Annotated in this window: 100 protein-coding genes and 8 tRNA genes (1 of these 108 cut by a window edge); 76 read left to right on the top strand and 32 right to left on the bottom strand. The window is 65.4% G+C overall.

From position 1 onward, the window contains the following. The first annotated feature begins 61 nt into the window (after positions 1-61). The 3 genes from hscA to iscX all read left to right on the top strand — a co-directional run bounded on the left by hscA (position 62) and on the right by iscX (position 2656). Complete coding sequence (gene hscA / locus M3I56_RS05275) at positions 62-1933, top strand: Fe-S protein assembly chaperone HscA (RefSeq protein ID WP_254352852.1); 1872 nt, start codon at positions 62-64, stop codon at positions 1931-1933. 153 nt (positions 1934-2086) lie between these two features. Beyond that, positions 2087-2428: an ISC system 2Fe-2S type ferredoxin gene (gene fdx / locus M3I56_RS05270; protein WP_254352851.1), complete on the top strand. Its 342-nt coding sequence runs from the start codon at positions 2087-2089 to the stop codon at positions 2426-2428. A gap of 30 nt (positions 2429-2458) precedes the next feature. Beyond that, positions 2459-2656, top strand: coding sequence for a Fe-S cluster assembly protein IscX (gene iscX / locus M3I56_RS05265; protein WP_028204168.1), 198 nt, complete (start codon positions 2459-2461; stop codon positions 2654-2656). Positions 2657-2746: 90 nt separating this feature from the next. Here iscX and M3I56_RS05260 read toward each other — a convergent pair whose 3' ends face one another. From M3I56_RS05260 to M3I56_RS05240, 5 genes are all read right to left on the bottom strand, one after another. Then, positions 2747-3484, bottom strand: a complete 738-nt coding sequence (locus M3I56_RS05260) for a glycine zipper 2TM domain-containing protein (RefSeq protein WP_254352850.1) — start codon at positions 3482-3484, stop codon at positions 2747-2749. 307 nt (positions 3485-3791) lie between these two features. After that, entirely contained in the window at positions 3792-5327 is a 1536-nt protein-coding gene (gene lysS / locus M3I56_RS05255) for a lysine--tRNA ligase (protein ID WP_254352849.1), read from the bottom strand. Between the two features lie 211 nt (positions 5328-5538). Then, positions 5539-6643, bottom strand: a protein-coding gene (prfB, locus tag M3I56_RS05250) for a peptide chain release factor 2 (RefSeq protein WP_254352848.1) whose coding sequence is annotated in 2 segments (ribosomal slippage) — positions 5539-6561 and positions 6563-6643 — 1104 coding nt in all. Because the reading frame shifts where the segments join, the coding sequence is not laid out codon by codon here. Positions 6644-6762: 119 nt separating this feature from the next. Then, entirely contained in the window at positions 6763-8469 is a 1707-nt protein-coding gene (recJ, locus tag M3I56_RS05245) for a single-stranded-DNA-specific exonuclease RecJ (protein ID WP_254352847.1), read from the bottom strand. 33 nt (positions 8470-8502) lie between these two features. Continuing rightward, positions 8503-9630, bottom strand: a complete 1128-nt coding sequence (locus tag M3I56_RS05240) for a regulator (protein WP_254352846.1) — start codon at positions 9628-9630, stop codon at positions 8503-8505. A 319-nt stretch (positions 9631-9949) separates the two neighbouring features. On the opposite strand from M3I56_RS05240, the gene M3I56_RS05235 reads away from it, so the two are divergent. The 9 genes from M3I56_RS05235 to ftsB all read left to right on the top strand — a co-directional run bounded on the left by M3I56_RS05235 (position 9950) and on the right by ftsB (position 21082). Next, positions 9950-11203 carry a lipoprotein-releasing ABC transporter permease subunit gene (locus M3I56_RS05235; RefSeq protein ID WP_254352845.1) on the top strand — a complete coding sequence of 418 codons (1254 nt, stop codon included), beginning with the start codon at positions 9950-9952 and terminating at the stop codon, positions 11201-11203. Continuing rightward, complete coding sequence (lolD, locus tag M3I56_RS05230; protein WP_254352844.1) at positions 11196-11927, top strand: lipoprotein-releasing ABC transporter ATP-binding protein LolD; 732 nt, start codon at positions 11196-11198, stop codon at positions 11925-11927. The genes M3I56_RS05235 and lolD overlap by 8 nt, the downstream gene beginning before the upstream one ends. 21 nt (positions 11928-11948) lie before the next feature. After that, the gene (locus M3I56_RS05225; protein ID WP_254352843.1) at positions 11949-12737 is read left to right on the top strand and encodes a TatD family hydrolase; all 789 of its coding nucleotides are present in this window, start codon (positions 11949-11951) and stop codon (positions 12735-12737) included. Positions 12738-12827: 90 nt separating this feature from the next. Next, entirely contained in the window at positions 12828-15464 is a 2637-nt protein-coding gene (locus M3I56_RS05220; RefSeq protein WP_254352842.1) for a DNA internalization-related competence protein ComEC/Rec2, read from the top strand. Between the two features lie 76 nt (positions 15465-15540). After that, positions 15541-16344 (top strand): alpha/beta fold hydrolase, encoded by an 804-nt coding sequence (locus M3I56_RS05215; protein ID WP_254352841.1) that lies wholly within the window; start codon positions 15541-15543, stop codon positions 16342-16344. Positions 16345-16483: 139 nt separating this feature from the next. After that, a complete protein-coding gene (locus tag M3I56_RS05210) occupies positions 16484-18145 on the top strand; it encodes a CTP synthase (protein ID WP_254352840.1) in 1662 nt (553 codons plus the stop codon). Then, complete coding sequence (gene kdsA, locus M3I56_RS05205) at positions 18142-18996, top strand: 3-deoxy-8-phosphooctulonate synthase (RefSeq protein WP_254352839.1); 855 nt, start codon at positions 18142-18144, stop codon at positions 18994-18996. Before M3I56_RS05210 ends, kdsA begins: the two co-directional genes overlap by 4 nt. A gap of 278 nt (positions 18997-19274) precedes the next feature. Further along, entirely contained in the window at positions 19275-20558 is a 1284-nt protein-coding gene (gene eno / locus M3I56_RS05200; protein ID WP_028216897.1) for a phosphopyruvate hydratase, read from the top strand. A gap of 101 nt (positions 20559-20659) precedes the next feature. Then, positions 20660-21082 (top strand): cell division protein FtsB, encoded by a 423-nt coding sequence (gene ftsB / locus M3I56_RS05195; RefSeq protein ID WP_028204154.1) that lies wholly within the window; start codon positions 20660-20662, stop codon positions 21080-21082. Positions 21083-21190: 108 nt separating this feature from the next. On the opposite strand, the gene M3I56_RS05190 is transcribed toward ftsB, so the two are convergent. From M3I56_RS05190 to M3I56_RS05180, 3 genes are all read right to left on the bottom strand, one after another. After that, on the bottom strand, positions 21191-21592 hold the full coding sequence (locus M3I56_RS05190) for a hypothetical protein (protein WP_254352838.1): 402 nt from the start codon (positions 21590-21592) through the stop codon (positions 21191-21193). Positions 21593-21781: 189 nt separating this feature from the next. Continuing rightward, on the bottom strand, positions 21782-22744 hold the full coding sequence (gene hslO / locus M3I56_RS05185; RefSeq protein ID WP_028204152.1) for an Hsp33 family molecular chaperone HslO: 963 nt from the start codon (positions 22742-22744) through the stop codon (positions 21782-21784). 66 nt (positions 22745-22810) lie between these two features. Further along, the gene (locus M3I56_RS05180; RefSeq protein ID WP_254352837.1) at positions 22811-23335 is read right to left on the bottom strand and encodes a gamma carbonic anhydrase family protein; all 525 of its coding nucleotides are present in this window, start codon (positions 23333-23335) and stop codon (positions 22811-22813) included. A 189-nt stretch (positions 23336-23524) separates the two neighbouring features. On the opposite strand from M3I56_RS05180, the gene M3I56_RS05175 reads away from it, so the two are divergent. The 10 genes from M3I56_RS05175 (at position 23525) to M3I56_RS05130 (ending at position 32730) form a co-directional block, all read left to right on the top strand. Then, positions 23525-24430: a ferritin-like domain-containing protein gene (locus tag M3I56_RS05175; protein ID WP_254352836.1), complete on the top strand. Its 906-nt coding sequence runs from the start codon at positions 23525-23527 to the stop codon at positions 24428-24430. Positions 24431-24505: 75 nt separating this feature from the next. Further along, positions 24506-25405: an alpha/beta fold hydrolase gene (locus M3I56_RS05170; protein WP_254352835.1), complete on the top strand. Its 900-nt coding sequence runs from the start codon at positions 24506-24508 to the stop codon at positions 25403-25405. A gap of 102 nt (positions 25406-25507) precedes the next feature. Then, positions 25508-26338 carry a 3',5'-nucleoside bisphosphate phosphatase gene (locus tag M3I56_RS05165; protein ID WP_254352834.1) on the top strand — a complete coding sequence of 277 codons (831 nt, stop codon included), beginning with the start codon at positions 25508-25510 and terminating at the stop codon, positions 26336-26338. A 164-nt stretch (positions 26339-26502) separates the two neighbouring features. Beyond that, positions 26503-27141, top strand: a complete 639-nt coding sequence (locus tag M3I56_RS05160; RefSeq protein WP_254352833.1) for an L-threonylcarbamoyladenylate synthase — start codon at positions 26503-26505, stop codon at positions 27139-27141. A 61-nt stretch (positions 27142-27202) separates the two neighbouring features. Further along, the gene (locus tag M3I56_RS05155) at positions 27203-27868 is read left to right on the top strand and encodes a site-2 protease family protein (protein WP_254352832.1); all 666 of its coding nucleotides are present in this window, start codon (positions 27203-27205) and stop codon (positions 27866-27868) included. Between the two features lie 4 nt (positions 27869-27872). Beyond that, positions 27873-29075 carry a tryptophan--tRNA ligase gene (locus tag M3I56_RS05150; RefSeq protein ID WP_254352831.1) on the top strand — a complete coding sequence of 401 codons (1203 nt, stop codon included), beginning with the start codon at positions 27873-27875 and terminating at the stop codon, positions 29073-29075. An 8-nt stretch (positions 29076-29083) separates the two neighbouring features. Next, complete coding sequence (locus tag M3I56_RS05145) at positions 29084-29716, top strand: bifunctional 2-polyprenyl-6-hydroxyphenol methylase/3-demethylubiquinol 3-O-methyltransferase UbiG (protein ID WP_254352830.1); 633 nt, start codon at positions 29084-29086, stop codon at positions 29714-29716. A 44-nt stretch (positions 29717-29760) separates the two neighbouring features. Continuing rightward, entirely contained in the window at positions 29761-30666 is a 906-nt protein-coding gene (gene dapA / locus M3I56_RS05140) for a 4-hydroxy-tetrahydrodipicolinate synthase (protein ID WP_254352829.1), read from the top strand. A gap of 136 nt (positions 30667-30802) precedes the next feature. Then, positions 30803-31942: an outer membrane protein assembly factor BamC gene (gene bamC / locus M3I56_RS05135; RefSeq protein WP_254352828.1), complete on the top strand. Its 1140-nt coding sequence runs from the start codon at positions 30803-30805 to the stop codon at positions 31940-31942. A gap of 11 nt (positions 31943-31953) precedes the next feature. Beyond that, on the top strand, positions 31954-32730 hold the full coding sequence (locus tag M3I56_RS05130) for an MBL fold metallo-hydrolase (protein WP_254352827.1): 777 nt from the start codon (positions 31954-31956) through the stop codon (positions 32728-32730). 121 nt (positions 32731-32851) lie between these two features. Here the strand turns inward: M3I56_RS05130 and M3I56_RS05125 are convergent, their stop codons facing one another. After that, positions 32852-33550 carry a Bax inhibitor-1/YccA family protein gene (locus tag M3I56_RS05125; RefSeq protein ID WP_254352826.1) on the bottom strand — a complete coding sequence of 233 codons (699 nt, stop codon included), beginning with the start codon at positions 33548-33550 and terminating at the stop codon, positions 32852-32854. Positions 33551-33853: 303 nt separating this feature from the next. Between M3I56_RS05125 and ndk the strand changes: the two genes are divergently transcribed. The 17 genes from ndk to M3I56_RS05040 all read left to right on the top strand — a co-directional run bounded on the left by ndk (position 33854) and on the right by M3I56_RS05040 (position 53371). Then, entirely contained in the window at positions 33854-34279 is a 426-nt protein-coding gene (gene ndk, locus M3I56_RS05120; RefSeq protein WP_028204139.1) for a nucleoside-diphosphate kinase, read from the top strand. A gap of 147 nt (positions 34280-34426) precedes the next feature. Continuing rightward, complete coding sequence (gene rlmN, locus M3I56_RS05115; RefSeq protein ID WP_254352825.1) at positions 34427-35590, top strand: 23S rRNA (adenine(2503)-C(2))-methyltransferase RlmN; 1164 nt, start codon at positions 34427-34429, stop codon at positions 35588-35590. Positions 35591-35790: 200 nt separating this feature from the next. Then, on the top strand, positions 35791-36972 hold the full coding sequence (locus tag M3I56_RS05110; RefSeq protein WP_254352824.1) for a helix-turn-helix domain-containing protein: 1182 nt from the start codon (positions 35791-35793) through the stop codon (positions 36970-36972). A 124-nt stretch (positions 36973-37096) separates the two neighbouring features. Further along, positions 37097-38404 carry a flavodoxin-dependent (E)-4-hydroxy-3-methylbut-2-enyl-diphosphate synthase gene (ispG, locus tag M3I56_RS05105; protein ID WP_254352951.1) on the top strand — a complete coding sequence of 436 codons (1308 nt, stop codon included), beginning with the start codon at positions 37097-37099 and terminating at the stop codon, positions 38402-38404. 74 nt (positions 38405-38478) lie between these two features. Beyond that, positions 38479-39816 carry a histidine--tRNA ligase gene (gene hisS, locus M3I56_RS05100; protein ID WP_254352823.1) on the top strand — a complete coding sequence of 446 codons (1338 nt, stop codon included), beginning with the start codon at positions 38479-38481 and terminating at the stop codon, positions 39814-39816. Positions 39817-39923: 107 nt separating this feature from the next. Then, positions 39924-40553, top strand: coding sequence for a tetratricopeptide repeat protein (locus M3I56_RS05095; protein ID WP_028204134.1), 630 nt, complete (start codon positions 39924-39926; stop codon positions 40551-40553). Positions 40554-40640: 87 nt separating this feature from the next. Beyond that, a complete protein-coding gene (bamB, locus tag M3I56_RS05090; protein ID WP_254352822.1) occupies positions 40641-41786 on the top strand; it encodes an outer membrane protein assembly factor BamB in 1146 nt (381 codons plus the stop codon). Between the two features lie 334 nt (positions 41787-42120). Continuing rightward, positions 42121-43455 (top strand): ribosome biogenesis GTPase Der, encoded by a 1335-nt coding sequence (der, locus tag M3I56_RS05085; protein ID WP_254352821.1) that lies wholly within the window; start codon positions 42121-42123, stop codon positions 43453-43455. A 166-nt stretch (positions 43456-43621) separates the two neighbouring features. Next, a complete protein-coding gene (gene hfq / locus M3I56_RS05080; protein WP_027793540.1) occupies positions 43622-43858 on the top strand; it encodes an RNA chaperone Hfq in 237 nt (78 codons plus the stop codon). A gap of 74 nt (positions 43859-43932) precedes the next feature. Beyond that, the gene (hflX, locus tag M3I56_RS05075; protein ID WP_254352820.1) at positions 43933-45096 is read left to right on the top strand and encodes a GTPase HflX; all 1164 of its coding nucleotides are present in this window, start codon (positions 43933-43935) and stop codon (positions 45094-45096) included. A gap of 98 nt (positions 45097-45194) precedes the next feature. Then, entirely contained in the window at positions 45195-46676 is a 1482-nt protein-coding gene (gene hflK, locus M3I56_RS05070; RefSeq protein WP_254352819.1) for an FtsH protease activity modulator HflK, read from the top strand. A gap of 13 nt (positions 46677-46689) precedes the next feature. Further along, positions 46690-47604 (top strand): protease modulator HflC, encoded by a 915-nt coding sequence (gene hflC, locus M3I56_RS05065; RefSeq protein WP_254352818.1) that lies wholly within the window; start codon positions 46690-46692, stop codon positions 47602-47604. Between the two features lie 47 nt (positions 47605-47651). After that, a complete protein-coding gene (locus M3I56_RS05060) occupies positions 47652-47843 on the top strand; it encodes a DUF2065 domain-containing protein (RefSeq protein WP_028210024.1) in 192 nt (63 codons plus the stop codon). A 121-nt stretch (positions 47844-47964) separates the two neighbouring features. Beyond that, on the top strand, positions 47965-49116 hold the full coding sequence (locus tag M3I56_RS05055) for an ATP phosphoribosyltransferase regulatory subunit (protein ID WP_254352817.1): 1152 nt from the start codon (positions 47965-47967) through the stop codon (positions 49114-49116). 167 nt (positions 49117-49283) lie between these two features. After that, entirely contained in the window at positions 49284-50630 is a 1347-nt protein-coding gene (locus tag M3I56_RS05050; RefSeq protein ID WP_254352816.1) for an adenylosuccinate synthase, read from the top strand. A 23-nt stretch (positions 50631-50653) separates the two neighbouring features. After that, positions 50654-51223 (top strand): phosphoribosyltransferase, encoded by a 570-nt coding sequence (locus tag M3I56_RS05045; RefSeq protein WP_254352815.1) that lies wholly within the window; start codon positions 50654-50656, stop codon positions 51221-51223. Between the two features lie 261 nt (positions 51224-51484). Then, entirely contained in the window at positions 51485-53371 is a 1887-nt protein-coding gene (locus M3I56_RS05040; RefSeq protein WP_254352814.1) for a potassium transporter Kup, read from the top strand. Positions 53372-53470: 99 nt separating this feature from the next. Here the strand turns inward: M3I56_RS05040 and M3I56_RS05035 are convergent, their stop codons facing one another. Next, on the bottom strand, positions 53471-55822 hold the full coding sequence (locus M3I56_RS05035; RefSeq protein WP_254352813.1) for a Tex family protein: 2352 nt from the start codon (positions 55820-55822) through the stop codon (positions 53471-53473). 366 nt (positions 55823-56188) lie between these two features. On the opposite strand from M3I56_RS05035, the gene M3I56_RS05030 reads away from it, so the two are divergent. The 3 genes from M3I56_RS05030 (at position 56189) to M3I56_RS05020 (ending at position 59693) form a co-directional block, all read left to right on the top strand. Further along, positions 56189-57025 carry a colicin transporter gene (locus M3I56_RS05030; protein ID WP_309249129.1) on the top strand — a complete coding sequence of 279 codons (837 nt, stop codon included), beginning with the start codon at positions 56189-56191 and terminating at the stop codon, positions 57023-57025. 87 nt (positions 57026-57112) lie between these two features. Further along, positions 57113-57346: a DUF465 domain-containing protein gene (locus M3I56_RS05025; protein WP_028204122.1), complete on the top strand. Its 234-nt coding sequence runs from the start codon at positions 57113-57115 to the stop codon at positions 57344-57346. 76 nt (positions 57347-57422) lie between these two features. After that, positions 57423-59693 carry an ATP-dependent DNA helicase gene (locus tag M3I56_RS05020; RefSeq protein WP_254352811.1) on the top strand — a complete coding sequence of 757 codons (2271 nt, stop codon included), beginning with the start codon at positions 57423-57425 and terminating at the stop codon, positions 59691-59693. 176 nt (positions 59694-59869) lie between these two features. On the opposite strand, the gene M3I56_RS41525 is transcribed toward M3I56_RS05020, so the two are convergent. Next, a complete protein-coding gene (locus tag M3I56_RS41525) occupies positions 59870-60145 on the bottom strand; it encodes a hypothetical protein (protein ID WP_081771656.1) in 276 nt (91 codons plus the stop codon). A 232-nt stretch (positions 60146-60377) separates the two neighbouring features. Then, complete coding sequence (locus M3I56_RS05010; RefSeq protein WP_254352809.1) at positions 60378-61610, bottom strand: cupin domain-containing protein; 1233 nt, start codon at positions 61608-61610, stop codon at positions 60378-60380. 32 nt (positions 61611-61642) lie between these two features. On the opposite strand from M3I56_RS05010, the gene M3I56_RS05005 reads away from it, so the two are divergent. Continuing rightward, positions 61643-62188 carry a peptidylprolyl isomerase gene (locus M3I56_RS05005; RefSeq protein ID WP_254352808.1) on the top strand — a complete coding sequence of 182 codons (546 nt, stop codon included), beginning with the start codon at positions 61643-61645 and terminating at the stop codon, positions 62186-62188. 7 nt (positions 62189-62195) lie between these two features. On the opposite strand, the gene M3I56_RS05000 is transcribed toward M3I56_RS05005, so the two are convergent. The 4 genes from M3I56_RS05000 to M3I56_RS04985 form a co-directional block, all read right to left on the bottom strand. After that, positions 62196-63545, bottom strand: coding sequence for a hypothetical protein (locus tag M3I56_RS05000; RefSeq protein WP_309249128.1), 1350 nt, complete (start codon positions 63543-63545; stop codon positions 62196-62198). Between the two features lie 100 nt (positions 63546-63645). Continuing rightward, the gene (gene mutS, locus M3I56_RS04995) at positions 63646-66339 is read right to left on the bottom strand and encodes a DNA mismatch repair protein MutS (protein WP_254352806.1); all 2694 of its coding nucleotides are present in this window, start codon (positions 66337-66339) and stop codon (positions 63646-63648) included. 96 nt (positions 66340-66435) lie between these two features. Continuing rightward, positions 66436-67734, bottom strand: a complete 1299-nt coding sequence (gene lplT / locus M3I56_RS04990) for a lysophospholipid transporter LplT (protein ID WP_254352805.1) — start codon at positions 67732-67734, stop codon at positions 66436-66438. A 155-nt stretch (positions 67735-67889) separates the two neighbouring features. Continuing rightward, positions 67890-68690, bottom strand: a complete 801-nt coding sequence (locus tag M3I56_RS04985; protein WP_254352804.1) for an inositol monophosphatase family protein — start codon at positions 68688-68690, stop codon at positions 67890-67892. 528 nt (positions 68691-69218) lie between these two features. On the opposite strand from M3I56_RS04985, the gene M3I56_RS04980 reads away from it, so the two are divergent. Together M3I56_RS04980 and cysE are read left to right on the top strand one after the other, a co-directional pair. After that, a complete protein-coding gene (locus tag M3I56_RS04980) occupies positions 69219-70025 on the top strand; it encodes an RNA methyltransferase (RefSeq protein WP_254352950.1) in 807 nt (268 codons plus the stop codon). Between the two features lie 221 nt (positions 70026-70246). Continuing rightward, the gene (gene cysE, locus M3I56_RS04975; RefSeq protein WP_254352803.1) at positions 70247-71071 is read left to right on the top strand and encodes a serine O-acetyltransferase; all 825 of its coding nucleotides are present in this window, start codon (positions 70247-70249) and stop codon (positions 71069-71071) included. Positions 71072-71140: 69 nt separating this feature from the next. Here cysE and M3I56_RS04970 read toward each other — a convergent pair whose 3' ends face one another. From M3I56_RS04970 to M3I56_RS04955, 4 genes are all read right to left on the bottom strand, one after another. Continuing rightward, positions 71141-71938 (bottom strand): UDP-2,3-diacylglucosamine diphosphatase, encoded by a 798-nt coding sequence (locus M3I56_RS04970; RefSeq protein ID WP_254352802.1) that lies wholly within the window; start codon positions 71936-71938, stop codon positions 71141-71143. Positions 71939-71971: 33 nt separating this feature from the next. Beyond that, the gene (locus M3I56_RS04965; protein WP_254352801.1) at positions 71972-72466 is read right to left on the bottom strand and encodes a peptidylprolyl isomerase; all 495 of its coding nucleotides are present in this window, start codon (positions 72464-72466) and stop codon (positions 71972-71974) included. Positions 72467-72626: 160 nt separating this feature from the next. Beyond that, entirely contained in the window at positions 72627-73211 is a 585-nt protein-coding gene (locus M3I56_RS04960) for a peptidylprolyl isomerase (protein ID WP_254352800.1), read from the bottom strand. Positions 73212-73269: 58 nt separating this feature from the next. After that, positions 73270-73980, bottom strand: a complete 711-nt coding sequence (locus tag M3I56_RS04955; protein WP_028204110.1) for a M48 family metallopeptidase — start codon at positions 73978-73980, stop codon at positions 73270-73272. A 274-nt stretch (positions 73981-74254) separates the two neighbouring features. Here M3I56_RS04955 and cysS point away from each other — a divergent pair, with 274 nt between their 5' ends. From cysS to M3I56_RS04920, 7 genes are all read left to right on the top strand, one after another. Next, positions 74255-75652: a cysteine--tRNA ligase gene (cysS, locus tag M3I56_RS04950; RefSeq protein WP_254352799.1), complete on the top strand. Its 1398-nt coding sequence runs from the start codon at positions 74255-74257 to the stop codon at positions 75650-75652. 47 nt (positions 75653-75699) lie between these two features. Then, on the top strand, positions 75700-76584 hold the full coding sequence (locus tag M3I56_RS04945) for a DNA-3-methyladenine glycosylase (protein WP_254352798.1): 885 nt from the start codon (positions 75700-75702) through the stop codon (positions 76582-76584). A 128-nt stretch (positions 76585-76712) separates the two neighbouring features. Then, positions 76713-77684, top strand: coding sequence for an acetyl-CoA carboxylase carboxyltransferase subunit alpha (locus tag M3I56_RS04940; protein ID WP_028204107.1), 972 nt, complete (start codon positions 76713-76715; stop codon positions 77682-77684). Between the two features lie 41 nt (positions 77685-77725). Then, positions 77726-79156: a tRNA lysidine(34) synthetase TilS gene (tilS, locus tag M3I56_RS04935; RefSeq protein ID WP_254352797.1), complete on the top strand. Its 1431-nt coding sequence runs from the start codon at positions 77726-77728 to the stop codon at positions 79154-79156. A gap of 479 nt (positions 79157-79635) precedes the next feature. Further along, positions 79636-80886 carry an aspartate kinase gene (locus M3I56_RS04930; protein ID WP_028204105.1) on the top strand — a complete coding sequence of 417 codons (1251 nt, stop codon included), beginning with the start codon at positions 79636-79638 and terminating at the stop codon, positions 80884-80886. A gap of 224 nt (positions 80887-81110) precedes the next feature. Further along, a tRNA-Ser gene (locus M3I56_RS04925) sits at positions 81111-81204 on the top strand. Between the two features lie 586 nt (positions 81205-81790). Continuing rightward, on the top strand, positions 81791-82153 hold the full coding sequence (locus M3I56_RS04920; RefSeq protein ID WP_254352796.1) for a hypothetical protein: 363 nt from the start codon (positions 81791-81793) through the stop codon (positions 82151-82153). 147 nt (positions 82154-82300) lie between these two features. On the opposite strand, the gene fabI is transcribed toward M3I56_RS04920, so the two are convergent. After that, a complete protein-coding gene (gene fabI, locus M3I56_RS04915) occupies positions 82301-83089 on the bottom strand; it encodes an enoyl-ACP reductase FabI (protein WP_254352795.1) in 789 nt (262 codons plus the stop codon). A gap of 108 nt (positions 83090-83197) precedes the next feature. On the opposite strand from fabI, the gene M3I56_RS04910 reads away from it, so the two are divergent. From M3I56_RS04910 to M3I56_RS04890, 5 genes are all read left to right on the top strand, one after another. Next, positions 83198-85120 carry an extracellular solute-binding protein gene (locus M3I56_RS04910; protein ID WP_375541679.1) on the top strand — a complete coding sequence of 641 codons (1923 nt, stop codon included), beginning with the start codon at positions 83198-83200 and terminating at the stop codon, positions 85118-85120. Between the two features lie 29 nt (positions 85121-85149). Continuing rightward, positions 85150-86187: a microcin C ABC transporter permease YejB gene (locus M3I56_RS04905; protein WP_028204101.1), complete on the top strand. Its 1038-nt coding sequence runs from the start codon at positions 85150-85152 to the stop codon at positions 86185-86187. A gap of 1 nt (position 86188) precedes the next feature. Next, a complete protein-coding gene (locus M3I56_RS04900; protein ID WP_254352793.1) occupies positions 86189-87295 on the top strand; it encodes an ABC transporter permease in 1107 nt (368 codons plus the stop codon). Next, complete coding sequence (locus M3I56_RS04895; protein ID WP_254352792.1) at positions 87292-88917, top strand: dipeptide ABC transporter ATP-binding protein; 1626 nt, start codon at positions 87292-87294, stop codon at positions 88915-88917. The genes M3I56_RS04900 and M3I56_RS04895 overlap by 4 nt, the downstream gene beginning before the upstream one ends. A 160-nt stretch (positions 88918-89077) precedes the next feature. Then, positions 89078-89788, top strand: coding sequence for a C40 family peptidase (locus tag M3I56_RS04890; protein WP_254352791.1), 711 nt, complete (start codon positions 89078-89080; stop codon positions 89786-89788). Positions 89789-89889: 101 nt separating this feature from the next. Here M3I56_RS04890 and M3I56_RS04885 read toward each other — a convergent pair whose 3' ends face one another. Beyond that, positions 89890-90834, bottom strand: a complete 945-nt coding sequence (locus M3I56_RS04885) for a patatin-like phospholipase family protein (RefSeq protein ID WP_254352790.1) — start codon at positions 90832-90834, stop codon at positions 89890-89892. Positions 90835-91307: 473 nt separating this feature from the next. Here M3I56_RS04885 and gltX point away from each other — a divergent pair, with 473 nt between their 5' ends. The 9 genes from gltX (at position 91308) to M3I56_RS04840 (ending at position 94582) form a co-directional block, all read left to right on the top strand. Next, on the top strand, positions 91308-92729 hold the full coding sequence (gene gltX, locus M3I56_RS04880; protein WP_254352789.1) for a glutamate--tRNA ligase: 1422 nt from the start codon (positions 91308-91310) through the stop codon (positions 92727-92729). 235 nt (positions 92730-92964) lie between these two features. Continuing rightward, a tRNA-Ala gene (locus M3I56_RS04875) sits at positions 92965-93040 on the top strand. 55 nt (positions 93041-93095) lie between these two features. Continuing rightward, a tRNA-Glu gene (locus tag M3I56_RS04870) sits at positions 93096-93171 on the top strand. A 72-nt stretch (positions 93172-93243) separates the two neighbouring features. Continuing rightward, positions 93244-93320, top strand: a tRNA-Asp gene (locus M3I56_RS04865). A 71-nt stretch (positions 93321-93391) separates the two neighbouring features. After that, positions 93392-93467 (top strand) — tRNA-Glu (locus tag M3I56_RS04860). 90 nt (positions 93468-93557) lie between these two features. Continuing rightward, a tRNA-Asp gene (locus M3I56_RS04855) sits at positions 93558-93634 on the top strand. An 82-nt stretch (positions 93635-93716) separates the two neighbouring features. Further along, positions 93717-93792, top strand: a tRNA-Glu gene (locus M3I56_RS04850). Positions 93793-93872: 80 nt separating this feature from the next. After that, positions 93873-93949: transfer RNA gene (locus tag M3I56_RS04845), tRNA-Asp, on the top strand. Between the two features lie 168 nt (positions 93950-94117). Next, the gene (locus tag M3I56_RS04840; protein WP_028204095.1) at positions 94118-94582 is read left to right on the top strand and encodes a GNAT family N-acetyltransferase; all 465 of its coding nucleotides are present in this window, start codon (positions 94118-94120) and stop codon (positions 94580-94582) included. A gap of 18 nt (positions 94583-94600) precedes the next feature. Here M3I56_RS04840 and M3I56_RS04835 read toward each other — a convergent pair whose 3' ends face one another. Further along, positions 94601-95593 (bottom strand): helix-turn-helix domain-containing protein, encoded by a 993-nt coding sequence (locus M3I56_RS04835; RefSeq protein ID WP_254352788.1) that lies wholly within the window; start codon positions 95591-95593, stop codon positions 94601-94603. Between the two features lie 114 nt (positions 95594-95707). On the opposite strand from M3I56_RS04835, the gene M3I56_RS04830 reads away from it, so the two are divergent. Continuing rightward, positions 95708-96115 (top strand): gamma-glutamylcyclotransferase, encoded by a 408-nt coding sequence (locus M3I56_RS04830; RefSeq protein ID WP_254352787.1) that lies wholly within the window; start codon positions 95708-95710, stop codon positions 96113-96115. 94 nt (positions 96116-96209) lie between these two features. On the opposite strand, the gene aceB is transcribed toward M3I56_RS04830, so the two are convergent. Next, complete coding sequence (aceB, locus tag M3I56_RS04825; RefSeq protein ID WP_254352786.1) at positions 96210-97802, bottom strand: malate synthase A; 1593 nt, start codon at positions 97800-97802, stop codon at positions 96210-96212. A gap of 68 nt (positions 97803-97870) precedes the next feature. Next, positions 97871-98644 carry a haloacid dehalogenase type II gene (locus M3I56_RS04820; RefSeq protein ID WP_254352785.1) on the bottom strand — a complete coding sequence of 258 codons (774 nt, stop codon included), beginning with the start codon at positions 98642-98644 and terminating at the stop codon, positions 97871-97873. A 165-nt stretch (positions 98645-98809) separates the two neighbouring features. Here M3I56_RS04820 and M3I56_RS04815 point away from each other — a divergent pair, with 165 nt between their 5' ends. Both M3I56_RS04815 and M3I56_RS04810 read left to right on the top strand, forming a co-directional pair. Beyond that, positions 98810-99712, top strand: a complete 903-nt coding sequence (locus M3I56_RS04815) for a LysR family transcriptional regulator (RefSeq protein ID WP_254352784.1) — start codon at positions 98810-98812, stop codon at positions 99710-99712. A gap of 187 nt (positions 99713-99899) precedes the next feature. After that, positions 99900-100334 (top strand): universal stress protein, encoded by a 435-nt coding sequence (locus M3I56_RS04810; RefSeq protein WP_028204090.1) that lies wholly within the window; start codon positions 99900-99902, stop codon positions 100332-100334. Between the two features lie 245 nt (positions 100335-100579). Here M3I56_RS04810 and aceA read toward each other — a convergent pair whose 3' ends face one another. From aceA to M3I56_RS04795, 3 genes are all read right to left on the bottom strand, one after another. Further along, on the bottom strand, positions 100580-101887 hold the full coding sequence (gene aceA / locus M3I56_RS04805; protein WP_254352783.1) for an isocitrate lyase: 1308 nt from the start codon (positions 101885-101887) through the stop codon (positions 100580-100582). Positions 101888-102308: 421 nt separating this feature from the next. Then, positions 102309-104033 carry a DEAD/DEAH box helicase gene (locus M3I56_RS04800; RefSeq protein ID WP_254352782.1) on the bottom strand — a complete coding sequence of 575 codons (1725 nt, stop codon included), beginning with the start codon at positions 104031-104033 and terminating at the stop codon, positions 102309-102311. A 408-nt stretch (positions 104034-104441) separates the two neighbouring features. Beyond that, entirely contained in the window at positions 104442-104711 is a 270-nt protein-coding gene (locus M3I56_RS04795; protein ID WP_028204087.1) for an acyl-CoA-binding protein, read from the bottom strand. Positions 104712-104900: 189 nt separating this feature from the next. On the opposite strand from M3I56_RS04795, the gene tsaB reads away from it, so the two are divergent. From tsaB to M3I56_RS04775, 4 genes are all read left to right on the top strand, one after another. Next, a complete protein-coding gene (gene tsaB / locus M3I56_RS04790) occupies positions 104901-105725 on the top strand; it encodes a tRNA (adenosine(37)-N6)-threonylcarbamoyltransferase complex dimerization subunit type 1 TsaB (RefSeq protein WP_254352781.1) in 825 nt (274 codons plus the stop codon). Next, a complete protein-coding gene (gene rimI / locus M3I56_RS04785) occupies positions 105722-106216 on the top strand; it encodes a ribosomal protein S18-alanine N-acetyltransferase (RefSeq protein WP_028204086.1) in 495 nt (164 codons plus the stop codon). Before tsaB ends, rimI begins: the two co-directional genes overlap by 4 nt. After that, positions 106203-107216 carry a uracil-DNA glycosylase family protein gene (locus M3I56_RS04780; RefSeq protein WP_254352780.1) on the top strand — a complete coding sequence of 338 codons (1014 nt, stop codon included), beginning with the start codon at positions 106203-106205 and terminating at the stop codon, positions 107214-107216. The genes rimI and M3I56_RS04780 overlap by 14 nt, the downstream gene beginning before the upstream one ends. Positions 107217-107299: 83 nt before the next feature. Beyond that, positions 107300-108259 (top strand): DUF1853 family protein, encoded by a 960-nt coding sequence (locus tag M3I56_RS04775; protein ID WP_254352779.1) that lies wholly within the window; start codon positions 107300-107302, stop codon positions 108257-108259. A 16-nt stretch (positions 108260-108275) separates the two neighbouring features. Here the strand turns inward: M3I56_RS04775 and thiD are convergent, their stop codons facing one another. Both thiD and lplT (M3I56_RS04765) read right to left on the bottom strand, forming a co-directional pair. Next, entirely contained in the window at positions 108276-109082 is an 807-nt protein-coding gene (thiD, locus tag M3I56_RS04770) for a bifunctional hydroxymethylpyrimidine kinase/phosphomethylpyrimidine kinase (protein WP_254352778.1), read from the bottom strand. 117 nt (positions 109083-109199) lie between these two features. Beyond that, positions 109200-110510: a lysophospholipid transporter LplT gene (lplT, locus tag M3I56_RS04765; RefSeq protein ID WP_254352777.1), complete on the bottom strand. Its 1311-nt coding sequence runs from the start codon at positions 110508-110510 to the stop codon at positions 109200-109202. A gap of 220 nt (positions 110511-110730) precedes the next feature. Between lplT (M3I56_RS04765) and alr the strand changes: the two genes are divergently transcribed. The 3 genes from alr to M3I56_RS04750 all read left to right on the top strand — a co-directional run bounded on the left by alr (position 110731) and on the right by M3I56_RS04750 (position 113599). Further along, the gene (alr, locus tag M3I56_RS04760; RefSeq protein WP_254352776.1) at positions 110731-111801 is read left to right on the top strand and encodes an alanine racemase; all 1071 of its coding nucleotides are present in this window, start codon (positions 110731-110733) and stop codon (positions 111799-111801) included. 16 nt (positions 111802-111817) lie between these two features. Beyond that, a complete protein-coding gene (radA, locus tag M3I56_RS04755) occupies positions 111818-113194 on the top strand; it encodes a DNA repair protein RadA (RefSeq protein WP_254352949.1) in 1377 nt (458 codons plus the stop codon). A gap of 141 nt (positions 113195-113335) precedes the next feature. After that, complete coding sequence (locus tag M3I56_RS04750) at positions 113336-113599, top strand: DUF2866 domain-containing protein (protein WP_254352775.1); 264 nt, start codon at positions 113336-113338, stop codon at positions 113597-113599. 66 nt (positions 113600-113665) lie between these two features. Here M3I56_RS04750 and M3I56_RS04745 read toward each other — a convergent pair whose 3' ends face one another. Both M3I56_RS04745 and M3I56_RS04740 read right to left on the bottom strand, forming a co-directional pair. Continuing rightward, positions 113666-114913 (bottom strand): CaiB/BaiF CoA-transferase family protein, encoded by a 1248-nt coding sequence (locus M3I56_RS04745; protein WP_254352774.1) that lies wholly within the window; start codon positions 114911-114913, stop codon positions 113666-113668. Between the two features lie 66 nt (positions 114914-114979). Continuing rightward, positions 114980-115343: the end of an ATP-binding cassette domain-containing protein gene (locus tag M3I56_RS04740; protein WP_254352773.1), read on the bottom strand. 1586 nt of this gene lie beyond the right edge of the window; only the last 364 of its 1950 coding nucleotides appear in the window; the start codon falls outside the window, past its right edge — the gene reads right to left on this strand; the stop codon is at positions 114980-114982.

The raw sequence follows: 115343 nt of genomic DNA, 5'->3' as shown, positions 1-115343 counted from the left end.
CCGGGCGCGCAAACGGATATCGGGCGCTCGCGCCCATCAGGTTAAAAAGCAGATCACACAGATGGCCTTACTGCAAATCTCCGAACCCGGCATGGCGCCGGCGCCGCATCAGCGGCGACTCGCCGTCGGCATCGACCTCGGCACGACGAACTCGCTGGTCGCCGCGGTGCGCAGCGGCGTGCCCGACGTGCTGCCCGACGAAGACGGCCATGCGCTGCTGCCTTCGGTCGTGCGCTATCTCGCCAACGGCGGCCGCCGTATCGGCCGCACGGCGAAGGCGCAAGCCGCCACCGACCCGCGTAATACGATCGTGTCGGTCAAGCGCTTCATGGGCCGCGGCAAGTCCGAGGTCGAAGGCGCGGCCAACGCACCGTACGACTTCGTCGACGCGCCGGGCATGGTGCAAATCCAGACTATTGACGGCGTGAAGAGCCCCGTCGAAGTCTCGGCGGAAATTCTCGCGACGCTGCGCCAGCGTGCCGAAGACACGCTCGGCGACGAACTCGTGGGCGCCGTCATCACGGTGCCGGCCTACTTCGACGAAGCGCAGCGCCAGGCGACCAAGGACGCTGCGCGTCTCGCGGGCCTGAACGTGCTGCGTCTGCTCAACGAGCCGACCGCGGCGGCGATCGCGTACGGGCTCGACAACGGCGCCGAAGGCCTCTACGCGGTCTACGACCTCGGCGGCGGCACCTTCGACCTGTCGATTCTCAAGCTCACGAAGGGCGTGTTCGAAGTGCTGGCGGCCGGCGGCGATTCGGCGCTCGGCGGCGACGATTTCGACCACGCGCTTTTTGCCTGGACGCTGGAGCAGTCCGGCATCGAGCGCGCGACGCTCGCGCCCGAAGACGTGCGCCTGTTGCTCGACCGCGTGCGCGATGCGAAGGAAGCGCTCTCGTCCACGCCCGAGGCGCGCATCGAGGCAACCCTGTCGAGCGGCCAGCCGATCGCGCTGACGATCGACGAGCCGCGCTTCGAAGCGCTCACGCAAGCGCTCGTGCAGCGCACGCTCACGCCGACGAAAAAGGCGCTGCGCGACGCGAAGGTAGCCGCGAAGGACGTGAAGGGCGTCGTGCTGGTCGGCGGCGCGACGCGCATGCCCGTGATCCGCCGCGCCGTGGAGCAGCACTTCGGCCAGGCGCCGCTCACGAATCTGGACCCGGATCAGGTCGTCGCGCTCGGCGCGGCGATCCAGGCCGACCTGCTTGCTGGCAACCGCGGCGGTGAGGACGACTGGCTGCTGCTCGACGTCATTCCGCTGTCGCTCGGCGTGGAGACGATGGGGGGCCTCGTCGAGAAGATCATCCCGCGCAATTCGACCATTCCGGTCGCGCGTGCGCAGGACTTCACGACCTTCAAGGACGGCCAGACCGCCATGGCGATTCACGTGGTGCAGGGCGAGCGCGAGCTCGTCGCCGACTGCCGCTCGCTCGCGCGTTTCGAGTTGCGCGGCATTCCGCCGATGGCGGCGGGCGTGGCGCGCATTCGCGTGACTTACCAGGTGGATGCGGACGGCCTCTTGTCCGTGTTCGCGCGCGAGCAGCTCTCGGGCGTGGAAGCCTCGGTGGTGGTGAAGCCGTCTTACGGTCTCGCCGACGACGACGTGGCCCGCATGCTCGAAGACAGCTTCAAGACCGCCGAAGTCGACATGCGCGCCCGCGCGCTGCGCGAGGCGCAGGTCGAGGCGCAACGCATCATCGAAGCGACCAACGCCGCTTTGGGCGCCGATGGCGAACTGCTCGACGAAGCCGAGCGGGCGCAAGTCGACGCGCTGATCGCCGCGCTCGCGCAAATCGCGCAGGGCGAGGACGCCGGCGCGATCGAAGCCGCCACCAAGGCACTGTCCGAAGGCACCGACGAGTTTGCCGCGCGCCGCATGGACAAGGGCATCAAGCGCGCGCTGGCGGGCAAGAGGCTCGACGAGATCGGCTAAAAGCGCGGAAGGCGAATGCGTCGTTAGCAAACGGCGCACGCGTGCGTGCTTTCCCGATGTGGCAGAGCGCGCACCGACAGTAGAATGGGCACATGCCGCCGTCGGAGGCGGGGCATGCGCCCGATATGAAAGTTATTGGATACGGAAATCACAATGCCTCAAATCGTGGTGCTGCCCCATGTCGAACTGTGCCCTGAAGGCGCGGTCATCGACGCCAAGCCGGGTGAGAGCGTGTGCGACGCGCTGCTCGAACACGGCATCGAAATCGAGCACGCATGCGAAAAGTCGTGCGCCTGCACGACCTGTCACGTGATCGTGCGCGAAGGTTTCGATGTGCTCGTGCCTTCCGAGGAAGACGAAGACGATCTCCTCGACAAGGCGTGGGGCCTCGAGCCGACGTCGCGTCTGTCGTGTCAGGCCCTCGTGCCCGAGAACGACGACCTGGTGGTCGAGATTCCGCGTTACTCGATCAACCACGCGAAAGAAAACCACTGAGCCACTGAACACCAGGAGGAGCGCGCAGCCATGAAATGGACCGATACGCAGGACATCGCGATGGCCTTGACGGACACCCATCCCGAAGTGGATCCGCAGTACGTGCGCTTCACCGATCTGCACCGCTGGATCACCCAGCTCGATGGCTTCGACGACGACCCCGAGCGCTCGAACGAGAAGATTCTCGAAGCGATCCAGGCCGCGTGGATCGAAGACGCGGACTACTGATTCCCGGCAAGTCCGGCAAGCAGACGAGAAAAAGGCGATTTGCCACTACGGCAAATCGCCTTTTTTATTGCGCTGTCAGCTTCGGCGCGATCAACCCGCGACCAGCGTGCCGTTTTCCACACGCACGCGCTCGCCTTGCTGGAACGGCGGCGCTTCGTGATACGTGAAGTAGCGCGTCTTGCCGTTCTCCATGCGCACGCGCACCGAATAACTCGTCGTGCTGCGCAGGTGTTTTTCGACCGAGTTGCCCGCGAAGCCGCCGCCCAGTGCGCCGAGCAGCGTCATGGCCGTGCGGCCGTTGCCCGAGCCGAACTGGTTGCCGACCACACCACCCGCCACCGCGCCGCCTACTGCGCCGATACCGGTGCCATGGCCTTCATGCTTGACCTCGGAAATCGCGACGACCGTGCCGCACGTCGAACATGCGGGCTGGGCGGGCGGCGCTTCCTGCGCGTATTGCTGCTGCGAAGGCTGCGCCGGCTGGGCAGGCTGTTGACCGTACTGCTGCGCCGGCGCGACGGGCACGGCCGCCTGCTGTTGAGGCTGCGCCGGCGCCGGTTGCGGCTCGGCAGGCGCATTCTGGTCGCTCTGCGCGTATTGCGAGGCCTGCACCGGCTTGGTCGAGTCGGCCACCGGCGGCTGGGAAGCCGTCATGGCCGTCTGGCCCGTTTGAACCTGGGCGCTCTGTTCGGCGGTGCTGGAAGCTCTCGGGAAAACGCCGGTGATGGCCGCCGTGGCCGCAAGGCTCGCGACGATGACGGCTGCCGCTGCGGTTGCGATCAGCGGATGGAGGCGGCGTTTCGGTGTGGTCGGATCGGTTGTGTTCATGACAGGCTCCGTCTTTGGCAGAGTTGGCTCTCTTGTGAAACCCAGTTTGAGCCAATCCAGGTCTGTGAGCGTTTCAATTTGTAACCCCGCGAGGTGGGTGCGGGAAGACGCTGAGGGCGTGGTCGTCGCGCAGCGTTGCACAGCGCGGTTTTCCACAGGGACGCAATTGACGTACCCGTCCCAGCGGTCGCGCTAGCCGGCAGATTTTACCGATGGTTACAATCGTGTGCGCTGAGAGAGCCCACAAAGAAACGGGGCGCATACGGCGTGAACCGCGTGCGCCCCGTCATGTCAGGCCATGTTCCGCTTAGTCTTCGCGGCGCAGGTGCGGGAAGAGGATCACGTCGCGGATGCTCGCGCTGTCCGTGAGCAGCATGATCAGACGGTCGATGCCGATGCCGCACCCGCCCGTCGGAGGCATGCCGTATTCGAGCGCGCGGATGTAGTCGGCGTCGTAGAACATGGCTTCTTCGTCGCCGGCGTCCTTTTGCTCGACCTGCTTCTTGAAGCGCGCGGCCTGGTCTTCCGGATCGTTCAGTTCCGAGAAGCCGTTGGCGATCTCGCGGCCCGTGATGAACAGCTCGAAGCGCTCGGTGATGCCCGGCAGCGTGTCCGAGGCGCGCGCGAGCGGCGAGACTTCGACGGGGTAGTCGATGATGTAGGTCGGCTCCCACAGCTGCGACTCGGCGGTTTCTTCGAAGAGCGCCAGTTGCAGCGAGCCCACGCCTGCGTTCAGGAACGCCGGCTGGTTCGTGTCCACGCCGAACTTCTTGAGTTCCGTGCGCAGGAAGGCGGCGTCGGCAAGCTGCTCGTTCGTGTATTGCGGCGCGTACTTCTGGATCGCCTGCACGATCGTCAAGCGATGGAACGGCTTCGAGAGGTCGAGTTCACGGCCCTGATACGTCAGCACGGCGGTGCCGCTCGCGTCGATGGCGGCCTGGCGGATCAGCTGCTCGGTGAAGTCCATGAGCCACGCGTAGTCGGTGTACGCGGCATAGAACTCCATCATCGTGAATTCCGGATTGTGACGTGGCGAAACGCCTTCGTTACGGAAATTCCGGTTGATCTCGAACACGCGTTCGAAGCCGCCCACGATCAGGCGCTTGAGATAAAGCTCGGGCGCGATGCGCATGAACATCTGCATGTCGAGCGCATTGTGGTGCGTGACGAACGGCTTGGCGGCCGCGCCGCCCGGGATCGGGTGCAGCATCGGCGTTTCGACTTCCATGAAGCCCGAGTCGGCCATGAAGCGGCGCACGGAGGAAATCGCCTTGGTGCGCGCCTGGAATGTCTGACGCGCTTCCGGCGTGACGATCAGGTCGACGTAGCGCTGGCGATAGCGCATTTCCTGGTCGGCGAGACCGTGGAACTTGTCCGGCAGCGGACGCAGCGCCTTCGAGAGCAGACGCAGTTCCGTGCAGCGCACCGAAAGCTCGCCCTTGTTGGTGCGGAACAGCACACCCTTGGCCGCGACGATGTCACCCAGATCCCACTTCTTGAACGCGTCGTAGGTTGCCTCGCCCACGTCGGCGGGCGTGATGAAGAACTGGATCTGGCCTGAGCCGTCGCGCACCGTGGCGAAGCTCGCCTTGCCCATCACGCGCTTGAGCATCATGCGGCCGGCGACTGCCACTTCGAGCGGGTTCGCTTCGAGCGCGTCCTTGTCCGTGTCGGCGTAGTCGCGCGCCAGGTCGGCAGCGTGGTGGGTCGGGCGGAAGTCGTTCGGATAAGCGACGCCTGCCTCGCGCAGCGTGCGCAGTTTCTCGCGGCGCTCGGCGATGATCTGGTTGTCGTCGAGTTCGGGCGCGGCGCTGGGCGCGTTCTGCTGGGTCGGTTCGGTCATGATGGCTCGGAGTTCTTTGATTCGCAGGTGTTTCGGCGAGTTTTCGGGGCTGCGGCCCCGGCATGGTCCTTCGCGGGACACGGCGCGCATCGCGCGCAGATAAGCGGACTTCGGTTCCTGCTGCGCGTCGCGCACCTCGCAGTCGAAGCGGGCGGCGCAGCAGGAGAGGGCGGCATGCGGTGAACTGCTGCGCCCGTGGCGTGCGGCAAGCTTACACGCCCTGTTTCAGGCTCGCGCTGATGAAGGCGTCGAGATCGCCGTCGAGCACGGCCTTGGTGTTGCTGATTTCGACGTTGGTGCGCAGATCCTTGATACGGCTGTTGTCGAGCACATAGGAGCGGATCTGGTGACCCCAGCCCACGTCCGACTTGCCCGCCTCGAGCTTGTCCTGTTCCGACTGGCGCTTGCGCATCTCGGCTTCGTACAGGCGCGACTTCAGCATGGCCATGGCTTCGGCGCGGTTGCGGTGCTGCGAGCGGTCGTTCTGGCACTGCACGACGATGCCCGACGGGACGTGCGTGATACGCACGGCGGAGTCGGTCTTGTTGATGTGCTGACCGCCCGCGCCCGAAGCGCGGTACGTGTCGATGCGCAGATCGGCCGGATTGACTTCGATCTCGAACGAGTCGTCGATTTCCGGATACACGAACACCGACGAGAACGACGTATGACGCCCGCCCGACGAGTCGAACGGCGACTTGCGCACGAGGCGGTGAATGCCGGTTTCGGTACGCAGGAAGCCGTAGGCGTATTCGCCTTCGACCTTGATCGTCGCGCTCTTGATGCCGGCCACATCGCCTTCGGATTCTTCGAGCACTTCGGTCTTGAAGCCCTTGCGTTCGCAGTAGCGCACGTACTGGCGCAGCAGCATGGACGCCCAATCGCAGGCCTCGGTGCCGCCGGCGCCGGCCTGGATGTCGATGAACGCGTTGTTCGGATCGGCCGGATTCGCGAACATGCGGCGGAACTCGACGTCGGCTACGCGCGCTTCGATCGCGTGAGCGTCGGTTTCGATGGCGACGAGCGTGTCCTCATCGCCTTCTTCGCGCGCCATTTCGAAGAGATCCAGGGTGTCGCGCGTGTCGTTCTCGATGCCGTCGAGCACGTGCACCACGCCCTCGAGCAGTTTCTTTTCCTTGCCGAGACCCTGGGCGTGCCTGGAGTCGTTCCAGACGTTGGGGTCTTCGAGTTCGCTGTTGACTTCGACGAGCCGTCGGGCTTTTACGTCGTAGTCAAAGATACCCCCGTAGCTCGCCCGCGCGTGCGCGCAGGTCCGCCAAAAGGGCTTCGATCGCGTTGAGACGTTCCGCTTCCATTTGTATCGTGATCCGGCGTGTAAAACATTGAATTATAGCCGATTGGACCCGGATCAAGGGCGGCGCGGGCGCTTCGGGCGGCCCGCGCTTTTCAGCCCAACATGCCGTTCAAAGCGGGCTTAGAGCGCAGCGTGCTCGACCACGAGCTGCACGCGCGACACGCCATTCCAGGTGTCGCGCACGAGCCGGTAGGCGACCGTGGTGTGCTGCGGCAGCGACTCCGTGTGGTTGAACCAGATCGCGTTGAAGCGCTGGCGCCCGCGCAGCAGTTGCAGCTTGAGGTGCTTGTCCTTCACGAGCGCCTGCGAGGCCACCTCGAATTCGCCCGAGAATACGGGCGCCGGGAAACCCTGGCCCCACACGGCGGCGTCGAGCATCTCGACGAAATCGGGCGTGAAGTAGGCGTCTTCGAGATCGCCGTCGGTTTCGACCGTGCGCGCGAGCGCCTCTTCGGTGAGCCACTCGCGGCCCACGCGCTCGAAGGCGGCAGCAAAGCGCGGCACATCTGCGGCGGCGATCGTCATGCCCGCGGCCATGGCGTGGCCGCCGAACTTCTGGATCAGACCGGGCTCGCGCTTGCTGATGAGGTCGACCGCGTCGCGCAGATGGAAACCGGGGATCGAACGGCCCGAGCCCTTCACGAGCTCGCCGTCCTCGTCGGCAGGCGCGAAGGTGAACGAGGGGCGGTGGAAGCGCTCCTTGAGCCGTCCCGCGACGATGCCGATCACGCCCTGGTGCCAGCCTTCGTTAAAGAGCGTGAGCGTGGCCTTGCCCTGCGGATCGACGTCGGCGAGATCGGCGAGCGCCTGCTGCTGCATGCCGGCCTCGATCTCGCGGCGCTCGCGGTTCATGCCGTCGAGCTGCTGCGCCAGTTCCCAGGCGCGGCCCACGTCGTCAGTGGTCAGGCACTCGATGCCGAGCGACATGTCCGAGAGCCGGCCGGCCGCATTCAGGCGCGGGCCGAGTGCGAAGCCGAAGTCGAAGCCCGACGCGCTTTTCGCGTCGCGGCCGGCAGCGCGAAAGAGCGCCGCAATGCCCGGCTGCATGCGGCCGTTGCGCACGCGCTGCAAGCCTTGGGCGACGAGCACGCGGTTGTTGCCGTCGAGCTTCACGACGTCGGCGACGGTGCCGAGCGCGACGAGATCGAGCAGGCCGTCGAGGCGCGGCTCCGGCTTGCCATCGCTGAACGCGCCGCGCTTGCGCAACTCCGCGCGCAGCGCGAGCAACGTGTAGAACATCACGCCCACACCCGCGATGCACTTGCTCGGAAACTCGCAGCCCGGCTGGTTCGGATTGACGATGGCGCGCGCGTCGGGGAGCGTGTCGCCGGGCAGGTGGTGGTCGGTCACGAGCACCTCGATGCCGAGCGCGTTGGCGGCTTCGACGCCTTCCACGCTGGCGATGCCGTTGTCCACCGTGATCAGGACGTCGGGCGGCCCGCCTTTACCTTGGGCGGCGAGGGCGACGATCTCGGGCGTGAGGCCGTAGCCATACTCGAAACGGTTTGGCACCAGGTAGTCGATCTGCGCGCCGAACATGCGCAGGCCGCGTACGGCCACGGCGCAGGCCGTCGCGCCGTCGCAGTCGTAGTCGGCGACCACGAGCATGCGGCACTCGGCTTCGAGCGCGTCGGCGAGCAGCGTGGCGGCCTCGTCGATGCCCTTCATGCCCGTGGGCGGGATGAGACGCGCGAGGCCGGTTTCGATCTCGTCGGGCTGGCAAACGCCGCGCGAGGCGTAGAGGCGCGCGAGCACCGGATGCAGGCCGTGGCGCACGAGTGCTTCGGTGTCGGCGGGCGAGCAGGCGCGGGTGACGATTCGGGTCATGCGAGAGCGCGGAAAAAAGAAGTCATTCGGGGATCATTCGATAAAGAGCGACGCGAACAGGCGGCGTCGCCAGAATTTGCGCAAATCGCCGCGCGTGATGGACAGCGTGACCGAGCCGGTGTCGCCGCACAGCGTGAGGTCGAGCGCGGCGAGCGCGCCCGTTTGCAGCGCCGTGAGCGCGGGCGTGAACCAGTCGCGTTCCAGTTGAGCGAACGCTGCGTTCCAGCGGCCCCAGTCCTGCTGGATGAACGCCGCCGAGAACGGATCGAGCTCGACGAGCGTCGCGCCTGTGCCCGAACCGTTGTTGAGCGCGGCTGCGAGGGCGGCGAAGGTCGCCGGCGCGGCACCGACTTCCGCCTGCGCGGCGAGCGCCAGGCCGCGCGTGGCGGCCGCATCGGAGCGCACCCGCGCATACGGGCTCGTGACGGTGCGCAGCGCGCCCTGGCCGTGGAACCAGATCGAGTTGACGGCGGGCAGACCGCGCGCCTCGCGGGCCTCGTTCACAGGATGCTCGAACCACGCCATCTGCACTTCGTTCTGCACCTTCATCCAGGCGCGCGAACGCTGGCCCGAATGGGCCTCGTGCGGCAGCCAGATCTCGATGTTGCGGCCGCTCGCGCGCAAGGGCGACGCACCCGCGAGCGTGCCGAACGCTTCCGACGAGAGATACCAGCGCCGCGGCGTGGGAGCCTCGATGCGCACGCCCAGTTCTTCGATCAGCGGGCGGGCGACGGTGTAGAGCGTGGCGGCGTCGGCGTCGGCGAGCTCCAGCGAGGCGGGGTCGATCAGCACCAGGTGATCGTGCGCGATGCGCACGTGCACGGGCTGTACGCACGCCCACGTGGCGTCGCCGGGCGTGCCGCCATCGGCGAGCAGCATGTAGGGCGCAAGCGGCGCTTCGTCGTCGGCGGCCGGCGCGGGTTGTGCGTTGTTTGCGCTCGCCGGACCCAGCGCGCCGAACTGGCGCGCGACCCAGCGCTCGTGCGGCAGCGTACGCTGGAAGTCTTCGCCGATCACCTGCTCGCCGAGCGTCGCGCGCGCAACCAGTTTCGCGAGCGCCGGGTATTCGAGGCCAGCGAGCGCGGTGGAGGCGGCCGCAGCGGACGGCAAGGCAAAGGGGACGAGGAGGTGGAGTCGGTCGGCGGGCATGATGGTGCGCATTGTACTTCGGCGCTCCGTGCGCCGGGCGCCCCTCGGGGGTGCCGCAACGGCCCCGCGTTGACCCGTTATGCTGGCGCTGCGGCACTTGTGGGCGAATTGCGGCTCGAAGCAGAGGGCGGGCAATCGCCCCCCGGGGCGACGGTGCTCCCGCGCGAAAGTCCGCGGGAACTCCGTCGAATATCCGTGACCCGCCGCCAGTGTGGCAAACTTCGCGGTTGATCGCTGCCCGACCCGGCACGATATTCTCCTGCCGTCCGGCGCGCACTGGCCCCAGGGTCGATACGGCGCCGGAGCGCAACGAAGACGCAAAAGGATTCGCTTGAAACTTCCCTACGAATGGCAGATAGGCTGGCGCTACACCCGCGCCGGCAAACGCACGACCGGCAACGGGTTCATCTCGTTCATCGCGCTCATTTCGATGTCGGGCATCGCACTCGGCGTCGCGGCGCTGATCGTCGTGCTCTCGGTGATGAACGGCTTCCAGCGCGACGTGCGCGACCGCATGCTCTCCGTGCTCGCGCACATCGAGATCTTTTCGCCCACGGGCACGATGCCCGACTGGCAGCTCACCGCGAAGGAAGCGAAGACCAATCCTGAAGTCATCGGCGCGGCGCCTTACGTGGACGCCCAGGCGCTGCTCACGCGCGGCGACAGCGTAAACGGCGTCGCGCTGCGCGGCATCGAGCCTTCCGAGGAGCCGCAGGTTTCGGACATCGGTAAGGAAATGAAGGCGGGCAGCCTGAACGATCTCACGCCCGGCAGCTTCGGCATCGTGCTCGGCGCGGATCTCGCCGTGAACCTGGGCGTGACGGTGGGCGACAAGGTCACGCTCGTCGCGCCCGAGGGTTCGATCACGCCGGCCGGCATGTTGCCGCGCCTGAAGCAGTTCACGGTGATGGGCGTGTTCGAGTCGGGCCACTACGAGTACGACAGCACGCTCGCACTCACCAACATCCGCGACGCCGAAGTGCTTTATCGCTTAGGCGCGCCAAGCGGCGTGCGCCTGCGCCTGAAGGACATGCAGCGCGCACCGGCGGTGGCGCGCCAGCTCGTGCATACGCTCTCGGGCGACCTCTATATCCGCGACTGGACGCAGCAGAACAAGACCTGGTTCTCGGCCGTGCAGATCGAAAAACGCATGATGTTCATCATTCTCACGCTCATCATCGCGGTCGCGGCGTTCAATCTCGTTTCGTCTCTCGTCATGACCGTCACCAACAAGCAGGCCGATATCGCGATCCTGCGTACGCTCGGCGCGCAGCCTGGCTCGATCATGAAGATCTTCGTCGTGCAGGGCGTGACGATCGGCTTCGTGGGCACGGCCATCGGCATCGCGCTCGGTTGCCTGATCGCGTGGAGCATTCCATGGAGCGTGCCGGCGATCGAGCATCTGCTTGGCATTCAGTTCCTGCCGCCTTCGGTTTATTTCATCAGCGAGCTGCCTTCGGAACTCGTGGCTTCCGACGTGATGCGCATCGGCGTGATCGCGTTCGTGCTGTCCGCGCTCGCCACGCTCTATCCGAGCTGGCGCGCGGCCAAGGTTCGTCCCGCGGAGGCGCTGCGCTATGAATGACCGTCAATCGCTCATCGCCGCGGCGGGCGACTATCCGTACGTGCTCGAAGCGCACGGCGTCTCGAAGGTGTTTGGCCAGGGCCCGCTTGCGGTGCAGGTGCTGCACGACACCGATCTGAAAGTGAAGCGCGGCGAGAAGCTCGCTGTGGTGGGCGCGTCGGGTTCGGGCAAAAGCACGCTGCTGCACGTGCTCGGCGGCCTCGACGAGCCGGGCGCGGGCAAGGTCTCGGTGCTCGGCAAGCCGTTCACCGAGCTATCCGAGCGCGAGCGCAACGAACTGCGCAATCGCGCGCTGGGCTTCGTCTATCAGTTCCACCATCTGCTGCCGGAGTTTTCGGCGCTCGACAACGTGGCGATGCCGCTGCGCATTCGCCGCATGACGCAGGAAGACGCGCGGGCCGAGGCGATGCAGATCCTCGAACGCGTAGGCCTCTCGCATCGCGCGCGCAACCGGCCGGGCGAGTTGTCGGGCGGCGAGCGCCAGCGCGTGGCCATCGCGCGCGCGCTCGTGACGAAGCCCGCTTGTGTGCTCGCCGACGAGCCCACGGGCAACCTCGACGGCGCGACGGCGGATAACGTCTTCAACCTGATGCTCGAACTCTCCGACCAGTTCGATACGAGCTTCGTGATCGTCACGCACGATTCCGACCTCGCGGCGCGCTGCGATCGCATCGTGCGCCTGCGCGACGGCATGCTGCAAGAGGAACCGGTCGTACCGGTCTGAGCCTTTTCGCGAGCGAGCGCCATGTGGACCGACACGCACTGCCATCTCGATGCCGCCGAGTTCGACGCCGACCGCGACGCGGTCGCGTCGGCGGCGCACGCGGCGGGCGTGTCGCGCATCGTGATCCCGGCGGTGGCGCGCGAGAACTTCGAAGTGGTGCGCGCGCTCGCGCATCGCACCGGGGGCGCGGTCTACGCGCTCGGCATCCACCCGCTTTATACGCCGCAGGCGCGTGACGAAGACCTTGATGTGTTGCGCCGCGAGATCGAGGCGAGTCTCGATGATCCGCGCTTCGTCGGCATCGGCGAGATCGGGCTCGATTACTTCGTGCCGGGGCTCGACGAGGCCCGTCAACAGCACTTCTACGATGCCCAGCTGCGCCTTGCGCGCGAGTTCGGCTTGCCGGCGATCTGCCATGTGCGCAAGTCGCAGGACCAGGTGCTCAAGGGGCTGCGCCGCAATGGCGTGAGAAGCGGTATCGCGCATGCGTTCAACGGCAGCTTCCAGCAGGCGCGAGCGTTCATCGATCAAGGGATGCATCTGGGCTTCGGCGGCAATGTGACGTTCGAGCGCGCGCTGCAGATCCGCAGGCTCGCGCAGCAGTTGCCGCTCGAGGCAATCGTCATGGAAACCGATGCGCCGGATATCTCACCCGCCTGGCTTTATCGCGCGCGCAACACGCCCGACCAGGTGCCGCACATCGGCGCCGTGCTCGCGGGCTTGAGGGGCTTGAGCCCCGCGGAACTCGCACTTGGCACGACGGCTAACGCGGCGGCTGCGTTGCCGCGGCTCGCGCTTTCGTCTGCATAATCGTTTCCAGGGTGGCGTGCATAACGCGCATTGAGCGCGGCGCGATTGACGTGGTCCGTGCATTCAGCCCCCTCGTTGCGAGGAGGCAGGATGCGGGCGATAGGGTGCGGGTTTGCGCTGGGCGTGATTGCCTTGCAGCGACAGGCTGCGTTACCGGGGGCGGGCGCGTGGGTCTGGCTCGTTCTGGCAACCGTACTTGCGGCCGGGTGGGCGGCATGGGCGCTGGGCGCGGCCCAACCGGCGGATGAATCTCACGAAGCGTCTCGCCGGGTGTTCGGCTTGTCTTGCTGGCGACGCTGGCGCATCGCGAGCGGCTGGGCGGCGGTGTGGTTTGCGGCCGGATGCGCGGGCTTTGGCTACGCGGCATGGCGCGCCGAAGCGCGACTTGCAGAGGCGCTTCCGGCTGCCTGGCAGGCGCGCGACATAGGCATCACCGGCTATATCTCCAGCTTGCCTTCTTACGGCGCGAACGGCGTGAGCTTCCTCTTTCGTGTCGAATCCTGGGAAACGCACAAAGCCGCTACGCCGCTGCCGCATCTGATTCAATTGTCGTGGGTGGCGCGCGAGGCGCCGCTGCCGCCGCTCGTGCCCGGCGCGCGCTGGCGCCTTGCCGTGCGGCTCAAACGCCCGCATGGAAACGGCAACTTCGGCCTGCGCGACGCGGAAGCCGCGCTGCTCGCGCGCGGCGTGCGCGCCAACGGCTATGTAAGCGATCCCCAGCATGCCGTGCGTCTGCCCGTTGACGCAACCGGCATCGGCGTGCGCATCGAGCGTGCGCGCGCCGCGCTGCGTGCGCGCGTCGACGCGGTGCTCGGCGATGCGCCGCATCGCGGCATCGTCGTCGCGCTCGCAATCGGCGCGCAGGACGCGATCAGCGATGCGGACAGGCGTCTCATGCGCAATACGGGCACGAGCCATCTGGTGGCGATTTCCGGGCTGCATCTCGCGTTCGTCGCGGGGCTCGCAGGGTGGGGCGCGGGCGCGCTGTGGCGGCGCGCGCGCTGGTGCGGCGTCGAGGCGCCGCTCATCGTGCCCGCGCAGAAGGTAGCCGTTGCGGGCGCACTGCTCGCGGCGGGAGTCTATGCCGCGCTCGCCGGCTTCAATGTGCCGGTGCAGCGCGCGCTCTGGATGCTGGCGGTCGTTGCGCTCGCGCTGTTCGCCGGGCGCGAGGTCGCGCGCTCGCACGTGCTCGCGTGGGCGCTCGGGCTTGTGCTGCTGCGCGATCCGTGGGCGGTGACGGCAGCCGGCTTCTGGCTCTCGTTTTGCGCGGTCGGGGCGATCCTGTTCGCGGCGAGTGGCGTGCCGCGCTTGCACACGGACGCGCCGCAGGATTCTGCCGCCGACGCCGCCGATCCGATGCGCGACCGAACTGAACCATTGGCGGGGCCAACCGCGCGCGACGGCCGGCTGCGACGTCTCGCGGCCATGATTTTTCCGGCCGGCGGCTGGCGTGGGGCGATACGACGTCTTGCGTCACGCCTCGGCGATAGCGCTCGCGTGCAGTGGGCCGTGACGCTGGCGCTCGCGCCGCTCACGGCATACTGGTTCGCGCAAATACCGCTCGTCGGTCCGCTCGCCAACGCGCTTGCGATTCCCTGGGTGAGCATGCTCGTCACGCCGCTGGTCATCGCGAGCGCAGCGCTGCCCGCGCCGATCGACGCACTTGCGCTGCGCGTGGCGCATACCTGCCTCGATTGGCTGGTCGTGGCGCTGAGCGCTATGGAGAGCCTGCCGTGGGCGGTTCTGCGGTTGCCGCAACCCGGAGTGTGGCCGCTCGCCTGTGCTGCCTTGGGCGTCGTTTGGTGGCTTGCGCCGCGCGGCTGGCCGCTGCGCTGGATCGCGCCCTTCACGTGGCTGCCGTTACTGGTGCCTGCGCCCACGGGCCCCCAGCCGGGCGCTTTCCGGCTCACGGCGCTCGACATTGGGCAGGGCACATCGGTGCTGGTCGAAACCGCCCGGCATCGCCTGCTTTTCGACGCGGGCCCGGGCCCCGAGTCCACGCAGGCGGGCGAGCGCATCGTCGTTCCGTATCTGCAGGCGCACGGCATAGGGCGCCTCGATGCGCTGATGATCAGCCACGACGACTCCGATCATTCGGGCGGCGCGCAAGCTGTGCTCGATGCCGTCGACGTAGGGACATTCGTGGCCGGCATCCTGCCCGCGCATCCGCTTTGGGCGAGCGCGCGCACAAAGAGCGCGCAGATCGTGCAATGCGCCGCGGGCCAGCGCTGGCAATGGGACGGCGTCGACTTCGAGGTGCTGTGGCCCGACCCCGGGCCGCTCGCGGGCAAACCCAATGCGCATTGCTGCGTCCTGCGGGTGACAACGGCGGCAAGCGCCGTGTCCGACGCGCAAGACGGCCCGATTTCCGCGCTGCTCGCCGCCGACATCGAAGCGGGCGACGAACGCACGCTGGTCGCGCGCGACCCTGTGCGGCTGCGCTCACAGGTGCTGGTCGTGCCGCACCACGGCAGCCGCAGCTCGTCGACTGAACCGTTCCTCGATTCTGTCTGGCCGCTCGTCGCGATATTTCAGGTAGGCTATCTGAACCGCTTTCATCACCCGCATCCGGGCGTCTACGCGCGCTACGCGGCCCGCCACATCGTGCTCGCGCGCAGCGACGCGGATGGCGCCGCGCGGGTCGAGGCGCGACCCGGCGCACTCGCCGTCGAGCGCTTTCGCGATACGCAGCGGCGCTACTGGATGGACCTGCCAACGCAGGACTGACGCGCCGGGCCAATAGCAGCGTGAGCGAAAGCGCGAACGACGAACGAGATCAACAAAATAGAGAGACACGCCGCCTTTGAAAAACGTCATCCATTTCTCGCACGCGAACGGCTTTCCGGCCTCGACGTATCGTACGTTCTTCGCCGAACTGGGCGACAACTACGAACTGCGCTACATCGAGCGCATCGGGCACGACCCGCGCTTTCCCGTCACGCGCGACTGGCCGCATCTGGTCGAGCAACTGCTCGACGACATTGGGCGCACCTACGAAGAGCCCGTCTGGCTCGTCGGCCATTCGCTCGGTGGCTATCTGTCGCTGATGGCCGCGCTGAAAAAGCCGCAGTGGGTCAAGGGCGTCGTGATGCTCGATTCGCCCGTGATCGCGGGGTGGCGCAGCAGCATGCTGCGAGTCTCGCAGTGGACCGGCCTTGACGAGCGCCTGTCGCCCGCCGTCGCCACGCGCACGCGCCGCACGAACTGGGCGAGCCGCGACGAGGCCTGGCGGCATTTCCATTCGAAGGCGGCGTTCGCGCGCTGGGACGAGCGCGTGCTGTCCGACTATGTCGACTTCGGCATTCCTCAGACCTCGGTCGACGGCGGCCGCACGCTCGCCTTCGACCGCCTGACCGAATACATGATTTACCGCACGCTGCCGCACACGCTCGGCGCGCGGCTCGTGCACGGGTCGCCCGTGCCGGTGAGCTTCGTCGCGGGCACGCAGTCGCGTGAAGTCCGCCAGGTCGGGCTTGCGGCAACACGGCGCATCGCCGGCGAGCGCTTCGAGTGGATCGAGGGCAGCCATCTGTATCCCATGGAGCGTCCGATCGAGACCGCGCGCGCGGTGCAGCGCATGCTTTACGCCATGGAAAACGGAGCCTGAGCGGCCGCTTCCCGGCGTGGTTGCTTGCACGGCAGGGTAGAGCGCGGGGCAACGCGCCGCGCGTCGTTTCTGCCCGCTCAAAATTCAGGGTTAGCCCTTGCTTTCAGGTATAATCCGTTTTTCCCGCGAGCATCCAGCGATGACCAAATATGTTTTCGTCACCGGCGGCGTAGTTTCCTCCCTTGGCAAGGGTATTGCCGCCGCCTCCCTCGCCGCGATCCTCGAATCGCGCGGTCTGAAAGTCACCCTCCTCAAGCTCGATCCCTACATCAACGTCGACCCCGGCACGATGAGTCCGTTTCAGCACGGCGAAGTGTTCGTGACGGAAGACGGAGCGGAAACCGACCTCGACCTTGGCCACTATGAGCGCTTCATCTCCACGAAGATGCGCAAGGCCAACAACTTCACCACGGGCCAGATCTACGAATCGGTGATCCGCAAGGAACGCCGCGGCGACTATCTGGGCAAGACCGTGCAGGTCATTCCGCACATCACGAACGAGATCCAGGCATTCATCGAACGCGGCGCCGCATCGGCGACGTGCGGCGAGCCGGATGTCGCGATCGTCGAAGTGGGCGGCACGGTGGGCGACATCGAATCGCTGCCGTTCCTCGAGGCCGCGCGTCAGATGAGCCTGCGTCTTGGCCGCAACAGCGCGTGCTTCGTGCACCTCACGCTGGTGCCGTTCATCGCCACGGCGGGTGAACTCAAGACCAAGCCCACGCAGCACAGCGTGCAGAAGCTGCGCGAAATCGGTATCTATCCGAACGTGCTGCTGTGCCGCGCCGACCGCCGCATTCCCGACGACGAGCGCTCGAAGATCTCGATGTTCTCGAACGTGCCCGAAGACGCCGTGATCTCGGTGTGGGACGCCGACAGCATCTACAAGATCCCGCAGATGCTGCACGACCAGGGCCTCGACTCGATCGTCTGCGACGAACTGAAGCTCTCCGCGAAGCCGGCCGATCTGTCGATCTGGGCGGAAATGGTCGAGAAGCTCGAGCATCCGAAGCACGAAGTCACGATCGGCATGGTCGGCAAGTACGTCGACCTGACCGAGTCGTACAAGTCGCTTATCGAAGCGCTGCGTCACGCGTCGATCAAGACCTCGGCGAAGGTGAACATCGAGTACATCGACTCCGAGCAGATCGACGAAGAGGGTGTCGAGAGCCTCAAGCATCTCGACGCGATCCTCGTGCCGGGCGGTTTCGGCCGTCGCGGCACCGAAGGCAAGATCAAGGCCATCCAGTACGCTCGCGAAGCGAAGGTGCCGTACCTCGGCATCTGCCTCGGCATGCAGCTCGCCGTCATCGAATTCGCGCGCGACGTGGTGGGCCTGAAGCACGCGAACAGCACGGAATTCGATCCGGACACGCCCGACCGTGTCGTCGCGCTCATCACCGAATGGGCCGACCGAGAAGGCAAGGTCGAGAAGCGCACCGAAGACTCGGACCTCGGCGGCACGATGCGGCTGGGTTCGCAGCGCTGCCCGATCAAGCCCGGCACGCTGGCAGCAGAGATCTATGGCAAGGACGTGAACGAGCGTCACCGCCACCGTTATGAAGTCAATAACGGCTACGTGCCCAAGCTCGAGGCGGGCGGCCTCATCATCAGCGCCCGTACCCCGAGCGAAGACCTGCCGGAAATGATGGAGCTGCCGCGCGATATGCACCCGTGGTTCGTCGGCGTCCAGTTCCACCCGGAATTCACGTCCACGCCGCGTGACGGCCATCCGCTGTTCAAGGCATACGTCGAAGCGGCGGTCGCGCACCAGCAGGCGCACGCTGAGGAGAAAGCATGAACCTGTGCGGTTTCGAGGTTGGCCTCGACAAGCCGTTCTTCCTGATCGCAGGCACCTGTGTCGTCGAATCTGAGCAGATGACGATCGACACGGCGGGCCGCCTGAAGGAAATCACGTCGAAGCTTGGCATCCCGTTCATCTACAAGTCGTCCTACGACAAGGCCAATCGTTCGAGCGGCAAGTCGTTTCGCGGCCTCGGGATGGACGAGGGCCTGCGCATCCTTTCCGAAGTGAAGCGTCAGCTCGGCGTGCCGGTGCTGACCGACGTGCACTCGGAAGAAGAGATCGGGCCCGTGGCATCGGTCGTGGACGTGCTGCAAACGCCCGCGTTCCTGTGCCGCCAGACCGACTTCATCCACGCGTGCGCGCGCTCGGGCAAGCCTGTCAACATCAAGAAAGGCCAGTTCCTCGCGCCGCACGACATGAAGAACGTGATCGACAAGGCCCGCGAGGCCGCGCGTGAGGCGGGTCTTTCCGAAGACCGCTTCTTCGCCTGTGAGCGCGGTGTTTCGTTCGGTTACAACAACCTCGTCTCGGACATGCGCTCGCTCGCTATCATGCGCGAGACGGGTGCGCCGGTCGTGATGGATGTGACCCACTCGGTGCAGTTGCCGGGCGGGCAGGGCACGAGCTCGGGCGGGCAGCGCGAATTCGTGCCGGTGCTGGCCCGCGCGGCCGTCGCCACGGGCGTGGCAGGTCTCTTCATGGAGACGCACCCGAACCCCGCGCAGGCGAAGTCCGACGGCCCGAACGCCGTACCGCTGAACCGCATGGCCGACCTGCTCGAAACCCTCGTGACGCTCGACCAGGCGGTCAAGCGCACGCCGTTCCTCGAGAACGACTTCAGCTGAGCCGGGAATTACGCAGTACGGCGCGCCGCTTCGATTGCATGAGCGGCGCGATGGAGGAGCGGCGCGGCGCAACGCACCGCGCTCGATGTACAAGGCAGCGTGGCAGCGCATCGGTCACGGGAACGTGAGCGTCGCGCTGCGGCAAGTTGAACCTGGCGAGCGCGCAGCCTGTCCCATGTGACGGTGTGCCCCGAACGAGCATAGAAACTTTGCCTCGCGGGCCGATGCAGCAGGCGGCGCAGCTCGCGCAAGAATTACTGTCATTTCCTGAGGAAACCATGAGTGCAATCGTAGATATCATCGGTCGCGAGATTCTGGATTCGCGCGGCAATCCCACCGTCGAATGCGACGTGCTGCTCGAATCGGGCACGATGGGCCGCGCGGCAGTGCCGTCGGGCGCATCCACGGGCTCGCGCGAAGCGATCGAACTGCGCGACGGCGAAGCCGGCCGCTACAACGGCAAGGGCGTGCTGAAGGCCGTCGAGCACATCAACACCGAAATCTCCGAGGCGATCATGGGCCTCGACGCGTCGGAACAAGCCTTCCTCGACAAGACCCTGCTCGAGCTCGACGGCACCGACAACAAGTCGCGCCTCGGCGCAAACGCCATGCTGGCCGTTTCGATGGCCGTCGCGAAGGCTGCCGCTGAAGAAGCCGGCCTGCCGCTGTACCGCTACTTCGGCGGCTCGGGCGCGATGCAGCTGCCGGTCCCGATGATGAACATCGTCAACGGCGGCGCGCACGCGAACAACAGCCTCGATATTCAGGAATTCATGATCGTGCCGGTGAGCCAGCCGACCTTCCGTGAAGCGCTGCGTTGCGGCGCGGAAGTGTTCCACGCGCTCAAGAAGATCCTCTCGGATCGCGGCATGAGCACGGCCGTCGGTGACGAAGGCGGCTTCGCGCCGAATTTCGGCAGCAACGACGAGTGCCTCTCGACCATCCTGCAAGCCATCGAGAAGGCCGGCTACCGCGCCGGTGAAGACGTCCTGCTCGCGCTCGACTGCGCAGCGAGCGAGTTCTACCACGACGGCAAGTACCAGCTCGCGGGCGAAGGCCTGCAACTGTCGTCGGCCGAATTCGCCGACTACCTCGCAACGCTCGCCGACAAGTTCCCGATCGTCTCGATCGAAGACGGCATGCACGAGTCCGATTGGGCCGGCTGGAAGCTGCTGACCGACAAGCTCGGCAAGAAGGTCCAGCTCGTGGGCGACGACCTGTTCGTGACCAACACGCGCATCCTGAAGGAAGGCATCGAGAAGGGCATCGCCAACTCGATCCTGATCAAGATCAACCAGATCGGCACGCTGACGGAAACCTTCGCGGCAATTGAGATGGCCAAGCGCGCCGGTTACACGGCCGTGATCTCGCACCGCTCGGGCGAAACCGAAGACTCGACGATCGCCGACATCGCCGTGGGCCTGAACGCGGGTCAGATCAAGACCGGTTCGCTCTCGCGCAGCGACCGCATCTCGAAGTACAACCAGCTGCTGCGCATCGAGGAAGATCTCGGTGATATCGCCAGCTACCCGGGCAAGTCGGCGTTCTATAACCTCCGCTAAGCGGACCCAGCGCCGGCAGCAGCCTTGCTGTCACCCTTCGTCATCTCTCTCCGCCGCCCTGCGTATAGCGCAGGGCGGCGTGTATTTATCCGGCACCTTTCATGCGGCTTGTCACTGTCGTTCTGATCATCCTGCTTGTGCTGATCCAGTACCCGCTCTGGTGGGGCCATGGTGGTTGGCTGCGTGTCCACGAACTGCAGCAGCAACTCGCGCAGCAGCAAAAGCAGAACGACGACGAGAAACTGCGCAACGAACGCATTGCGGGCGAAGTGCAGGATCTGCAGAGCGGCACGGCGGCGGTCGAGGAGCGTGCCCGCTATGAGATGGGCATGGTGAAGGACAGCGAGGTGTTCGTGCAGTTCGTTTCGCCGAACCAGACGCCGCCGGTTACGCCGAGCGGCTCGTCGAATACCTCGACGCGCGGCGAGATGTCGGCGGCGCCGGTGAGGGTGGTGCCGAACCCCGTTTCGCGTGTGCCCGAGAAGAAGCACGGGCACGGGAAGGAAGCGAAGAAGGCGGGTTGAGTGCCGCGCTTGCGCTGAGCAGGTGGGCAAGCAAGGCAGCAAACAAAAGGCGTGGCATCGAGCCGCGCCTTTTTTCGTCGTGAGCGTTCGCGGCGCGACGCCGCGCGATTACCAGCCCCAACCTGGATAGCCGTAGCCAATCCCCGTACCCCAGCCGTGCCCCCAACCGCCGCTGTAATAGCTGCCGTAGACGGTGACCGGCGGCGCGTACGCGCGCGACCAGGCTTGCGCCGCGGCTTCCGCGGCCATGGCGTTGTCCTGTTCGGCGAGCACCTGACGGTCGATCGCGTCGTAGCGCGCTTTTTCGTCGGGCGTGAGCACGGGTGCGGTAACCGGGAGGCCCGACTGCGCCGGGGGCAGTCGGCTGTAGATCGGCGACGGGCCCGGCGGGTCCATCATGCAGCCGCTCGTCGACGCAACGGCCGCGCCGAGCGTCGTGAGTACGAGCAACGCGCTCACACGCGGCCTGCGGTCACGCAATGGACGTACGAAGCGCTTGTTCTTGATCATGCTCCTCTCCATCTGTCGGACGCCTAAGCAATTTGGGATGAAGGCAGGTCCGCATACCGATCCGGTCCCCGGGCCTGTCGACGTGCTGCTGCCCAGGGCGGCGACGCAACCCGCGTTGTGCCGCATCGGCGTGATCGCCTCAGTGTGCCCTGGTGCGCCTCAGTTTGCTTCGGCTTGCTCCAGCTCGCCTCAGTGGCGACGCTCCGCAGCGGGGCTCACGCTTTCTGAGAGCCCCGTCACGGCAAAAAGTTGCGCGACGTCCACGGGGTCGAACTCATAGCGCTGATTGCAGTAGTCGCAATGAATCTCGACATGACCGCGTTCCTCGATCACGCCGTCGACTTCCTCGCGGCCCAGCATCTTGAGCATCGCGCCCACCTTCTCGCGCGAGCACGAACACTGGAAGCGCGGCGCCAGCGGCTCGAAGTGACGCACGTTCTCTTGCCAGAAGAGGCGGCGGAACAAGGTCTCGCCGTCTTCCTTGAGCATTTCGTCGCGCGTGAGCGTGCCGCCGAGCGTGCAGACACGCTCCCAGGTATCGAGGTCGTGCTCGCCCTGGTGCGGCACGATCCCGCCGTCGCCCGGCAGCTTCTGGAGCAGCATGCCGACCGCGCGGTCGTCGTTGGCGGCGAGCCAAAGGCGCGAGTCGAGCTGTTCCGAGTGATGCATGTAATGCTCGAGCACGGCAGCGATCGACTTGAGCGGGCCGTCTTCGCCGTTCAGCGGCACGATGCCCTGGTAGGGCTGCTGGCCCGGTTGCTTTTTCGCGGGGTCGAGCGTGATCACGCAGCGGCCCTGGCCGTCCGGATTCACGAGGTCGGCGAACGTGAGTTCCTCGCCGAGCGGCAGGGCGTTTTCGCCCGTGAAGTCTTCGCCGAGGCGGGCGGTCGCGCGCATCGTCAGATCCGAGCCGCACTGCACGACCAGCATCTTCACGGGGCCGTCGCCGAAGATCTGCATGATCAGCGTGCCGTCGAACTTGAGATTCGCCGAGAGCAACGCGCACGCCGCCATCATCTCGCCGAGCACGGTGCGCACGGGTGCCGGATACTGGCGGCGCTTGAGCACTTCCTGCCACGTGTTGCCCAGCGAGACGATCTCGCCGCGCACTGGCGCTGCGCTGAACATGAATTTTTGCAACTGGTCGTTCACAATCTTTTCCTTCGTTTCAATCGGGGCGGCGCGGCCCGCGCCGCACACGGCGAGAGCGTGGCGCTCTCAACCGATGCGCACGAGCTGCGCCTTGAAATATTCGCGGCGCTGCGCGTAGACATCCGCGTTGCGCTTGAGACCGGCGATGTCGGCCTCGGTCAGCTCACGCACGACCTTGGCCGGCGCGCCGAGAATCAGCGAGTTGTCGGGGAACACCTTGCCTTCCGTGACCACCGCACCCGCGCCAACCAGACAGTTGCGGCCGATTACCGCGCCATTCAAGACCACGGCCTGAATGCCGATCAGTGCGCCTTCCTTCACGGTGCAGCCGTGCAGCATGGCCTGGTGGCCCACGGTCACGTTCGCTTCGAGCGTGAGCGGGTAGCCGGGGTCCGTGTGGAGCACCGCGCCTTCCTGAACGTTGCTGCGCGTGCCGACGGTGATCGGCTCGTTGTCGCCGCGCAGCGTCGCGCCAAACCAGACGCTCGCGTCTTCGGCCAGTTCAACCTTGCCGATGACGACCGCGTTGTCCGCGACGAACACGCTTTCATGAATGGTCGGTGCGGCTTCGCCAAGCTTGTAGATGGCCACGGTGTTGAGTCTCCTATGTCTTTCGGGGCTGCTGCCGGTCTGCGGGCGACGCGCAACGGCTGCGGACGACGCAAGGCAGGTGAATCGCGTATTGTAAACGGTTGCGTGCGCGATCCGCCTGGGGGCTTTTCGGGCGCCCGCGCGCGTCAGCTTTTCAGTCCCGCTTTTCGGTCCCTGTTTCCTCTGCCGATGAATTCCGTTTTCTCCGCCGCCAGCACGAGCGCTGATGTCCCGACACCAACAGATGCCCAGCCCGCCTGTTGGCGCGTCGTGGCGCTCGCCGCGCTGCGCGAATGCGACCCGGTCGTCAAGGCCGATGCGGTGCGCACACTGCACGCGCAAACTCAGGCTCAGGCCGCCACGCCTCGCTGGGAACCGCAACGCGTCATCGCGACGCCGGCCGGCTTGCCTGGCCGCCCCGCCGAGCCACCGCTCGTCGAGCCGCGCGAACTGCAGCGCCGCAGCATGAGTACGCCTCAGGGCCGTGTGGTGCTGCTGCACGCGCTGGCCCACATCGAATTCAACGCGATCAATCTCGCGCTCGACGCGGTCTGGCGCTTCCCCGCCATGCCCGACGGCTTCTACGCCGACTGGCTCAAGGTCGCGGCAGAAGAGGCGTATCACTTCTCGCTGCTGCGCGCGCGGCTCGCCGACTATGGTCACGCATACGGCGACTTCCCCGCGCACAACGGCCTATGGGAAATGTGCGAGCGCACCAGCGCCGACGTCCTCGCGCGCATGGCGCTCGTGCCGCGCGTGCTGGAGGCGCGCGGGCTCGACGCCTCGCCGCCCATCCGCGCGCGCCTGAAACAGGCTGGCGACGATGAATCGGCTGCGATCCTCGACATCATCCTGCGCGACGAAGTGGGACACGTGCGCATCGGCAATCATTGGTTCCGCCACCTGTGCGAGGCACGCGATCTCGACCCGCACGCGGCGTGGCTCGCGCTCGCCGAGCAATACCACGCGCCGCGCATGCGCGGCCCATTCAACTTCGAGGCGCGCCGCTCGGCGGGTTTCGACGAAGCCGAACTGGATACGCTGGCGGCCCAGGACGCCGCGAAGCCGCCAACGGAGCGGCAATCGAACGAATGACCTACCACGAATGACGTACTGCAAGCGCCCAGCGCCTATATAATCGAACGATCATTCTTTTTTGCGGCAGCGCAAATGAATCAATCCCGATCCGAATCCGTCGACGTCAATGGCATCCGGCTGCATGTGCGCCGCTGGGGCGCAGAGGGCGCGCCCGTGCTCTTTATGCTGCACGGCTGGATGGACGTGGCGGCGTCGTTCCAGTTTGTCGTCGATGCGCTGGATGCACGCGGCGGTGACTGGCAGGTCATCGCGCCCGACCTGCGCGGCTTCGGCCTCTCCGACTGGCCCGTTGCGCGGGGACAGGGCAGCAACTACTGGTTCCCCGACTACCTCGCCGATCTCGATGCATTGCTCGCCCACTACGCGCCCGAGGGCCAGGTGGATCTCGTCGGGCATAGTCTCGGCGCGAACATCGTGTGCCTCTATGCGGGCGTGCGGCCCGAGCGCGTGCGCCGCGTGGTCGACCTGGAGGGTTTCGGGCTGCCGGCGCCGTCACCCAGACAGGCACCGGGCCGCATGCGCGAGTGGCTCGACGAAGTGCGCACGCCGCCGCAACTGCGCACGTACGCGTCGCTCGACGAGGTGGCCGCGCGGCTCTTGAAGACCAATCCGCGTCTGATTGCACCGCGCGCGCGCTTCCTCGCAGAACACTGGTCGAAGCCGGACGGCGAGGGCGGCTATGTGCTGCTCGGCGATCCGGCGCACAAAATGCGCGGTCCGCTGCTGTACCAGCTCGACGAGGTGATGGCGATCTGGTCGCAGGTGAGTGCAAAGGTGCTGCACGTCGAAGCGGCCGGCTCTGAGACGCTCGCGCGGATCGCGGGGGCGGTGCCCATCGACGAATTCAAGCAGCGTTTCGAGGCGTTTGCCGATTGGCGCGAACGTATCGTCGACGGGGCGGGGCACATGGTGCACCACGACCAGCCGGAAGAGGTCGCGCGCCTGATCGAGGCGTTCTGCGCGAAAGCGTAAAGCACATCGAGCGCGCATTCGGGCGTCGGCTACGCTTCAGGCGCCGCCCGACGACTTCACTGCGTTGCAGTAAAATGGAGGTTCATCCTTTTCCCGCATCCAATGAACGCCGATCTCCACTGTCACTCCACTGTCTCCGACGGCCAACTGGCCCCGGCTGCCGTCGCGCAGCTGGCGAAAGCGGGTGGCGTGGGCTTGTGGGCGCTCACCGATCATGACGTGCTCGGCGGCCAGCGCGAAGCGCGCGAGGCGGCCGAGGCGCTCGGCATGCGCTATTTGAGCGGCGTCGAGATTTCGGTCACCTGGGCGTCGCGCACGGTGCACATCGTCGGTTTGCACGTGGATCCCGAGTGCGCCGCGCTCGTCGACGGGCTCGCGCGTACGCGTGACGGCCGCGCGGCGCGCGCCGAAGCCATCGGCGAGCGGCTCGGCGAACTCGGCATACCCGACGCGTACGAAGGCGCATTCCAGTACGTCTCGAATCCCGACCTGGTCTCGCGCACCCATTTCGCGCGCTTTCTCGTGGAAAGCGGCCGTGCGCAGAACACCCAGGACGCGTTTTCGCGCTGGCTCGGCGAAGGCAAGCCCGGTTACGTCGCGCACCGCTGGGCCAGGCTCGCCGACGCCGTAGCGTGGATCAAGGCGGCGGGCGGCGAGGCGATCATTGCGCATCCGGGCCGCTATGCTTACACCCAGCTCGAATTCGACACGCTTTTCGGCGAATTCATCGATCTGGGCGGCAAGGCCATCGAAGTCGTCACCGGCAGCCATACGCCCGACCAGTACGCCGAGTACGCGGCCGTTGCGCGGCGCTTTGGCTTCGAGGCGTCGCGCGGTTCGGACTTCCATGCGCCCGGGCCCGACGCGATCGAGCCCGGCACGCTGCCGCCTTTGCCTTCCGATCTCAAGCCTGTCTGGGAGCGATGGCTGTAGGCCGCGCTCGGCGCGTGGCCCACTGATCCCGCCTGTTTGCTGCAAGGCGTTTCGCGCCGGTCAATCCAGCTTTGTCATCGCTTTGTGGTAACTACGTGCAGTCGCCTGCCGTTCTCGCGCATCGTCCCGCTGTTTTCACCGCCATTCGTCAGCTGATTACTGCCATGTCCCAGTTCTTTCGGCTTCACCCAGAAAACCCGCAGCCTCGTCTCGTCAAGCAGGCGGTGGAGATCATCCGCGACGGCGGTGTGATCGCGTTGCCCACCGATTCGAGCTACGCGCTCGCCGCCCGCATCGACGACAAGCACGCCGCCGAGCGCCTGCGCCGCATCCGCGGGCTCGACGAAAAGGCGCTGCTTTCGCTGATGGTGCGGGACCTGTCCGAACTCGCGAACTTCGCCATGGTGGACAACCGCCAATACCGGCTCATCAAGTCGGTGACGCCGGGCCCGTATGTGTTCGTGCTGGTGGCGACGAAGGAAGTGCCGCGGCGCCTCTCGCATCCATCGCGCAAGACGATCGGCCTGCGCGTGCCCGGGCATCCGATACCGCTGGCGATTCTCGAAGAACTGGGCGAGCCGCTGCTTGCCTCCACGCTAATCCTCCCGCCCGACACCGAGCCGCTCAACGACCCCGAGGAGATTCGCGAGCGCCTCGAGAAGCAGGTCGATCTCGTGATCGACGGCGGGGCTTGCCCGTGCGAGCCGTCCACCGTGATCGATCTCACAGGGGAAGAACCGGTGCTCGTGCGGCCGGGGCGGGGCGCGTTGGCACCGTTCGGCATCGAGGAAGAAGAGGCGTGATGAGACATGCGCGGCGCGAACGTGGCCAGAGCGCATTGACGCATTGATACAATAGCCCGCCATGGAAGCCAATCTGATTCAGACAATCGTCGTCTACGCCTTGCCGGTGATCTTCGCGATCACGCTGCACGAAGCCGCGCACGGCTACGTCGCGCGCATGCTCGGCGACAACACCGCGTATGTGCTCGGCCGCGTCTCGTTCAACCCGATGCGCCACATCGACCCGATCGGCACGATCGCCATGCCGCTCGTGCTCTATTTCCTGACGAATGGCGCGTTCGTGTTCGGTTACGCGAAGCCGGTGCCGATCGCCTTCAGCAATCTGCGCAATCCGCGCTGGGGCACCCTGTGGGTCGCGGCGGCCGGCCCGCTGTGCAACTTCGTGCAGGCCATCGTATGGGGCGTGTTCGGCGTGGGACTCGCGGTGCTCGGCGTTGACGAGCCGTTCTTCACGCGCATGGCGGCCGCCGGCGTGGGCGTGAATCTCGTGCTCGGCGTGCTGAACCTCTTTCCGCTGCCGCCGCTCGACGGCGGCCGCGTGCTCGGGGCGCTCTTGCCCACGCGCGCGAGCATTGCGCTCGCCCGTCTCGAGCCCTACGGTTTCATCATCGTGATGGGGTTGCTCGTGAGTGGCATCTTCACGCGATTCTGGCTGCGCCCGCTCGTGAGTCTAGGTTACGACGCGGTCACGGCCATCCTTACCCCTCTTGTGTCGCTCTTTTCATAACATCATGTTCCCAGACCGTATCTTCTCCGGCATGCGGCCCACCGGGTCGCTGCACCTCGGCCACTATCACGGCGTGCTGAAAAACTGGGTGCGCCTGCAGTCCGAGTATCCGTGCTTCTTCTGCGTGGTCGACTGGCATGCGCTCACCACGCACTACGAAACGCCGGATGTCATCGAGAAGAACGTCTGGGACGTGCTGATCGACTGGCTCGCTTCGGGCATCGACCCGAACCAGGCCACGCTCTTCATCCAGAGCCGCGTACCCGAGCACGCCGAACTCGCGCTGCTGCTCGGCATGAGCACGCCGCTGTCGTGGCTCGAGCGCGTGCCGACCTACAAGGAACAGATCGAAAAGCTGCGCGACAAGGACCTCGGTACCTACGGCTTCCTCGGCTACCCGGTGCTGATGGCCGCCGACATCCTGCTGTACCGCGCGTCGCTCGTGCCGGTGGGCGAGGATCAGGTGCCGCACGTCGAGATGGCGCGCGAAATGGCCCGGCGCTTCAACTACATGTACGGCCGCGAGCCGGGCTTCGAAGAGAAGGCCAACGAGGCGGCGAAGAAGCTGGGTGGAAAGCGCTCGAAGCTCTACCACGAGCTGCGCAACGCTTATCAGCAGGAAGGCAATGACGAGGCGCTCGAACAGGCCCGCGCGATGCTTTCTGAGTCGCAAAGCCTCTCGATGAGCGATCGCGAGCGTCTCTTTGGCTACCTCGAAGGCTCGCGCAAGATCATCCTGCCGGAGCCGCAGGTGCTGCTGACGGAAGCGTCGCGCATGCCGGGCCTCGACGGCCAGAAGATGTCGAAGTCGTACGGCAACACCATCGGCCTGCGCGAAGACGCCGAGTCGATCACAAAGAAGGTCCGCACCATGCCGACCGACCCCGCGCGCGTGCGCCGCACCGATCCGGGCGATCCCGACAAGTGCCCGGTGTGGCAACTGCACCAGGTCTACACGGACGAGCAGACGCACGACTGGGTGCAGAAGGGCTGCCGCTCGGCCGGCATCGGTTGTCTGGAGTGCAAGCAGCCGGTGATCGAGGGCATCCTGCGCGAGCAGCAGCCCATGCTCGAGCGCGCGCAGAAGTACATGGACGACCCGTCGCTGCTGCGTGCGATCGTCGCTGATGGCTGCGACAAGGCGCGCAAGTTCGCCAACGAGGCGATGCGCGACGTGCGTGAGGCCATGGGCCTCTCGTACAGCTGATCGAGCCGATGACGTTGACGCCTGCCGCCGGTTCGCTGGCCCACGGGCTTGCCGAGCCGTCGCGCTGGGTGCGACGCTGGGCGCACCTCATCGCGCCCGGCGGCACGGTGCTCGACGTGGCCTCCGGCGCGGGCCGGCACACGCGCTGGCTGGCTGGCCAGGGGCACCCGGTGACGGCGCTCGATCGCGACGCCGCCGCCCTCGCCACGTTGCATGACGTAGCAGGTGTCGCGACTCTGGAGTGCGACCTCGAAGGCGCGCCCTGGCCGCTCGCGCCGGACGCCCGCTTTGCCGCCGTGGTCGTCACGAACTACCTGCACCGCCCGCTCATGCCTCGTCTCATCGAGGCGCTGGCGCCGGGCGGCGTCCTGATCTACGAAACCTTCGCTCAGGGCAACGAGACGGTGGGAAAGCCATCGAACCCTGCTTTCCTGCTCGCGCCTGGCGAGTTGCTGGCGGTCTGTACGCCCGCGCTGCGGGTAATCGCCTATCAGGACGGATTTCTTTCGCAGCCGCGTGAGGCGTATATTCAGCGCATCTGCGCGGTACGGGAAAAAACGACCTCAGAGTCCCTGGAAAGAGCCGGTAATGTACCGGAGAACCAGGTCCTTCCCGTAACGCGTTACGATCTGACCGGCTAATCCGCTACAATCGCGGTTTAACCGACTCATTTTTCTGGCGTTTCATGGCTAACGGCACTCAGGACGGCATTACGCTGCAAGGCAGCATTCCCGCGATCGTCACCCCCATGCACGAGGACGGCAGTCTCGACCTGTCGGCATTCCGCAAACTGATCGACTGGCACGTGGAAGAGGGGACGGATGCCCTTGTCGTCGTCGGTACGAGCGGGGAGTCCGCCACGCTGGACGTCGAAGAACACATCCTGATGATCAAGACGGCGGTCGAGCACGCCGCTGGCCGTATGCCGATCATCGCGGGCGCCGGCGGCAATTCCACCGCCGAGGCCATCGAACTGACGAAGCACGCGAAGGAAGTGGGCGCACAGGCGTCGCTCCAGGTCGTGCCCTACTACAACAAGCCGACCCAGGAAGGCATGTACCGTCACTTCGCGAAGATCGCGGAGGACGTGGATCTGCCGGTCATCCTCTACAACGTGCCGGGCCGTACGGTCGCGGACATGGCGAACGAGACCATCCTGCGTCTGGCCGAAGTGCCCGGCATCATCGCGGTGAAGGAGGCGACGGGTAACATCGACCGCGCCGCGCACCTCATCAAGCATGCGCCGAACGGCTTCAAGATTTTCAGCGGCGACGATCCCACAGCGATCGCGCTGATGCTGCTCGGCGGACACGGCAATATTTCGGTGACCGCGAACGTTGCGCCGCGCCAGATGAGCGACCTGTGCAAGGCCGCGCTCGCCGGCGACGCGAAAACGGCGCGCGCGATCCATATGAAGCTGTTGTCGCTGCACAAGAACCTGTTCATCGAATCGAATCCGATTCCGGTGAAGTGGGCGCTGCAGGAACTCGGCCGCATCGAAGGCGGCATCCGACTGCCGCTCACGCCGCTCGATGCGCGCTACTACGACGTGGTGCGCGCCGCGCTGCGCGAAGCCGGTCTGGCTGGCTGATCCAATCAGCCAGTCGCCGATTTTTCAACCGACGCCGCCACGGCCCACCCGCCCAATCACTGATAGACCTCGGACCAACCCTGGACCCATCGTCTCGCAGAGCAAGGCTTAGCGTTCCCGTATCACGAAGGCCCACATGAAACGTTCCGCTTTTTCCCTCCACGCAACCCGCATGGCGGTGCTGGCGCTTGCACTCGGCTCGCTCGCAGGCTGCGAGTCGCTGAACGACATGTTCGCGTCCGATCGCGTCAACTACAAGGACACGCCGACCGCGCCGCCGCTGAATGTGCCGCAGGATCTGTCATCGGCGCCGAACGACCAGAAGTACGTCGCGCCGCCGCCCACGATTACGCTTGGCGGCTCCGCTCAGCGCACGGTCATGCCGGCCGGCAACGCCACACTCGGCGTGCCGGATGCGCAGGATCCGTTCGGCATGCACGTGGAGCGCGACGGCGACCGCCGCTGGCTCGTGGTGGACGGCCGCTCGCCTGACGACGTCTGGCCGCAACTGCAGGAATTCTGGACGGAGAATGGCTTCACGCTGACGACCGATTCGCCGTCCACGGGCATCATGACGACCGACTGGGCCGAGAACCGCGCCAACATTCCGGACGACTGGTTCCGCCGTACGATTGGCCGCGTGATCGACTTCGCGTACTCGTCGGGCACGCGCGACCGTTTCCGCGTGCTGGTTTCGCGTGGCCCGGACGGTCAAACGGACATTTCCGTCACGCATAACGCCATGGAAGAAGTGCTGACGGGCCAGGACAAGACGGGGTCGAAGTGGGTCGAGCGTCCGCGCGACCCGGCACTCGAAGCCGCGTTCCTCGCCAAGATCATGCAGAAGTTCGGCCTGACCGACGCGCAGTCCAAGCAACTGCTGACCGATGCGCGCCCGTCGACGGCCGGCGTCAAGGTCGCTGCCGGTCCTGAAGGCACGACGCTCGACCTGCCCGAAGCGTTCGACACCGCGTGGCTGCGCGTGGGCCTCGCGCTCGATCGCACGAACTTCACGGTCGACAACCGCGACCGCGAAAAGGGCCTCTACTACGTGCGCTACGCCGATTCGATGCAGGAGCTCAAGGGCGATGGCCTGCTCGGCAAGCTTTTTTACAACCCGAAGAAGGCCACGAAGGATCAGGGTCCGGAATACGTCGTGGCGGTGCGCTCGACGGGCAATTCGACCCAGGTTGCCGTGGTCGACCAGAGCGGCCGCGTCGACACCTCGTCGGACGCCCAGCGTATTGTCTCCGCGCTCCACGCGCAGCTGAACTGACGTGCGCTGATATGCGATTTGCGAGCCTCGGCAGCGGCAGCGAGGGCAACGCACTGGTCGTAGAAGCAGGCAGCGGCACGACGCCCACGCGTGTGCTGCTCGACTGCGGATTCTCAGCGAAGGAAGTCGAGCGGCGCCTCGCCCGCGCGGGGCTGGCCGCCGACGCGCTCACCGCGATTCTCATCACCCACGAACACAGCGATCACATCGGCAGCGCGCTCACGCTGGCGCGCCGCTGGTCGATTCCGCTTTACATGAGCTGGGGTACGGCGCAGGCCGTGGGTGCCGACGACGCCGCAGGCGTCGAGCTCAACGTCTTGTGGGGCGACGAGACGGTCGAGATCGGCGAACTCGGCGTGTTGCCTTACACGGTGCCGCACGACGCGCGCGAGCCGCTGCAGTTCGTGTTCAGCGACGGCGCGAGCCGGCTTGGCGTGCTGACCGACGTCGGCGAGTGGACCTCGCATATCAGCAATGTGCTGAGCGGTTGTGACGCACTGGTGCTCGAATGCAACCACGACCTCGAGATGCTCGCGACGAGCCGCTATCCGGCTTCGCTCAAGGCGCGTATCAGCGGGTCGCATGGTCACCTGAACAACGAGGCGGCCGGCGGCATCCTCGCCGGACTCGATCGGGCGAGGCTGCGGCATTTGGTCGCTGCGCACCTGAGCCAGCAGAACAACTCACCGGAGCTTGCGCGAGCGGCGATGGCCGCGGTTCTGGGCAATGCCGCGACGGAAATCGGGGTCGCTTCGCAGGCCGAGGGTTTCGACTGGATCGCACTCTGAATCCCGCGCCCCGCGCGACAGCCAGGCGAATAGACGAAAAAAGCCCACGACGAAAGTCATGGGCTTTTTGCTTGATGAAGCCGGAATCTGTCGATCCGGCCCGTCAGAGTGTGGTTACGCTTTAGTTACGGTTGCCGCCGAAGATGCCGAGGATGGCGAGCAGGTTCGTGAACACGTTATACAGGTCCAGATAGATCGCGAGCGTGGCCGAGATGTAGTTCGTCTCCCCGCCGTTCACGACGCGCTGCACGTCGAACAGCATGTAGGCCGAGAAGATCGCGATGGCAAGCACCGAAACCGTGAGCATCAGCGCGGGCAACTCCAGGAACATGTTCGCGACGCCGGCCAGCAGGATCACGATCACGCCCATGAAGAGCCACTTGCCGAGGCCCGAGAAGTCGCGCTTGCTGACCGTGGCGATGGTGGCCATGGCGGTGAAAATGATGCCGGTGCCGCCGAACGCGAGCATGATGAGCTGCGGGCCGTTCGAAAAGCCGAGAATGAACGACAGCAGGCGCGAGAGCATCAGGCCCATGAAGAACGTGAAGCCGAGCAGCACGAACACGCCCACCGAGCTTTCCTTGGTGCGCTCGATCGCGAACATGAAGCCGAAGGCGATCGCGAAGAACGCGAGCAGGCTCATGGCCGGGCTGGTAGCCGCAAAAAGCGAGAAGCCGGTCGCGACGCCCACCCACGCGCCGAGCACCGTCGGCACCATCGACAGCGCGAGCAGCCAATAGGTGTTGCGCAGTACGCGGTTGCGGGTCTCCGCCGAGGTGACGCTGCCGCCGCGGCCGAAGTTATAGGGATACTCGTTCATGCTTTCTCCTTGCGTGAGACGCGTGGGTGAGGGCGCGCAGGTACGCGGTCCGCTCCCCCATAAGATAAGTGTGCCGACCCAGAGTTTCAACGGGTTGCCACACAGTTTCCGTTATGTTTGCACAGCGTATGCCGCCAATCTTAAACCTCTCTGAAAGGTACGGCAGCGCGGTGCGTGTGACCGGATTGCGCTCATTTGCCCCGGTTTGCCGGGCTATGAGGGTTCAATCGCAATCATACATGGGAACATGCTACAATTGCGGATTCATTTGAATCTGTAACCTCTTAATTTTTTGGAGCTTTTATGGCGATCGAACGCACCCTGTCGATTATCAAGCCGGACGCAGTGGCAAAGAACGTGATCGGCCAGATCTACAGCCGCTTCGAAAACGCTGGTCTGAAGATCATTGCCGCTCGCATGGTTCACCTGTCGCGCGCCGACGCAGAGAAGTTCTATGCTGTTCACGCAGCGCGTCCGTTCTTCAAGGACCTCGTGGACTTCATGGTCTCGGGCCCGGTGATGGTGCAGGCGCTGGAAGGCGAGAACGCCATCCTGAAGAACCGCGAACTGATGGGCGCGACCGATCCGAAGAAGGCTGAAAAGGGCACGATCCGCGCCGACTTCGCCGACAGCATCGACGCGAACGCCGTGCACGGCTCGGACGCCGCTGAAACGGCTGCCGTGGAAATCGCGTTCTTCTTCCCGCAAGTCAACGTCTACTCGCGCTAAGCAAGGCGCGAGCAGACTGCAGTAGTAGCATAGGGTCGCGAACGGCGATGACGCTCACCGTCCAGTTCCCGATGCCGCGCAAGTGCGCAGGCAGGCGGGCAGCTCGGGCGGTGAGCGCGCTCTCGCACTGAAATGGCAGGATTCGACATGACGAGCAGTTCCACCGTCAACCTTCTCGATCTCGACGCCCAAGGGCTGGTCGCCTATTGCGAGAGCCTGGGCGAGAAGCCGTTTCGCGCCAAACAGCTTCAGCGCTGGATCCATCAGTACAACGCCGCCGACTTCGACGGCATGACGGATCTCGCCAAATCGCTGCGCGAGAAGCTCAAAGGGCGCGCCATCATCGGCATGCCCGGCATCATCAGCGACAACGTTTCCTCCGACGGCACGCGCAAATGGCTCGTGGACGTCGGCAACGGCAACGCGGTCGAAACCGTGTTCATCCCCGAAGACAATCGCGGCACGCTGTGCGTGTCCTCGCAGGCGGGATGCGCGGTCAACTGCCGGTTTTGCTCCACCGGCAAGCAAGGTTTTTCACGCAATCTCACTACCGCCGAGATCATCGGCCAGCTGCGCATGTCGGAATTCGCCCTGCGCGCCTCGCTTCTGGGCGAGGCGGGCGGGCGCGCGACCGGCGGTGACGGCAAGGGCGAACGCGTCATCACGAACGTCGTGATGATGGGCATGGGCGAGCCGCTTCTGAACTACGACGCGGTCGTGCCCGCCATGCGCCTGATGCTCGACGACAACGCCTACGGCCTGTCGCGCCGTCGCGTCACGCTTTCTACGTCGGGCGTCGTGCCGATGATGGATCGTCTCGGGGCCGAACTGCCCGTGGCGCTCGCCGTCTCCTTGCACGCGCCGAACGACGCGCTGCGCGACGAACTCGTGCCGCTCAACCGCAAGTACCCGCTGCGCGAGTTGATGGCGGCGTGCCAGCGTTACCTGGAAGTCGCGCCGCGCGACTTCATCACGTTCGAGTACTGCATGCTCGACGGCGTCAACGACACGCAAGAGCACGCACGGCAGTTGCTCGCCGTGACGCGTGACGTGCCGTGCAAATTCAATCTGATCCCGTTCAATCCGTTCCCCGAGTCGGGCCTGTTGCGCTCGAAATCGGACCAGATCAAGCGCTTTGCGCAGATCCTGATGGATGCGGGCGTCGTCACAACCGTGCGCAAGACGCGCGGCGACGACATCGACGCAGCCTGCGGGCAACTCGCCGGCGAGGTGAAGGACCGCACGCGGCTTGCTGAGCGCACGGGCCGCGCTGCGGGCAAGGTCATCGAAGTACGACCGGTTCAGCACTGAACCGGCATCAGGAGGGCCGACGGCGGCGTGCGGGGAAAACGCGCGGCCGTAGGCGGTAGTAAAAGAAACGTTGCAGAAGCGATCGGAAGCGGCACACTGGCCGCGCATTTTGTTATAAACGGTCTGCGAATCGGGTAGAGGCGGGGCGGGACGCGCCCAACCGGTTCCAGTATTGAAAAGAATCGACGCAAGGACTTGGGATGAGCGAGCCGCAGCACCCTTTCGGGACAGACGGAACTGACAGCAGCGCAGGTCGTTCGGTGCCGGGCGCCACACCTTCGCCGGTGCAGGCAGTGCCCGACACGCTGGCCGCGGCCGGCGCGCGTCTTGCGCAGCTGCGCGAGGCCAAGGGTTGGGCGATCGAAGACGTCTCGGCGCGCCTGAAGGTGTCGGTGTCGAAGCTGCGCGAACTCGAAGCGGGCGATATCAGCCATCTGCCGGACACGACGTTCGCGCTCGGCGTGGTGCGCGCCTACGCGAAGCTGCTCGGTGCCGATTCCGCGCCGTTCACACAGGCGCTGCGCCGCGAGCGCGGCATGGCGCAGCCGGATCTGTCGATGCCGGCTTCGGCGGGCTCCGATCTGCCGCGCGGCCGCGTTTCGCTTTCACTCGGCGGCAGTGGCGCGCGGGCTCCGCGTCGCCGCGCCTCGTGGCTGTGGGGCGTGGCGATCATCGTGCTCGCGGTGCTCGCGATTTCCATGTGGCACACGAACAGTGGCGAATCGTCGGCCTGGTTTGCGCGCCTGAAGGCAATGGCGAACGGCGCGAGCGTGCAGACGGGCGCGTCGTCGCCCACGGTGACGCAGGGCGTGGCGACCGGCAGCGCAGATGCATCGGCCGCCCAGGGTGCGGACCAGTCCGCTGCGCCGCAGGCTGGTGACGCAAACGACGCGGGCGACAACGCCAACGCGGCGCCCGATCAAGGCGCTGCAGCGAGCGCACCGCAAGCAGCGCCGCAAGCTACGCAACCGGCGCCTCAAGCGACGCAGCCGGCGCCCCAGGCCGCGAAGCCCGCCGCTGCAAGTGCAGCGCCGGCGGTGGCCGTTGCCAACGCGGCAAGCGCTGCGCGCGCCCAGGCGGCGAGCGCGCCGGCCGCAGCGGCAGCGCAGACTGCGGCAGCCGACAACGGCGCTGACACCTCGACGTTCGCGATCCGCGTGACGCAGGACACCTGGGTCAGCGTGCGTCAGAAGGATGGCAAGGAAGTATTCTCGGGCCTGATCCACGGCAGCGACGCGCGTGAGATCACGGGCACCGAGCCGCTCAAGGTCACCGTGGGCAACAAGGCCGGCATCGAGTCGATGACCATCGACGGCCAGCCGGTCGACACGTCGAAGTACGCGTCGGCGCGTGGCAATGTTGCGCGCTTCGTGCTGCCCTGATCAGGACATGGCATGCGTCGCGGCCGGGCAAGTCTCATTGCCGGCCGCGACGCTTTTTCAATTCACGCAGTACCGCCGCCGGCTAGCCAGCGATAGTGCGCGTGAGGCGTAAATGGGTTTTTCGATGCAAAGCGAAACGCAATCCTCGACCAGCAACAGTCAGATCTGCTCGAACGAGCCGGTCCTCGGCGGCCACGCGCCGCGCCGCAAGTCGCATGCCGTGCATGTGCGCTGGGGCGGCCAGCTGGTGACGATCGGCGGCGACGCGCCGGTGCGCGTGCAGTCGATGACCAACACCGACACCGCGGACCCCATCGGCACCGCGATCCAGATCAAGGAACTCGCGCAGGCGGGTTCGGAGCTCGTGCGTATCACGGTCAACACGCCGGAAGCGGCGGCGGCCGTGCCGCATATCCGCGAGCAGCTCGACCGCATGGGCGTGATGGTGCCGCTCGTCGGCGACTTCCACTACAACGGCCATTTGCTGCTGCGCGACTATCCTGCCTGCGCCGAATCGCTGTCGAAGTACCGTATCAACCCGGGCAACGTGGGCCAGGGCGCGAAGCGCGACACGCAATACGCGCAGATGATCGAAGCGGCCATCAAGTACGACAAGCCGGTGCGTATCGGCGTGAACTGGGGCAGCCTCGACCAGGACCTGCTCGCGCGCATGATGGACGAGAACGGCGCGCGCAAGGCGCCGTGGGAAGCGCAAAGCGTGATGTACGAAGCGCTCATTCAGTCGGCCATCGGCTCGGCGGAACGCGCGGTCGAACTCGGCCTGGGCCGCGACAAGATCATCCTGTCGTGCAAGGTGAGCGGCGTGCAGGACCTGATCGCCGTCTACCAGGAACTCGCGAAGCGTTGCGATTTCGCGCTGCACCTGGGCCTCACGGAAGCGGGCATGGGCTCGAAGGGCATCGTCGCTTCGACAGCGGCGCTGTCCGTGCTGCTCCAGCAGGGCATCGGCGACACCATCCGCATCTCGCTCACGCCGGAACCGGGCGGCGCGCGCACGGGCGAAGTCGTGGTCGGCCAGGAAATCCTGCAGACCATGGGCCTGCGCTCGTTCACGCCGATGGTCATCGCGTGTCCCGGCTGCGGCCGCACGACCAGCACGCTGTTCCAGGAGCTGGCTTCGCAGATCCAGAGCTATCTGCGCGCGCAGATGCCGCTGTGGCGCGACGAATATCCGGGCGTCGAGACGATGAACGTCGCCGTGATGGGCTGCATCGTGAACGGCCCGGGCGAGTCGAAGCACGCGAACATCGGCATCAGCCTGCCGGGCTCGGGCGAGAACCCTGCGGCGCCGGTCTTCATCGACGGCGAGAAGGTGAAGACGCTGCGCGGCGAGCGCATCGCCGAAGAATTCCAGCAGATCGTGAGCGACTACGTCGCGCGCAATTACGGCAAGGCCGAAGCGACAAACTGAGCACGCGGGTCGATCCGTTTGTAGTTCGCTTCCAGCTCGATACGCACAACCGCATAAAGCCAATTCGCAACGCAATGACTGAACAAAAACGCAAGCCCGAAAAGCTCTCGGGCGTGAAGGGCATGAACGACATCCTGCCGCAGGAGGCAGGGCTGTGGGAGTTCTTCGAAACCACGGTGAAGTCGCTGCTTCGTTCGTACGGCTATCAAAATATCCGCACGCCGATCGTCGAGCATACGCAACTGTTCACGCGCGGCATCGGCGAAGTGACCGACATCGTCGAGAAGGAGATGTACAGCTTCACCGACGCGCTCAACGGCGAGAACCTCACGCTGCGCCCGGAAGGCACGGCGGCTGCGGTGCGCGCGTCGATCGAGCACAACATGCTCTACGACGGTCCGAAGCGCCTGTGGTACATCGGCCCGATGTTCCGTCACGAGCGTCCGCAGCGCGGCCGCTATCGCCAGTTCCATCAGGTGGGCGTCGAGGCGCTCGGTTTCGCGGGCCCGGATGCGGACGCTGAAATCATCCTGATGTGCCAACGGCTCTGGGACGATCTCGGCCTCACCGGCATCAAGCTCGAGATCAACTCGCTCGGCGTGGCCGAAGAGCGTGCAGCGCATCGCGTCGAACTCATCAAGTATCTGGAACAGCACGTCGATCTGCTCGACGAAGACGGCAAGCGCCGCCTCTACACGAACCCGCTGCGCGTGCTCGACACGAAGAATCCCGCGCTGCAGGAGATCGCGGACAAGGCGCCGAAGCTGATCGACTTCCTCGGCGAGGGCTCGCGCGCGCACTTCGACGGGCTGCAGCGCATTCTCAAGTCGAACAACATTCCGTTCAAGATCAACCCGCGTCTCGTGCGCGGTCTCGATTACTACAATCTGACCGTGTTCGAATGGGTGACCGACAAGCTCGGCGCGCAGGGCACCGTCGCGGCTGGTGGCCGTTACGACCCGCTGATCGAGCAGCTGGGCGGCAAGCCGACGGCAGCGTGCGGCTGGGCCATGGGCATCGAGCGCATTCTCGAACTGCTCAAGGAAGAAGACCTTGTGCCGGAAGAAGATGGTTGCGATGTCTACGTTGTCCACCAGGGCGAAGCCGCGCGTGAGAAGGCATTCATCGTGGCGGAGCGTCTGCGCGATACGGGCCTCGACGTAATCTTGCATTGCAGCGCCGACGGCCAGAGCGCGAGCTTCAAGTCGCAGATGAAGCGCGCGGATGCCAGCGGCGCGGCCTTTGCCGTGGTACTCGGCGAGGACGAAGTCGCGAGGGGCGAGGCCGGTGTGAAGGCACTGCGCGGCACGGCCGCGGAGGCCCGCAGCGAGCAACAAACGGTAGCGCTTGAGGACTTGACCGAATATCTGATCAATGCGATGGTTGCATCCGCCGAAGACGGCGACGATTGATGGGGCCGCCTAGGTGGGGCCGCCTAGGTGGGGCCGCCCAGGTGGGGCCGCCCAGGTCGCTGCGCATTCGAAAACAGGCTTCAGAATAAACGAGGAATCGCTACGCGATGAGTTACCACGACGAACAGGAATCGATCGAGAGCTTCAAGGCATGGTGGGGGCAGTGGGGTAACGCCGCTACGTGGGTCGTGCTGATCGTTCTGCTCGCGCTCGCAGCGTGGAACGGCTGGAACTTCTGGCAGCGCCGCCAGGCGGCGGAAGCCGCCGTGCTGTACGACCAGGTGCAGCAAGCCGCGAACAGCAGCGACAAGGCCATGCTCACGCGCGTGGCGTCCGACATGGAAGATCGCTTCGGCGGCACGGCGTACGCGCAGATGACGGCGCTCGGCGTGGCCAAGGCACTCTATATGGCGGGCGACACGGCCGGCGCGAAGGCGCAGTTGCAATGGGCCGCCGACCACGCGAAGGACGACGAATTCCGCCAGATCGCGAAGCTGCGTCTCGCTTCGCTACTGCTCGACGAAAAGGCCTACGATCAGGGCCTCGCGCTGATTCCGCAACCCGATTCGGGTCCGTTCAAGGGCATCGTGGCTGATGGTCGTGGCGATCTGCTGGCCGCGGCCGGCAAGCGCGACGACGCGCGCGCGGCGTACAAGCTGGCCCTCGACAGCCTGCCGAAGAGCGACGCTTCCGAGCGTCAACTGATCCAGTTCAAGCTGGATGCGCTCGGCGGCTAAGTGGCCGGCTAGATTGCGCAGCGTGCCGAGCGTGCGCGCAGCATTGCGAAACCATTCAAACCAACTTCATTCATGCGTCGTTCACCGATGAATCTGCTGAAACGAACCGTTGTGCCCGTCGCTCTCGCGATGACCGTCCTGGCTCTCGCAGCCTGCTCATCGACGAAAGACGTGCGCCGCGTGCCGGTGCCGCTGACCGAATTCAAGCCGGCGCTGGACGTCCAGCAGGTGTGGAAGTCGAGTGTCGGCAAGGCGGGCCGCTATCTGTTCGCGCCGGTCGCCGTGGGCGACGCCGTCTACGCGGCGGGCGAGAACGGCTCGGTCGCGAAGATCGATGCCGCATCGGGCAAGGACGTCTGGCGCACCAAGCTCAAGGACGATCTCTCGGCGGGCGTGGGCAGCGACGGTAATCTCACGGCCGTCGGCGGCCTGAAGGGCGACGTCTACGTGCTCGACTCGAACGGCAAGCTCTCGTGGCAGGCCAAGGCGCCGGGCGAGATCATCTCGCCGCCGCTCGTCGGCAACGGCCTCGTGATCGTGCGCACGATCGACGGCCAGATCGTCGCCTTCAACGGCCAGACGGGCGAGCAGAAGTGGATCTACCGCAACCGCGCCGTGCCGCTGAACCTGCGCGTTTCGGCGGGCATGACGTTCGCGGGCGAGCAGGCCGTGCTGGCCGGTTTCCCGGGCGGCTCGTTCGCGGCGATCAACCTGCAGAGCGGCGACGCCTTCTGGGAAACGCCGGTTTCGTACCCGAAGGGCGTGACGGAAGTCGAGCGCATCAACGACGTGAGCGGTCCGCCCACGCTGGTCGGCGCGACGACCTGTGCGGTCACGTTCCAGGGTCAGCTTGGCTGCTTCGACGCCAATTCCGGTCGTCCGATGTGGCAAAAGGCGTTCTCGAGCACGAGCGGCATCGCTCAGGATGAAACCACTGTGGTGGGCGGCGACGACTGGTCAGTCGTGAAGGCCTTCAGCGTTTCGACGGGCGAGCCGACCTGGACGAACGAGAAGCTCAAGAGCCGCGACGTGAGTGTGCCCGCTATGCTGGGCCACGCGGTCGTGCTCGGCGACTTTGAGGGCTACGTGCATTTCCTTTCGCTCGACGACGGCAGCTTCGTCTCGCGCGTGAAGACCGACGGCAGCCCGATCTCGGCCGCGCCGGTGCTCGCTGGCAACACCCTCGTCGTGCAGACGAAGGACGGCGACCTGTACGGTCTGCGTCCGCATTAAACGTCGTCTCGGCGCCTCACGAGCGGCGCTCAGATGATTTGGCAGGTGCATGAGGCGCTGGAGCCAGCAGGTTCCGATGCCTCGACCGCTGGCCGGCTCAAGCCGGCCATGCGCATTTTGGGATGGCGGCGTGCACGACCCCGCCGTTCACCGTTACCGCCACACGGCGGTTGCGCGGCGTCCAGCCCCGGTCGCGCCGCGCTTTCGGCTCGGGGCCGCGGCCCCGCTCGTGAATTTCGTGATAATTTGCAATTGATGCAGCCCCGCACGCGCGGGGCTTGCCGCGCAGCGCGCCGGACTCTCCGGCGCTGCGCCTTACTGTAGAAAAGATCAGATGAAACCCGTAATCGCCCTCGTCGGGCGCCCCAATGTGGGGAAATCCACGCTGTTCAACCGGCTCACGCGTTCGCGCGATGCGCTGGTGGCCGACTTGCCTGGCCTCACGCGCGACCGTCACTACGGTGAAGGGCGCACGGGCGATCGCCCGTATCTCGTGGTCGACACCGGCGGCTTCGAGCCGGTCGCCAAGGACGGCATCCTGCACGAGATGGCGCGTCAGACGCGCCAGGCCGTGGAAGAGGCCGATATCGTCGTGTTCATCTGCGACGGGCGCAATGGCCTCGCGCCGCAGGACAAGCACATCGCCGACTACCTGCGCAAGACGGGCCGGCCGATCTTCCTCGTCGTCAACAAGGCCGAAGGCATGAAGTACAGCGCGGTGGCCGCCGACTTCTACGAACTCGGTCTCGGCGACCCGCGCGCCATTTCCGCGGCGCACGGCGACGGCGTGACGGAAATGATCAACGAGGCGCTTGAAAAAGCGTACGCCGACCAGCCCGAGGAAAGCGAAGAAGACGCCGCGAAGCACGGCATCAAGATCGCGATCGTCGGCCGCCCGAACGTGGGCAAGTCGACGCTCGTGAACACGCTGATCGGCGAAGACCGCGTGATCGCGTTCGACATGCCGGGCACCACGCGCGATTCGATCTACGTGGATTTCGAGCGCAACGGCAAGAAGTACACGCTGATCGACACGGCGGGTCTGCGCCGCCGCGGCAAGGTGTTCGAAGCGATCGAGAAGTTCTCGGTGGTGAAGACGCTGCAGTCGATCGCCGACGCCAACGTGGTGATTCTGCTGCTCGATGCGCAGCAGGAAATCTCGGACCAGGACGCGCATATCGCGGGCTTCGTGGTGGAACAGGGCCGCGCGCTCGTGGTGGGCGTGAACAAGTGGGACGGCATGGACGACCACGCGCGCGAGCGCACCAAGCACCACCTGCAGCGCAAGCTGAAGTTCCTCGACTTCGCGGAAATGCGCTTCATCTCAGCGACCGAGAAGTTCGGCATCGGCCCGCTGATGCGCTCGGTGGACGACGCCTATGCCGCCGCCATGGCGAAACTGCCCACGCCGAAGCTCACGCGCGCGCTCATCGAAGCCGTGGAGTTCCAGCAGCCGCGCCGCCGCGGCCCGGTGCGTCCGAAGCTGCGCTACGCGCACCAGGGGGGACAGAACCCGCCGATCATCGTCATTCACGGCAATGCACTCGACGCCGTGACAGAGACCTACAAGCGCTATCTGGAAAATCGTTTCCGGGAAACTTTCTCGCTCACCGGCACTCCATTGCGCATAGAGTTTCGCTCCTCGACGAATCCCTATACGGAAAAATAACCAGGCTGTTGCTGAATAGCGTTCGCTACCCCGCAAAGGCCTCCTGGCCGAACCGCCAGGAACCGCGCGGGGGAACGAGAATCGGCTATAGTGTAGCGATTGGTGGTGGATTTCTTTTTCTTCACCCCAATATAAGTTAAACCTGCAAAAAAATACGGAGTTTGCTATGAGCAACAAAGGGCAATTGTTACAAGACCCGTTTCTGAACGCGCTGCGCAAGGAGCACGTGCCTGTTTCGATCTATCTGGTCAACGGCATCAAGCTTCAAGGGAACATCGAATCGTTCGACCAGTACGTCGTGTTGCTCCGTAATACGGTTACGCAAATGGTTTACAAGCACGCCATCTCCACGGTGGTTCCGGCCCGTCCGGTGAACTTCCACCCGGATACGGAAGCGTCCTGACCCATGACGCGGCCGGCCCGGGGCGCCTCGCAGGCTGCTCTGGTCCGGCCGCTTTCATTTTGACATCCTCTAATTTGATCAACGCCGCACTCGTCGGCATCGACTTCGGCAAGACCGAGTTCGAAGCCAGTCTCGAAGAACTCAGCCTGCTCGCCAAAAGCGCGGGCGCCACTCCCGCTGTCACGCTCACCGGGCGACGCTCCAGCCCCGACGCTGCCATGTTCATCGGCAGCGGCAAGGCCGAGGAACTGCGCCTCGCCTGTGAGGCGAACGACATCGAAATCGTCATCTTCAATCACGCGCTGTCGCCCGCCCAGCAACGTAATCTGGAGCGCGCGCTCAATCGCCGCGTGGTCGACCGCACGAGCCTCATCCTCGACATCTTCGCCCAGCGCGCCCGCAGCCACGAAGGCAAGCTGCAGGTCGAACTCGCGCAGCTGCAATACCTCGCCACGCGCCTCGTGCGCGCCTGGACTCACCTCGAGCGCCAGAAGGGTGGTATCGGCCTGCGCGGCCCGGGTGAAACGCAGCTCGAAACCGACCGCCGGCTTATCGGCGAGCGCATCAAGATGCTGCAGGGCAAGCTTGCGAAGCTGCGTCGCCAGCACGGCACGCAGCGGCGTCAGCGCGAGCGCAACCGCACGATGTCGGTGTCTCTCGTGGGCTATACGAACGCGGGCAAGTCCACGCTCTTCAATGCGCTCACGAAGGCGCAGGCCTACGCCGCCGACCAGCTGTTCGCGACGCTCGACACGACCTCGCGGCGCGTCTGGCTCGGCGACGAAGTGGGGCAGATCGTGCTGTCCGATACGGTCGGGTTCATCCGCGAGCTGCCTCACCAGCTCGTCGCCGCGTTTCGCGCGACGCTGCAGGAAACGGTGCAGGCCGACCTGCTGCTGCACGTGGTGGACGCGTCGAGCGCCGTGCGCCTCGATCAGATCGATCAGGTGAACGGGGTGCTGCACGATATCGGCGCGGACACGATCCGCCAGGTACTGGTCTTCAACAAGATCGACGCCGTGCCGGAACTGGCGGCCCGTGGCGGAACGGTCGAGCGTGATGAATATGGTAATATTTCGCGCGTCTTTTTGAGCGCCCGCACAGGTGTCGGACTGGATGCGCTGCGCTCCGTCATCGCCGAAATCGCGACTGCCGAGCCGCTTGCCGATGCGCCGCAGTCCCTGGCCGCAGACTGGAGCGCGGTGCGGGAAGAACCTCGCTGGGAACACGAGCGCTGAGGCGCACCCGGCATTGTCTTGCACGCAAGGCCGGCCCAGCGGCTCCGATGGAATCCGCACGCAATTGACCCGCTGTCTACTCTGGTGAACGAACACAGGTGAACGATTACAACAAGCGGACTGGCTGGCAGCGCGCGCGCGCCATTTTCTCGCTGAACGACCCGCGTTGGGGTCGAGGCGACGGCAATGGCCAGCGTTCTGACGACGGGCGCCGCCCGCCGGGCAATAACGGCAACAAGGGTGGCAACGGCGACAAGGGCGACGGTCCGCCGGACCTCGACGAAATGTGGCGCGACTTCAACCGCCGCGTGTCCGCTTTCTTCGGCCGCAAGGGCAAGGGCCCGGGCGGCTTCGGACCGCGCCCGGACAATGGCCATGGCGCGCGCATCGGCGTGGGCATCGTGCTCGGCGTGCTGATCGCGATCTACGTGGGCAGCGGCGTGTTCGTCGTTCAGGAAGGCCAGTCTGGCGTCGTGCTGCAGTTCGGCCAGTATCGCCACACGGTCGGCCAGGGCGTGCACTGGCGCATGCCGTATCCGTTCCAGACTCACGAAATCGTCAATATCGGTCAGATCCGCACCGTCGAGATCGGCCGCAGCAACCTCGTGCGTCCGGCAAACGTAAAGGACGCCGCGGTCATCACGCATGACGGCGACATTCTCAACGTGCGCTTGACCGTGCAGTACCAGGTCAAGCAGCCGACCGACTATCTGTTCCGCAGCGTCGATCCCGACCTCACCGTGACGCAGGCCGCCCAGGCGGCGGTGCGCACCGTGGTGGGCGCGCGCAGCACGAACGACATGCTGTACGCGGAGCGCGAGCCGATTCGCGCCCAGCTTGCGGACACGATCCAGCACTCGCTCGACGAGTACAAGACGGGCCTCGGTGTGACCGGCGTCGCGATCCAGAGCGTCTCGGCGCCCGATCAGGTGCAGGCTGCGCTCGACGACGAAGCCAAGGCGCGCCAGGACCGCGACCGCGCGAAGCGCGACGCGCAGGCCTATGCCGACCAGCTGCTGCCGCGCGCGCAGACCGAGGCGGCGCGTCTCGTTGATGAGGCCAAGGCGTACAGCGAACGCGTGGTTTCGCAGGCACAGGGCGACGCGCAGCGCTTCACACAGGTCTACGAACAATATGCGAAGGCGCCGGCTGTGATACGCGAGCGCATGTATCTCGAGACGATGCAACACATCTATTCGAATGCGACGAAGGTGTTCGTCGACAGCAAGTCGGGCAACAACGTGATTTATCTGCCGCTCGACAAACTCGTCGACACGACGCGTCAACGCGCCGCCGTCGCGGCGGGTGCAACGGGCGCGGCTGCGGCCTCGGCCTCAGGCGCTGGTGCGGCAACGGCAGGCGCGGCTTCGGACGCCAATGCGGCTTCCGCGCCGGCAGCCGGCAGCGAGTCGCAGCAAGGCGCGCAGCCAGGCACCCAACCGGGCGCACAGCAGCAAGGCTCGCAGCCGCAAGGCGCGGCTCCCGCAACCACGGCCAGCGACGCGGCAGCCGCCGCGAGCGACGCCTTCCGTTCGCGCGATGCGTTCCGCTCGCGCGGCCGCGAAAGCGACGTGCAATAAGGGGCGCGCCGATATGAACAAGATCATTGCGCTCGTCGTTGCCGTCGTGGTTGTCGTGCTGGTTGCGTCGTCAGCCGTCTTCATGGTCGATCCGCGCCACGTCGCCATCATTTCTTCGTCGGGCGGGGCCAATGCCACGCTCGCCGGTCCCGGGCTGCATGTGAAGCTGCCGCCGCCGTTCCAGACCGTCACGTTCATCGACACGCGCATTCAGGCGTTCGATGCGCCCGACGCCGACCGCTACACGACCTCGGACAAGACCGAGTTGCTCGTGAACCCGGTGGTGCGTTATCGCATTTCCGATCCGCTCAAGCTCTTCGCGGCGACCAAGGGCGATGCGCAGACGCTTTCCGATCGTCTCGCCTCGCTGTCGCGCGACGCGCTCGGCGACGCGATCGCGAAGGTCACGCTCACCGAGGCGCTCGCGCAGCAGGAAGCCATCGCCAATGGCGCGCGCGACGCGCTGAGGCAAACCGCGGCGCCGCTCGGCATCGACGTGATCGCCATCGAGCTCACGCGCGTCGATTACCCGCCGGAACTGGCGCAGACGGTCTTCAAGCGCATGAGCGCCGCGCGCGAGCAGGCCGCTGCCGAGATTCGCGAGAAGGGCGCGGCCGAAGCGCAGCAGATCAAGGACGACGCGGGGCGCAAGCAGCAGGGCGTGCTGGCCGATGCCTATGCCCAGGCGCAAGCGATCAAGGGCGAGGGCGACGGCCGGGCCGCCGCGATTGCCGCCGAGGCGTTCGGGCGCGACCCGGACTTCTACCGGTTCTATCAGAGCATGCTCGCGTACCGCGAGAGCTTCCGGCCCGGCGACGTCATCGTGGTCGATTCGTCGAGCGACTTCTTCCGCTTCATGCGTGGTCCGAACGGCGGTGCGAATAGTGCAGATAACGCTCCCGCTTCCGCCGCCCCGCGCAAACACTAGACAAAACGAGACACACGCGCCGCGCACTGCGCGGCGTATTTCTTCGCATGGACATAGCTGGCTCCCTCTTGCTCGCGATCGCGCTGATGCTGATTATCGAGGGCATGTTCCCGTTCGTCTTTCCGACGGCGTGGCGCGACACATTCCGTAAAATCGCGGAACGGCCGCCGCATCACATCAGGATCGGCGGGCTCATCGTGATGGGGCTCGGCCTCGTCCTGCTGATGCTGGCGACCTGACGGCCTCGTGCCGCAGTCGCCCTCAGACGCGGTGTGCGATTGGCGTTTTTGACGGATTCCGAATTATCGGGCCGCGTGGCGTTTGGCCGCGCGCGGCCCTCATTGTGGCAGGACTCAACCGATGTCGACCTGGTTACTCCCCGAGAATATTGCGGACGTGCTGCCGTCCGAAGCGCGCAAGATCGAAGAGCTGCGCCGCCGCCTGCTGGACCGTTTCCGCGCCTATGGCTACGAAATGGTCATGCCGCCGTTGCTCGAGTATCTCGAGTCGCTGCTCGTGGGCAGCGGGCGCGACCTGAATCTGCGCACGTTCAAGCTCGTCGATCAGCTCTCCGGCCGCACGCTCGGCCTGCGCGCCGACATGACGCCGCAGGTCGCGCGCATCGACGCGCACCTCCTGAATCGCGAGGGTGTGACGCGCCTGTGCTACGCGGGCAACGTGCTGCACACGCTGCCGCGCGGTCTGCACGCCACGCGCGAACAGATCCAGACCGGCGCGGAAATCTACGGTCACGCGGGCCTCGAAGCGGACCTCGAAATCCAGCAGTTGATGCTCGACGCGCTGCGTCTCGCGGGCCTGTCCAAGGTGCGCCTCGACCTTTCGCACGCAGGTGTGCTCGCGGCGATCTTCGAAGCGGATCCCGCTGCGGCGGCGCTTGGCGATGCTTTGTATGAAGCGCTCGCTGGCAAGGACGTGCCGCGTCTCGCGGAACTCACGCAGGACCTCGAAGCCGCCACGCGCGACGCCTTGCGCGCGCTGCCTTCGCTCTACGGCGACGCGAGCGTGATCGACGAGGCGCGCACGCGTCTGCCAGCGCTGCCGGGCATTGCTCGTGCGCTCGACGACCTCGCGTTCCTCGTGCGCGAGATCGAGGGTGCGGAGTTGATGATCGACCTCGCGGATCTCGGCGGCTACGCGTACCACAGCGGCGTGATGTTCTCGGCCTACGTGGACGGCGTTCCGAATGCCGTGGCCCGCGGTGGCCGTTACGACAAGGTAGGCGAGGCCTACGGGCGCGCCCGCGCGGCAACGGGCTTCTCGCTCGATTTGCGCGAAGTGGCGCGTATTTCACCGGTCGAAGCGCGCAGCAGCGCGATCCTCGCGCCGTGGCGCCATGACGAGGCGCTGCGCACCGCGGTCGTCGCGCTGCGCGATGCCGGCGAGGTCGTGATCCAGGCGCTGCCGGGCCACGAGCACGACATGGACGAGTTCGCCTGCGACCGCGTGCTGGTCGAGCGCGACGGCGTCTGGGTCGTCGAAGAGCACGCCTGATACCGCATCCGGGCGGCGATTCGCGTCGCCGCGCAAGCGCGCCAAAGCACGCTTCGCATCGCGCATGCCGTTGAGTGCAAAAGGAAATTCCGCGAATCTGGGGAAAAAAAGGCGGCCTTGCCGCTGAACCCAGGTAGAATACGTTTTTAACCAGCTAACGAAACACCATGTCTGCCAGCGCAGTGAACGTAACCCCGGGGCGCAATGTCGTCGTCGTGGGCACCCAATGGGGCGATGAGGGCAAGGGCAAGATCGTCGACTGGCTGACGGACCACGCGCAAGGCGTGGTGCGTTTCCAGGGCGGTCACAACGCCGGCCATACGCTCATCATCGGCGGCAAGAAGACCATTCTCCGGCTGATCCCGTCGGGCATCATGCGCGCCGGCGTCGCCTGCTACATCGGCAACGGCGTGGTGCTTTCGCCCGAAGCGCTCTTCAAGGAAATCGGCGAGCTCGAAGAAGCGGGCATCGACGTCCAGAAGCGCCTGTTCATCTCCGAAGCCACGACGCTCATCCTGCCTTACCACATCGCTATCGACCAGGCGCGCGAAGCCAGGCGCGGCGCCGCGAAGATCGGTACGACGGGTCGCGGCATCGGTCCGGCATACGAAGACAAGGTGGCACGCCGCGGTCTGCGCGTGCAGGACCTGTTCGAGCCGGAAGCCTTCGCGGAGCGCCTGCGCGAGAACCTCGACTACCACAACTTCGTGCTCACGCAGTACCTGGGTGCGCCGGCGGTCGACTATCAGCAAACGCTCGACACGATGCTCTCGTACGCCGATCGTCTGAAGCCGATGGTAACGGACGTTTCGCGTCGTCTGTATGACGTGAACCACGAAGGCGGCAACCTCCTGTTCGAAGGCGCGCAAGGCACGCTGCTCGACATCGACCACGGCACCTATCCGTTCGTCACGTCGAGTAACTGCGTCGCGGGTGCGGCATCGGCAGGCGCGGGCGTGGGTCCGCAAAAGCTCAACTACGTGCTCGGCATCACCAAGGCGTACTGTACGCGCGTCGGTTCGGGCCCGTTCCCGAGCGAACTGTACGACGCCGACAACGCCGATCGCCAGGAAGAAGTGGGCCTCACGCTCGCGAAGGTCGGCAAGGAATTCGGTTCGGTCACCGGCCGTCCGCGCCGCACCGGTTGGCTCGACGCCGCCGCGCTGCGCCGCTCGATCCAGATCAACGGCGTGACGGGTCTGTGCATCACGAAGCTCGACGTGCTCGACGGTCTCGACGAAGTGAAGCTCTGCGTCGGCTACAAGGTGGCTGGCCAGGACGTGGACATTCTCCCGCGCGGCGCCTCGCAAGTGGCCGCGTGCGAGCCGGTCTACGAGACGTTTGAAGGCTGGAACGAAAGCACCATCGGCATCACGCAGTTCGACGCGCTGCCCAGGAGCGCGCAGGCGTATCTCACGCGCGTGCAGGAAGTCGCCGGTGTGCCGATCGACATGGTTTCGACCGGCCCGGATCGCGACGAAACGATCCTGCTGCGTCATCCGTTCAAGGTCTAAGTAGCAAGAAGGCAGAAGCAAAAATGATTCAAATGATGGACCCGCGCAACGATGAAAAGAACCTGTGGGTCGGCTGGGACGAGTATCACCGGCTGATCGAACTGCTCGCGCTCAAGGTGCACGAGTCGCGCTGGAAGTTCGACCAGATCCTGTGCCTCGCACGCGGCGGTCTGCGCGTGGGCGACCAGCTCTCGCGCATCTATGACCTGCCGCTGGCGATCCTCGCAACCAGTTCGTATCGCGAAGCCGCCGGCACGGAGCAGGGCGAGCTCGACATCGCGCAGTACATCACGATGACGCGCGGTCACCTCGAGGGCAACGTGCTGCTCGTCGACGATCTCGTCGATTCGGGCGTCACGCTCGCACGCGTGCAGGAGCACCTCAAGGAGCGCTACCCGGCCGTGACCGGCGTGCGCTCGGCGGTGCTCTGGTACAAGGGCTGCTCGAAGGTGACGCCGGACTATTTCGTCCAGCATCTGCCGACCAATCCGTGGATCCACCAGCCGTTCGAGGAGTGGGACACGGTGCGCCCGCACAATCTCGGTGCGTGGATCAAGCGTGGTCTGCAACAAGCGCAAGACGTGCAGAAGTAATGCAAGAGTTGTACCGCCGTCAGTGTTCCCACACCCGCGGCGGTCAGATCCAGCGACGGAGCCTTTATGGCTCCGTTTTTTTTGTGCGTCGCCCACCGAATCGCCGGCGGTGGCGCAGGCGGGCAGACGGCATCTGGGGCCGGTGCTAAACTGCGCGGGGACAGCGGGATGTCGCAGTGCCGCGACGACCGCTCGGTTTCCGCCGCAGCCCGGTTTAGAATAGCGCTCGTTTTTTCCGCCTCGCAACGGATTACCGCGTATATGACAACTAGCACACACGTGGCCAAGCAGCCGCTACCTACTCTCGCCGTAGCGGCCATCGGCGTGGTGTTCGGCGACATCGGCACGAGCCCGCTGTATTCGCTGAAAGAGGCGTTCAGCCCATCGCACGGCATTCCGCTCAACGACACTTCCATTCTCGGCGTCATTTCGCTGCTGTTCTGGGCGATCGTGATCGTCGTGAGCGTCAAATATGTCCTTCTTGTGATGCGCGCCGACAACAACGGCGAGGGCGGCGTGCTCGCGCTCATGGCGCTCGCCATGCGCTCGTTCAACCGCAAGAGCAGGTCGGCTGCGCTGCTCACGGCCTTGGGGATCTTCGGCGCGTGCATGTTCTACGGCGATGCCGTCATCACGCCGGCCATCTCGGTCATGTCGGCGGTGGAAGGCCTCGAAATCGCCGCGCCCAAGCTCTCGCATCTGGTGCTGCCGTTCACGATGGTGATCCTGATCGTGCTGTTCTGGATCCAGCGGCACGGCACCGCGCTGGTCGGCCGCCTGTTCGGCCCGATCATGGTGCTCTGGTTCATCACCATCGGTGTGCTTGGCGTTTCGCGCATTGTGCAGGCGCCTGGCGTCATCGCGGCGCTCAGTCCGTATTACGCGGTCAGTTTCATGGGCGCGCACATGCTGCAGGCCTACGTGGTGCTCGGCTCGGTCGTGCTGGTGCTGACCGGCGCGGAAGCGCTCTACGCGGACATGGGCCACTTCGGCGCGCAGCCGATTCGCTGTGCCTGGTACACGCTCGTGATGCCCTCGCTCGTGCTCAACTACTTCGGGCAGGGCGCGCTGCTGATGCAGGACCATCGCGCGATCGTAAATCCGTTCTTCCTGCTCGCGCCGGATTGGGCCTTGCTGCCGCTCGTCGTGCTTTCCACGGTGGCGACCGTGATCGCTTCGCAGGCTGTGATCTCGGGTGCGTACTCGCTCACGAGTCAGGCCATTCTGCTTGGCTACGTGCCGCGCATGAAGGTGCTGCACACGTCGGACCTCGCCATCGGCCAGATCTACGTGCCGGTCGTGAACTGGATGCTGCTCTTCATCATTCTGTGCATCGTGGTCGCCTTCAAGAGTTCGGACAATCTGGCCGCCGCATACGGCATCGCCGTGACTGCGACGATGGTGATCACCACGGTGCTCGTCGCCGTCGTGATGACGAAGGTGTGGAAGTGGAACAAGGCTCTTGTCACCTGCATCATCGCGGTGCTGCTGGCCGTCGATCTGGGTTTCTTCGGCGCGAACCTGCTGAAGGTCGAGGAGGGTGGCTGGCTGCCGCTCGGCATCGGTGCCCTCTTGTTCTTCCTGCTGACGACCTGGTTCAAGGGCCGCATGATCGTGAAGGACCGCACAGCCGCCGACGGTATTCCGCTCATGCCCTTCCTGCAAGGGCTGCTCGCGCACCCGCCGCATCGCGTGTCGGGCACGGCGATCTATCTCACGGGCAGCGAATCGCTCGTGCCGGTGAGTCTGCTGCACAACCTCAAGCACAACAAGGTGCTGCACGAACGCACGATCTTCCTCACGTTCGTGATCCGCGACATTCCCTACGTGGCGGACGCCGAACGTGTGGAAGTGAAGGATGTCGGCGGCGGCCTCTATCTCGTGAAGGCCGATTACGGCTTCAACGAAACGCCCGATGTGCAAGCCGTGCTCGACGAAATTTCGCGTACGCAAAACATGACGTTCGAGATGATGGATACGTCCTTCTTCCTCGCGCGCGAAACGGTCGTGCCGACGCAGCTTCCGGGGATGTCGATCTTCCGCGAACGCATATTCGCGTGGATGCATCAGAACGCCGCGAAGCCCACCGACTTCTTCAGCATTCCTGCGAACCGCGTGGTCGAACTCGGGACGAAGATCGAGATCTGATCGCGTCGGTTCGACCAGTAAAAAAGGCACCCTGTGGGGTGCCTTTTTTGTTGCGCACGCAACGTGAGCCGTTGCGGCCCGCGTTGCGTCATGCGGACATCAGCGTGGCTTGAGCTTCGCGAATGCCGCCGCTATCGCGCCCGCCGGTTCCGCATCGCGTGAACGCGCGCCTCCACGGTTGTCGCGATTGCCACCGCCGCGATTGTCGCGGTTGCCCGACTGTCCCGCGCTGCCGCCGCTGCGCGACGTGCCGGCGCTCGCGGGGTCGTCGTCCAGACGCATCGTGAGCGCGATGCGCTGACGCTTCACGTCGACGTCGAGCACCTTCACCTTCACGACCTGGCCGGCCTTGACGACTTCGTGCGGGTCCTTGATGAACTTCGTCGACATGGCCGAGACGTGCACGAGCCCGTCCTGATGCACGCCCACGTCGATGAATGCGCCGAACGCGGCCACATTCGTCACGACGCCTTCGAGCAGCATGCCCGGCACGAGGTCGGAGACTTTCTCGACGCCATCGCGGAACGTCGCCGTCCTGAACTCGGGGCGCGGATCGCGGCCCGGCTTTTCCAGTTCGCTCAGGATGTCGCGCACCGTCGGCAGACCGAAACGTTCATCCACGAACTCGGTGGGCGCGAGGCCCGAAAGCGCTTCGCGGCTGCCGAGCACGTCGCCGATCGTACGCTTGATCTTCGCGAGCATGCGCTCGACGACGGGGTACGCTTCCGGGTGCACCGACGAGCGATCGAGCGGATTGTCGCCGCCGTTGATGCGCAGGAAGCCGGCGGCTTGCTCGAAAGTCTTGTCGCCCAGACGCGGTACCTTCTTGAGATGCTCGCGCGAAGGGAACGGGCCGTTCGCATCGCGGTAGTCGACGATATTGCGCGCGAGCGTCGAGTTAAGTCCCGACACGCGGGCGAGCAGGGCAACGGAGGCCGTGTTAGCATCGACGCCCACGGCGTTTACGCAGTCCTCGACCACGGCGTCGAGCGAGCGCGCGAGTTCGCGCTGGTTCACGTCGTGCTGGTACTGGCCCACGCCAATCGCTTTCGGCTCGATCTTCACGAGTTCGGCGAGTGGGTCCTGCAGACGGCGCGCAATGGAAACGGCGCCGCGCAGCGACACATCGAGCTCGGGGAATTCCTTCGCAGCCAGTTCGGACGCCGAATAAACCGACGCCCCGGCTTCGGAAACCACGATTTTCTGCAGCTTCAGTTCGGGATGCTTCGAGATCAGCTCGCTCGCGAGCTTGTCGGTTTCACGCGAGGCCGTGCCGTTGCCGATGCTGATGAGCTCCGCTTGCGTGTGCGCGGCGATGCGCGCGAGCTTCGCGAGCGAGCCGTCCCAGTCGCGGCGCGGCTCGTGCGGGTAGATCGTGTCGGTGGCGAGCAGCTTGCCTGTGCGGTCGACCACGGCCACCTTCACGCCCGTGCGCAGGCCCGGATCGAGGCCGATCACGGCCTTGGGGCCGGCCGGCGCGGCAAGCAGCAGATCCTTGAGATTGCGCGCGAACACGCGGATCGCTTCGTTTTCCGCCTGCTCGCGCAGGTCGGTGAGCAGCTCGTTTTCGATATGCGGCTGCACCTTCACGCGCCAGCACCAGCGGCAGACATCGGAGAGCCATTTGTCGGCCGGGCGATTCTGGTTCGCAATGCCGAAGTGGCGCGCGATCATCGCTTCGCCCGGATGCGGCACCTGCGTGTCCAGTTCGCCGCCGAGGCCGAGCTTGACCATCAGCACACCGGCGTTGCGGCCGCGGAACAGCGCGAGCGCGCGGTGCGACGGCACGGTCTTGATAGTCTCGGAATAGTCGTAGTAGTCGCGGAACTTCTCGCCTTCCTCGTTTTCCTTGCCCTCGATCACGCTCGACATCACCACGCCCTGGTTATGCAGCCAGTCGCGCAGCTTGCCCAGCAGTTCGGCCGTTTCACCGAACTGCTCGGAGAGGATGTCGCGCGCGCCGTCGAGCGCGGCCTTGATGTCGGCGACACCCTTTTCGGCGTCCACGTACTGTGCGGCTTCCGTTTGCGGGTCGAGCAGCGGGTTCGCGAGCAGCGCGTCGGCGAGCGGCTGCAGGCCGGCTTCGCGCGCGATCTGCGCGCGTGTGCGGCGCTTGGGCTTGTAGGGCAGATAGAGGTCTTCGAGAACCTGCTTGCTGTCGGCCGCTTCGATGGCGCTGCGCAATTCGTCGGTGAGCTTGCCTTGTTCCTCGATGCTCGCAAGGATCGCCGCGCGGCGGCCTTCGAGTTCGCGCAGATAGAGCAGTCGCTCTTCGAGCGTACGCAGCTGCGTATCGTCGAGATTGCCCGTGACTTCCTTGCGGTAACGGGCGATGAACGGAACGGTCGAGCCTTCGTCGAGAAGCTGCACGGCGGCTGCGACCTGGCGTGGCTGCACGCTTAGTTCAGTGGCGATACGCTGGACGATCTTGAGTGCTACGGTTTCCGTCATAGGGTCTGAATATTCCTGCGAGGATCGGATTGCGGTCCGGGTTTGCGGTCCGGCGGCCGGTGAGGGCTCGAGCGCCCGGGGCGCCCAGTGTGCAAAAAGGCGCGTTGCCGGGTGCGCCCGCCGGCCGGTGGAGCGGGGCATTTTGCCATAAATGGCCGGGCGCTCAACCCGGGGGGTGTTAGAATTTCCCCCATGTTCCGCTGCCCACAGAAGACGTTGACGACCTCCCGCTGCTCCCCTGATTTGCCCCTTGCCCGGTTTCGCACGCCTGTTGGCGTTACGCGGCGGTTCCCCGCGCTTGGGGCAATTTGTGTCGTCGCGTTGAGCCTCGGTGCGAGCGTTCCGGCCCTCGCGCAGGCGGTCGGGGTGACAGGGCCGCTGCAGCAGCAAGGTGCGGCAACTGCGCCGGTGCAGCCGGCGCCTTCGGGCAACGCGCCGCTCGCAGCGTCTGAGGTGGCTGGGGCCACCGGCGCGCCACAGTCGCAGCAGAGCGACTTCGACGCGCGGCAGCAGGTGCTGGACCGTCGTAGCGCGGAGAACGACTATCAGTATGCAGTCGCGCAGCACAACTGCTATAGCACGTTCTTCGTGAATCATTGCATCGGCAAGGCGCGCGACAAGATGCGCGTCGTGCAGGCCGATATCCGCCGCGAGCAACTGGCGCTCGACGACGAAAAACGTGCCGCGCATGCGCAGCAGCGCGACCAGCAGGCCGCATTGCAACGCTCGCAGGACGAAGCCAATGCGCCGCAGCGCGCCGCCAACGAAGCGGCAAGCGCGCAGGCGTACGAACAGAAGCAGCAGCAACATGCGCTCGATCAGGCGCAGCGTCAGGCCGAGGCGCCGCAGCGTGCGGCGAACGAGCAGGCGTATCAGGAAAAGCAGCGGCAGCATGCGCTGGCCCAGGCACAGCGCCAGGGTGAGCAATCGCAGCGCAACGCGAACCAGGCGGCGTACGACCAGAAGCAGGCGAACTACCAGAACCAGCTTGACGAAGCGCGGCGCCAGGGCGAACAAAAGGCTCAGGAACGCGCCGACAAGGCCCAGCGCTACCAGCAGAAGCAGGAAGACGCGGTGAAGCATAAGGCCGATGTCGAAGAGCGTCAGAAACAGGCGGCGGAGAAGGCGCAGCAAAAGCAGCAACAAGAAGAACAGCAGCAGCAACAGCAAAAGCAGCAGCAGGAAGAACAGCAGGACCAGTAGCACGAGTAGCACGCTTTTTCAGCCGGACTGCAACCTCAGGCGCGTCGTCCTTCGCAAGCGCGCGCCGCATATGTCGAGGAGGCGAGCATGCGCGAGCATCGTGAAGTCAAGACCGAGGTCCTTCGTGACCGCATTCTGCAACTGGAATCGGAACATGGCGATCTGGACCGCCTGATAGACAGGATGTCCGACACCCCGGACTATGACGATCTCGAACTGCAGAGGCTGAAGAAGCGCAAGCTCAAGGTCAAGGACAACATCCTCCTGCTGCAACTGCAGCTGGACCCCGATTCAACGAAGACTTCGGACGGGCACGCCTGATTCCGGGTCCTGGCAGGCGCCGGGGCGCGGCAGTCGGCGGGTTGCGCCGTTCCGGACCGAGCAGGAACCGCTTGCCTTGAATTCAACGACCGTTTCCCGTTCCCGGCCCGCGCGCGAAGGCGGCGCGCCGGAGGCCGACGCGCGTGCGACGCAAACAGCCGCTGCACCCGTATTGAGCACACGCCGCGCTGCCGAGCTCGAGGAGCTCTTCGCGGCCGACGGCTTGCTCGCCCGCGAGATCGACGGCTATCGCCCACGCGCTGCCCAGATCGAAATGGCACGCGCGGTCGCGGCCGCGATGGAAGCCGCCGCGCAATCGCTGCCCGATCCCGCGACGTTCGAACTCCAGTCGCGCCCGGCGCGGCGGGTCGAGCGTGGTGCGCCGGCGCAGCCCGGCGCCGAGGAAGCGGCGCGCGCCGCTGGCGGGAACGGCGACAACACGCTGATCGTCGAGGCGGGCACGGGCACGGGCAAGACCTATGCGTACCTCGTGCCGGCCATGCTGTGGGGCGGCAAGGTGGTTGTCTCGACGGGCACCAAGCACTTGCAGGACCAGCTCTTCGCGCGCGACATCCCCACGGTGCGCGACGCCCTGGCGGTGCCGGTGAGCGTGGCGATGCTCAAGGGCCGCGCCAACTATCTGTGCCACTACTATCTGCAGCGCACGGCCGACAACGGCCGGCTGCCGTCGCGCCAGGAAACCGCGTATCTGCAGGAAATCGTGCGCTTCGCGAAGATCACGCGCTCGGGCGACAAGGCGGAGCTTGCGAGCGTGCCCGAGACGGCGGCCGTCTGGTCGATGGTGACATCGACGCGCGATAACTGTCTTGGCCAGGAGTGTCCGCATTACAAGGACTGCTTCGTGATGCAGGCGCGCCGCGAGGCGCAGCAGGCCGACATCGTGGTGGTGAATCACCATCTGTTCTTCGCCGACATCATGCTGCGCGACACCGGCATGGCCGAACTGCTGCCGAGCGCGAATACGATCATCTTCGACGAGGCGCACCAGCTGCCCGAAACGGCAACGCTCTTCTTCGGCGAAACGCTTTCGACTGCGCAGTTCCTCGAGCTCGCGCGCGATTGCGTGGCCGAAGGCCTGAGCCACGCGCGCGACGCGGTGGAGTGGGTCAAGCTCGGTGCGGCGCTGGAGCGCGCTGCGCGCGACGTGCGGCTCGCGTTCAAGGAAGATTCGCTGCGGCTGTCGATTACGCAGTTGCCCGAGGATCACCCGCTCTTCGATGCGCTCGACGCGCTGCAGACCGAACTGGGCACGCTTGCCACGGCACTCGCGGGGCAGGCCGAGCGCGCCGAATCGATCGGCGCGTGCCTGCGCCGCGCGCGCGAGCTGCAGGGCATTCTCGCGGGCTGGACCGCGCCGCAGGGCGCCGCGCCGGCGCGCGAAGCACGTAAGGCCGACGCGGACGGGCAGGACGAAAAGGCTGACGCGCCGGACGACACGGACGAGAAAGTCCGCTGGGTCGAGGTGTTTTCGCACACGGTGCAGCTGCACGAAACCCCGCTTTCCGTGGCGCCGATCTTCGCCAAGCAGCGCGCCGGTGTGCCGCGCACGTGGGTCTTCACGTCGGCCACGCTGTCGGTGCGCGGCGACTTCACGCACTACGCGGCGCAAATGGGCCTGAGTTCGCGCCGTTCGATGACGCTGCCGAGCCCGTTCGACTATCCCACACAAGGGCTGCTTTACGTGCCGCGCAACATGCCGCAGCCGTCGTCGCCGCAATTCACCGACGCCGTGTTCGACGCGGCGCTCCCGGCGATCGAGGCGTCGGGCGGCGGTGTCTTCATGCTATGCACGACGCTGCGTGCCGTCGACCGCATTGCCCAGAAGCTGCGCGACACGATCGAGGCGCGCGGCTGGAACACGCCGCTGCTCGTGCAGGGCGACGCAAGCCGCACGGAATTGCTCGAGCGCTTCCGCGCCTATGGCAATGCGATCCTCGTGGGCAGCCAGAGCTTCTGGGAAGGGGTGGACGTGCGCGGCGATGCGCTTTCGCTCGTGGTCATCGACAAGCTGCCGTTCGCGCCGCCCGACGATCCGGTGCTGGCGGCGCGCCTTGATGCGCTGGCGAAGAAAGGTCTGAGCCCGTTCGCGGTCCACCAGCTCCCGCAGGCGGTGATCACGCTCAAGCAGGGCGCGGGGCGACTGATTCGCGCGGAAACCGACCGCGGCGTGTTGATGATTTGCGACACCCGTCTCGTCGACAAACCGTACGGACGACGTATCTGGCAAAGCCTGCCGCCGTTCAAGCGGACCCGGGAGATCGAAGTGGTGCAGGCGTTCTTCGAAGAGAAGAACGAGGAAGCAGGGGAGCCTGGCGAAGCGCGTTAAGTCTCATGTAGCTTCATGCACGCCGCATAACAAAAAAGCCACGAACTCACGTTCGTGGCTTTTTTGCTTGGCCGCCGTATGTCTGTAGCGCGTTTGACGCAAGCAGCAGACCGCACGACGGTTCGCTGCGATACCCACCGGGACCGAGGTCCCGGTGGGTATCGCGCGAACGCAACTTACTGGCTTGCGCCCGAAGCAGCAGCCGGAGCCGAAGCGCCTGCGTCCGAAGCAGCAGCGCCAGCGTCCGAAGCAGCGGCGGTAGCCGAAGCAGCAGCGTCGCTCGCAGCAGCAGCAGCGCCCGAAGCAGCAGCTGCCGAATCCGAAGCAGCAGCAGCCGGTGCCGAAGCAGCAGCAGCATCGCTAGCCGGCGCAGCAGCTTGGTCGCTGCTCTTGTTGCACGCAGCGAGTGCAACAGCTGCCAGCAGGGATGCTACGAGGAGGGATTTCTTCATGATCACGTCCTTTTATGGTTAAAGGTAAGCAACAGCGCAAAATAATACCGGTAAATGTGCCCCAACACCGACCTGAGCCGCTGGTGGAGACGCACTGCAAGAGCGTGAATCTTCCCTACGGCCTGGCCGGAAATTATAGGCACTTTCGTATCGACCGTCGACAAATCCGGGGACAATACGTTGTCTTTCTCATACAAGCACTATTTTAGTACGGTATAACAGTCCGAAGCGCTTAGGCAAGCACCCCGGTCCGAATCCAGCCCGCACGATACCACTCGTGTAGCAACGCTGTCACACACGAATCGTGTGAGAGTGTTACAAAGCGTTTCCCGTCCATAGAGCGCCTGTCGGCCAGTGCCGGCAGCCACTTTCTTGCTTCTTTGAGCAAGCACTGTTCCCCGTTCAGGTAATACGACCGCGAATCGTAAAGCAGGATTGTCCTGCGGTCGAGTGTTATCCCATCTTTTGCCGCTCGCGCAACGAAACGGGCTTCGTCGAGCGGTTTTTCGGGGGCGTCGAACACCACATTGGCTTTCGGTTCGGACAGCCACGAGCCCACGAAGGAGGACACGTCGGCGTCGCTCCAGCGCACTTTAGCAAGCACGCCGCCAACACGCTCTACGAGTGCCGGAGGAAGCTGCGCGGGATGTGCCACGGCCGGCTGGTCGGGGTCGCGGTAAAGCGTGGGCTTGCTGTTGCCATTATCGGCGCCGCGCTCGGCGAGCCAGTAAAGAAACTGGCTCGTCAATTCGTTCGTGGAAGGAGAACGAAAGCCGATCGAGCACGTCATGCATTCGCCTTCGGCGATACCGTCGTGCGCAATGTGCGGCGGCAGGTACAGCATGTCGCCCGGCTCCAGCACCCACTCTTCTTCAGGCTGGAAATTCGCGAGAATCTTGAGCGGCAGGCCTTCCTGCAGCGAGAGATCGCGCTGCGCGCCAATGCGCCAGCGGCGCTTGCCGTGCACCTGCAGGAGGAAGACATCATACGAATCGAAGTGCGGCCCGACACCGCCGCCGTCCGATGCGTACGAGATCATCAGGTCGTCGAGCCGCGCGTCGGGGGCGAAGCGAAAGCGCTCGAGCAGGGCGCGCGCGCGGTCGTCGTGCAGGTCGGCGCCTTGCACCAGGAGCGTCCACTGGCGGGTCTTCGGCGTGGGCAGTTCGTCCGGCGAGAACGGGCCGTGTTCGAGCGCCCAGCGGCGGCGAAAATGCGTGATGAGACGCGACTCGACATCGTCGCTGTCTGCGAGCGCGAATAGGGCTTCGCGCGAGAGCGGCGCTTCGATGTCGGGAATCGCCTGGCGGATCAACAGCGGCTTTTTCTGCCAGTATTTGCGCATGAACTGCGCCGGCGTCAGGCCGCCCAGAAGCGGCGTGGCAACATCGGGCGCGGGGCATGCCAGGGGGACGGAGGCGCGCCGCTTGCGCGCGTCCACCGGGTGGTCTGGGGACCGCTTCGGCATCGTATAATGTGGTCTGTAATCTGGAGGATCGAATGAAAATTGCAAAGGACACCGTCGTGTCGGTCGCTTACAAGCTATCGGATGCGCAGGGCAATCTGATCGAGGAAAGCGACGAGCCGATGGTCTATCTGCACGGCGGCTATGATGGCACGTTCCCCAAGATCGAGGAAGTGCTGGACGGGCAGGAGCCGGGCTTCGAGACCCAGATCCAGCTTGAGCCGCAGGACGCTTTCGGGGAATACGATCCCGATCTCGTGAAGATCGAGCCGCGCAACCGCTTCCCTGAGCCGCTCGAAGTCGGCATGCAGTTCGAAGGCACGCCCGAAGAAAGCGACGAAGATCTCGACACGCTCATCTATACGGTCACGGATGTCGCCGAAGACAAGGTCGTGCTCGACGGCAACCATCCGCTAGCGGGTATGGCGCTACGCTTCGCGCTGACGGTCAAGGAAGTGCGCACCGCCACTGAAGACGAAATCGAACATGAGCACGCGCATGGCGCGGACGGCCTCGAAATCATCGACGAAGACGAAGAAGACGACGGCGACGAAGGCGCCTCGAAACCCACCTTGCACTAAGCTCCGCTCAATGCACGAAGCCGCCTGACGCCGGTGCGCCGGGCGGCTGCAGCGGGTCAGGCGGCTGGCCATTGCCGCCGCCGTTTCCACCGCTGTTTCCACCATCCAGGCCGTTCTGGCCGTTAGCATCATTCCGACCATTGAGTCCATTCTGGCCGCCCTGCGTGGGCCACGCCGGCACCAGCACGCCGTTCCCGGCCGGCGGCAAACCGGGAGGCACGGCGGTTCCCGATGCGCCAGGCGCCACGGGCGCGACGTCAGGCGACTGCGGCATGCCGGGAATCTCGGTCACATCCGGCATTGACGACACTTCGGGCATTTCCGGCATCGCGGGCGACGACCCGGCGCCGGGCGTATACGGTGACGGCTGCGCGGGCAACAGCGGCAGATGTTTCGGTACATCGCGCACGCTCACGCGCAGCGGCGTGCGGCGCGCCATGTCGGCGTCCACCTGCAGCCATTGCGTAAGCGGATCGCGCAGCGAGAACGCGATGCGCGTAACGTTTTCTATCCTTGTGCCCTTGTCGTTACGCAGCGGCTGATCGATCGTGAAGCCATGTGCGAGCTTCGAGTCGTCGGCATTCACGATGATGATCTGGCCGCGGAAAATCTCGGCGAGCTTCACGAGATTGCGGCGCAACTCGAGATAGCCGTCGCGCGGTGCACGGTGGAAGCGCAGCCACGCGAAGTGGTCGGGACGCTCGTAATGCTCGGGCATCGCGTTGCCTTGCATAAAGATAACGATCGCGCGCGCGTTGCGGCGCTTCGCATACTCGGCCGCATGTTCGAGCCAGAAGCCGTTGGCGATCACGCGGTCTTCGAACTCGCCATTGCGCCCGCCTGCATTGAGATAGTGATTGTTGCCGTCCGGCACGTTCAGCCCGATGAACACGGTGTCGCCGAGTTGCCAGCGCACGTTTTCCCGATACGGCCGGAAGCGCGAGACTTCGCTCTCGCGCGTGAGCGTCAAGGGGGTTTGGCCGAGCGCGTTAGGATCGGAGAAGAAGTTCTGGCGCAGGAAGTCGAGCCGCTCGGCGGGATCGTAGGCGCCCGAGCCGGTTATACCGCAGGTGACCCAGTCGCGTTCGCCGGGCACGAACACGAGCGGCGCACGTGACGCATCGAGCAGGTCGTGACGCCGTTCGTAAAGATGGTCGGCACAGGTTTCGTGTGCGCCTTTGAGATTGCCGTCGTAGACCGTGAAAGCGACTTGCGGATCGCGCCCGATGGCGTCGATGAGCCGCTGCGCCGACGCTTCCTCGGACTGCGAGGTGAGCGCGTTCGCCACGACCGCGAAGGCATAGCGAGGCGCCTGCGCGAACGCCGCGAGCGGCGAACCCAGCGACGAAGCCAGCATCAACGCGCACGACGCACGGCGCATAATTTTCAGATAGCGCGAGCGGGGACTGCCGCGGCCTGCCGGTTGCGGTGGCCGCGGCGGCGTCGCGAGGCGACGCTCAGCGTTTGGCGTCCGGCGCCGTGGCCAGCTCATGCAGTTCGTACAACAGGTCGAGCGCGTCGCGCGGGCGCAGTTCGTTCGGATCGAGTTCGCGCAGCCGCTGTGCAACGAGTGACGCGCCACGATCTTCCTCAACCGGAGTGGCGCGATCTTCCACGCATGGTGCGTCGTCGTCATACTCGGCGGCGGGGGCGGCGGGGGCGGCGAACAGGTCGAGTTGCGGCGTGGGCTGCCCCGCCGATTGCTGCTCCAGGTGCACGAGATGCTTGCGCGCGGCGCGTATCACGGCGGCGGGCACACCCGCGAGCTGCGCCACTTGCAGGCCGTAGCTCTGGTTCGCTGGGCCTTCCTGCACCGCATGCAGGAAGACGATGCCGTGGCCATGCTCGACGGCCGAAAGATGCACGTTCGCCGCCTGGGCAAATTCGGCCGGCAGCTGCGTGAGCTCGAAGTAGTGCGTGGCGAAGAGCGTGTGGCAACCGTTGTGCGCGAGCAGATGCCGCGCGATGGCCCACGCGAGCGCGAGGCCGTCGAACGTCGACGTGCCGCGCCCGATCTCATCCATCAGCACGAGGCTTTGCGGCGTGGCGTCGTTGAGAATGGCCGCGGCTTCGGTCATCTCGACCATGAAGGTCGAGCGGCCGCCCGCGAGGTCGTCAGCCGCGCCGATGCGCGTGAAGATGCGGTCGATCGGCCCGAAGCTGGCGCGCTTTGCCGGCACGTAGCTGCCCACGTATGCGAGCAAGGCGATGAGCGCGGTCTGCCGCATGAAGGTCGATTTACCGCCCATGTTCGGGCCGGTGATGAGCAGCAGCTTGCGCTCGGCCGAAAGCAGACAGTCGTTGGCGATGAACTGCTCGACCTGCGCTTCGACCACGGGATGACGGCCTTGCTCGATGTCGATGCCGGGCGCTTCGGTAAACGTGGGCGCATTCCAGTCGAGCGCGCGGGCGCGTTCCGCGAACGCGGCCAGCAGGTCGAGTTCCGCGAGTGCGGCGGCCACGCGCTGGCAATGGGGAATGAATGGCAGCAGCGATTGCAGCAGCGCGTCGTAGAGCGCCTTTTCGCGCGAAAGCGCGCGTTCCTGCGCCGAGAGCGCCTTGTCCTCGAACGTCTTCAGTTCCGGCGTGATGTAGCGCTCGGCGTTCTTGAGCGTCTGGCGACGGCGATAGTCGTCGGGAACCTTGTCGGTCTGGCCGCGTGTGACTTCGATATAGAAGCCGTGCACCTTGTTGTACTCGACGCGCAGATTGCCGATGCCGGTGCGCGTGCGCTCGCGCGTTTCGAGGTCGAGCAGGAACTGGCCACAGTTCTCGGAGATGTCGCGTAGTTCGTCGAGATCCGCGTCGTAGCCGCGTGCGATCACGCCGCCGTCGCGGACCATCGCCGCCGGTTCCGGCGCGACCGCGCGCTGCAGGAGCGCTGCGCACTCGGCCGGTGGTTCGAGCGCCTCTGCAATGTGCGCGAGCGACGTGGCCGCGCCGCTTGCGGCGGCGACCTGTTCGCGCAGCGCGGGCAGCGCGGCAAAGGTATCGCGCAGGCTCGACAGATCGCGCGGGCGCGCGGAAAGCAGCGCGAGGCGCCCGGTAATGCGCTCGACGTCGGCGATCTGGCGCAAGGCGCCGCGCAACGTCTCGACGCTCGCGTGCGGCGGCGCCTCGAGCAATGCGCCGATGGCCTGCTGGCGCATTTGGGCGATCGCGGCTTCGCGCGGCGGGTGATGGAGCCAGTGGCGCAGCAAGCGGCTGCCCATGGCCGTACTGCACGTGTCGAGCAGCGAGCAGAGCGTGGGGGATTCGGTGCCGCGCAGCGTTTCCGTGAGTTCGAGATTGCGGCGGGTGGCCGGATCGAGCCCGATGTATTCCGATTCGGCTTCGACCTTCAGGCTGCGCACGTGGCGCAGTTGCTGGCCTTGTGTGGCCGCCGCATAGAGCAGCAGCGCGCCCGCCGCGCCGCATGCGCTCGTGAGCGTTTGCGCGCCGAAGCCGTCGAGGCTTGCCACGTCGAGCTGGTCGCACAGGCGCTGCTTGCCCGAGCCGACGTCGAAGTGCCAGGCCGGCACACGCGTGAGCGCACCCGATCCGGGCGGCGGCGCCCAGGCGGCGGTTTCCGCCGGCATTTCCGCGACGAGGATTTCCGCGGGCCGAATGCGCTCGAACGCCGTGGCGACCTGTTCCGGCGCGACTTCCGCGAGGCGCAACGCGCCGCTGGCGAGATTGAGCCACGCGAGACCCACGTTGACGGTCACGCCGCGCCGGTTGTGGCCGGGGCAAACGGCCATCAGGTAGACGTCGTTCTTGTCGGAGAGCAGGGCGGCGTCGGTCAGCGTGCCGGGCGTCACCACGCGCACAACCTTGCGCTCGACCGGACCCTTGGAGGTGGCCGGGTCGCCGATCTGTTCGCAGATCGCCACCGACTCGCCCAGCTTCACGAGCTTCGCGAGATATTGCTCGACTGCGTGATGCGGCACGCCCGCCATCTTGATCGGATTGCCCGCTGAGGCCCCGCGCTGCGTGAGCGTGAGGTCGAGCAGGCGCGCGGCCTTCTCGGCGTCTTCGAAGAAGAGTTCGTAGAAGTCGCCCATGCGGTAGAACACGAGCGTGCCCGGATGGTCGGCCTTGATGCGCAGGTACTGCTGCATCATGGGTGTGTGTTGCGCGATCTCGGCTGCGCCTGCGATGTGTGTAGCCATCCTCGGTGTCTTGCTAGGGGTTCAGGGCGTGAGTTTAACGCGCGCCGATTGCATGTAAAGCCAGCCTTTCGGCTAACGCCGTAACAAGTGCTTCCGTCATTCGTCGACCAGCGCCTGCAGGTCCACGGTGCGCGCGTTTGCCGCACTGTGCCGCATGGCGAGCCAGATCATCGTGGAAACGAATACGCCGAACACGACGATGATCCACTGCACGGGGACCTTCGCGGTGAGCAGCAGCGCATACGCGCCGAGCATGAGCAGCACCGCGAGATTCTGGTTGAAATTCTGCACGGCGATCGAGTGGCCCGCCGACAGCAGCGTCGCGCCGCGATGCTGCAGCAGGGCGTTCATCGGCACGATGAAAAAACCGGCGAGTATGCCGAGCAGCACCATCAGCGGGTACGCGAAAAGCAGATAGAAGGGCACGATGAACGTGCCGAAGCGCACGCCAACGCCTTGCGGAAAGAGGCCTTTGCTGTAGAACGCCATGCCGATCGCCACCGCGCCGCACAGCACGCCCACGGGCAGCACGCGCAGCGAGGCGCGCAGCGACACCCATGCGGCTGCCGCGCCCGCGCCGAGCGCGATGCCGAGTCCCGTCACGCCCTGCATCACGGCGGCTTTCGAGAGCGAGAGTCCGAGATTCGCGTCGGCCCACTTGAGCACGAGCAGTTGGAGCGTGACCGCTGCGCCCCACATCAGGGTCGTGACCCAGAGCGCAATCTGCGCGAGCTTGTCGGTCCAGAGCACGTTGAAACTATGCGTGAAATCGCCCATGAGACGCGCTGGCTCCCTGAGCCGGTTCTCATAGCGCGCGCCCGTGTCGGGAATGCCGATGTTGATGAGCGCGGCGAACACATACGTGATCATCACGGCGAGCATCGCGAGGTCGGCGGCCGAATGGATGACCGGCAACGGATGACGCGCGACGAAACGGTCGGCGTAAGTCGAAACGAGTGCGCCGCCCATCATCGTGCCGACGATGGTGGAAAGCACCGTGGCCGATTCGAGCCATGCATTGGCGGCGACGAGCTTTTCGGCCGGCAGCAATTCCGTCAGGATTCCATACTTTGCGGGCGAATAGGCCGCCGCGCCGAAGCCGACCACGCCATACGCGAGCATCGGATGCACGCCGGCGATCATCAGCAGACAGCCGCACGCCTTGAGCGCGTTCGAGACGAACATGACGTGGCGCTTTTGGAGGGCGTCGGCGAACGCGCCCACGAAAGGCGCGAGCAGCACGTAGGAGATCGTGAAAAAGATCTGCAGCAGCGGCGTCACCCAGGCGGGCGATGCAATCACCGTGAGCAGCGCAATCGCCGCGATGAGGAGCGCGTTGTCGGCGAGCGACGACACGAACTGCGCGGCGATGATCGTGTAGAAGCCTTTTTTCATCGGATGCGTGCGTGGTCCTCTTGCAGCAGGGCGACGGGCGAAACAAAAAAGCGGCCGAAGCCGCTCGATGCGCATGCGTGGGCGAGGCGTGACCTGGCGCGCGCTCTGCACGCGTCGCGGTGGAACCAGGCGTGCACCGCGAGGCGCATGGGCGCTTACGCCGCCTTGGGCACGCGCGTGTACTTCGAGAGGATCGGCACCATCTGCGCGTAGATCTTCGGGTTGCCCGCGACGACTTCGCCCATGTGCAGGAAGTCCGAGTCGCCCGTGTAGTTGCCGATCAGACCGCCCGCTTCCGTCACGAGCAGGCCGCCCGCGGCGACGTCCCACGGATTGAGGCCCTGCTCGAAGAAGCCGTCCATGCGGCCGGCGGCGACGTTGGCCAGATCGAGTGCGGCCGCGCCCGGGCGGCGCAGGCCCGCGCACGCGTTGGTCATTTCGGCGAACAGCTCGCAGTAGCTGGCGAGGCCGTCCTTTTCGCGGAACGGGAAGCCGGTGCCGATCAGGCCGTCGGCGAGACGGTCGCGGCGGCCCACGCGGATACGGCGGTCGTTCAGGAACGCGCCGCGACCGCGCGAGGCGGTGAAGAGATCGTTGCGAGTCGGGTCGTAGACCACGGCCTGCGTGACAAGGCCCTTGTGCGCGAGCGCGATCGAGACGCAGTAGTACTGGAAGCCGTGGATGAAGTTGGTGGTGCCGTCGAGCGGATCGATGATCCACTGGTACTCGGACTCGTTCTCCGACTGGCCCGATTCCTCGGCGAGGATGGCGTGGTCGGGGTAGGCGGTCTTGAGCGTTTCGATGATGGCGGATTCGGCCGCCTTGTCGACTTCCGTGACGAAATCGTTGTGCTGCTTCTTCGCGACCTGCACGAGGTCGAGGTCGAGCGACGCGCGGTTGATGATCTGTCCGGCGCGGCGCGCGGCCTTGACAGCGATGTTGAGCATGGGATGCATGAGCCAGGATCCTTGTTGTCCGGCGCTCGCGAAGGCTGGATGCGCGCCGGTGGTGCAAAAGATAAAAGCGTCTAACGATTGGACAGGGCGCGGGCCCTCGAGCGGACCTGCGGAACCTGTCCCGTCAACGGAGACGAATTGGATAAGAGCGGGGCGCGGCGGCGCTGTTTGTCAGCGACTTGCCGGGCGCCTGGCGGGCAGCAAAACGGCTGCACGATTCGCCCGACGCGCGCGAAACCGCCATTTTACCCGAGTATCGGCGTTTCCATGGCTTCTCCCGGGCTGGATATCGGGATTTATATGGAGATGCCGTTCAGTCAGCTGGGCCGCCCGGGCAACCGTGGTGCACGGCGGCCTGGCGCGGCAGGCGGCGCATGTGCGGACATCGCCGCAGCGCTGGGCGCGCTAACATAGACATTTCAATATCCTTTTCGCGGTTAGAGAACTATCTTGGCGCACCCCGATTCACCTGATTCCTACGCAACTTCCCACGCTACGGCGCCGGCTTCAGGCGACGCTCACGAGCCGCTGCGCGGCGGCTTCACGTCTACCCGCTTCGTGCTCGTCGAGCCGAGCCACCCCGGCAACGTCGGCGCAGCCGCGCGCGCGCTGAAGACCATGGGATTCTCGCGCCTCGTGCTGGTGGCGCCGCGCGTGCCGCAGGTCCACTGCGATCCGGAAGCCGTGGCCATGGCGAGCGGCGCCGACGACGTGCTCGCGGCTGCCCACATCGTGCCGACGCTCGCCGACGCGCTGGCGGGCGTGCAATGGTCGCTCGCGCTCACGGCGCGCACGCGCGAGTACGGGCCGCCGCCTGCAGTGCCGCGCCAGGCGGTGCAGGACGCCTGCCGCCAGGCGGTGCACGGCGGCGATATCGCGCTTGTGTTCGGCAACGAGCGCACGGGGCTGTCGAACGACGACGTCGAGCGCTGCAGCGCGCTTGCACATATTCCGGCCAATCCCGCCTATAGCTCGCTCAATCTTGCCCAGGCAGTCCAGGTGCTCGCCTACGAGCTGCGCCTCGCGTACCTTGGGGAGAGCGCACCCGCCGCCGCGCTGCCGGCGGCTGGCGGTGCGAGCGGCGCCGCCCAGCCTGCTGCCGGGTCGCCGCTCGCGACGAGCGACGACATCGAGCGCATGTACGTGCACCTCGAGAACGCGCTCATCGCGCTCGAGTTTCTCGACCCCGCCAATCCGAAGAAGCTGATGTCGCGCCTGCGACGGCTGTTCGCCCGCTCGGGGCTCGAGCGCGAGGAGGTCAATATCGTGCGCGGCATCGCCAAGCACGTCCTGCTGCTCAAGGGCAAAGGCGACGCCAAGGGCGAGAACCACTGATCCTCTGCGCCAGCGCGGCTGCGTGCGCGCAGGCTCCAACCTTGCCGCCGACGGGGGCTTCCGACCTCGAATCGGCTTTGCGCCTACAATCGGCTGAAAACCAGCTAAAAATTCATAAGCAAATGCGCGCGGCCGCAATAGCCGTTGCGCCGCTTGCGCGCACGCTGCGGCGTCGCGCGTGCCCCCATTCCGCATGTTTCACCCGTTTTAGCGTAACTGCCATGTTCAAGAGACTTCGCGAAGACATTGCCACGATCCGCGAGCGCGATCCCGCCGCCCGCAGTGCGTGGGAGGTTCTGACCTGTTATCCGGGTCTGCATGCGCTCGTGCTGCATCGCTTCGCGCATGCGTGCTGGCTCGCGAAGCGCCGTTGGCTCGCGCGCTATGTTTCGCAGATCGCGCGTTTTCTGACGGGCATCGAGATCCATCCGGGCGCGGCCATCGGCAGGCGCGTGTTCATCGATCACGGCATGGGCGTCGTGATCGGCGAGACGGCCGAGGTCGGCGACGACTGCACGATCTACCAGGGCGTGACGCTCGGCGGCACGTCGCTCACGCGTGGCGCGAAGCGCCACCCGACGCTGGGTCCGGGCGTGATCGTCGGTGCGGGCGCAAAGGTGCTCGGCGGCTTCACGGTGGGCGCCGGGGCGAAGATCGGCTCGAACGCCGTGGTCGTCAAGCCGGTGCCGGAAGGCGCGACGGCGGTGGGCAACCCCGCGCGCATCGTCGCGCCCGCGAAGACCGCGCCGGTGCAGGCTAAGCCGGCTTCGGCGCGCGAGGGCTTTTGCGCCTATGGCATCACGCCCAATGCCGACGACCCGGTTTCGCTCGCGATCCACGGTCTCATTGACCACGCGGCTACGCAGACACAGCGCGTCGATGCGATCGTTGTCGCGCTCGAGCGGCTCGGCGCGCGACTCGAGGCGCTGCATGGTGCCGATGCGGCGCTCGCCGAATTGCGGCGTCTGTCCGAGGGGCTGGAATGCGGCGGGCCACAAGCCGAAGCCGCTAGCCACGAAGAAGAGAAAGCGCCTGCGCGCGTTTGAGGCGTGGCGCCAGGAGGGTGCTAAAGGCGAGGTGCCAAAAGCGAGGTGCTAACAATAAAGCGGCGCACCTCAGTCGAGCGGCAAGGCCCTGAAGCCTTCCGCATCCACGCGCAGATAGCCGCCCCGCGGCTTGCCGTGATCGAGATCCCAGTCGGGCAAGACCCAACGCGTGCCGCCGGGCTCCTGGTGGCGCGCCGGCCGGTGCGTGTGGCCGTGCACGATGGTGTTCGCGCGCGCGCGCTTGAAGAGCGCCGCGACGCCTTTGACCGTGACGTCGTACTTCGGCAGACGCGGGCCGCTGCGTTTGCTCTCGCTCGCGCGGCGCGCCCGCTCGGCGATCGCGCGCCGCCAGCGAAACGGCCACGCAAGAAACAGCAGCTGCACGAGCCGGTTGCGCGCGAGCTTGCGAAAGAGCTGATAGCCGTGATCGTCGGTGCACAACGCGTCGCCGTGCGCGAGCGCGAGGCGCGTGCCGAACGCGGTGATCGCGATGGGGTCGGGCAGCCAGATCGCGCCCGCGGCTTTCATGAAACGCTTGCCCATCAGAAAGTCGCGGTTGCCGTGCATGATGTAGAGCGCGATGCCGCGCTCGGAGAGCGTATGCATCAGCGCAGCCATGCGCGCGGGGAACGCATCGGTGAGCATGTCGTCACCGATCCAGTATTCGAAGAGGTCGCCGAGTATGAACACCGAGTCGGCCTGATCGGCCGTGACCCGGATGAAGCGCTCGAACGCGGCGACCGTGCGCGGAATCCCTTCATTCAGATGCACATCGGAAATGAATAGAAACGGACGAGCCGCGTGCGGGCGCTTGCCCTCGCCGGGCACGCCCGCGGCAGCGTGTCGTAAAGCCTTTTCCTGCAGCATCGATGAAGGGTGTGCGTGAGAGTTGTATGAAGCTTATTCGACGACGACAGCCTTCTCGATCACGACGTCGTCGACCGGCACGTCCTGATGGAAGCCCTTCGAGCCCGTCTTGACCTTCTTGATCTTGTCGACCACTTCGAGGCCTTCCACGACCTTGCCGAACACGGCGTAGCCCCAGCCTTGCGGCGTCGGCGACGAGTGGTTCAGGAAGTCGTTGTCGGCGACGTTGATGAAGAACTGCGCCGATGCCGAATGCGGGTCGTTGGTGCGCGCCATGGCGATCGAGCCGCGCTCGTTCTTCAGGCCGTTGTTCGCTTCGTTTTCGATCGACGCTTCGGTCGGCTTTTGCTTCATGCCGGCGTCGAAGCCGCCGCCCTGGATCATGAACCCGTCGATGACACGGTGAAACACCGTGCCGTCATAGTGGCCGCTCTTCACATAGTTGAGGAAGTTGGCGACCGTCTTCGGGGCCTTCTCGGCGTTCAGTTCGAGCTTGATGACGCCGTGGTTCGTGTGCAGTTCGACCATGATGGGATCCTTTGCCTGTGGCTGGGGGAATGAACGTCGCTGCATCGGCAAGAGGCGGGGCGTGTTGCCCAACGCGTGTGCCGGCGCCGCGACGTGCGACGGGTGAGGGCGGCGCAGCCGCCCGGTTAGTCGATGATTAACTGGCGTGTTGCCGGCGTTCTTACTTGCCGACGACGGTCGCCGACTCGATCACGATTTCCTTTTGCGGCACGTCGGCCATCGGGCCGCGCGAGGTGGTGGGCGCCGCTTCGATATTCTTCACGACGTCCATGCCCTGTGTGACCTTGCCGAACACGGCATAGCCGTTGCCGTCCGGGTTCGGATAGTCGAGGCCGGCGTTGTCGACCGTGTTGATGAAGAACTGCGCGGTGGCCGAATTCGGGTCGCTCGTGCGCGCCATCGCGATCGTGCCCGTGAGATTCTTCAGGCCGTTCCTGCTCTCGAGCGCGATCGGCGCGCGCGTGGGCTTCTCGACGAAGCTTTGCGTGTAGCCGCCGGCCTGGATCATGAAACCGCGAATCACGCGATGAAAGATCGTGCCGTTGTACTGGCCAGCCTTCACGTACTGCAGGAAATTGTCGACGGTCTTCGGCGCTTTCTCCGGATAGAGCTCGACGCGAATGTCGCCTTCACTGGTCTTGAAGAGCACTTGCGGATGCGCGGCGGCCGGCTGGCCGTTTTGCGCAAAGGCGGGTGCGTTCGCGATCAGGGCGGCGCTGCCGAGCGCCAACATCAACCATTTCATGAGTATCCTCGGAAGTGCGGGAAAAACGTGTCGCGGCGCGCAGGCTGCGCGCCATGTGTTAGTTCGATGGCGCGACAAAAGGCGGCATCGCGAGCGACCCCGTCGAGCCGCCGAACTGGTACGCGGGGTTGCTGAGCGCGGGCACGACGGCCGACGGGCTCGCTTCCGATGCGCCTTCTGCCGCCGCGGCGCTCGGCTTCTTCTGCGCGGGCGGCGGCGAGATGATCTTCGCAATGTCGGCCTGGCGCTGCTGCGTGGTGCCGCTTGCGTGGCCAAGCGTTTGCGCGCGGCGGTACGACGCGTCGGCCAGACGCAGGTACAGGTCGCCGAGATTTTCCCATGCGAGTCCGTACGACGGGTTCGCCTTCACCGCGGTTTCGAGCGCGACGCGCGCCTCGTCGTAGCGGCCATGCTTCGCGTAAAGCGCCGCGAGATTGTTGTAAGGCTCGGGCAATTCGGGGTAGAGCTGCGTGAGTTCGGTGAACGCCTCGATCGCGTCGTCGTCGCGGTTCAGGCGCGCGAGAATGGTCGCGCGCTTGAACTTCGCCTGTACGTCGCGCGGATTCGTCTTGATGCGTGCGTCGAGCTGGCTGAGCGCGCCAGCCCAGTCGTGCTGGCTGATCGCGGCGTCGGCGCCGGGCGTCGCGTCGGAGGTCGCCGGGGGCGCGGCATGCGCGATGCCGACACTGCACAGCACGATCGCGACGCTCGAGAGAGCCGACGCGGCAAGGGTCGCAGCACGGGGCGCGCGGCCGCTGGAAGGTTTCATAGGGTGAGGTCGCGGTGTTATACTCCGAGCCATTCTAACAAAAGGTCTGTGCGTTTTCGTCGCGCGCTTTGTCCCTCGCCCGTTTCATTCGCATTTCGGGCGCTTGCGCGAGTCGCCGGGCTTTCCAACGCCACTCGTGGTCGTCTCCGCCCCGATAGCAACCTGGTTGCAGTCCGGACGCCGACAGATAGCAGCCTGAGCAATGCGGGCATCACCCGCTGGCTGCGGTCGGCGCCGCCGCGGATTTCTTTCGACCCACGTATCCATCGCCTTTATGGAATCACTGCGCATCTACAACACGCTCGCGCGTGACAAGCAAAATTTCGTGCCACTCGAGCCCGGCGTCGTGCGTATGTACGTCTGCGGGATGACGGTGTACGACTATTGTCACGTCGGGCATGCGCGTGTGATGGTGGTGTTCGATATCGTGCAACGCTGGCTGCGCGCGCTCGGCTACAACGTGACCTACGTGCGCAATATTACCGATATCGATGACAAGATCATTCGTCGCGCGGTAGAAAACGGCGAGACGATCAAGCAACTCACCGACCGTTTCATTGCGGCGCTGCACGAAGACGCGGACGCGCTCGGCATCGAGCGTCCCGATCATGAGCCGCGCGCGACGCAGTACATCCCGCAGATGCTCGACATGATCGGCAAGCTCGAGCGCAACGGCTACGCGTACCAGGGTGCGGACGGCGACGTGAACTACGCGGTGCGCAAGTTCGCGAACTATGGTGCGCTCTCCGGCAAGTCGATCGAAGACTTGCGCGCGGGCGAACGTGTGGCGACGAACGATGCCAAGCAGGATCCGCTTGACTTCGTGCTGTGGAAACAGGCAAAACCGCAAGAGCCGGCCGACACGAGCTGGGACTCGAAATATGGGCGCGGGCGTCCGGGCTGGCATATCGAATGCTCGGCCATGGGCTGCACGTTGCTCGGCGAGCACTTCGACATTCATGGCGGCGGCCAGGACCTGCAGTTTCCGCACCACGAGAACGAAATCGCACAGAGCGAAGGCGCGACCGGCAAGACGTTCGTCAATACGTGGATGCATAACGGCTTCGTGAATATCGACAGCGAGAAGATGTCGAAGTCGCTCGGCAACTTCTTCACGATCCGCGAAGTGCTGGCGAAGTACGATGCCGAAGTGGTGCGCTTCTTCATGGCACGCGCGCATTACCGCTCGCCGCTGAATTACAGCGACGTGCACCTCGACGACGCGCGCAACGCGCTCACGCGTCTTTACACGGCGTTGAAGGACGTGACGCCGGACGCGGGCGAGCTTGACTGGAATGAACCGTACGCGCAACGTTTTCGTGCGGCAATGAACGACGACTTCAACACGCCGGTGGCGATCGCCGCGCTGTTCGAACTCGCGAGCGAGGTGAACCGTACGCGCGACGCAATGCTCGCGCGTCAGTTGCAGCGCCTCGCACGTGTGATCGGGCTGCTCGTGCGCGAGCCGCGCGTGTTCCTGCAACAGGCCGCGGGCGCACAAGATGCAGGTGCGCTCGACGTGGCAGCGATCGAAGCGAAGATCGCGGCGCGCACGGCGGCCAAGCAGGCGAAGCAATATGCGGAGGCGGACCGGATTCGGGCCGAACTGCTCGAAGCCGGTGTCGCGCTCGAAGACAAACCGGGCGGGTTGACCGAGTGGCGCCGCGTGTAAGCGGGCTGTCCAGTTTCCACTGATCGATTCGCGAGGCAGGAGGCAGGATGGCAACGGCCACGAAGACGCAGACCAGGCGGTCTGCGTCGCTAACGGGCGGAACTGCGGGCGCACCCGCAGGTGCAAAGCGTGCGCTCAACGGAGCGGGCGGCAAGGCAGCGACAAAGGCAGCTGCGAAGACGGCGCGTGGGAAAACCAACGGCGCGTCCGCATCGCACGAGGTGATCGACGGCGCGGCAATCGAGGCCGCTCTCTCCAATGGTCCGGCGGCGCTCGAAGCCGTGGAGCCCGCGGCGAACGCGCTGGGCGATCTCGAGTTCGAGGTGCAGCGTCCCGGCTATTGGGACAAGGCCTGCGCGGACCTCGTCAAGCGCGATCGCATTCTCAAGAAGCTGATTCCGAAGTTCGGCCCCGTGCATTTGTTGAGCCGCGACGATCCGTTCGTCACGCTCGCGCGCTCGGTGGTCGGCCAGCAGATTTCGACGGCGGCGGCGCAGGCGCTTTGGCAGCGTGTGGAAGCCGCGTGTCCGAAGCTCGTGCCGCAGCAGTTCCTGAAGCTCGGTCACGAAAAGCTCGCGGCGTGCGGCCTCTCGAAACGCAAGACGGAATACATCCTCGATCTCGCGCAGCATTTCGTCTCGGGTGCGCTGCACGTCGGCAAGTGGACGTCGATGGACGACGAAGACGTGATCGCGGAGCTCACGGCGATTCGCGGCATCGGCCGCTGGACCGCCGAGATGTTCCTGATCTTCAATCTCGCTCGTCCGAATGTGCTGCCGCTCGACGATCTGGGCCTGATCCGCGCGATCAGCGTCAATTATTTCAGTGGCGAGCCGGTCACGCGCAGCGAGGCGCGCGAAGTCGCGGCCAACTGGGAGCCGTGGCGTACCGTCGCGACCTGGTATATGTGGCGCAGCCTCGAGCCGTCGTGAGGCCCGGGGCAGTCGTCGGTTACCAAGAAAAATGCTATTGATCGAAGAAATCGATAGTTCTGAGCCGATTTCGGCGCGGGCTGGCGCGGTTAGAATACGCGCTGCCGCAAAGTGAAGGATTCCCACACATGAAGACCACGTTTCTGGATTTCGAACAGCCGATCGCTGAACTGGAAGCGAAGATCGAAGAACTGCGCTTCGTTCAGGACGATTCGGCCGTCGATATTTCGGAAGAAATCGAGCGGCTGTCGAAGAAGAGCCAGCAACTCACGAAGGACCTCTATGCGAACCTGAGCCCGTGGCAGGTTTCGCAGATCGCGCGTCATCCGCAGCGTCCGTACACGCTCGATTACGTGCACGAGCTGTTTACCGATTTTCACGAACTCCATGGCGACCGCTCGTTCGCGGACGACCTTTCCGTTGTCGGCGGCCTCGCGCGCTTCAATGGCCAGGCCTGCATGGTGATCGGCCATCAGAAGGGCCGTGACACGAAGGAGCGCGCCGCGCGCAACTTCGGCATGCCGCGCCCGGAAGGCTATCGCAAGGCCGAGCGCCTGATGCGCCTCGCCGAGAAGTTCGGCCTGCCCATCTTCACGTTCGTCGACACGCCGGGTGCGTACCCGGGCATTGGCGCGGAAGAGCGCGGCCAGTCGGAAGCCATCGGCCGCAATCTCTATGTGATGGCCGAACTCAAGACGCCGATCATCACGACGATCATCGGCGAAGGCGGTTCGGGCGGCGCGCTCGCCGTGGCCGTTGCCGATACCGTCATGATGCTGCAGTTCTCGACCTACTCGGTGATCTCGCCGGAAGGCTGCGCGTCGATTCTCTGGAAGAGCGCCGCGAAGGCGCCGGAAGCCGCCGAAGCGCTGGGCCTCACGGCGCACCGCCTCAAGGCGCTGGGCCTCATCGACAAGATCGTGAACGAGCCGCTCGGCGGCGCGCATCGCGACCCGAAGGGCATGGCCGCGCTGCTGCGCCGCGCGCTCGCCGATTCGCTGCGCCAGTTCCAGGGCATGAGCATCGCCGACCTGAAGCAGCGCCGTTTCGAGCGCCTGATGGCCTACGGCAAGTTCAAGGAAACGACGCCGGGCGCATAAGGCGCGCGACGTCAACGTTCCTCGACGCCTGCGGTCGTGCTGTGACCGACCATCCCGAATCCGACGCCGGGCGCATCGTTCTCGATGCGCTCGGCGTTGTGCTTTCCACGCTTGCCGACGACGCACGCATCGCGATCGCGTATAGCGGCGGCCTCGACTCGTCGGTGCTGCTGGACGCCGCGGTGCGGGTGGCCGGGGCGGCCCGTCTCGTCGCGCTGCATGTGCATCATGGCCTGAGCCCGAATGCTGAGGCATGGCTCGCGCATTGCGAGGCGACCGCGCGCGCCTATGGCGTGACGTTCGACGCGATGCGTGTGGAGTTGGCGCGCGACGCCGCCGCCGGCGTCGAGGCGGCCGCCCGCGACGCCCGCTACCGCGCGCTCGACGCGATGTGCGCGGCGCACGGCGTACAGGTGCTCTGGCTCGCGCAGCACGCGGACGATCAGGCGGAAACGGTGCTGTTGCAGTTGCTGCGCGGCGCCGGGCTCGCGGGGCTCGCGGCGATGGCGCCCGCACGTGCGAGCGTGAATGGCGTGGTGCGCATGCGCCCGCTGCTCGCGTTGTTGCGCACGCAACTGGAGCGCTATGCGCGCGCGCACGGCCTGCACTGGATCGACGACGAATCGAATGACGACACGCGCTACGCGCGCAACGCCTTGCGTCACGACGTGATGCCGGCGCTCTCGGCCCATTTTCCCGGTTGTCGCGATGCGCTTGCACGCACGGCGGCGCATGCGGCCTCTTCGCAGCGTCTGCTCGACGATCTCGCGCGCATCGATTTGCGCGACGCTGGACGCGAGGGCGATCACGCGCTTTCACAGACCGCGCTGCTCGCGCTCGACGATGCGCGCGCGCTCAACTTGCTCCGTTACTGGATGCGCTCGCTTGGCCTGCCGGCGGCATCGACAGCGCGGCTTGCGGATATGTTGCGGCAGTTGCGCGAGGTTGCGCGCGATGACGTGAGCGGCCACGCGTTGCGCGTCGATCACGCCGGACACCGCTTGCGCTCGTATCGCGGCATCGTCTCGTGGGAAGCCGTGCGTGCGCGCGACGAACGCGCAGGCGAGGGCGCCGCTCATGCGCGCACGCCGGTGTCGTTGACCTGGCGCGGAGAGGAAGTCTGGCGCCTGCCATCATGGCGCGGGACCTACGTTTTTGCGCCCGCCGCCCCCGACGATGCCGACGCCGTTCCCGAGCGCGTGCTCGCGAGCGCGCCGCTCGTCGCGCGCGCGCGCAGCGGCGGCGAGCGCTTGCGCGACGAAGCCGCGAACGTGAGCCGCACGCTCAAGAACCTGTTCCAGACGCGCGGCGTGCCTGCATGGGAGCGCGACGTGCCGTTGCTCTTTGTGGGCGAGACCTTGCTGTTCGTGCCCCGTATCGGCGTGAACCGGTCGGCGTTCGCTGCGCTGCCTGGCGAGCCTGGCGCGGCCTGGCGTCGCATCGAGTGGCGCGAAGATTGGCTGATCGCCTGAAGTCGCGCCCAACGTCACCGTCCAATTCGCCGACGGAATCGCGATCGTTCCCCCGCAAATCCTTGCCGCACAAGCCTTTTTCGGCATCCGCAAGCTTGTTCTGTCTTGTAATTTTGGCGTCAATCGGGTAGTGTAAGTCGTTTGTCCAGCCCGCTTTTTCGCGTTCACGGACGCCGTCAAAAGCGGCATATGCACGAACGCCATCAAAAATGGCGTACGCCGTGAAGGCGCGATTTCCTTCGAGCGGTATCCGACGGTTGCAGGGACGTCGTAGCGGCATGCGGGCAGGGCGCGAGTGCAAGGCACCAGCGCGTATCGATACGTATCGCACGATATGGATACGATGCGCCGGCCTTCGCGCCCCTGAGGCAAAACCCGCGCGTGCTGCACGCGCTGAAGCCGCCGCCGTGGCCCCAAGCGTCCGGGCGGCCCGGTTCTTCAGTGCGCCAGCGCGGTAACATCTCCAGTTCAGAACGACAATGGCACTCATCGTACACAAATACGGCGGCACCTCGATGGGCTCGGTCGAGCGCATCAAGAACGTCGCCAAGCGCGTCGCCAAATGGCACAAGGCCGGCCACAAGATGGTCGTCGTGCCGTCGGCGATGTCCGGCGAAACCAATCGTCTGCTCGGTCTCGCGAAAGAAATTTCGCCGCAGCCCAGCCCGCGCGAGCTCGACATGATTGCGTCGACCGGTGAGCAGGTGAGCGTCGGCCTCCTGTCGATCGCCCTGCAGGAAGCAGGCGTCGACGCCATCAGCTACACCGGCTGGCAAGTGCCGGTCAAAACCGACAGCTCGTTCACCAAGGCCCGCATCAACGACATCGACGGCGAGCGCGTGCTGGCCGATCTCGACGACGGCAAGGTGGTCGTGATCACGGGCTTCCAGGGCATCGACCCGGAAGGCCATATCACCACGCTCGGCCGCGGCGGCTCGGACACGTCGGCGGTTGCAGTCGCAGCGGCGCTGAAGGCCGACGAATGCCTGATCTATACGGACGTCGACGGCGTCTACACGACCGACCCGCGTGTGGTCGACGACGCACGCCGTCTCGACCGCATTACGTTCGAAGAGATGCTGGAAATGGCCAGCCTCGGCTCGAAAGTGCTGCAGATCCGCTCGGTGGAATTCGCGGGCAAGTATCAGGTGAAGACGCGTGTGCTCTCCAGCCTGACCGACCCGATGATGAACCTCGACGAGGAAATGTCCTCGGGCACCCTGATTACTTTTGAAGAAGACGAGACCATGGAAAAAGCAGTCATCTCGGGTATCGCGTTCCAGCGCGACGAGGCCCGCATCATCGTGATGGGCGTGCCCGACAAGCCGGGCATCGCGTATCAGATCCTCGGCCCCGTGGCGGATGCGAACATCGACGTCGACATGATCATCCAGAACCAGAGTGTGGCCGGCAAAACGGACTTCACGTTCACGGTGCCCCGCGGCGACTATCAGCGCGCCATCGATGTGCTGAACAATCAGGTGAAGGGCCACGTTAGCGCGGAGCAGGTGCTCGGCGACGCGAAGGTGTCGAAGGTGTCGGTGGTCGGCGTGGGCATGCGCTCGCACGTAGGTGTGGCGAGCAAGATGTTCCGCACGCTCTCAGAAGAGGGCATCAACATCCAGATGATCTCGACCTCGGAAATCAAGATCTCGGTGCTGATCGACGAGAAGTACATGGAACTGGCGGTGCGCGCGCTGCACAAGGCGTTCGACCTCGAGCACGCATAAATCGCGCTGTTTTTGCGTGGCCTTTTGCGCCGCGTTTGAATTGTGTGACGAGGGTGTGACGCGGTTTTCCGCTCGATTCCGGTTTGCGATGCTGCGCACGACGTTCGTTGTGCGCTTGCAGAAAAAACTTTGCAAAAAAGCGTCGTATGAATTGACCGGAAGGCGCTAACCCGCTATTATCTTGGCTTCGTTGCGCTGCCTCCCTGGCGCGAACGAAGTTTTCGGGAGACGTGGCCGAGAGGTCGAAGGCACTCCCCTGCTAAGGGAGCATCTGGGCCAAAACCTGGATCGAGGGTTCGAATCCCTCCGTCTCCGCCAGTCATGGCGGCGAAACCCCGCAAGTCTCGGCTTGCGGGGTTTTTGTTTTTTGGGCTCCCGCCACGCGAAAAGCCGGTGTTCGAACGGCGCGGCTATTGCCGCCTCGAGTTGTCCTGCTTGCCTCACCATCGATCTCCGATCTTCTGATCCACTCGCTTAGGACTGCATAGGCATCTCCGGCATGCGCAAAACCCAGGGGAACGCGGTCAATATTTTCGTGGATATGCCGTTAATACATTTCGTGCGCAACACGTCGTGGGAGAGTGAGGCGCGCGGAAAGTCATTCGTAATGCGAATGAAGTGAAGTTTGTGGCGTGAGTGCGGCAACCGCGCAGCGATATCGCTGTGTGCTGCGCGTGCGTGAGCCGAAAACCCTGTTGCGGTCCGCACGCTTTGGCGCCAGCGGTGATATCCTCCGCTGCGCCATCGTTCGCCGCGTCGCTCAAGCGGGCATCGGTGTAACGAGACGTAACGACATCGAACGCAGGCCATGTTTGTGCATCAGTTATTACAAGTTTGAAATACGCGGGCGAAAGCCGTGCGTTATATTGGCTTCAACAAAACATCAAACCCGAAAGGTGAGTCCATGAAGTTCCCACGTGTTGTTGCAATGCTGCTCGGGGGCGTGGCTATCGGCGCATCGAGCGTTGCTATGGCTGGCGTGAGCGTTGGTGTCAACATCGGTATTCCGGCCCCGGTTTATGTCGCTCCGCAACCGGTCTACGCGCCGCCGCCGCCGCCGGTCGTCTATCAGCCGGCGCCTGTTTATGCGGTGCCGCCGGCCATCGTCATCGGCTGGCACGGCGATCGTTACTGGGATGGCCGCCGCTACTGGGGGCGCGACGACTGGTATCGCCACCACGGCGGCTATGACGGCCCGGGCCGCGGCCACTACGACCGCGGCCATTACGACCGCGACCACGGCGGGCCTCCGGGACATTGGCACTAAGCCGCGAGGCTCGGTGCCGGCGTGATGCGCGTGACACGGCGCACATGGCGCATCAAGCGCCGCGCCAAAAGAAAAGCCGCCCAGCGGGCGGCTTTTGCATTCTTGCCGTTGCGCGCGCAACGACGCGCACGCAACGCGAAGGGAGGCTTACTCGAGGCCGGCCATGCCGCCAACCACGGCGTTGAAGCCCGAGTCGACGTGCATGATCTCGGCGGTCACGCCGGCTGCCAGATCGGAGAGCAGGAACGCGGCGGAGTTGCCGACCTGCTCGATGGTCACGTTTCGCTGCAGGGGGGCGTTTTGCTCGACGAAATCGAGGATCTTGCCAAAGCCCTTGATGCCGCTTGCCGCGAGCGTCTTGATCGGGCCGGCGGAGATGCCGTTCACGCGCACGCCTTGCGCACCGAGCGCCACCGCGAGATAACGCACGCTCGCTTCGAGTGCGGCTTTCGCGACGCCCATGGTGTTGTAGTTCGGAATCGCGCGCTCTGCGCCGAGATAGGTCAGCGTCAGCAGCGAGGCGTTCTGGGCGAGCATCGGCTTGGCGGCCTTGGCGAGCGCCGGGAAGCTGTATGCCGAAATATCGTGCGCAATGCGGAAGTTCTCGCGCGTCATGCCATCGAGGAAGTCGCCTGCGATCGCCTCGCGCGGCGCGAAGCCGATCGAGTGGACGAGGCCGTCGAGCGTGTCCCAGTGTTGCTTGAGATCCGTGAAGAGCGCTTCGATTTGCGCGTCGTCGGCCACATCGCAGGGGAACACGAGGGTGCTGCCGAACTCCTGCGCGAACTCGGTGATACGGTCCTTGAAGCGGTCGCCGACGTACGTGAACGCCAGTTCCGCGCCTTCGCGCTTGCATGCCTGCGCGATGCCGTACGCGATCGAACGGTTCGACAGCAGGCCGGTCAACAGGATGCGTTTGCCAGCGAGGAAGCCCATGAATTCTCCTAAATCAGGTCAATGCGCCAGCGCCTGTGGGGGCGGCGCCGCGTGGTTTGGGTAGAATTCTCTCACAACTGACAAGGCAGCCCAGACAATTACCGATCTATGACGACAGGAACGCGAGGCAGGACGGCGCTCGGCGCGCTTGGGGCAATCGTTCCTGCGGCTCGGCTCGCGCTCGGCAAAAGATTGGCGGCGATGGGTCTGGCGCTTGCATTCGGGCTGATGGCCATGCCAAGCGCTCACGCGGTCTATGCCATCGCGCAGTACGGCGAGCCCAAATATCCACAAGGATTCGCGCACTTCGACTACGTGAATCCGGATGCGCCCAAGGGCGGCACGCTCGTCCTCGCCAATCCGGACCGCCTCACGAGCTTCGACAAGTTCAACCCGTTCACGCTGCGCGGCAACGCGGCGCCTGGGCTCGGCATGCTCTTCGAGAGCCTCACGACGGGCAGCCTCGACGAAGTGGCCTCGGCCTACGGTTTGCTCGCCGACGATATCCGCATCGCGCCCGACGCGCTTTCGGTGACATTTCACATCAACCCGAAGGCGCGCTTCTCGAACGGCGACCCGGTGACCGCCGAAGACGTGAAGTTTTCGCTCGACACCCTCAAGAGCCGCCAGGCCGCGCCCTCCATGCAGGCGTATTTCAGCGAGATCACGCGCGCGGTGGTGGTCGATCCCGCGACGATCCGCTTCGAGTTCCGCAGCAACAACCGCGAGCTGCCGCTCATCGCGGGCGGCATGCCGGTGTTCTCGCACAAGTGGGGTTTGCGCCCGGACGGCGGCCGCATCGCCTTCGATCAGCTCGCGTTCGAGCAACCGATCGGCAGCGGCCCGTATGTGATCGACCGCTACTCGAACGGCCGCACGATCACTTACAAGCTCGCCCCCAACTACTGGGGCAAGGACCTGCCGGTGCGCGTGGGCACCAACAACTTCGAGCGCATTACCTACAAGCTCTATTCGGATGACGTGGCGCGCCTCGAGGCCTTCAAGGCGGGCGAGTACGACGCGCTCGTCGAATACGTCGCACGCAACTGGGTGCGGCGTGATGTCGGCAAGCGCTTCGACAGCGGCGAGCTCGTCAAGCGCGAGTTCCCGCAGCACAACGGCACCGGCATGCAGGGCTTCGTCATGAATTTGCGCAGGCCCGTGTTCCAGGATGTGCGCGTGCGCCGTGCCCTCGACCTCGCGCTCGACTTCCCGTGGCTCAACCGCATGCTGTTCTATAGCCAGTACCGTCGCATCGACAGCTGGTTCGCGAACACGCAGCTACAGGCAAAGGGCCTGCCGTCGCCCGGCGAGCTTGCCTTGCTCGAGCCTTGGCGCAAGTCGCTCGATCCCGCCGTGTTCGGGCCGCCGCCCTTGCAGCCCGATACGACCCCGCCAGGATCGCTACGTGCGAATCTGCTCAAGGCGCGCGCGCTTCTGGCTGACGCCGGCTGGACCTACCGCGACGGCGCGCTGCGCAATGCGAAGGGCGAGCCGTTCACGTTCGAGGTGCTCGACGACACGAGTGCTTCGGCGCAGTGGGCGCCGATCATGGCGCAGTACACGCAGGCGCTGAGGCGCCTCGGCATCCAGGTGAACTATCGCTCGGTCGATTTCGCGCTCTACCAGAAGCGGCTCGACGCCTTCGACTTCGACATGACGACCATCAAGTTCCCCGACGTCCAGGTGCCGGGCGCGGAACAGGTCGACCGCTTCGGCAGCAAGGCCGCCGACGAGCCGGGCTCCGGCAATCTGCTCGGCCTGAAGGCGCCAGCCGTCGATGCGATCCTCAAGGCGCTCACGCAGGCGCAGACGCTCCAGCAACTGCTCGACGCCACGCATGCGCTCGACCGGGTGCTGATGCACGGCTACTATGTGGTGCCGCAGTGGTACAGCGCGACGCATCGTGTGGCGTTCAAGAACACGCTGGCGTATCCGGCAAAATTGCCGCTGTACTATGGCGCGAACGACTGGATCATCTCGACGTGGTGGTTCAAGCCCCAGCCCGTGCCGCAAGCGGCCGGTCATTGACAACGGACACGACGGAAAGCATCGAAATCATGTGGAGCTACATCGTCAAACGGCTGCTGCTGATGATCCCGACGCTGCTCGGCGTGCTCACGCTGACCTTCGGCGTGATCCAGTTCGTGCCGGGCGGCCCCGTCGAACAGGCGGTGCGCGAATTGCGGCGAGGTGCGGAGCAGGGCATGCCATTCGGCATGCGCGCGCATTCGGGCGTGGACGCGCAGCAGATCGCGCAGCTCAAGCAGCTGTACGGCTTCGACAAGCCGCCGCTGCAACGCTATTTCCTGATGCTCGGGCGCTTTGCGCGCTTCGATCTCGGACAGAGCTATTTCCATCACCAGAGCGTGTGGTCGCTGATTATTTCCAAGCTGCCGGTTTCGATCAGCATCGGTCTCTGGACCTTCTTTCTCACTTATCTGATATCGGTGCCGTTGGGCATCGCGAAGGCGGTGCGCAACGGCTCGCGGTTCGACCTCGTGACGAGTCTGGTCGTGCTCGTCGGTTACGCGATTCCGGGCTTCGTGCTGGGCGTCCTGCTGCTCGTGCTGTTTGGCGGCGGCTCGTTCCTGCAGCTCTTCCCGCTGCGCAATCTCACGTCTGACAACTGGGACACGCTCTCGCTCGGCGGCAAGATTCTCGATTATCTCTGGCACATCACGCTACCCGTGACGGCCTCGGTCGTGGGCAGTTTCGCCGTTACGACCATGCTGACCAAGAACGCCTTTCTCGAAGAGATCCGCCGCCAGTACGTGCTGACCGCGCGTGCGAAAGGGCTCTCGGAGCGCACCGTGCTCTGGAAGCACGTCTTTCGCAACGCGTTGCTGCCGCTCGTGGTGGGGTTTCCGGCAGCGTTCATCGGCGCGTTCTTCACCGGCAGCCTGCTGATCGAAACGCTTTTCTCGCTCGACGGACTCGGTCTGCTTTCGTACGAATCCGTCGTGCGGCGCGATTATCCGGTCGTGCTCGGCACGCTGTACCTCTTCACGTTGATCGGACTGCTAACCAAACTGATTTCCGATCTGTGCTACGTGTGGGTCGATCCCCGCATCCAATTCGAACAACTGGAGCGCTGAGTTGAACCGAGTCCGCGCTGGCGCCGAACCCGAACTGCGTACCGAGAGCGTGCGCGCCTTCAAGTCGCCCACACCGGCCCGCCGTGTGTGGCTGCGTTTCAAGCAGCAGCGTCTTGGCTACTGGAGCCTGATCGTGTTTCTCGTTGCGTTCGCGGCGAGTCTCGCGGGTCCGCTCTGGTGCAACGACAAGCCGATCGTCGTGCGCTCCGAGGGGCACCTGTATTTCCCGTTGTTCAAGGACTATCCGGAAACCGCGTTCGGCGGCGATTTCCCGACGCCTGCCGACTACCTCGATCCGTACATTCGCCACCGCTTCGACGCGCCGGGCAACTTCGCGATCTATCCGCCGAACCCGTACTACTACGACACGCTCAACTACTTCGCGAAAGTGCCGAACCCCGCGCCGCCGTCGCGCCAGAACTGGCTCGGCACCGACGAGAGCGGCCGCGACCTGTTTGCCCGCTTGCTCTATGGCTTTCGCGTGTCGGTGGAGTTTGCGCTCGTGCTGACTGCCATCGGCACGCTGCTCGGCGTGCTGGCGGGCGCCGTGCAAGGGTACTTCGGCGGCAAGGTCGATATCTTCGGGCAGCGTCTCATCGAGATCTGGAGCTCGCTCCCCGAGCTTTATCTGCTGATTATTTTCGCGGCGATCTTCGAACCGGGCTTCGTGCTGCTGATCGTGCTGCTTTCGCTGTTCGGCTGGATCGGCCTGTCTGACTACGTACGCGCCGAATTCCTGCGCAACCGCAACCAGGACTACGTGCTCGCCGCGCGCGCAATGGGCCTTTCGAACTGGCAGATCATCTGGCATCACGTGCTGCCCAATAGCCTCACGCCCGTCATCACCTTCCTGCCGTTTCGCATGAGCGGCGCGATTCTCGCGCTCACGAGTCTCGACTTCCTGGGCCTTGGCGTGCCCGCACCCACGCCGAGCCTCGGCGAGCTGCTCGCGCAGGGCAAGCGCAATCTCGACGCATGGTGGATCGCGCTCTCGACCTTCGGCGTGCTCGTGGCGACGCTGCTGCTGCTCACCTTCATCGGCGACGCGCTACGCAACGCGCTCGACACGCGCATTTCCGACGCCATGAAGGCCGGAGGCAACCAGTGAGCGTGCCTCAGGACGCAGCCGCGCCGCTCCTCTCGATCGAACACCTGAGCGTGCACTTTGACGAGACGCTCGCCGTCGATGACGTCACGCTCGCGATCGGGCGCGGCGAGCGCGTGGCGCTCGTCGGCGAGTCGGGCTCGGGAAAGACCGTCACCGCGCTCGCGGTTTTGCGCCTCCTGCAAGGCGCGCGGATCAGCGGCGCCATCCGCCTCGACGGCGACGATCTGCTCGCGAAGAGCGAGCGCGCGATGCGCGGTCTGCGCGGCAACGACGTCGCGATGATCTTCCAGGAGCCGATGACGGCGCTCAATCCGCTCTACACGGTCGGCGAGCAAATCGCGGAAACCATCGTGCTGCACGACGGCGTCTCGAAGAAAGCAGCCTACGAGCAGGCTGTGGGCTTGCTCGAGCGCACAGGCATCACCGAGGCGCGGCGGCGCGTGTCGAGCTATCCGCATCAGCTCTCGGGCGGCCAGCGCCAGCGCGTGATGATCGCGATGGCGCTCGCGTGCCGTCCGCGCCTTTTGCTCGCCGACGAGCCGACCACGGCGCTCGACGTCACGATCCGCAGCCAGATCGTCGATCTGCTGCTTGAATTGCAGCGCGAGGAGATGGAGCGCAATCGCGGCGCAGGCATGTCGGTGCTGCTCATCACGCACGACCTGAACCTTGTGCGCCGCTTCGCGCAGCGCGTGGCCGTGATGGAGAAGGGCAGGCTGGTCGAGTCGGGCAGCGTGGAGCAGATTTTCGAGGCGCCGCAACACCCGTACACGCAACGGCTCATCGCGAGCCGGCCCGAGCGCCACGTGCTGCCCGTCCTGCCGATCGCGCCGGTTCTCTTGCAGGCGAAGGATGTGATCGTCGACTTCGCAACGAAGTTGCCGGGCTTTCGCGGCTGGTGGCAAAAGGGGCGCTATCGCGCCGTGAACGACGCGAACATTGTGGTGCGCCAGGGCGAGACGCTCGGCATCGTCGGCGAATCCGGATCGGGCAAAACGACGCTGGCGATGGCGATGTTGGGGTTGCAGCGAACCGCGGACGGCGTCGTCGAGTTCCAGGGGCGGCCGATCGCGAGCTATCGGGGGCGCGACAGGCTGGCTTTGCGCTCGCATCTGCAGGTTGTCTTTCAGGACCCGTTCAGTTCGCTTTCTCCGCGCCAGACCATCGAGCGCATCGTGGGGGAGGGGCTGTTGCTGCATCGGCCCGATCTTCCCAGCGAGGAGCGGCGCAAGCGCGTCGTCGGTGTGCTGCGTGAAGTGGGCCTCGATCGCACCGCCTTGCAACGATACCCGCATGAGTTTTCGGGCGGCCAGCGTCAGCGTATCGCCATTGCGCGCACGCTGGTGCTGGAGCCGCGCGTGATCGTGCTCGACGAACCGACCAGTGCGCTCGACGTGTCGATCCAGCAACAGGTGTTGCGATTGTTGACGGATTTGCAACGCAAGTACAACCTGGGCTACGTGTTCATCAGCCACGACCTGGAGGTGATCGGCGCGATGGCGCACCGGGTGGTGGTGATGCACAACGGGGCGATTGTCGAGTCAGGAGAGGTCGCGAATATCTTCGATAACCCAACCCATCCTTACACCCGAAAATTGTTGAAAGCCGCCTTTGATCGCTAGGCTTTGGCGGAACTTTAGAGTGAATTTCGGTGAAATTCACCAATGAGGTGAATGTCGCGATTGAATTTTTCTATTTGTTTTGACACACAAATACTTACTGGCTAGTATCGTCCAAACTTTTCTACTAACTCCCTGATTTACGGGCAATTTCTACCGACCAATGCAGCACCGATACCTGACCCAGGCTTGCACGCGCGCCGTCGCCGGGATGTTCATCGGCGTACTGATGGCCGCAGCTCCCGGCGCGTTCGCCGACGAAGTAAGCAGCTTTAACCAGAATGCCTCATTTTCGCCGAACAACCCGGCGAATCTGCAGTCCATCCCCGCAGTGCAGAGCGCACTCCAGAATGCCAACCAGGCGACCCCGGCGGCGGCTCCGGCCCCGACCGAAGGCGGCGCCAAGGCGTTCCTTTCCGGCATGGCCGGCAAAGCCGGCGACGTCGTTGTCGGCGCACTCAACATGATTGGCGTGCGCTACCGCTGGGGCGGCAACACGCCCGACTCCGGCCTCGACTGCAGCGGCTTCGTGCGTTACGTGTTCCAGGACACGCTCGGCATGTCGCTGCCGCGCCGCGCCGAGGAAATGAGCCGCGTGGGCGAGAAGGTCAGCATGAGCAACCTGAAGCCGGGCGACCTCGTGTTCTTCAACACGATGCGTCGCACGTTCTCGCACGTCGGCATCTACATCGGCGACAACAAGTTCGTGCATTCGCCGTCCACGGGCAGCACGATCCGCGTCGACGACCTCGACGACGGCTACTGGGAAAAGCGCTTCACGGGTGCACGCCGTATCGAAACGTCGTTCACGCCGGACCAGCAGCAAAGCCTCAAGCGCGTGAGCGCACAGTTCGACGGCAACGGCGGCAACTGATCGGGGTGTCGTAGCGAACAAAAAAGCCTGCTTCTTGCGAAGCAGGCTTTTTGCGTTTTTTTGCGCTCGTGCGCCTGCCGAAGGGGGCTCAGGTCAAGTGCTCAGGCCGTCAGGCGCGCCGCGGCGAGCTTGCGCTCGAGCTCCGGCATCATGCGCGCGCCCGCTTCCTCGCCCGCGAGAATCGCCGCGTTGCGCTGCGTGAAGTCGCTGCTCGACATTGCGTTGAGGTTCGGGCGGATCACGACATCGGCGTATTTGTCGAGCTCGTAGGTCTTGATCGTCTGGCCCATGATCGTGAAGGTCTGCATCAGCACGTCGAACTGGCTCAGCGTCGAGGCCGTTTCCGGGCGCGCCGAGATGTCCACGGCGATCACGAAGTCGGCGCCCATCTTGCGTGCGAACGAGGCCGGCACGGGGCTCACGAGGCCGCCATCCACGTATTCGTGGCCCGCAATCTTCACGGGCTCGAAAATCGACGGAATGCTGCACGACGCGCGCACGGCAATGCCCGTATTGCCGCGCTGGAACAGGATGGGCTGGCCCGTGCGCAGTTCGGTCGAGACGACGCCGAGCGGCTTCGCCATCTTCTCGATGGGCCGGTCGTGCAGCGTGGTGTTCAGATAGTTCTGGAGCGCCACGCCCTGCAGGAGGCCGCGCGTGCGAAACGGCATCGCCCAGTCGCTGATCGAGGCTTCGTCCATCGTCAGCGCGAGCTTGTTGAGCGCGAAACCGTTCATGCCCGAGGCGTAAAGCGCCGCGACGACCGAGCCCGCGCTCGTGCCGACCACGAAGTCCACTTGCACGTTGCGCGCCTCGAGCGCCTTGATCACGCCGATATGCGCGAAGCCGCGCGCCGCGCCGCCGCCGAGCGCGAGGCCCACGCGAATCGGGCGCGTCGGCCTCGCGACGGGCGGCGGGGGCGCGGTGGTGACGGGCGGCGGGACGCTGGCGGTCTGCGTGCCCGCGGTCGTGCACGCGGCAAGGACGGTGGAGGCGGCCGCAAGCGAAAAGTGCCGGCGGCTCAACGAGGGCGATGACTGCTTCAAGAAGGTTCTCCATGCGGTCCGCGGGCGTGTCCGGCAAGGAACGGCGCGGTACCCCGGTCTGCTCGCGCGGGCGGCCGAGTATCTGTATTTGCGCGCGCGACGCCGCATCGTAATGGCGGCGCGCCGACATCATAAGGCAAAGCGCGGCCGGTTTAGCCGGCGTGCATGTAACGCGATGTGACGGCAGATGACAGCGCGCTCGACGGCTTGCGGGCGCGCGGACGTTGCAGGAGAGAAGCGGGGCGCCCGCATGCGCTGCGGGCCTCGCCCCCAGGCCGAAGCGGTGCATGGCGGGTATAATCCGGTCTCTAATTTTCCGGATTCCCGTTCGTGTGCGCGAGGCTGCGCGCGCCCCGGCGCTCTCGCGCTAGCCGCGCGGGCCGAACGCGCCGCGAACCCTGGCCATCCGCCGCCGTCGCTGCTTTTATCGCCGGCGCCGCGCTCCGGATGGCATCGCTTTCGAGTAATCGCCCATGACTACCTCTGTCGTCCGTACCCGCTTCGCGCCGAGCCCGACCGGCTTCATCCACCTCGGCAACATCCGTTCCGCGCTTTACCCCTGGGCGTTCGCGCGTCACAACAAGGGTGTCTTCGTGCTGCGGATCGAAGACACCGACCTCGAGCGTTCGACGTCGGAATCGGTCGATGCGATCCTCGAAGGCATGGAGTGGCTCGGCCTGAATTTCGACGAAGGTCCGTTCTACCAGATGCAGCGCATGGACCGTTATCGCGAAGTGCTCAAGCAGATGCAGGAGCAGGGCCTCGTGTACCCGTGCTACATGTCGACCGAAGAGCTGGACGCGCTGCGCGAGCGCCAGCGCGCCGCAGGCGAGAAGCCGCGCTACGACGGCACGTGGCGCCCGGAGCCGGGCAAGGTGCTGCCCACGCCGCCCGAGGGCGTGCAGCCGGTGCTGCGCTTCCGTAACCCGCTCATGGGCGTGGTGGCATGGGACGACGCCGTCAAGGGCCGCGTGGAGATCTCGAACGAAGAGCTCGACGACCTCGTGATCGCGCGCCCGGACGGCACACCGACCTACAACTTCTGCGTAGTCGTGGACGACGTCGACATGAAGATCACGCATGTGATTCGCGGCGACGACCACGTGAACAACACGCCGCGCCAGATCAACATCCTGCGCGCGCTCGGCGCCGAGCCGCCGGTCTACGCGCATCTGCCTACGGTGCTCAACGAGCAGGGCGAAAAGATGAGCAAGCGCCACGGCGCGATGAGCGTGATGGGCTATCGCGACGCAGGCTATCTGCCGGAAGCGGTGCTCAACTATCTCGCGCGCCTGGGCTGGTCGCACGGCGACGCCGAAGTGTTCACGTGCGAGCAGTTCGTGGAGTGGTTCGATCTCGAGCACCTGGGTAAGTCGCCCGCGCAGTACGACCACAACAAGCTCAACTGGCTCAACAACCACTACCTGAAGGAAGTGGACAGCGCGCGCCTCGCCGAGCTCTCGAAGCCGTTCTTCGCCGCGCTCGGCGTGGACGAAGCCGCGCTCGCCAAGGGCCCGTCGCTCGAAGGCGTGGTCGCGCTTTTCAAGGACCGTGCGAACACGATCAAGGAGATCGCCGAGAGCGCGATGATGTTCTACCGCGAGCCGCAGCCGGAAGCCGAAGCGCTCGCCCAGCACATCACGGAAGCCGTGCGCCCCGCGCTCGCCGATCTCGCCGCCGCGCTCAAGGGCGCGGAGTGGACGAAGGAGGGCGTCTCGGCCGCGCTCAAGGCCACGCTCGCCACGCACAAGCTCAAGATGCCGCAACTCGCGATGCCGGCCCGCCTGCTCGTGGCGGGTACCACGCATACGCCGTCGGTCGATGCGGTGCTCGTGCTGTTCGGCCGCGATGCGGTGGTGAGTCGAATCGAGAAGGGTATTTCGGCTGCAAAGTAAAATTTTTGAAGAATTTTTCGCCCGGACCCTAGCGCCCGCGCGGCGGTTCTTGTAGTATTCGGGCTCCGTTGAATACGGAGCGCGAGATAGCCGCAGATAAGCAGCGAATCTCACGCAAAGAGCCGCAGAATCGGGCAACGATGTTTCAAGGAAACCTCGAAGCGCTTCAGAAAACGATTCAAAAGCTCTTGACGAAAGCGAAAGTGATGTTTAAAATCTCGCTTCTGTTCTGCAAGGGGGTATAGCTCAGCTGGGAGAGCGCTTGCATGGCATGCAAGAGGTCAGCGGTTCGATCCCGCTTACCTCCACCAACAGAACGCGCAGTAAGCAGTAGAGTGTGGTAAAGGCATTATCTGAAAAGATCATGTCCCCTTCGTCTAGAGGCCTAGGACATCACCCTTTCACGGTGAGTACAGGGGTTCGAATCCCCTAGGGGACGCCAGACATGTGCGTCGTCAATGAGATTGGCGAGGTATCAGGTGGAAATAAACCATCCATCTGACTATGTCGAACTGGAGCGGTAGTTCAGTTGGTTAGAATACCGGCCTGTCACGCCGGGGGTCGCGGGTTCGAGTCCCGTCCGCTCCGCCAGATCGAGCCCGTTCAGAAACTGTGAGCGGGCTTTTTAGTTAAAGTGACGATTACAGGCGCAAGCCCGTGTTGTCCCCTTCGTCTAGAGGCCTAGGACATCACCCTTTCACGGTGAGTACAGGGGTTCGAATCCCCTAGGGGACGCCAAATCAAAATGCGGCGCCAAACAGTAGCACTACGCAGTATGGCGACGCCGCCAGCGGGAATCGACCGACGCCCGCCGGTGAGCAGCAAGCTGGAGCGGTAGTTCAGTCGGTTAGAATACCGGCCTGTCACGCCGGGGGTCGCGGGTTCGAGTCCCGTCCGCTCCGCCAGATTCAAAGCCGTTCTGCAGTTGCTTCGGCAATGGCGAACTGCTGCAGTTCCGAGGCGTAAGCCTGCGCTTATGCCTGTGTTGTCCCCTTCGTCTAGAGGCCTAGGACATCACCCTTTCACGGTGAGTACAGGGGTTCGAATCCCCTAGGGGACGCCAAATCAAAATGCGGCGCCAAAGAGCAGTATGGCGACGCCGCCAGCGGGAATCGACCGACGCCCGCCGGTGAGCAGCAAGCTGGAGCGGTAGTTCAGTCGGTTAGAATACCGGCCTGTCACGCCGGGGGTCGCGGGTTCGAGTCCCGTCCGCTCCGCCAGAACGAAGCCCGTTGGATACGTCCAACGGGCTTTTTCTTTTTCCCCAGACGTTTCTCCTGCCTTCCATTCCCCATCCTTCAATTCGTTGGCCGTACGGACAATCTGCGATTGCCGGCGGCCGCGCGTTATCGTAGCGTTGTCGAAACTTCGTTTGCCCGCTTGCCGACATGTTCGCACCGAACGACATTCCGTCGCCGTTTCAGCTGCGCCGCGCCACCATGGACGATTTCGAGTTCGCGGAGACGCTCACGCGCAACAACATGGGTGGCTACTATCTGCGGCATCACCTCGTCTGGCGCGGTGATCTCTTTCTGGCGAGCTATCGCGAGTCGGAGAACTTCATCCTCGAACTCGACGGCGAGGCAATCGGCGTGCTGCGCGTGACGCAGGAGGGCGACTCGCTGCACATTCGCGACGTGCAGATCGCCCAGGGATATCGCGGCAATGGCGCCGGCACGTTCCTGCTCGATATCTCGCACCAATGGGCCCGCGAGCGCGGCTTGCGCGAGTTGCAACTGCGCGTGTTCGTCGATAACCCCGCAGCACGGCTCTATCTGCGCATGGGTTATCGCGTGGCGGGTCCGAGGCTTGCGCGCCTCGGCTCGATTCGCCACATGACGCGGCTCGTCTGAGCCGGCCCGCTCTCCCACTCAACGCGCGTTGTCGTCGCGATGTTCGTCGCGCTCCGCGGCCACGGAATCTTCCGGTTCGTCCTCGTCGCGGCCGCCCGTGCCGCGCGCGATGAAGGCGCGCGGGCTCTCGCCGAAGGCGCGGCGAAACATCGCCGAAAACGCACTCTGGCTCTGGTAGCCGAGTTCCTGCGCCACGACGGCCATCGGGCGTCCCTGATTGAGCAGCGGGATCGCGCGCGCGAGAATCGCCTGCTGGCGCCACTGCGAAAAGCTCACCCCGAGTTCCCGACGAAAGAGCCGCGCGATCGTGCGCGTGCTCGCGCCCACCTGTGCGGCCCAGTATTCGAGCGAGCCGGGTCCCGCCGGGTCGGCGATCAGCGCTTCGCACAGCGCGCGCAGGCGCTTTTCCTCGGGCATCGGCACGGCGAGCGGCAGCGGCGCCGAGCGCGTGATCTCGTCGAGAGCCAGCGCGCCGAGCAGGCGCTCGCGTGCGGTGGGAATGCCGCGCTCGTCGAGCGCCGCGATCGTCTCGCGCAGGAGGCCGGAGACTTCGACCACGCGGCACGCGTCGAGGCCGGGCGGAATCACCGATTCGTCTACGTAGAGCGTGCGCAGGAACGCGTCCTCGACGATCGCCACTTCGTGCGTGATGTGAGGCGGCACCCAGATCGCGCGCGAGGGCGGCACCATCCACGTCGTGCCGGGCGTCGCCATGCGCAGCACGCCGCGCGACGAGTAGGCGAGTTGCGCCCACGCATGCGTGTGCTGCGCGATGCGCACACCGGCCGGCATGGGCCGCGAGCGCACGCGGATGGGATGCGTGGGTGTCGGCGCGAACTCCGGCGGAATATCGACGAGTTCGGCGTGCGGCTGCGCCTCGTTGCGTGCGTCGCTGGATGCGAAGTGGGGCAGATCCTCGGGCATGACGGGCATGACGGGCAGGGCGGGCATGACGGGCAGGGCGGCGGGTTCGGCGGGTTTGGCGACGACTTTGGCGATTGATGCACCCATTGTAGACGTCTCGCGCTCCAAGGCCTGGGCCGCACGCATCTATGGCCCGGCATAATGAGGGCGAATCGACAGCGTGCTCGTGTGGCGCGAGCCGCCCTGAAGGAGAGAAAAGCCATGAAATACGTGTTCGTCTACGGCACGCTGCGTGCGGGCGAGACCAACGACATCAACCTCGCGGCGGATCGCAACGCGATCGCGCGCCCGCGCCACCTCGGTCTTACCACGCTCGCCGGCCGGCTCTTCGACTTCGGCAGCTATCCTGGGATGGTGGCCGGGTCGGCCGATGCGCAATCGACGGTCGTTGGCGACGTCTACGAAATCGACGACGCGCTCCTCGCCGTGCTCGACGAAATCGAGCAGGTTTACCCAGGCGTCGACAATCTGTTCGTTTCGCAGGAAGTGAATATCGAGCTGCAGGGCGAACGCATCGCTTGCCTCTACTATCCGGTTGCGTCCGCCGCCATTGCAGGACGCCCCGAGATCGCAGGCGGCGACTGGGTCGCGCATCGGCGCGCGCGCTGATCGTTCGAGACGCGGCGCATGAAAACACGAAGGCCCGGCGGGCTCACACCCGCCGGGCCTTTTGCATCGGCTAGTCGTTGGACGTACCGAGCGATCAGATCTCTTCGTACAGCGGCAGCGTCAGGAACTCGACGAAGTTTTCCGACGTCGACATCTGCTCGAAGATCTGCGCGGCGCGCTCGTACGGCTTCGTGTCGCCGCCGACCGATGCCTTCACCTTGTCCAGCTCCTGCGGGATCAGTTCGCGCACGAGTTCGGCCGTGACCTTGCGGCCGTCTTCGAGCTTGCCCTTGGGCGAGCGGATCCACTGCCACACCTGCGAGCGCGAGATTTCGGCGGTCGCGGCGTCTTCCATCAGGTTGTGGATCGGCACGCAGCCATTGCCCGCGAGCCACGAGCCGAGGTAGTGGATGCCCACGTTGATATTGTTGCGCAGGCCCGTTTCGGTGATCGGCGCTTCCGGACGGAAGTCGAGCAGATCCTTGCCCGCGACGTTCACGTCCGCGCGCTGCTTGCCGATCTGGTTCGGCTTGTCGCCGAGCACCTTCACGAACTCTTCCATCGCAATGGGCACGAGGCCCGGGTGCGCTACCCAGCCGCCGTCGTAGCCATCCGTTGCGTCACGCGCCTTGTCCGAACGCACGCCGCCCATGGCCTTGTCGTTGGCGGCCGCGTCGTTCTTGATCGGGATGAGCGCGCTCATGCCGCCGATAGCCGGTGCGTTGCGCTTGTGGCAGGTCTTGAGCAGTTCGAGCGCGTAGGCGCGCATGAACGGCACCGTCATCGTGATCTGCGCGCGGTCGGCAAGACAGAAGTCCTTGTCGTTCTTGAACTTCTTGATCGCCGAGAAGATGTAGTCCCAGCGGCCGGCGTTCAGACCCGAGCTGTGCTCGCGCAGTTCATAGAGGATTTCGTCCATCTCGAACGCGGCGAGGATCGTCTCGACCAGCACCGTCGCGCGGATCGTGCCGCGCGGGATTCCCACGCCTTCCTGCGCTGCGACGAAGATGTCGTTCCACAGGCGCGCTTCGAGGTGGCTTTCCATCTTCGGCAGATAGAAGTACGGGCCGCTGCCGCGCGAGATCAGTTCCTTCGCGTTGTGGAAGAGATAGAGCGCGAAGTCGAAGACGCCGCCCGACACACGCTGACCGTCCACCGTCACGTGCTTTTCGTCGAGGTGCCAGCCGCGCGGACGCACGATCAGCGTGGCGGTCTTGTCGTTGAGCTGGTAGGTCTTGCCGTTCTGTTCGAGCGAAATCGTGCGGCGCACTGCGTCCTTCAGGTTGAGCTGGCCGACGATCTGGTTTTCCCAGTTCGGCGAGTTCGAATCCTCGAAGTCGGTCATGTACGCGTCCGCGCCCGAGTTCAGCGCGTTGATGATCATCTTGCGCTCGACCGGGCCCGTGATTTCCACGCGGCGGCATTCGAGATCCTTCGGCAGCGCGGCGATCTTCCAGTCGCCGTCGCGGATCGATTTCGTGTCGGCAAGAAAGTCGGGGCGCTCGCCGGCGTCGAGGCGCTTCGTGCGCTCGACGCGTGCCTTCAGCAGTTCCTGGCGGCGGGGCTCGAACGCGCGGTGCAGCTTCGCGACGAGTTCGAGCGCTTCGGGCGTGAGGATCGTTTCGAAGCCGGGCTGGATGTCAGCCGTGATCTGCATGCCTTGCGGCAGTTGCAATGTGTTCGCCATTTGCTTGCTCCTTGGTCGGTCAGATTGTGAATGTGTGGTTGTGGTGGCTGCGGCGAGCGGCTTGTCCGTCACGCGCCCGGGCTGGGGCGAGGGCGGCTTTGCCGTTCGGGCGCAGCGATTTCGAGAAAGGCGGCGAGTTCTGCCATGCCGCCGCCAGTGCCATGCGGCGCCACCCCGAGTTCTTCGGCGGGCAGTCGCTGGCGGTTGATCCAGAACGTGGTGTAGCCGAACCAGCCGGCGCCCGCGGCGTCCCAGCCGTTCGACGACACGAACACCAGCTCGCGTGGCGCGGCGTCGAAAGCGGCGGTGCCGAGCGAATACGCGGCGGCGGCCGGCTTGTAGGCGCGCACGGCGTCGACCGAAAGCACGTGGTCGAAGAGGCTGCTCATGCCGGCGCTCTTCACCGCGATGTCGAGCATCTGCGGGTTGCCGTTCGAGAGGATCGCAAGGCCCATGCGCGTGCCGTCTTCGCGTGGCTCACGCAGGCGGCGCAGCACGGGGAGTACGTCGGGGAACGCCGAGAGGCAAGCGTATTCGTCCATGAGACGCTTTTCGCCCGCGCCCGTGAGCGACAGGTTCAGGCGGCGCGCGGCGTAGCGCAGCGCGTCGAGCGTGATGTCCCAGAACGGGCGGTAGCGCGCGCCGGCCGGGTCGGAGAGTGTGCGCAACTGCGTGTACTCGATCTGCTTCAGGCGCCAGAGTTGCGAGAGCGCTTCGCCCTGGCCGGGGAACATCTGCTCGGCGGCGGCGACGACCGAATGCACGTCGAAAAGCGTGCCGTACGCGTCGAAGATCACTGCCTTGGGAAATCGTGTCGTGGTGGGTGTCGTTGTGGCCGACATAGCCTTGCACTCCATCTTCAGAGGTCGAGGTCGATTGTATTCATGAGTCGTATCGCTGAAAAAGGCGGGATTGATCACTTGATCTTTTACTTTTACCCACCTAATCTGTCGACCTACCTTCTCTTTTCCACTGTTTCCGTCGCCCAGTGCGCGCAGTGTCCACCGATGGACCGCTTCAAACAGATCGAGACCTTCGTCACCGTGGCCGCCAAGGGCAGCCTTTCCGCCGCCGCCCAGGCCGAAGGCGTGGCGCCCGCCATCATCGGCCGGCGCATCGATGCGCTCGAAGAGCGCCTCGGCGTGAAGCTGCTCGTGCGCACCACGCGGCGTATCACGCTCACGTTCGAAGGATCGGCGTTCCTCGAGGACTGCCAGCGCATCATTCACGACATGCAGAACGCCGAGGCGAGTGTGTCCGAGGGCGGCGTGAAAGCGAGCGGGCACCTGCGCGTGTCCGCGCCGGCAGGCTTCGGGCGTCGCCACGTCGCGCCGCTCGTGCCCGATTTCACGGTCGCGCATCCGGACGTGAGCATCGCGCTCGATCTTTCGGACCGGCTCGTCGATCTCGTGAACGAAGGCTTCGACTGCGCCGTGCGCCTCGGCGAATTGCCCGATTCGTCGCTCGTGTCGCTCAAGCTCGGTGAGAACCGGCGCGTGTGCGTGGCTGCGCCGGCGTATCTGTCGCGCCGCGGCGAGCCCGAAACGCCCGCCGACCTCGCACGCCATAACTGCCTCGCCTTCGGCGCGAGTCTGAACCAGCAGCGCGGCTGGGCGTTCCAGCAGGACGGCAAAGTGGTGTCGATCCGCGTGGCGGGCACGATGGAATGCTCGGACGGCGCCGTGCTGCATGAGTGGTGCCTCGCGGGCCACGGTCTGGCGTGGCGCTCGTGGTGGGAAGTCGGCGAGGACATCGCGGCGGGCCGGCTCGTGACCGTGCTCGACGCGTTCGCCGCGCCGCCCATCGGCATTCACGCCGTGTTTCCGCAGCGCCGCCATCTGCCGCTGCGCGTGCGCCTCTTTCTCGACTATCTCAAGCATACCTACGGTCAACCCGGTTACTGGGGATAGGGCGCAGTGCGTGTTTCCGATATCCGGGATGACCCGCACGCACGGCTTGCAGCGATTCTTCGCGCACTACAATCGACCTGAGGGCCAGGCGCTCGCCCGCGAGACGCCGGCTGAGTTTTTGCGCGCGCTTCGACCCTTGACTGTGACACTTGACTTGCCCGTAATCCGATAGACCACGAAGGGCGCCATGTTCAAACACATCCTCGTACCGACGGACGGTTCGGAACTCTCGAAAAAGGCGATCGACGGCGCGATCGACCTCGCGCGTACCGTGGGCGCACGCGTCACGGCCTACGCGTGCCTGCCGCAATATCCGTACTCGCCTTACGCCGATGTGGTGATCGAGCCGCCCGGCGACTTCCAGACGCGCAGTGAGCGAGAGGCGCGAGTGCATCTGGACGAAATCGAGGCGGCGGCACGCAACGCGGGCGTGATCTGCGACAGTCGGACGAGCGTGCATCCCTCGCCATATCTCGGCATCATCGAAGCCGCCGAAGCGGGCGGCTGCGACGTCATCTTCATGGCCTCGCACGGGCGTCGCGGGCTCGGCAGCCTGCTGATCGGCAGCGAGACGCAGCGCGTGCTCACCCATACGAAGATTCCGGTGATCGTGTATCGCTAGCTGGCGCTTTCCTGCAGATTCGCGATGAAGCACAAGGCCACGCTCGCCCGCTGCGTTGGCTGGGCGAGCCGCGGGCCGGATTCTGTCCAGCACGCGCGGCCTGTGTCCTCTACCGCTTCCTCCCTGAACGCCCGGCGGCACGTGCCTGGGCCGCGTCGGCAGGCAGCCGGCGCGCCCCGCCAAGGTACGCGTGCCGGCTGCCTGTTCGAGCGCGACGGCTTGCGCCGCCGCTGCTGCCGGTGGTCTTACGCCACCTTCTTGTCGAAGAACTGCTCGTCTTCCGTCGAGCCGTGCAGCGCCGTAGTCGACGCTTCGCGCTCGACCGTCTGCGTCACGGCGTCGAAGTAGCCGGTGCCCACTTCGCGCTGATGCTTCACGGCGGTGAAGCCCTTCTCGGCGGCGGCGAACTCGGCCTGCTGGAGTTCCACGAACGCGCTCATGTTCTGGCGCGCATAGCCGTGCGCAAGGTTGAACATCGAGTAGTTGAGCGAGTGGAAGCCCGCGAGCGTGATGAACTGGAATTTGTAGCCCATCGCGCCCAGTTCGCGCTGGAACCTGGCGATCGTCGCGTCGTCGAGGTTCTTCTTCCAGTTGAACGACGGCGAGCAGTTGTACGAGAGCAGCTTGCCCGGGAACCGCTTGTGGATCGCTTCGGCGAACTTCTTCGCGAACTCCAGATCCGGCTTGCCCGTTTCGCACCAGATCATGTCGGCGTACGGCGCGTAGGCGAGACCGCGCGAGATGGCCTGCTCGAGGCCGTTCTTCGTGCGGAAGAAGCCTTCCACGGTGCGCTCACCGGTGAGGAACGGGCGGTCGTTGTCGTCGATGTCCGAGGTCACGAGGTCGGCGGCTTCTGCGTCGGTGCGGGCGAGCAGCACAGTTGGCACGCCGCAGACGTCGGCGGCCAGACGCGCGGCCGTGAGCTTGGCGACGTTCTCGCGCGTCGGGACGAGCACCTTGCCGCCCATGTGGCCGCACTTCTTTACCGAGGCGAGCTGGTCTTCGAAGTGCACGCCGGCCGCGCCCGCTTCGATCATCGCCTTCATCAGTTCGAACGCGTTGAGCACGCCGCCGAAGCCGGCTTCAGCGTCGGCCACGATCGGCTGGAAGTAATCCACGTAGCCTTCGTCGCCGGGGTTCTTGCCTTCGGACCACTGGATCTGGTCGGCGCGCGTGAGCGTGTTGTTGATGCGCTTGACCACCTGCGGCACCGAGTTGGCCGGGTAGAGCGACTGGTCCGGATACATTTCGCCGGCGAGGTTGGCGTCGCCCGCGACCTGCCAGCCCGAGAGATAGATCGCCTTGAGACCGGCCTTCACTTGCTGCATGGCCTGGTTGCCCGTGAGCGCGCCCAGTGCGTTGATGAACGGCTCGGTGTTCACGCCTTTCCAGAGCTTTTCGGCGCCGTGCTTCGCGAGCGTGTGCTCCGGCTGGATCGAGCCGCGCAGGCGCACCACGTCGTCAGCCGTGTAGTTGCGCTTGATGCCCTCCCAGCGCGGATCGGTTTCCCATTGCTGTTGGAGTTGCTGAGCTTGCTGTTGACGAGTCGACATGGTGGGCTCCTTCATTTGCCTGATAGGTGGATCTCTGAAACGAAACGGCTGAACCGCTGAATGTCACGAAACGAACTTGCCGGGGTCTTGGATTCGGCGGTTGCTATTCACGAACTCTTATATAAGAGTCTAGGCAAATCGACTGACCGGCAACAGGCAGGCAATGGGCTTTTTCCCGGTTTTTTATTTAAATAAAATCAATGCTTTGTGTAATTTATTTTGTGATGTGAAACGCTATTTTCCATCTTGCAATCGATCCCTTTGTGCCACGCAGCACGATTTTTTACGAAGCAAAAAAATTTTTCGTATCGTGAAATCTGTGCGGAGATAAAAAAAGACCGGTGCCTGAGCACCGGTCCTGAGCATTTCGCTGCGGCGGCGGGGCGGCATGAAGGCCGCCCTGCGCGCCGTTTTGAACTAGTTAGCTGTCGCGACGGGCGCCACGCGGACCGTCGTTGCGGCGTGCGCCGTAGCCGCCACCGCCTTCGCGCGAACGGCCATAGCCTTCGCGTTGCTGGCCGTAGCCGCCGCGGTTGCCTTCGCCGCCGCGCGAGCCGCCGCCGAAGCCGCCTTCACGCGAACCCGAGTTGTAGCCGCCTTCACGGGCACCGTAGCCGCTACGCGAGCCTTCCGGCTTGTTGCCCCAGCTGTTGCCGTTGCGATCGCCGCCGCCGTTGCCACTTTGGCCGCCGCGGGCGCCGTAGCCACCCGGCTTGCCGTTGCCACCACCGTTACCAAAGCGACGGCCACCGCCGTTGCCGCCGCCCGGACGGCCACGGCCGCCAAAGCCACGGTTCGCCGGCGGTGCCTTGCGCGGCTCGAAGCCTTCCACAACGTTCACCGGCAGCGGCGAGCGCACGAAGCGCTCGATGCGCTTGAGGGCGCCTTGCTCGGCATGATGCACGAGGCTCACCGCGGTGCCCGAGCGGCCAGCACGGCCGGTACGGCCGATACGGTGCACGTAGTCTTCGGCGAACTTCGGCAGGTCATAGTTGAAGACGTGCGTGATGCCGGGGATGTCGATGCCGCGCGCCGCGACGTCGGTCGCGACGAGCACGCGTACGCGACGCTCGCGCAGCGCACGGATCGTGCGGTTGCGCGCGCCTTGCGGCAGATCGCCGTGCAGCGCGGCGCTTTCGAAGCCAGCGTCGGCGAGCTTGCCGGCCAGTTGGTCGGCGTCCATCTTCGTGGCCGTGAACACGACAGCCTGATCGAGGCTTTCGTCACGCAGCAGATGGTCGAGCAGGCGATCCTTGTGATCGCGGTCGTCCACGTAGTGCACGGTCTGCGCGATGTTCGAGGCCGCTTCGACCTTGCGCACGATCTCGATGCGCTCCGGGTCCTTCAGCAGGCGGCCGGTGATCGAAGCGATCTTGCCGTCGAGCGTGGCCGAGAACAGCATCGTCTGACGCGTTTCGGGCGTAGCGGCGACGATCGTGTCGATGTCGTCGATGAAGCCCATGTCGAGCATGCGGTCGGCTTCGTCGAGCACGAGCATCTTGAGTTCGGACAGATCGATGCGGCCGCGCTCGAGGTGATCGAGCAGACGGCCCGGGGTCGCCACGAGAATCTCGGGGTTTTTCGCGAGCAGCATCAGCTGCTGGCCGTAAGCCACGCCGCCGAGAATGCTGACCGTGCGCAGACGGCGCAGGTGCTTGCCGTACGTCGAAGCGGCCGTGGTCACCTGCATCGCGAGTTCACGCGTCGGCGTGAGGACGAGCAGACCGGGGCGCGCCACCGGTTGCGGACGGCGCTGGCGGCGATCGCCTTGCTGGCCGTTCGCGCCTTGCGGGCGCGGCTCGCGCGGCTGGGCAGCGAGAGTCTTCTGGATCTGCGCGAAGCGCTCGATAGCGGGCAGCATAAAGGCTGCGGTCTTGCCCGAGCCGGTCGGGCTCGAGACCAGCAGGTCGCGGCCGGCGATGGCGGCAGGAATGGCGCGTTCCTGCACGGGCGTCGGGGCCTTGTAGCCCGCTGCGATCAGCCCGGAGACGATCTCCGGCGACAGACCGAGTGCCGCGAACGCCGAACCGTCGGTGGCTTCAGCGGCCTGCGCGGGGGCTTCAGCGGAAGCGGCGGCGGCGGCGGAATGACCGAGGGCCTGATCGGCGATTGCGTCCAGGGGGCTTTGGGTATTGCTCGAAGTCATGAAAATCCTTGTTACACAGGAAATAGAACGTCGGCGCCAATCGGCATACCCAAGTCGTCGGATTTTGCGAACAAATCGAAAAACGGGGGCAATCCGCCCACAATGGCGGATTTTTCGTTAGAAGCTGTTTTGGGTGCGGCTCAGGCCGGGATTGGCCAGCCGCCAGCCTGATATTGACGGCCCGAAAAACAGGGCCATGGCAGGGGGGGACAGGTTCTAAACTGGATTGGAGCTTAACGCTACGAGGCGTTGTGCTGATCGAACGAGCGACCGGAGCGCAACGCAGCACGCAGTATATCTTGTTTTGTTGCGGCGCGCCAGAGCGACGCACCGCGAGTGAGACAGGCGCGGCGGCGTGACGCAGCAGGCGGGGCGCCTCAACTCGTCACGCGCGATAGTTGCGCCGGGTCAGCTGGTGGCGCCGCTCTTGAGCGATTCGACCAATTCCACATATTGCTGCCGGGCCGTTTCCTGCGCCGTGCCTTGCAGCGCGGCCCACGCTTCGTACTTGTACTTGCCGACGATATCGGTGAAGCCGGGCTTGTCGCCGTGCACGTCGCCTTCGGTGGCCTGCTTGAAGAGTGCATAGAGGCGCAGCAGCGTCAGATTGCCGGGACGCTCCGGCAGTTGCTGGACGTCTTGCTGGGCTTGGGCGAACTGCGTGTTCACGTCGCTCATGGTTGTTTCCTCCGCATAGTGGTTCAGGTCAGCGCGCCGATGGTAGCAGCGCAAACCCCTGAAAAGCTGGAGCGATTCCTCCACTCTCGCCGGGCACGGGTAAGTCAAACGAGGCCATGACGCCTGCGCCTGCGCCAGTTGGCGAGCGCCCTGGGCCCGTGCGGGGGGCGGGGCATTACAATAGCGCTCATGACCGAAACTGTGCTGCTTGCCCTCGATACTTCGACCGAATTTTGCTCGGTCGCGCTGCTTCGCGTCGCCCCTGGCGGCGCAGATCGTTCTCCCTCCACTGGCGGCGAGACCGCCCTCGCATCGCGCTCGGAAGTCAGCGTCTGGGTGCGCCACGAGGCCACGGGCGCTGTCTCCAGCACGCGACTCCTGCCCGCCATTGGCGAATTGTTCGACGAAGCCGGCCTCACGCTCGCCGACTGCGACGCGATCGCGTTCGGCGCGGGCCCGGGCTCCTTCACGGGGCTACGCACGGCGACGGGCGTGGCTCAAGGGCTCGCGTTCGGCCTCGATATCCCGGTGGTGCCCGTGGGCACGCTGCTCGTGTGCGCGGAGAGCGCGCGGCTGCGCGATCCCGCCGCGACCCGCGTGCTGGCCGCGCTCGACGCGCGTATGGACGAAGCCTACTGGGCAGACTACGCGTGGGACGCCGCAGCTGGCGACTGGCGCACGCTGCAGGCCGCATCGCTCGACTCGCCGGAGCACATCGCTGCGCCGGATACACCGTTCACGCTGGCGGGCAACGCCGCCGCCGCGTTCGGCGCGCGCCTGACGGCTGCCGCCGCCGCGCGCACGATCGACGCCGAGGCGCTGCCGCACGCGTTGCCGCTGGCGCACGCGGCGTTGCGCGCGTTTCGCGCGGGCCGTACGCAACCGGCCGACCAGGCCGCGCCCGAATACGTGCGCAACAAGGTCGCGCAGACCACGGCCGAGCGGCTTGCCGCGAAGGCCGCCTCCCATGGTGGCGCGGGTGGCGCGGGCGCAGGCGGCGAGAGTGCGCAATGAGCGGCGTGCTCATGACCGACCGCTACCTGTCGCCGATGACCGAGAGCGACCTGGACGAAGTCGCGATCATCGAGCGTTCCGCGTATGAGTTTCCGTGGTCGCGCGGCAACTTCGAGGACTCGCTGCGCAATGGCTACTACGGGCTGTGCATGCGTCACGTCACCGGCACGCTGATCGGCTATTGCGTGCTGATGCCCGTGGTCGACGAGATGCATCTGCTGAATCTGTGCGTTGCGCCTCAGGCGCAGGGTGTGGGCGCAGGGCTCGCCATGCTGCGCGAGGCGGTACGCATCGCGCGCATGCAGGGTCTCGAAGGCTTGCTGCTCGAAGTCCGGCCTTCGAATCACCGGGCAATCCGGCTCTATGAACAGTTCGGCTTCGTCACGATCGGTCGCCGCAAGAACTACTATCCGGCCCGCCATCACAGCCGCGAGGATGCACTCGTGATGCGTTTTTCTTTTGCAGGGGAGGGCGCGGATGTCGCTCGATGAGATTGCGCTGGAGGAGCTTGGGCTCGCGCCGCGCTGGGTGCGCAAAGGGGCGCGGGGTGCAGCGCCGCTCGAAGCGTTTCGCGAAGATGAGGCCGTTGCGCCGTCGTCCGGGCTGACGCGCGCCGAAGCCGAAGCCGAAGCCGAAGCCGAAGCCGAAGCCGAAGCGCCGGCGGTGCCTGTGGTGCAAACGACGCGTCCGGTCGCCGCGCTGCAGCCAGCCGAAGCACAACCGGCCGCCCCGGAGCGCTCGCAACCGCCGCCGCCCGTTGCGCGCGCCGCTTCGCCATCGAAGCCCGCAGCGCATTCCTCCGACGAACCGCCGCCCCTCACCGACGAAGATTTCGCCTGGTTCGACACTGTGGCCCAGCCGGTTCTGCCACACGACGCCGAGCCCGCTCAGGCTGGCGGCGCACTGCGCAACGATGTCGCGACGCTCGACTGGGACGCGCTCGCCGAACGCGTGGCCTCGTGCACGCGCTGCCGCCTGTGCGAGAAGCGCACCAACACCGTCTTCGGCGTAGGCGATCGCGAGGCCGACTGGATGCTGATCGGCGAGGCGCCCGGCGAGAACGAGGACCGCCAGGGCGAGCCCTTCGTTGGCCAGGCCGGCAAGCTGCTCGACAACATGCTGCGGGCGCTCGCGCTCGCACGCGGTGAGAACGTCTATATCGCGAACGTCATCAAGTGCCGCCCGCCCGGCAACCGCAATCCGGAACCCGATGAGGTCGCGCGCTGCGAGCCGTATCTGCAGCGTCAGGTGGCGCTCGTGAAGCCGAAGATCATCGTCGCGCTCGGACGTTTCGCGGCGCAGAGCCTGCTCAAGACCGATGGCAGCATCGCGTCGCTGCGCGGACGCGTCCACGAGTACGAGGGTGTGCCCGTCATCGTCACCTATCACCCCGCTTATCTGCTGCGCAGCCTGCACGACAAGGCGAAGGCCTGGACTGACCTCTGTCTCGCGCGCGACACCTGGCGCGCGGCCTCCGGCGGCGAGCGATGAGCGCCGCGCGGCCCGCGCACGTGTCCGGTGCCCAATGCGCCGGGGGCGACGGCGGGCCGCAGGATGATGCTGGGTCAGAGCGCGTGCCCGGTACTGGCGCGAACCACGAGGTAATTGACCGCCTCGCCGATCCGGCCGTGCGCGATCTCGCGTGGCTGCTCTTCAGCGCCGATCTGTTGCGTGCGCAACCACCGCTCGCGCCGCTGGCGCAGTGGTGCGCCAATGCCGATGAAGCGCGCGCCACGCGTGACTGGCTCGCGCAACTCGATCGCGATCCGGCGCGTCTGCACGAAGCGCTCCTGGCCGCGCCGACACATCGCCTTGGCCGCTATGCCGAAAACTTGCTGGGATGGTTTCTCGCGCATGGACCTGCGGCGCAGCTCGTCGCGCAGAACGTGCCGCTGCGGCGTGCGGGGCTCACGCTCGGCGAGTGCGATTTTCTCGTGCGCACGCGTGCCGGAGAGCGTCTGCATTGGGAGCTGGCGGTGAAGTGCTACCTGCACGCGGGACCGGGCGATGACGCCCGTGCATCGCTCGCCGAATTCGTCGGGCCGAATCTGCGCGATCGCTTTGATCTGAAACTCACGCATCTGCGCGAGCGTCAACTGCGTTTGAGCGCGCGCGAAGAATTCGCCTCGCTGGGTTACGAAGGCCAGTGGCTCGCGCAGATGTTCGTGAAAGGCTGGCTTTTCTACCGGGCGGGAGAGGCGGCGCCGTCACGGGTGCAAGACGCCCCCGAGCTGGCCGCCGATCATGGGCGCGGCTGGTGGGTGACGCGTGCGGACTGGCCGGCTTTCGCCCGGCAACAGGCGGCAGATGGCTGGAGCGTGTTGCCGAGGCTCGCGTGGCTCGCGCCGCGCAGGCTGGCGGCTGCGCCCTGCGTCGACCCCAATGCATTAGCCGACGCGCTAGCCCGGCCAGACGACCCCGTACTGATCGCGGCATTCACGGCCGACACCACAGGCGGCTACCGAGAACAGTCGCGCGGCTTCATCGTTCCCGACGACTGGCCTGCGCGCGCCGCGGCATTTGCACGTCAATAAGCGCGCGAAAGCACGCTCACCACCAGCGCCAGAAGTGATGCACGGGGCCGACGCCATGACCGACGTCGAGTCGATCACTGGCCTCCAGCGCCGCCGTCAGATACTGCTTGGCTTCGCCAATGGCCGGTGCGAGCGCTCCGCGCTGCGGCCACAGTGCGGCAATGGCGGAAGAGAGCGTGCAGCCCGTGCCGTGCGTATTCGTAACCGGCACGCGCGGGCCGCCCAGGCGCAGCGTGCCGCCGGCTTCGATGAGCCAGTCGGGGCTGTCTGCGCTGCCCAGATGCCCGCCTTTCATCAGCACCGCCTGTGCACCGAGCGCGCGCAGCGCTTCGCCTTGCTCGACCATCGCGGCTTCATCTGCGGCGGGCGACACGCCGAGCAGCGCCGCGGCTTCCGGCAGATTCGGCGTGACGACGCCCGCTAGCGGCAGCAACTCCTCGCGCAGCGCGGCGACCGCTTCGGGCGCGAGCAGGGCGTGATTGCTCTTCGAGATCATTACGGTGTCGAGCACCACGCGCGGCGGCTGATGGCGGCGCAGCGCGTCGGCGACGGCGCGCACGATCTGCGCGTTGGCGAGCATGCCGATCTTCACGGCGTCGATGCGGATGTCGTCGAACACGGCGTTGAGCTGGGCGGTGACGAAACCCGCGTCGGGCGCGTGGATCGCGGTGACGCCGCGTGTGTTCTGCGCGGTGAGCGCCGTGATGACGCTCGCGCCGTACGCGCCGAGCGCGGAGAACGCCTTGAGGTCGGCCTGAATGCCCGCACCGCCGCCCGAGTCGGAGCCGGCGATCGTGAGAACGTTGGAAATCGGTGAAGTCATGGCAGCGTCAGGTGCGCGTCGCGCGCGGCCGGGTCGACAAGACGTGCCGCGCGTGCGCAGGGAAGGATCGATTCAGCAGACGTGGCGGCACGGACGGTGTGCCCACAGGCGCGCCCATCAATGCCTGTGATTTTCGCCGATCAGCGCGACCGAGTCGAACGAGCGTTGATTCGCCTGGTGGCGGCGCATCACGAGCCACATCATCAGACAGACGAACGTGCCGAACAGCACGATCACGATGGTCACCGGCACGTCGAGCCAGACGAGCACGGCGTAGAGGCACAGCATCACGAGCACCGAGAGGTTCTCGTTGAAGTTCTGCACGGCGATGGAGTGGCCGGCGGAGAGCAGCACGTGGCCGCGGTGCTGGAGCAGCGCGTTCATCGGCACGACGAAGAAGCCCGAGAGGCCGCCCACGACCATGAGGAAGAGGTACGCAAAAATCAGGTAGCCGGGAATGCGCATGTGGCCAATATGCAGGCCCCAATGCGGCGGAAAGAGATGGCGCGTGTAGAACGCCATGAGCATGACCGCAAGACCCATGATGATGCCGACCGGCAGCACCGAGAGCGACTTCTTGAGCGGCACGCGCGCGGCCGCGATCATGGCACCGGCCGCCACGCCGACGGCCACCACGGCCTGGAGCACCGCGCCTTCCGAGAGCGACATGCCGAGCGAGACCTCGGCCCACTTGAGCACGATGAATTGCAGCGTCGCTCCGGCACCCCAGAAGAGCGTCGTGACCGCGAGCGAGATCTGGCCGAGCTTGTCGCCCCAGAGCGTGTTGAAGCAGTCGGCGAAATCGGTGATGAGGCGGATGACACCGTGTTGCTGGCGCGGGTAGCGCGCGCCGGTGTCGGGAATGCGCAGATTGAAGAGGGCGGCGATCACGTAAATCACCATGATGACGACCATCGCGGCTTCGGCGGGCGTGCTGATCGCGGCGGGCGTGTGGCGCAGCACATGCGAGGCGATGTGGGGGCTGATCAACGCGCCGCCGAGCACGGTGCCGAGGATGATCGAGCCGACTGTCGTGCCCTCGATCCAGCCGTTGGCGGCGACGAGGCGCTCAGGCGGCAGCAACTCGGTCAGGATGCCATACTTGGCGGGCGAATAAGCCGCCGCGCCGAAACCCACTACGCCATAGGCAAACAAGGGGTGGGTGCCGGCCAGCATCAGGGCGCAGCCCACGACCTTGATCGTGTTCGTGATGAACATCACGCGGCCCTTGGGGCGGGAATCTGCGAAGGCGCCGACGAAGGCGGCAAGAACGACGTAGGAGAGGACGAAGAACAGCTTGAGCAGCGGCGTCATCCAGTTCGGGGCGTGGAGATCTTTCAGCAGTGCAATTGCAGCGATCAGGAGCGCATTGTCGGCCAACGACGAAAAAAACTGCGCGGCCATGATGGTGTAAAAGCCTTTTTTCATCTGATGCGATGCTTTCCTCGCTGCGGTCCGTCCGCCCCGGACGGGTGGGAGGCATCCGGGCTTATTACGTTCGAAATGGGTTGTGCGCAGGGCTTTATATCACGAAAATAGGTGCACTCGGACTAGCACAATCCTTGAGCGCCCGTCAGGCGGGCCTGTCGGGTGCTGAAAACACCCTGTAAGCTCCTGATTCGAAAGCGTCTTTGCGAAAAAATCTCCCATGCCGCGCCCCCTCTCAGCAACGATCCACACCGCCGCACTCGCCAATAACCTCGCCGTCGTCCGCAAGTACGCGCCAAAGTCGAAAATCTGGGCCGTGGTGAAGGCCAACGCCTACGGGCACGGGCTTGCGCGCGCGTTTCCCGGCCTGCGCGCAACCGACGGTTTCGGTCTGCTCGACCTCGAGGAGGCCGTGAAGCTGCGCGAACTCGGCTGGGCCGGGCCGATACTGCTGCTCGAAGGTTTTTTCCGGCCGACCGACATCGACGTGATCGACCGCTACAGCCTCACGACCGTCGTGCACAGCGACGAGCAGATGCGCATGCTCGAAATGGCGCGTCTGTCGAAGCCGGTCAACGTCCAGCTCAAAATGAATAGCGGTATGAACCGGCTCGGCTACACGCCGGAGAAGTATCGCGCCGCATGGGAGCGTGCGCGTGCCTGTGCCGGCATCGGCCAGATCACGCTGATGACGCACTTCGCGGACGCCGACACGCCGCGCGGCGTCGGCGAGCAGATGGCAACGTTCGAGCGCGGCGCGCAAGGCATTGCTGGCGCGCGCAGTCTCGCCAATTCGGCCGCCACGCTCTGGCATCCTTCGACGCACTTCGACTGGGTGCGCCCCGGCATCATTCTTTATGGCGCTTCGCCTTCGGGCTTCGCCTCGGCGCTTGAAGGTACGGGCCTGCAGCCGGCCATGACGCTCGCGTCCGAACTCATCGCCACGCAGCACGTCGCCGAAGGGCAGACCGTTGGCTACGGTTCGATCTTCACGGCGCGCAAGCCCATGCGCATCGGCGTGGTGGCGTGCGGTTATGCCGACGGCTATCCGCGCGTCGCGCCCGAAGGCACGCCCGTGATCGTCGACGGCGTGCTCACGCATGTGGTGGGCCGCGTCTCGATGGACATGCTCACCGTCGACCTCACGCCAGTGCACAGCGCGGGCGTGGGCGCACGCGTGGAGCTGTGGGGCGACAATCTGCCCATCGATGACGTCGCGAAAGCCTGCGGCACGATCGGCTACGAGCTGATGTGCGCCGTTGCGCCGCGTGTTCCCGTGCGGGCCGAATAACGCCATGGCAAAGAGCATGGCGAAGGTCAAGACACTGTATACATGCACCGAATGCGGCGGGCAGGCGCCCAAGTGGCAGGGCCAGTGCCCCGCGTGCGGCGCGTGGAACACGCTGGTGGAAGGCGTTGCCGAAACGGCGAGCTCTCACCGTTTCCAGTCGCTCGCGAAGAGCGCTCCGGTGCGGCGTCTCGCCGATATCGAGGCGTCCGACGTGCCGCGCTTCACGACCGGCGTGGGCGAGTTCGACCGCGTGCTGGGCGGCGGCCTCGTGGCCGGCGGCGTGGTGCTGATCGGCGGTGACCCCGGGATCGGCAAATCGACACTGCTGCTGCAGTCGCTCGCGCAAATCGCGGCCGAGCGTCGCGCGCTTTATGTAAGCGGCGAAGAATCGGCAGCGCAGATCGCGTTGCGCGCGCAACGATTGGCGCTGCTCGATCCCGGCTCCACGGCGAGCGAACTGCAGCTGCTTGCCGAGATCCAGCTCGAAAAGATCCAGGCGACGATCGAGGCCGAGAAGCCCGACGTCGCGGTCATCGACTCGATCCAGACGATCTACTCCGAAGCGCTGACTTCCGCACCCGGCTCGGTTGCGCAGGTGCGCGAGTGCGCGGCGCAGCTCACGCGCATCGCCAAGCAGTCGGGCACGGCGATCATCATGGTCGGCCACGTGACGAAGGAGGGCAACCTCGCGGGGCCGCGGGTGCTCGAGCACATCGTCGATACCGTGCTGTATTTCGAGGGCGACACGCATTCGTCGTTCCGGCTCGTGCGCGCGTTCAAGAACCGCTTCGGCGCGGTTAACGAGCTGGGCGTGTTCGCGATGACCGAGAAGGGGTTGCGCGGCGTGGCGAATCCTTCGGCGCTCTTTCTCTCGCAGCATGAGCAGAGCGTCCCTGGGTCCTGCGTACTCGTGACCCAGGAAGGCTCGCGGCCGCTGCTCGTCGAGGTGCAGGCGCTCGTCGACACGGCGCACGTGCCGAATCCGCGGCGCCTCGCCGTCGGTCTCGAACAAAACCGGCTTGCCATGCTGCTGGCGGTGCTGCATCGCCATGCCGGCATCGCGTGCTTCGATCAGGACGTGTTCCTCAACGCCGTGGGCGGCGTGAAGATCACGGAGCCCGCCGCGGATCTCGCCGTGCTGCTCGCCATTCACTCTTCGATGCGTAACAAGGCGTTGCCCAAGGGTCTGATCGTTTTTGGCGAAGTCGGCCTCGCGGGCGAGATCCGACCCTCGCCGCGCGGCCAGGATCGTCTGAAGGAAGCGGCGAAGCTTGGTTTTTCATGCGCCCTGATTCCCCGCGCCAATGCGCCGAAACAGCCGATCGAAGGTTTACAGGTGATTGCGGTGGAGCGTCTCGAGGAAGCAATCGACCGGGTGCGCGAGCTGGATTGAGCACGCCGCGCACGTGCAGATGGCTTGTACTGGCGCGTAATGATTAGTAACAACCCTGGTTCCGGCTGTAACCATTTCAGACCGCGATTTCCCTATCCTTGGCGCGATGTTCAACCCGTGTCGAGCGGAAAGGATAGCGACTTGAAACAGACTGATACGTCCTTCGGCGGTCGTTCGATCGTCGTGCGCGGCTGCCGGGTGTCCGAGCCGCTCATGCAACCATGGGGTAGTACGTGCCGCATCGTCGAGTGGATCGATGGCGACGGGCGCATTTCGCGCCGCGTCGTGGCGGAAGACGTGACGGCGGCCGAGGTGCGCAGCACCATTGCGCACCACGTGGAAGGCCGCAAGTACGTGATGTACGACGACGAACGGACGCCGCGGCAAACGCTGCCGCGACGCTAAACAAAAATGGGCGCTGCGAAGCGTCCTTTTCATTGTGCTCACGGGTGATGCGGGATACGGCGAGGGCTAGCCCCAGGGGCCGTAAGTGAAGGGCTTTTTGCCGCCAGGCGCGCCCGACGTGCCGGCGCTCTGGCCGGGCTGCGCAGGTTGGCCGGGTTGGACCGGCCGGGCAGGTTGGACGGAATGCGTGCCTTGCGGCTGAGCGCCTGGCTGAAAAGGCGCCGCCTGCATACCGGGCGCGGCCTGCTGCGTTTGCCTCGCGGCCATTTCGTCCATCATGGCTTGCAGCACTTCGGTATTGAAGAGGGGATGGCGCGAAGCCTCGCCCGGCGTGAGGACAGGCGAAACACAGGTGTCGATCGCCTCCAGACGGTCGATCCAGGTCTGCAGCGACTCCGACTCGATGATGGCCGCCAACTCGCGCGTGAGCGCGGCGGCATCCGCGCCGCCGATCGCCTGACCGAGACTCCAGTGGCGCTCGGTCCAGTCGTCGCGGCCGATGGCGTGGCACAGCGTCTGCCAGAACTTCAGCTCGAGTGCGCCGACGGCGAGCCACCGCCCGTCCTGCGTGCGATAGAGGTTGTAGCAGGGCACGCCGCCGTTGAGCAGACCGCCGCCTGGCTGCAGCGCCGCAGCGTCGTCGTTGGCCAGCGCGACCTGGGCGACCACGTTGTGCGCGTAACTCGCGTGCGCCATCGAAACATCGACGAAACGGCCCTCGCCGCCGCGCGCCACATGCCAGAGCGCGGCGAGAATCTGGGTGACCGCGCTGAGTGCGCCGCCAAGCAGGTCGGCAATCTGAAAATTGGGCAGCACGGGCACGCCGTCGCGCGTGGCCAATTGGTCGAGCACGCCCGCATAGGCGACATAGTTGATGTCATGGCCCGGATGGCCGGCGAAAGGGCCGGTCGTGCCGTAGCCCGTGATCGCGCAGTAGACGAGTTTCGGATTGACCTTGTGCAAGGCCTCGTAGCCTACGCCGAGGCGGTCCATTACACCGGGCCGGAAACTTTCGACGAGGACGTCGGCGTCGCGTGCGAGCGCGAACAACACCGAGCGGCCGCTCTCGGTCTTCAAATCGACTCGCGTTTCGCGCTTGCCGCGATTGACGAGACGATAGAACGCACCGGGGCGTGCGGCCACTTCGTCCACCGCGCTTTGCATCATCACGCGTGCCGCGTCGCCCGCACCGGGCGGCTCGATTTTCAGGACATCGGCGCCCATTTCCGCGAGCCGCAAGGTGGCCACGGGCCCGGGCAGAAGGCGGGTCAGATCCAGTACGCGAAGGCCCTGCAATGCGGCGGGTGACGACACTCGTGACTCCCTGGCGAACATACCTGGCGAAAGCGCCTAATGGCGCGATGGTGATTCAGCGCTACGCTAGCCGATCTGCTCGAGTTCCTCGTGCGCATCGAGCCATTCGGCTTCGAGCGTATCGAGGCGCGAGGCGACTTCGGCCTGGCGGCGAATCGCTTCGGTCAGACGGCTCTTCTGCTCCGGCTCGTAGCTCGCCGGGTCGGCGACGAAGGCGTCGAGCGTGCTCTTTTCGCCGTTGAGCGCGTCCATTTCCTTTTCGATTTTGCCGATTTTCGCCTGTAACGGCTTCTTCAGGTGCGCAACCTTCTGGCGCTGCTCCGCTTCCTGGCGGCGCTGTTCCTTGCGATTGACGCCATCGGCGGCACTTGCGCCGTTTTCCGCATTCGCCGTGCCGGAAGCGGCCTCCTTGAGCGCCGCGCGTTGCTCG

The sequence above is a fragment of the Paraburkholderia sp. CNPSo 3281 genome (assembly GCF_024206515.1).
GTDB lineage: Bacteria > Pseudomonadota > Gammaproteobacteria > Burkholderiales > Burkholderiaceae > Paraburkholderia > Paraburkholderia nodosa.
The sequence above is the reverse complement of the archived record's forward strand: the minus strand, read 5'-3'. Positions and strand labels throughout refer to the sequence as shown.

Coding starts and splice junctions, on each gene's coding strand:
- aceA (WP_254352783.1), bottom strand. CDS start 101,887: ATGTCGACTCGTCAACAGCAAGCTCAGCAACTCCAACAGCAATGGGAA.
- M3I56_RS05260 (WP_254352850.1), bottom strand. CDS start 3,484: ATGAACACAACCGATCCGACCACACCGAAACGCCGCCTCCATCCGCTG.
- M3I56_RS05025 (WP_028204122.1), top strand. CDS start 57,113: ATGCGCGAGCATCGTGAAGTCAAGACCGAGGTCCTTCGTGACCGCATT.
- M3I56_RS04890 (WP_254352791.1), top strand. CDS start 89,078: ATGCAGCACCGATACCTGACCCAGGCTTGCACGCGCGCCGTCGCCGGG.
- rlmN (WP_254352825.1), top strand. CDS start 34,427: ATGACGAGCAGTTCCACCGTCAACCTTCTCGATCTCGACGCCCAAGGG.
- M3I56_RS05155 (WP_254352832.1), top strand. CDS start 27,203: ATGGAAGCCAATCTGATTCAGACAATCGTCGTCTACGCCTTGCCGGTG.
- M3I56_RS04955 (WP_028204110.1), bottom strand. CDS start 73,980: ATGAAACCTTCCAGCGGCCGCGCGCCCCGTGCTGCGACCCTTGCCGCG.
- bamB (WP_254352822.1), top strand. CDS start 40,641: ATGAATCTGCTGAAACGAACCGTTGTGCCCGTCGCTCTCGCGATGACC.
- M3I56_RS05095 (WP_028204134.1), top strand. CDS start 39,924: ATGAGTTACCACGACGAACAGGAATCGATCGAGAGCTTCAAGGCATGG.
- M3I56_RS04930 (WP_028204105.1), top strand. CDS start 79,636: ATGGCACTCATCGTACACAAATACGGCGGCACCTCGATGGGCTCGGTC.
- alr (WP_254352776.1), top strand. CDS start 110,731: ATGCCGCGCCCCCTCTCAGCAACGATCCACACCGCCGCACTCGCCAAT.
- thiD (WP_254352778.1), bottom strand. CDS start 109,082: ATGACTTCACCGATTTCCAACGTTCTCACGATCGCCGGCTCCGACTCG.
- M3I56_RS04815 (WP_254352784.1), top strand. CDS start 98,810: ATGGACCGCTTCAAACAGATCGAGACCTTCGTCACCGTGGCCGCCAAG.
- M3I56_RS04840 (WP_028204095.1), top strand. CDS start 94,118: ATGTTCGCACCGAACGACATTCCGTCGCCGTTTCAGCTGCGCCGCGCC.
- fabI (WP_254352795.1), bottom strand. CDS start 83,089: ATGGGCTTCCTCGCTGGCAAACGCATCCTGTTGACCGGCCTGCTGTCG.
- M3I56_RS05225 (WP_254352843.1), top strand. CDS start 11,949: ATGTGGACCGACACGCACTGCCATCTCGATGCCGCCGAGTTCGACGCC.
- M3I56_RS04965 (WP_254352801.1), bottom strand. CDS start 72,466: ATGGTCGAACTGCACACGAACCACGGCGTCATCAAGCTCGAACTGAAC.
- radA (WP_254352949.1), top strand. CDS start 111,818: ATGGCGAAGGTCAAGACACTGTATACATGCACCGAATGCGGCGGGCAG.
- hscA (WP_254352852.1), top strand. CDS start 62: ATGGCCTTACTGCAAATCTCCGAACCCGGCATGGCGCCGGCGCCGCAT.
- M3I56_RS05000 (WP_309249128.1), bottom strand. CDS start 63,545: ATGCTGGCTTCGTCGCTGGGTTCGCCGCTCGCGGCGTTCGCGCAGGCG.
- M3I56_RS05005 (WP_254352808.1), top strand. CDS start 61,643: ATGAAAATTGCAAAGGACACCGTCGTGTCGGTCGCTTACAAGCTATCG.
- M3I56_RS04910 (WP_375541679.1), top strand. CDS start 83,198: ATGACGACAGGAACGCGAGGCAGGACGGCGCTCGGCGCGCTTGGGGCA.
- M3I56_RS05220 (WP_254352842.1), top strand. CDS start 12,828: ATGCGGGCGATAGGGTGCGGGTTTGCGCTGGGCGTGATTGCCTTGCAG.
- eno (WP_028216897.1), top strand. CDS start 19,275: ATGAGTGCAATCGTAGATATCATCGGTCGCGAGATTCTGGATTCGCGC.
- ispG (WP_254352951.1), top strand. CDS start 37,097: ATGCAAAGCGAAACGCAATCCTCGACCAGCAACAGTCAGATCTGCTCG.
- mutS (WP_254352806.1), bottom strand. CDS start 66,339: ATGGCTACACACATCGCAGGCGCAGCCGAGATCGCGCAACACACACCC.
- M3I56_RS04970 (WP_254352802.1), bottom strand. CDS start 71,938: ATGCTGCAGGAAAAGGCTTTACGACACGCTGCCGCGGGCGTGCCCGGC.
- M3I56_RS05035 (WP_254352813.1), bottom strand. CDS start 55,822: ATGACGGAAACCGTAGCACTCAAGATCGTCCAGCGTATCGCCACTGAA.
- M3I56_RS05175 (WP_254352836.1), top strand. CDS start 23,525: ATGAATTCCGTTTTCTCCGCCGCCAGCACGAGCGCTGATGTCCCGACA.
- gltX (WP_254352789.1), top strand. CDS start 91,308: ATGACTACCTCTGTCGTCCGTACCCGCTTCGCGCCGAGCCCGACCGGC.
- fdx (WP_254352851.1), top strand. CDS start 2,087: ATGCCTCAAATCGTGGTGCTGCCCCATGTCGAACTGTGCCCTGAAGGC.
- bamC (WP_254352828.1), top strand. CDS start 30,803: ATGAAACGTTCCGCTTTTTCCCTCCACGCAACCCGCATGGCGGTGCTG.
- M3I56_RS04985 (WP_254352804.1), bottom strand. CDS start 68,690: ATGCATCCCATGCTCAACATCGCTGTCAAGGCCGCGCGCCGCGCCGGA.
- lplT (WP_254352805.1), bottom strand. CDS start 67,734: ATGAAAAAAGGCTTCTACACGATCATCGCCGCGCAGTTCGTGTCGTCG.
- M3I56_RS04945 (WP_254352798.1), top strand. CDS start 75,700: ATGGCAACGGCCACGAAGACGCAGACCAGGCGGTCTGCGTCGCTAACG.
- M3I56_RS05110 (WP_254352824.1), top strand. CDS start 35,791: ATGAGCGAGCCGCAGCACCCTTTCGGGACAGACGGAACTGACAGCAGC.
- M3I56_RS05050 (WP_254352816.1), top strand. CDS start 49,284: ATGTCTGCCAGCGCAGTGAACGTAACCCCGGGGCGCAATGTCGTCGTC.
- M3I56_RS05045 (WP_254352815.1), top strand. CDS start 50,654: ATGATTCAAATGATGGACCCGCGCAACGATGAAAAGAACCTGTGGGTC.
- hfq (WP_027793540.1), top strand. CDS start 43,622: ATGAGCAACAAAGGGCAATTGTTACAAGACCCGTTTCTGAACGCGCTG.
- M3I56_RS05145 (WP_254352830.1), top strand. CDS start 29,084: ATGACGTTGACGCCTGCCGCCGGTTCGCTGGCCCACGGGCTTGCCGAG.
- M3I56_RS05165 (WP_254352834.1), top strand. CDS start 25,508: ATGAACGCCGATCTCCACTGTCACTCCACTGTCTCCGACGGCCAACTG.
- cysS (WP_254352799.1), top strand. CDS start 74,255: ATGGAATCACTGCGCATCTACAACACGCTCGCGCGTGACAAGCAAAAT.
- kdsA (WP_254352839.1), top strand. CDS start 18,142: ATGAACCTGTGCGGTTTCGAGGTTGGCCTCGACAAGCCGTTCTTCCTG.
- M3I56_RS04780 (WP_254352780.1), top strand. CDS start 106,203: ATGTCGCTCGATGAGATTGCGCTGGAGGAGCTTGGGCTCGCGCCGCGC.
- M3I56_RS05210 (WP_254352840.1), top strand. CDS start 16,484: ATGACCAAATATGTTTTCGTCACCGGCGGCGTAGTTTCCTCCCTTGGC.
- hflC (WP_254352818.1), top strand. CDS start 46,690: ATGAACAAGATCATTGCGCTCGTCGTTGCCGTCGTGGTTGTCGTGCTG.
- M3I56_RS05150 (WP_254352831.1), top strand. CDS start 27,873: ATGTTCCCAGACCGTATCTTCTCCGGCATGCGGCCCACCGGGTCGCTG.
- M3I56_RS04920 (WP_254352796.1), top strand. CDS start 81,791: ATGAAGTTCCCACGTGTTGTTGCAATGCTGCTCGGGGGCGTGGCTATC.
- aceB (WP_254352786.1), bottom strand. CDS start 97,802: ATGGCGAACACATTGCAACTGCCGCAAGGCATGCAGATCACGGCTGAC.
- M3I56_RS04800 (WP_254352782.1), bottom strand. CDS start 104,033: ATGACTTCGAGCAATACCCAAAGCCCCCTGGACGCAATCGCCGATCAG.
- iscX (WP_028204168.1), top strand. CDS start 2,459: ATGAAATGGACCGATACGCAGGACATCGCGATGGCCTTGACGGACACC.
- M3I56_RS41525 (WP_081771656.1), bottom strand. CDS start 60,145: ATGAAGAAATCCCTCCTCGTAGCATCCCTGCTGGCAGCTGTTGCACTC.
- M3I56_RS05060 (WP_028210024.1), top strand. CDS start 47,652: ATGGACATAGCTGGCTCCCTCTTGCTCGCGATCGCGCTGATGCTGATT.
- M3I56_RS04960 (WP_254352800.1), bottom strand. CDS start 73,211: ATGAAATGGTTGATGTTGGCGCTCGGCAGCGCCGCCCTGATCGCGAAC.
- lysS (WP_254352849.1), bottom strand. CDS start 5,327: ATGACCGAACCGACCCAGCAGAACGCGCCCAGCGCCGCGCCCGAACTC.
- lplT (WP_254352777.1), bottom strand. CDS start 110,510: ATGAAAAAAGGCTTTTACACCATCATGGCCGCGCAGTTTTTTTCGTCG.
- M3I56_RS04835 (WP_254352788.1), bottom strand. CDS start 95,593: ATGGGTGCATCAATCGCCAAAGTCGTCGCCAAACCCGCCGAACCCGCC.
- M3I56_RS05130 (WP_254352827.1), top strand. CDS start 31,954: ATGCGATTTGCGAGCCTCGGCAGCGGCAGCGAGGGCAACGCACTGGTC.
- M3I56_RS05240 (WP_254352846.1), bottom strand. CDS start 9,630: ATGCGCACCATCATGCCCGCCGACCGACTCCACCTCCTCGTCCCCTTT.
- recJ (WP_254352847.1), bottom strand. CDS start 8,469: ATGACCCGAATCGTCACCCGCGCCTGCTCGCCCGCCGACACCGAAGCA.
- M3I56_RS05160 (WP_254352833.1), top strand. CDS start 26,503: ATGTCCCAGTTCTTTCGGCTTCACCCAGAAAACCCGCAGCCTCGTCTC.
- der (WP_254352821.1), top strand. CDS start 42,121: ATGAAACCCGTAATCGCCCTCGTCGGGCGCCCCAATGTGGGGAAATCC.
- rimI (WP_028204086.1), top strand. CDS start 105,722: ATGAGCGGCGTGCTCATGACCGACCGCTACCTGTCGCCGATGACCGAG.
- M3I56_RS04795 (WP_028204087.1), bottom strand. CDS start 104,711: ATGAGCGACGTGAACACGCAGTTCGCCCAAGCCCAGCAAGACGTCCAG.
- M3I56_RS04820 (WP_254352785.1), bottom strand. CDS start 98,644: ATGTCGGCCACAACGACACCCACCACGACACGATTTCCCAAGGCAGTG.
- lolD (WP_254352844.1), top strand. CDS start 11,196: ATGAATGACCGTCAATCGCTCATCGCCGCGGCGGGCGACTATCCGTAC.
- M3I56_RS05055 (WP_254352817.1), top strand. CDS start 47,965: ATGTCGACCTGGTTACTCCCCGAGAATATTGCGGACGTGCTGCCGTCC.
- M3I56_RS05040 (WP_254352814.1), top strand. CDS start 51,485: ATGACAACTAGCACACACGTGGCCAAGCAGCCGCTACCTACTCTCGCC.
- M3I56_RS04810 (WP_028204090.1), top strand. CDS start 99,900: ATGTTCAAACACATCCTCGTACCGACGGACGGTTCGGAACTCTCGAAA.
- M3I56_RS04940 (WP_028204107.1), top strand. CDS start 76,713: ATGAAGACCACGTTTCTGGATTTCGAACAGCCGATCGCTGAACTGGAA.
- cysE (WP_254352803.1), top strand. CDS start 70,247: ATGTTCAAGAGACTTCGCGAAGACATTGCCACGATCCGCGAGCGCGAT.
- M3I56_RS05190 (WP_254352838.1), bottom strand. CDS start 21,592: ATGATCAAGAACAAGCGCTTCGTACGTCCATTGCGTGACCGCAGGCCG.
- dapA (WP_254352829.1), top strand. CDS start 29,761: ATGGCTAACGGCACTCAGGACGGCATTACGCTGCAAGGCAGCATTCCC.
- hisS (WP_254352823.1), top strand. CDS start 38,479: ATGACTGAACAAAAACGCAAGCCCGAAAAGCTCTCGGGCGTGAAGGGC.
- ftsB (WP_028204154.1), top strand. CDS start 20,660: ATGCGGCTTGTCACTGTCGTTCTGATCATCCTGCTTGTGCTGATCCAG.
- M3I56_RS05010 (WP_254352809.1), bottom strand. CDS start 61,610: ATGCCGAAGCGGTCCCCAGACCACCCGGTGGACGCGCGCAAGCGGCGC.
- M3I56_RS04905 (WP_028204101.1), top strand. CDS start 85,150: ATGTGGAGCTACATCGTCAAACGGCTGCTGCTGATGATCCCGACGCTG.
- ndk (WP_028204139.1), top strand. CDS start 33,854: ATGGCGATCGAACGCACCCTGTCGATTATCAAGCCGGACGCAGTGGCA.
- tsaB (WP_254352781.1), top strand. CDS start 104,901: ATGACCGAAACTGTGCTGCTTGCCCTCGATACTTCGACCGAATTTTGC.
- M3I56_RS04830 (WP_254352787.1), top strand. CDS start 95,708: ATGAAATACGTGTTCGTCTACGGCACGCTGCGTGCGGGCGAGACCAAC.
- M3I56_RS05125 (WP_254352826.1), bottom strand. CDS start 33,550: ATGAACGAGTATCCCTATAACTTCGGCCGCGGCGGCAGCGTCACCTCG.
- M3I56_RS05170 (WP_254352835.1), top strand. CDS start 24,506: ATGAATCAATCCCGATCCGAATCCGTCGACGTCAATGGCATCCGGCTG.